Genomic DNA, 115,343 nt, shown 5'->3' on the forward strand with positions numbered 1-115,343 from the left:
ATGAAGATGCACGAGGCTTTAGCTTGAGCAAAATTGCTAGCACCAAAATGGCCTGCACTCCGCAACGCATGGAATTAGAAAATGATTTCCTTTATGAACTCAATGACTATCGCAGCATCGTTCGCAATGGCGATCAATTACTCATGATCGGCACCGATCGTGAAGTGCTGAGCTTTACCCAACGGCCTGTTACCAATAAATAAAATAAATGAGTATTGATATCTTGATGAAAAAATCCAAACTTCTATTTTGCGCACTCGGATTATTTTTTCCGGGCACTGGCCTCAATTGTTTTTACTTGCAGGGACTGAAATCCTTCTGGGCCTGGACACAGTTACTCGCATTGTTTGGAGGCTTTGTTGGCTGGGGTCTACTCAAAGATGCGCACTTTCATTCAGGACCTGGCTGGGTACTGCTGACCTTTGGTTTTATTGCGGTTGAGGCCAGCTGGCTCACTACGATTACCTTTGGTTTACGCCCCGATGAAAAATGGGATGCGCAATTTAATCCTGGCATTGCAGAACTTGAGCGCAGTCAATCGGGTTGGCTAGTGATTCTTACTGTCATCTTTTCCTTAGTACTAGGTGCGGGTGTCATGATGACCTTTTTGGCTATAGCCTTTGAGCAATTCTTTATTTCTCAACTCCAAGAAGCCAGAAAGCTATCCCAGTAATAGCAAATAGCTTTCGTGATTTACGAATTGCCAATATTTTAGAACTGCTCAAGCTCTAGTGCATTGGTAGAGTAACCACCTTCAATAATCGAGGTGGCTAAGGCCTGTGCCTGCGGTAGCAAGTTTTCCGCAAAGAAGCGCGCCGTTGCAATCTTCGTCTTATAGAAAGTTGGATCGCTATCGCGCAAACGTTCGGCTGCTAATAAGCCACGCGCCATTTGCCATCCTCCGAAGACTAAACCTGATAAACGTAAGTAAGCAAAGCTGCCGGCGTATACCGCTTTAGTGTCCGTCTTTGCATGCGCCAAAATATAAGCAACCGCTTCATCAAACGCAGCGCGTCCAGCTGTCAACTGTTTGAGAACTGCTTTCGCATCAGCGCTAGCACTAGCTACTAACTCTTTTTCCGTTTCGGCAATTTTTTGTGACAGTACTTTTGTAATAGCACCGCCATCACGGACAGTTTTTCTACCGACCAAGTCATTCGCCTGAATGGCTGTCGTCCCTTCATAAATCGTCAGAATACGAGCATCACGATAGTGTTGTGCAGCACCAGTCTCTTCAATAAAGCCCATACCGCCATGGACTTGTACACCTAGGCTCGCCACCTCAATCGACATCTCCGTAGAGAAGCCCTTCACAATCGGCACTAAGAATTCATAGATTGCTTGATTTGCTTTACGCACTGCTTCATCTGGTGCAGCATGCTGTGCATCGTATGCAGCAGCAGCATAGTATGCCAAGGCACGAGAAGCCTCTACATAAGCGCGCATGGTCATCAACATCCGTTTCACATCAGGCTGATGAATAATCGCTACGGGGCCGGGAGAGCCAGCGAGATCACGACTTTGAACGCGATCTTTAGCATATTGCACGGCCTTTTGATAAGCGCGCTCTGCGACCGCAACACCTTGCATCCCCACTGCAAAACGCGCAGCGTTCATCATCACAAACATGTATTCCAGACCGCGATTCTCTTCACCAACTAAATAGCCGGTGGCGCCACCATGATCGCCAAACTGCAGTACTGCGGTTGGGCTCGCCTTAATTCCAAGCTTATGCTCAATCGATACACAATGCACATCATTACGCTCACCTAATGAGCCATCTGCATTAACCAAAAACTTGGGTACAACAAATAATGAAATCCCTTTAACACCCTCTGGTGCATCAGGCGTCCTAGCCAAAACCAAATGAATAATGTTCTTGGCCATATCATGCTCACCGTAGGTGATATAGATCTTGGTCCCAAAGATCTTATAGCTACCATCGCCCTCAGGTACAGCCTTAGAACGCACCATCGATAAATCAGAACCTGCTTGGGGCTCCGTCAAACACATCGAGCCTGTCCATTCCCCAGAAATCATGCTCGGGACAAATTGTTCTTGGAGTTCTGGGCTTGCTGCTGTGAGCAATGCCTCAATAGCACCATCAGTGAGCATCGGACATAAAGCAAAAGAGAGGCTGGCTGAGTGAACCATTTCAAAGCAGGCAGTAGCAATGAGTTTTGGCAAACCTTGACCACCAAATTCTGCCGGATGAATGACGCCCTGCCAACCAGCAGCAGCAAATTGTTCAAATGCTTCTTTGAAGCCAGGAGTCGTAGTCACTACGCCATCTTTTAATGAGCTTGGCTGCTGATCGCCAGGCCAATTGAGTGGGGCAACGACATCCTGATTAAATTTTGCAGACTCTTCTAGAATTGCTGGCGCAAGATCAACATCAGCACCTGCTTCTGCATAGGATGGGTAAGCCACTACATCTGATAGCCCCGCAAGCTCATTCATTACAAACAACATGTCTTTCACGGGGGCTACATATGGCATGACAACTCCTATGGATTCGAATCAGGTGGGCTATTCAAAATTACGAGAGTGCTTTCGTCAGTTCTGGAACAGCAGTAAAGAGATCGGCAACCAAACCATAATCAGCAACACCAAAAATCGGTGCTTCTGGATCTTTGTTAATGGCCACGATCACTTTAGAATCCTTCATGCCAGCCAAGTGCTGAATAGCGCCAGAGATACCTACGGCAACATATAACTGGGGAGCAACGATCTTGCCAGTTTGACCCACTTGATAGTCATTGGGTACATAGCCCGCATCTACGGCAGCACGTGAGGCGCCTAAGGCAGCGCCTAACTTATCAGCCAAAGGCACTACTAACTCTTGATACTTTTCGCCAGAGCCTAAACCACGACCGCCAGATACGATGATCTTGGCTGCAGTTAGTTCTGGACGATCTGATTTAGTCAGCTCACGACCGACAAAAGCAGATTTACCTGCGCTGTCAGTAGCAGCTACTTTTTCAATCGCAGCAGACCCGCCAGTAGCAGCAACAGGATCAAATCCCGTCGTACGCACAGTAATCACTTTGACTGCATCACTCGACTGAACAGTAGCAATAGCATTACCCGCATAGATCGGACGCTCAAAAGTATCAGCGCTAACGACTTTAATAATGTCAGAAAGCTGCGCAACATCTAACTTTGCAGCAACGCGTGGCATGACATTCTTACCACTAGCAGTAGCAGGTGCCAATAAGTGACTGTAGTTACCAGCTAGTGACAAAATCTGGGCAGCTAAAGGTTCTGCTAATTGATCCGCCAGATTTAAGGCATCAATCTGGATCACCTTGCGGACACCCGCTATTTGGGCTGCGGCTGTAGTTACGACATCAGCACCGTTACCAGCAACTAGCACGTCTACTTCGGGAGAGCATTGCAAAGCAGCTGCAACTGCATTTAAGGTAGCCGCCTTTAATGATTGATTATCGTGTTCAGCTATAACAAGAGCAGCCATTTAAATCACCTTCGCTTCATTTTTGAGTTTTTCAACAAGAGCAGCTACATCAGCAACCATCACACCAGCGCTGCGCTTAGGTGGCTCTTCTACTTTGAGAGTTTTGAGGCGAGGCACGATATCAACACCTAAGTCTTCCGGCTTCACAACATCAATCGTCTTCTTCTTTGCCTTCATGATATTAGGCAAGGTCACATAGCGGGGTTCATTGAGACGAAGGTCAGTCGTGATAACTGCCGGCAATGACAGTGCAATCGTTTCTAAGCCACCATCTACTTCACGAGTCACAGTAGCTTTGCCATCCGCAACCACCACCTTAGAGGCAAAAGTTGCTTGCGGAATATCTAACAAGCTTGCCAACATCTGACCAGTCTGGTTGCTATCGTCATCAATCGCCTGCTTACCGAGAATAATAATTTGTGCTTGTTCTTTTTCTGAAAGCGCCTTGAGAATCTTGGCTACTGCCAAAGGTTGCAACTCAGTATCAGCCTCTACCAAAATAGCGCGATCTGCACCAATAGCCAAGGCTGTACGCAAAGTTTCTTGGCATTGAGTTACGCCTGCAGTTACCACTACAACTTCAGTAGCAATACCAGCTTCTTTGAGTCTGACTGCTTCTTCTACTGCGATTTCGTCAAAGGGGTTCATGCTCATCTTGACGTTCGCAATATCGACACCAGAATTATCTGACTTCACACGCACTTTGACGTTGTAATCAACAACGCGTTTCACTGCAACTAAGATCTTCATCTGACTTTCACAATCCTCAAACGCTTCAAAAACGATATTTATCTAAAAAATCGGGTAACCCTTATTTTACCGCCCTCTTTATTGAACTAGACATCAATAGCAGTGGCTGAGCCAGCCTGCTTGCGCAGCTCGAACTTCTGGATTTTTCCAGTTGAAGTCTTTGGCAGCTCTCCAAAAACAATCGCTTTGGGAACCTTAAAGCCTGCTAAGTGCTGTTTGCAATGAGCGATGATGTCAGCCGGGGTCACTTCGACACCAGGCTTGATTTCTAAGAAAGCGCAAGGGGTTTCGCCCCACTTTGGATCGGGTTTTGCTACCACTGCCGCAGCAATCACGGCTGGATGGCGATAGAGTACGTCTTCCACCTCAATCGAAGAAATATTCTCACCCCCAGAAATTATGATGTCTTTGCTACGGTCTTTGATCTTGACATAACCATCAGCACTCTTTACTGCTAAGTCACCTGAGTGAAACCAGCCACCCTCGAAGGCTTCTTGCGTAGCTTTCTCATTCTTCAGGTAGCCCTTCATTGCAATGTTGCCCTTAAACATAATCTCACCCATCGTCTCACCATCAGCGGGAACAGGCTCCATCGTTTCTGGATTGAGTACATCGATCGCTTGTTGCATGTGATAGCGCACACCTTGACGCGCATTCAAACGGGCACGCTCGCTGATATCCACATCATTCCATTCATCTTGTTTAACGCAAACAGCAGCAGGGCCATACACTTCTGTTAAACCATAGACATGGGTTAGATCAAAGCCTAACTTCTCCATACCTTCAATAATCGAAGCGGGTGGTGCAGCCCCAGCAATAAGACCTTTGACGCCTGCTGGCACTCCAGCCTTTAGTTCATCTGGGGCATTGACCAAGAGGTTATGCACAATCGGTGCTGCGCAGTAGTGGGTCACGCCATGCTCTTTGATAGCAGCAAAGATATGCTGCGCATCTACGCGACGCAAACACACGTTAATACCAGCACGAGCAGCAATCGTCCAAGGGAAACACCAACCATTGCAATGAAACATTGGCAAAGTCCACAAATAAGTGGGATGTTTATTCATATCCCAATCGAGTACATTTGAAACAGCATTAATGGCTGCGCCACGATGGTGATAGACCACTCCCTTAGGATTACCTGTTGTGCCAGAGGTGTAGTTCAAGCAAATCGCCTGCCACTCATCAGCTGGTACTTGCCACGCAAATTGAGGGTCTCCTTCTGCCAATAATTGCTCATAACTAAGCTTGCCTAGCCTCTCACCTGCAACGTCGTACTCTTTTTCTTCGACATCAATAACTAAGAATTCACGACCACTTTCTTTCCTGGTAATCTCTAAAGCTTTCTTCACCACCCCTGAAAACTCAGGATCAATAATCACGACCTTTGCTTCGCCATGATTCAACATGAAGGCGATGGACTCTGGGTCTAAGCGGGTGTTTAAGGCATTTAATACTGCACCTGCCATCGGAATACCGAAGTGCGCCTCCACCATCGGTGGCGTATTCGGCAACATGACAGCAACAGTATCGCCAAGACCAATGCCATGCTTTTGTAAGGCGCTAGCCAAGCGGCGGCAACGCTCGTAGGTTTGCGCCCAAGTTTGACGTAACTTGCCATGGATAACGGCAACCTTCTTCGGATAGATCTCGGCAGATCTTTCTAAAAACAAGAGTGGAGTAATAGGGGTGTAATTTGCAGGATTACGATCTAAACCTTGCTCATAAATATTTGCCATCTTTTGCTTTCAATCTTTGAATAACCGTTTTTCTTGTAACGCTTTAAATATCAGCCAAGGCTTTGACATGAGCAACAACACTTCGACCTAATGCAGATAAGTTGTAACCACCCTCTAAGCAACTGACAATGCGATTGTTAGCATATTCATGCGCAATCTCCTTCAAGCGCTTGGTGATCCAAACATAGTCATCCTCAACCAAACCCATTTGACCAAGATCATCTTCGCGATGCGCATCAAATCCAGCTGAAATGATGATGAGTTGCGGCTCAAAGTTGCGAAGCACTGGTAGCCATTGCTCTTCCACAATCGAGCGCACCACGTCGCCACGAGTCGCTGCCGGCAAAGGTACGTTCACCATATTGTCAGCACGATCAAGACCGCTATAGGGATAAAACGGATGCTGGAAAAAGCTACACATCAAAACACTCGGATCATTGAAAAATGCGGCTTCTGTGCCATTGCCATGGTGCACATCAAAATCAATAATAGCCACGCGTTCAAGACCGTAGGCTTCCATGGCATATCGGGCGGCAATAGCCACGTTATCAAATAAGCAAAATCCCATTGAGCGGGTAGGTTCGGCATGATGTCCTGGGGGTCTTACTGCACAAAAGACATTTTCAACCTCACCCTTCATGACAGCATCGACCCCGGCAATCGCTGCCCCAGCAGCACGCAGGGAAGCCTGCCATGTATGGGGATTCATAATGGTGTCGCCGTCAAGCATGGCATACCCACTTTGGGGAGCCTTCTCTTTGACAAAAGCAACATGATCAGGACTGTGCACCAGTTCTAGTTGATCTTCGCTAGCCAATGGCGCATCGAGGTGATGTAAGAAGCGATCTACCCCACTACGAATCATCTGGTCATTGATAGCTTGAATCCTTTCAGGGCACTCTGGGTGATGGCTACCCATCTCATGTTTCAGAAAGTCTGGGTGAGTTATGTATCCTGTTGTCATTAGCTGTAATCCTTAATAGCAAAACTGTATTTTTTATACTCTAATTAATGGTGCTCAATTCTCAACAATCCTTGCTCTGGGGCATGAACTTTCGGGTCTGCTACCTGCTGCTCGCACTGTTACTTGGGGCCTGCTCGAGCAGTCCTTCGCAACAAAGTAATACCCAACAACCCATCGTAAACCAAGCCGATGATGCGATCACCGAAGCACGTTACAGCCAAAACCTGAGTACCCTATTAAACCAAGTCTCACAAACCCAAGAAATACCGCTGCAGACCCTAGAAAACGGCTTTCTTGATGCTAAAACGATTCCCTCTATCCGCAAATTGGTATTACCCCCATCGGGCACTTTTAAGAAAAATTGGCTAGCGTATCGCAAACGCTTTATTGAGCCAGTGCGCCTCAAGGCTGGAAAGGCCTTTTGGGATGAAAACCGCGCCTTTTTAAGTCAGGTAGAGCAAGACTCAGGGGTGCCAGCAGAGATGATTGTCGCCATTATTGGAATTGAGACTATTTATGGGCGTCAGACTGGTAATTTTCGAGTCAAGGATGTGTTGTCAACACTCGCCTTCAGCTATCCCGATACCCCTAATAAGCCTGCCCGCGAGCAGCTTTTTAAGGATCAACTTCAAGAACTGATCCTGCTGTGCTGGACAGAAGCTGGCGGTAAGTTGCCAGCCAAAAATAGCATCCGAGGCGTAAATGTGACTCGCTTTAATACCTGCCTCAATCAAAACAGCTCCTATGCTGGAGCGATTGGCTTGCCACAATTTATGCCCAGCAGTATCCGCAGTTTTGCTGTTGATGGTGACGGCGATGGACGCATTGATCTTAAACAAAGTCCTAAAGATGCAATCGCGAGCGTAGCGAACTTTATGAAGCAACATGGTTGGCAAGCAGGCATGCCGATTTCTTTTCCTGTACAAGAAAACGCTATACCAGTTGCAAAGCAATGGGCTGATGGTGAACCACAACTGAAATACACCGTTGCAGAACTAATTGAACAGGGCATCCTATTGCCTCAACAAGGCGATCTTCAAAGTGGTGGGGTGGAACCCCAAAGTAAAGCCTTGATTGTGGATCTGCCCTACCCCGACAAAGACGGACTCGATCAAGCACAGTATTTTGTGGGATTAAATAATTTCTTAACCATTGTTCAGTACAACCGCAGTTATTTCTACGCTCAGAGTGTGGCAGAGTTTGCAGAAGCACTAGGTTATAAGAACCAAAGCGTAGTACCAGCTACCTTATCAAATGAAGCACTAGCGAAAGCAGCAGATCAAAAAAGCTTTGCAGATAAATCAGAGGTTAAGAATTCAAAGAAATCTAACACCAAGAAAAAAACTAAACCAAATTAAGCAGGGAATACGCCTGTCGATAAATAGCGATCACCGCGATCGCAAACTATGAAAACGATAGTGGCATTTTCCACTTGGCGTGCAATGCGCAAAGCTACCACTAGCGCTCCACCTGCCGAGATGCCGCAGAAGATTCCTTCTTCCACTGCCAAGCGTCTTGCCATATCTTCAGCATCTGCCTGCGTGACATACTCAATACGATCAACCCGATCACCTTGGTAAATCTTTGGTAAATACTCTGGCGCCCACTTCCGAATACCAGGAATCTGTGAGCCCTCTTCAGGCTGGGCACCAATAATCTGAATGGCAGGATTCATTGACTTGAGATAAGTCGATACACCAGTGATTGTGCCGGTGGTGCCCATCGCAGAGACAAAGTGAGTGACTTGCCCATCGGTATCGCGCCAAATCTCTGGGCCCGTAGTTTCAATATGGGCTCTGGGATTATCCGAGTTGGCAAATTGATCTAACAATCTGCCACGCCCCTCACGCTGAAGTTGTAGCGCGTAATCTCTTGCAAACTCCATGCCACCAGATGCAGCAGTCAAAATAAGTTCTGCACCATAGGCCGCCATACTTTGACGTCGTTCAATACTTTGGTTTTCAGGCATTACCAAGACCATCTTGTAACCCAGCATGGCTGCAGTCATTGCTAAGGCTATACCAGTATTGCCACTGGTTGCCTCAATCAAGGTATCACCAGGTTTAATTTCGCCACGCTCTTGTGCGCGCATAATCATCGACAGCGCAGGTCGGTCTTTTACCGACCCGGCTGGATTGTTGCCTTCTAGCTTACCTAAAATGACATTGTTACGATTCTCGTTTTCTAAACCGGGAATACGCTGCAAGCGCACTAATGGGGTGTTGCCCACAGTTTGTGAAATCGTTAGGTAAGAAGGTTTGCTCATGAGCCCATTTTAGCCATAAGCAAGCCTACACTCTGAAGGGCTTAATTTCGGCGATGTGGCGTCGTACGCTCCGGCTGATTGCGGCTACCAGCTTGATGACGCGAATTGCGTCGGCCAGAGGCTCCGCCATCCTTCTTGGTGCGACCATTAGGCTCCCGAAAGGAGCCAGGGGCTTCAATAGTTAAACCGTTATCCACCATTTTTTCAACGGATTTCATGCCAATGCCACGGACTCGCTTCTGTAAATCATTAGCATCTTGAAAATGACCGCCATCGGTACGCTCGCTAATAATCGTTCTTGCTTTAGATGGACCAATTCCTTTAATACTTTCTAATTCTGATTGGGTTGCTGTATTGACATTAATGGGTGAAGCGTTAGCAAGCCCTAGGGAAGTCATTGCTAAAACTGCAGAAACCAAGGCAGATCTCATCAAACCAGCACTTCTTATATGAAAACTTTTCGTCATATATTCTCCGTAGTAAACAAAAAATCCACGGACACAAAGTGCACGTGGATCGCTTATAACGAAGAAAAAAGTATTGGGTTGACTAGCTTACAGTGGGTTGGCTAAGAAACCAGAATTGGCCTCCAACCACTCGATATAACGACTGACACCTTGCTCAACATTTAGGAAGGGTTCTTTGTAGCCAGCAGCGCGCAGTTTTGTTAAATCGGCTTGAGTAAAACACTGATACTTACCTTTGAGCGCATCCGGAAACGGAATGTACTCAATTGCTTTTTCCTTGACCAACTCTTGTAGGCTGGCAGGTTTTGCCTTATCCAGCTTGCGCATTGAATTTGCAACTGCATGTGCCACATCATTAAATGGCTGAGCACGACCACTACCCAAATTGAAGATGCCACTGATTTCTGGGTGATCTAAGAAAAATAAATTCACTTTGACGACGTCTTCAACAGAAACAAAGTCACGACTTTGTTCGCCTGGACCATAACCACCGTATTCGCCAAAGAGTTTGACGTGGCCGTTAGCTTTGTATTGGTGGTATTGATGAAAAGCTACTGAAGCCATACGGCCTTTATGCGATTCACGGGGACCGTAGACGTTGAAGTAACGGAAACCGACTACTTGTGAGGTATTAGCATTTTCAGTAAAGCGCTTACGCATCACTTGATCGAATAAGAATTTAGAGTAGCCATAGATATTGAGTGGCTTCTCATGTTCACGACTCTCAACAAATATATCGGAACCACCATAGGTAGCCGCTGAAGAGGCGTAGAGTAGTTGTACTTTTTGCGCTGTACAGATGTCCAACAAATCCATGGTGTAGCGATAGTTATTCGCCATCATAAAAATGCCATCAGTCTCCATAGTGTCAGAGCAGGCACCTTCATGAAAGACTGCTTTTACTTTTCCGAACCGACCACTTCTAAAAGCTTCTAGAAATTCATCTTTATCAAGGTAATCAATAATGTCTAGATCGGCAAGGTTGCGATACTTATCAGCAGGACGCAAATCATCTACAGCGATGATGTTTTTCTCGCCACGGGCATTAAGCGCTTGAACAATATTGGCCCCAATAAAACCAGCAGCGCCAGTTACGATAATAGTCACTGTAATTCCTCTGAAGTAACGGTAGCAGTACCGAGCTTACCAACCACAATACCACCAGCACGATTGGCTAAGGCCATCGCCTTTTCTAAAGGCCACTTCGCAGCCAAAGCAACTGCTAGAGTTGCAATCACAGTATCTCCAGCACCCGATACATCAAATACTTCCCGTGCTTGAGCCTTAACATGACTAACACCTGCTTCGGCATATAAACTCATCCCCTCTTCAGAACGCGTCAAGAGAAGTGCCTGTAAATTAAGTGATCTTCTGAGATCTTGCGCTCTGCGGGTGAGGTCTTCCTCACTCGTCCACTGACCAACCACTTGGCGCAACTCGCTGCGATTTGGAGTTAAGACCGTGGCACCACGATATTTTTCATAATCTTCGCCCTTAGGATCAACCAAGATTACTTTATTTTGCGCTCTAGCTTGCTCAATCATATGCGCCACTTGACCTAAGGCGCCTTTGCCGTAATCAGAGAGGATGACGACGTCAGCAGAGCCAACCAACTTCTCAAAACGCTCTAATTTATGCGCTAAAGCTTTTTCACTCGGTGTTTCTTCAAAATCTAAACGAATTAACTGCTGCTGTCGCGCAATGACACGCAACTTCACAATCGTTGGCGCTTTAGGGTCAATCTCTAATTGACTATCAACGCCACCAGACTTGAGTAAATCAATGACTCGGTGACCTGGCTCGTCTTGACCAACAATACCGAGAATAGTGGTTTGTGCACCTAAAGCAGCGACGTTACGAGCGACGTTTGCAGCACCACCCAAACGTTCATCAATCTTACCCACCTGCACCACTGGGACAGGCGCCTCAGGAGAAATGCGATTCGTATCACCAAACCAATAACGATCTAGCATCACGTCACCGACTACTAGCAGGCGTGCTTTAGAAAACTGTTCGCGATTGGCTTTTTCCATTTGAAGACTTGATATTTTTTGATTTAGCTCAATTATGTCGCCCAATGCCATGGTATTCAATACCTAACTCATCCATGGCTTGTGGTTCATAGAGATTACGTCCATCAAATATGATTGGGTGAACTAATTTTTGCAGAACGGCATCAAAATCTGGACTGCGGAATGCCTTCCACTCGGTAACGATCACGAGTGCATCACAACCATCTAAAGCAGCCATTGGATCGGCAACCATTGATACTTTCTTGAGACCCTCTGGATTTCCTTTGAAATCCACCTCTAAGCAATGCTTTGCTTCTGGCATCGCTACTGGGTCATGGGCAACCACAGTTGCACCACGCCTCACCAACTCTTGAATAATTACTCGGCTTGGTGCTTCACGCATGTCATCAGTATTGGGCTTAAATGCAAGGCCCCATAAAGCAAATTTCATCTTAGAAAGATCTTTACCGAAGCGCTTTTCAAGCTTCTCAACTAAAACATACTTTTGAATCTCATTGACTGCCTCAACCGCATCCAAAATCTTGAGATCACGTCCGTGCTCTTTGGCAGTCTTTGATAAAGCAGAGACATCTTTTGGGAAACAAGAGCCACCATAACCAGTACCTGGATATAAGAAACCAAAGCCAATGCGTGAGTCAGAACCAATGCCTTGACGAACTGCTTCAATATCCGCACCAACCAAATCAGCCAAGTTAGCCAATTCATTCATAAAAGAAATGCGAGTTGCTAGCATGGCATTAGCAGCATACTTTGTTAATTCTGCACTTTTGACGTCCATGTAATAGGTACGCTCATGATGACGGTTAAAAGGCGCATAGAGTTTGCGCATTTGCTCTTTGGCACGCAAACCTGCTGGGGTATTTTCAGTGCCAATCACAATACGATCAGGGCGCATAAAGTCTTCTACGGCGGCACCTTCTTTTAAGAACTCTGGATTCGAAACAACCGAGCATAGTTCAGCAGACAAACCTCTTTTCTCTAACTCTTCTGTAATCGCTGCCGATACTTTATCTGCCGTACCGACCGGCACCGTAGATTTATCAACAATCACCTTAGCACTGCTCATATGACGACCAATATTCCGCGCAGCAGCAACAACATACTGTAGGTCAGCAGAGCCATCCTCATCCGGCGGAGTGCCTACTGCAATAAATTGAACATCTCCATGAGCTACAGAAGCAGCGATATCCGTAGAAAACTGCAGGCGGCCAGCAGCGCGATTGCGCTCAATCATTTCCTTTAAGCCCGGCTCGTAAATGGGTACACCACCAGAATTGAGGATTTCAATCTTCTTCGGATCTAAGTCTAGGCAAAAAATATTATTACCTTGCTCCGCAAGACAAGCGCCAGTAACCAAACCTACGTAACCACTGCCTATGATCGTAACTTTCAAAATAGCTCCAACTTTTCTTATGTTTATTGAACAATCATCATTGAACTATAACTTGATGACGATTCCATTAATCTTTACATGGAAGGACCGCTAGGTGCGACACCTTCAGAACGCCTTGGGGAATAAGCCTCCCAATGATTACAGCCAGGACACTGCCAATAAAATCTCCGGGCACGGAAACCACAATTGCCGCAGGTATAGCGCGCCAAACTCGTCGTGCGTTGACGCAATAGATTGAGGATGGATTGCAACTCGGAAACTCTTTCTGGTTTGGCACTACCCTCCTCCAAAGCCAAACGGGTCTCAGCCAACTTAGATAAAGCACTCAAACTAGGTGAATACTGCATCACTTCAGACAACATCGCATCAGCAGCTTGCGGGCCCCGTATTTTCATGACCTGCTTGTGAACAATATCCAAGAGCTCACCAGAAGCTTGCGTCTTCAGCAATTCACAGAGGCGCTCAAGCCCCTCGTTTTCTTTACCTAGAGCAGCATGTGCCACCATCCAACGATCTGCCAATAAATGCATGTAGGCAGGATGAGATGCAGCAACCAAACTCCACGCTTCAATAGCTTGCGCTGGACGCTCTAAGGCCATTAAGTAATCGCCCTGCAAAATCAAAGCACGTGCGTGATTAGGCACAGCTTGTAGAGCGCGCTCAATCGATTGTTCAGTATCAGTGAGGTCTTTACGACGCAACGCGTCTTGCCCAAGTTCGCAATGGAACTGAGCAATCTCAGTTTGATGCGATTTACCTTGCAAGCCCTCAAGCTCAGTAGCGGCGATGATGGCTTTTTTCCAATCACGCTCTACTTGATACATCTCTAAAAGACTTTCCTTGGCAGGGACCGCAAACTTACCATCACCAACACGATTGAGTGATGCCTCAGCGCGATCCAGTAAGCCTGCACGCAAGAAGTCGCGACCCAACTCATAGGCAGCGTGATCACGATCGCGGGGCTTTAAATCATCCCGATTGGCTAAATGTTGATGAACTTTAATGGCTCGCTCTGTTTCACCGCGCCGACGAAATAAATTGCCCAGTGAAAAATGCAATTCCACCGTTTCGGGATCTAATTGCGCAATCTTTACCAATGTTTCAATCGCTTGATCGGGCTGCTCATTCAGCAGGAGACTTAAACCCTTAAAGGTAGAACGCTGCTGCAGCATCCGCTCACGCTCATCCATGCGATTCTCAAGGCGCAAATCCCAACGCGATGCTAACCAGCCAATGCCAAACATCACAGGCAGAAGCAATAACCAAGATGTCGCTATCTGAATCATGGCGTACAGAATCTAAATAAAAAAATGGTCCGTATGGACCACTGAGGATGAGCCAGAGTACTAGGCACCAGAACCCTCTTTGGGGCCCGCCTGTTTTAATGGCTTGTAATCTACTCGCTCACGTAACTCTTTGCCAGGCTTAAAATGCGGAACGCGTTTTTCTGGAATCAATACCTTCTCGCCAGACTTTGGATTACGACCAGTACGTGCTGGGCGATGATGAAGTACAAAACTTCCCACACCGCGTAACTCAATACGCTTACCCTCAGCCAATGCTTGAGTCATTGTGTCCAACAACGTTTTTACTGCCAACTCCACATCCCTAGGCAGAAGCTGCGGGAACTGTTCCGCAAGGCTCTCCACGAGTTCGGAGCGGGTAATCGCTTGTTGCTCTTGATCTGTCATGATCTATCAATAAAAAACCGCCGCTCTCCTCATGGAAAGCGGCGATATTGATTTAGCCTTGATTGTCCATTTTTGCTTTCAACAAAGCGCCCAAATTGGTTGTGCCAGACTGCGCATCACCTTGGAGCTTGTTCATTGCATCTTGTTGATCAGAGCTGTCTTTTGCCTTGATTGAAAGATTGATGGCACGTGACTTACGATCAATATTAATGATCATTGCAGTAACGCTATCACCTTCTTTCAACACATTGCGTGCATCCTCAACACGATCTGTTGAGATCTCAGAAGCGCGCAAATAAGCTTCAACTTCATCAGCTAAGTGAATGGTTGCACCTTTAGCATCCACGGCCTTGACAGTGCCAGTGACTAAAGCGCCTTTGTCATTCACAGAGGTGTAGTTGTTAAATGGGTCACCAGACAATTGCTTGATCCCAAGAGAGATACGCTCTTTCTCAACATCAATTGCCAATACAGTGGCTTCAACTTCATCACCTTTTTTGTATTTCTTAACAGCTTCTTCGCCTGGCTCATTCCATGAGAGGTCTGAGAGGTGAACTAAACCGTCGATACCGCCAGGCAAGCCAATGAACACGCCAAAGTCGGTAATAGACTTGATTGCGCCAGAAAGCTTATCGCCTTTTTGTTGTGAACGTGCAAACTCTTCCCATGGATTTGCTTTGCACTGCTTGATGCCCAAGCTAATACGACGCTTGTCTTCATCGATATCGAGAACCATGACTTCAACTTCGGTACCCAATGCAGTTGCTTTGCTTGGAGCAACGTTCTTGTTAGTCCAATCCATTTCAGAAACGTGTACCAAACCTTCGATACCAGATTCGATTTCTACGAATGCGCCGTAATCAGTCAAGTTAGTAACTTTGCCAAATAAACGGGTATTTGGTGGGTAACGACGCGCGATACCAACCCATGGATCATCACCAAGCTGCTTCACGCCAAGTGAAACACGGTTCTTCTCTTGATCGAACTTCAAGATCTTCGCGGTAACTTCTTGACCAACGGTCAACATTTCGCTTGGATGACGCACGCGACGCCATGCCAAATCGGTAATGTGCAAGAGGCCATCGATACCGCCGAGGTCAACGAATGCGCCGTAATCCGTAATGTTCTTCACGAGGCCAGTAACTACTGAACCTTCTTTTAAGTTAGACATCAACTTAGCACGCTCTTCACCTTGGCTCGCTTCAACCACCGCACGACGTGACAACACAACGTTGTTACGCTTACGGTCAAGCTTGATAACTTTGAACTCCATGGTCTTGCCCTCGTAAGGGCTAGTGTCTTTGATTGGACGTGTATCAACGAGTGATCCAGGCAAGAATGCGCGGATACCGTTCACCATCACAGTCAAGCCACCCTTAACCTTACCAGTAACAGTACCAGTAACGATCTCAGCTTGCTCAAGCGCTTTTTCTAAGTTCAACCATGATGCAAGACGCTTAGCCTTGTCACGAGAGAGGATGGTGTCGCCATAGCCGTTTTCGAGTGCGTCAATAGCAACAGAAACGAAATCGCCAGGAGCTACTTCAATCTCGCCAGCGTCGTTATGGAATTCTTCAACAGGAATAAACGCTTCAGACTTTAAGCCAGCGTTAACAACGACGAAGTTATGGTCGATGCGAAGAACTTCAGCCGAAATAACTTGGCCGGTCTTCATATTCGAGCGGGTTAATGATTCTTCAAATAATTCTGCAAATGATTCAGACATGTGTATTCACTTTGTGCCGTCAGAAGGCCCGACGGGTTAGGTTAAAAAAGCCTTAAAGAAACACGCTAATGAAATAATCGCGTTGTGGAGTTTCTCAAGACGCCAAAACTACTACTTACTTCTCACTACTTTTACTGCTTACAAAGCTAAGCAATCGCAGATTGATACCAATCTAAAACCATCTTAACTGCTTGATCTATCGATAAATCTGACGTTTCAAGCACTTTTGCACCATCTGCAACTAGCAAGGGTGCTGTACCTCGACTACTATCCCGGGCATCGCGCTCCTGCAAATCCTGCAGTAAGTCTGAGAGTTTAGCAGAAATTCCCTTAGCTATCAATTGCTTATAGCGACGTTCCGCTCTGGCAGCGGCGGTAGCAGTCAAAAAAACCTTCAAAACTGCATCCGGGAATATGACGCTGGCCATATCTCTACCATCCGCCACTAGACCAGGGGCCTGGCGAAAACTGCGCTGCAGACCCACCAAAGCTGATCTGACCTCAGGATGAATAGCCACGGCGGAAGCCCTCAAACCGATACTTTCGGTACGAATGGCGTCCGTCACGCCATCACCATTCAAGAAAATTTGCCCATTTTTAAATGAAATCAATAACTTAGGGACCAAAAGACCTAATTCTGGGCCATTTTTAACGTCTATCCCCTGTTGTTCACTCGCCAAGGCAACTAGGCGATACAAGGCCCCGCTATCCAAATAATGAAAGCCTAACGTTTCTGCCACCAAAGCAGCAACCGTGCCCTTACCTGAGGCAGTAGGCCCATCGATCGCGATGACTGGGTAATTACTCATAAAATCAATCTTGAATTAACTGACTACTTTCGCAAATTCAGCGAAGTAAGTAGGAAAAGTTTTGGCTACACAATTAGGGTCATTAATCTTGAGCGCGTTTGGACCAAACGCCGCAAGCGAGAAACACATCGCCATCCGATGGTCATCGTAGGTATCAACACCTTCGGTGGGTGACTTCCAATCATTTGATGATGCTGGCGCCTGAACAACAATGTAGTCAGCGCCTTCTTCAACAATTGCACCAAGCTTTTTTAATTCTTTTGCCATCGCGGCGATGCGATCGGTTTCTTTGACACGCCAACTGGCAATGCTATTTAAACGAGTGGGGCCTGCTGCAAATAATGCAGCTACCGCCAAAGTCATTGCAGCATCTGGAATCTCAGTGCAATCCATCGTGATGCCATTGAGCTTGCCGTTTGCATTTTTAACGCCAGCGACCTCAATCCAATCTTCACCAGCGGTAATATTGGCACCCATCAAAGCCAGCGCATCCGCAAAAGCAACATCCCCTTGAATACTCTCTTTACCCACGCCCAGTACTCGCACAGGTCCGCCACCAATGGCACCAAGGGCCAGGAAGTAAGAAGCAGAGGAAGCATCCCCTTCAACAGATAATTGACCTGGACTTCTATAAACCACATCAGACGTTTTTGCGGGAATGACAAATGATTGTGGATTTGGACAAGCAACAATCACGCCGAAGCGCGCCATGAGTTTTAAGGTGATATCAATATATGGACGGGAGATCAGTTCGCCAACGACTTCAATTCGGACAGGCTGGCTCGCTACCAAAGGTAAAGCCATCAATAATGCTGTCAAGAACTGACTTGAAACATCACCGCGCACCTTAACAACATCTTTAATCTGAATATCCGCCGCCAAGATTTTGATTGGGGGATAGTCTTCTTGTAATTCGTATTCAATCTTCGCGCCCACTTGACGTAAACCATCTACTAAATCTCGAATGGGTCTTTCATGCATCCGTGCAACGCCAGATAAGCGATAGTTACCACCTTGCATCGCTAGCGCCGCTGTTAAAGGGCGTATTGCTGTACCAGCATTACCCATAAAGAGGTCGGCATCGCGCACTGGAAATTTGCCACCACAGCCTTCCACTACGCAAACCTTATCAGCCTGATCAGTGACAGACAGGCCAAGCTGACGCAGAGCATTACGCATCACTTGCGTGTCATCCGCATCCAACAAATTCTTGAGCGTAGTTGTGCCGGTAGAAAGCGCTGCCAACAATAAGGCGCGATTTGAAATACTCTTAGAGCCTGGCAACACAATCGAACCTTGTGCTTGCTTGAGTGGGCCAATACTAATATCAGGCAAACCACTCATCAAATGGAATCCAAATCTTGACGGGCTTTGCTCGCCTTATTAAATAATTTTTCTAGACCAGCACCATCATTTTCGGCAATGAGCTTACGCATATGATTGACGATCAATAAATACTGATCTAACTCTTTCAAAATAGCAGTGCGATTACCCAAGCAAATATCTCGCCACATCTCTGGGCTAGAAGCTGCAATGCGCGTGAAATCTTTGAAGCCTGCGCCAACATGACCGAGCTTTTGATCAGCATCTTCAGAATTCACTACGCTGGCCATCAAGGCATAGGACAAGAGGTGTGGCAAGTGAGAAACGGCTGCATAAATGGCATCGTGCTGTACAACACCAATCTTTTTCACTTCGGAACCAACGGACTCCCAAAAGCCGGTGATCAACGCAGCATCTTCGGGAGAGTTTTCTTGTAGAGGGCAAATGATGGTTTGCCTGCCTTTGAATAAATCTGCCTTGGCAGCGCTAGCACCATGCTGAGCACCACCTGCAATGGGATGGGCTGGTACAAACTGACACGCCTTTTTCCCTAATACTTCTTTAGCAGCCAGAATCACATCGCCTTTAGTGCTGCCGGCATCGGTAACCATCGTGCGGGGCTCAAGATGAGGCTCCATCAATTCAAACGCTGCGCGCATTTGCGCTACTGGAACACAAAGCACAATCACATCAGACTGCTTGGCTGCTTCAACTAAATCCACCACACTGTCGATCGCACCCATCTTCAGCGCTTGATCTACATTTTCTTTACTGCGACCGACACCTAAGACTCTGGTAACCACACCAGCTTTTTTTAGCGCCAATCCTAATGAAGCACCTATCAAGCCAACACCAACAATGGTGACGGTGCCGTAATTACTTGCAGGATTGATGATAGTCATTAGTATTTTTTAAATTCCGATTTTTGCTATCACTTCAGGATCGCTTTTAAGGCATTAATAAATGCCGCATTTTCTTCTGGCAATCCGATGGAGATACGCAGCCATTGTGGCAAACCATAGTTACCTACTGGGCGAACAATGATGCCACGCTTGAGTAATTCCAAATTGATACGAGCGCCAGCTTGATCGTCATCACCCACTTTCACCAAGACAAAGTTGCCAGCAGAAGGCAAATACTGAAGACCCAATTGATCGAATGCTTTAGTCAGTTGTTCGTAACCAGCGCAATTGAGCTCAAAACCTTCTTGCAGAAATGCTTTGTCTTGAAACGCGGCAATCGCTGCAGCCTGCGCCAAACTATTGACATTAAACGGTTGACGAATGCGGTTAAGCAAGTCGGTTAAATGGGGTTGGGCAACGCCATAACCAATCCGTAGGCCTGCAAGGCCATATGCCTTGGAGAAACTGCGAGACAAAATCATATTGGGGAAACGCTTCACCCAAGCAATAGCGTCATACCGCTGCTCAGGTGTTAAGTACTCGTTATAGGCCTCATCCAATACTAGGACTACATGTGATGGCACAGCCATCAAGAAGTCTTCAATGTCTTTTGCACTGAGATAACTACCTGTAGGATTATTTGGATTAGCCACAAATACTAGCTTCGCTTTATCACCAGCTGCTTTCACTGCAGCTAACATCGCTGGCAGATCGTGCCCATAAGTAGCAGTTGCCGACACCTCTAACGCCTTGGCACCAACAGCTTGCGTAGCTAGGGGATAAACCGCAAATGCATGTTTAGAGAAGATCACCTCATCACCAGCTTGCGCAACTGCGCGGGCAGCCAACTCTAAAATGTCGTTACTACCATTACCTAGAGTAATCCAATCGCTTGGCACACCCAAGGAGGCAGCAAGAACATTCTTTAACTCAAAGCCATTGGAATCTGGGTAACGACCTAAATCGCTTGCTGCCTTGAGCATTGCATCTTGCGCAGACTTGGGCATACCCAATGGATTTTCATTGGAAGCCAACTTCACAATCTTGTTTTCATCTAAGCCATATTCACGTGCAACCTCGCTGATGGGACGCCCGCCAACGTAAGGTGCAATGGCATGAATGTGTTTTAGACCAATCTTAGAAGTCATTTGAATTTAATAATGTGTTTACTAAATTTGCGCTGAATCTTTAACTCGATTAAGCAGAATGTGGGTAAGAGCCGAGGTTCTTGTAAAAAGCCGCAACACCCTTGAGCTCATCCAAAGCTTTGATTACCTTTGCATCATCGGCATGGCCAGCGATATCAATATAGAAGTGATATTCCCAAGTGCCCTTGCGTGCCGGGCGAGATTCAAAACGATTCATGGATACACCATGTTTTGCTAAAGGCGCCAATAAGCGATGTACAGCACCCGGTTGATTATCCACAGAGAGCACTAAAGACGTTTGGTCTTTACCAGTTGGCTGACACGCATAGTTACCCACCACTACAAAACGGGTACGGTTATGCGGATCGTCCTGAATTTGTGCAGCAACTGCCTGCAAACCATATGCCTCCTGAGCTGGATCGCCAGCAATTGCAGCCACGCTTGGATCAGCGGCGGCCAAGCGAGCGGCTTCTGCATTGCTGCTCACGGCTTGTCGTTTGAGTTGTGGAGCATGCACACTCAACCATTGCTGGCACTGTGCCAATGCTTGTGCATGAGCACAAACCGTTGTGACGCCATCTAAATTACCACTCTTGGTTAGCAAATGATGACGAATAGGTAATACCACTTCGCCACTAATACGCATCGATGAATCCAATAGTAAATCTAGTGTGCGAGAGATCGCACCTTCGCTCGAGTTCTCGACTGGAACAACGCCAAATTGCGCCGCGCCCTTCTCAACCGCTTTAAAAACTTCATCCAAACTTGCGCAAGGCAAAGCAGCAATCGAATGACCGAAGTAGGTCTGCGCTGCTTGCTCTGAAAAAGTTCCGACTGGTCCAAGGTAAGCAATCGTTTGGCGCGCCTCTAGCGCTCTGCAGGCAGACATCACTTCACGCCAGATGGCAGCAATACCATCTGCAAGTAAAGGACCCTGATTGATCTCCTGTAAGCGAGCAACTACCTGACGCTCACGCTCAGGACGAAAGACTGGAGAGGAGAAGCCGCCTTTTACATGACCAACCTCTTGTGCAGCTTTAGCACGCTGAGTCAGTAAATCTAAAATCTGCGCATCGAGCGAATCAATTTTTTCCCGCAAGGGAGCTAAGCGCTGTTCTTCAGTACTCATTAAGCCCGCCTTTCAAAATCGCGCATAAATTCAATCAAGGCTTTTACACCTTCAATGGGCATTGCATTGTAAATACTAGCGCGCATACCACCAGCGGCTTTGTGACCTCGCAAAGCAACCAAACCAGCAGCATTAGACTGCGCCAAAAACTCTGCGTTCAGGTTCTCATCTTTTAAGAAGAAAGTCACGTTCATCCGTGAGCGGTATTCTTTGGTGACGCGGTTTTCATACAGACTGCTTTGATCTAACAAGTTGTAGAGCAATTCAGCCTTTTCTTGATTACGCTTCTCAATTACCTTCACGCCACCTTGCTTTAACAACCACTTAAAGCCTAAACCAGCCATGTAAATCGAGAATGTCGGCGGAGTATTAATCATAGATTGGGTATTAGCTTGAATAGCCCAATCCCAGATCGTTGGAGTAATACTCATGCTGTGTCCGATTAAGTCTTTACGGATGATCACGATGGTGACCCCGGAAGGACCGATATTCTTTTGGGCTCCAGCAAACCATACAGCACACCGATTGATATCCATCTCTTTAGAGAGAATGTTGCTAGAAATATCGGCAACGAGAGGAGTGCTACCAACATCCGGCACATCTGGAAACTCAACACCACCAATGGTTTCATTAGCACAGTAAAGAACATAAGCAGCATCATTCGATAGTTTCCAAGTGCTTCTTAAAGGAATCGTATTGAACTTTTCTGCAGCAGATGTTGCAGCCAGATTGGCTATGCCGTACTTCTGGGCTTCTTTATAGGATTTTTCTGACCATATACCAGTAACAATGTAATCCGCCTTCGGACCATTCTTAGCCAGAGGCATGAGGTTCATTGGGATAGCTGCGTTTTGACCAAGCCCGCCACCTTGCAATAACAAGATTTCGTAAGCATCTGGAATATTCATCAAGGTACGCAAATCTCGCAACACCTCTTCATACACTTCCATGAACTCTTTACTGCGATGGCTGATTTCCATCACACTGGTGCCCAGTCCACGCCAATTGAGCATTTCATCAGCCGCTTGCTTTAACACCTCTTCGGGCAAAGTAGCAGGCCCCGCAGCGAAATTGAAAATGCGGCGGTCAAAAGTCATAGTGTTACTAGTCTTGTGATGACGCCTTAAGCGTCACCTGCCGCATCAGAATTGGTGTCAGTTGCTGGATCTGAAGATACATCACCCTCTTCTGCATCATCAACATCATCGTCCGAATCGCTCTCAGCAATGCGTTGCAAACCAGATAAACGAGTACCTTCATCTACATTGATCAAAGTCACGCCTTGCGTAGCGCGACCCATCTCCCGAATTTCAGATACCCGAGTACGAACCAAGACGCCACCAGTGGTGATCAACATAATTTGATCTTCCGGTGATACCAATGCTGCTGCAACAACCTTACCGTTACGTTCGGTTGTCTGAATTGCAATCATGCCCTTGGTACCGCGACCATGACGAGTGTATTCAGCGATTGGAGTCCGCTTGCCATAACCATTCTCAGTAGCAGTTAAGACGCTACTTGGAATCGCCATGTCATTCGTATCAACAACTACCGCTTCAGTACCCTCAGCAGCCTCTGCTGGGGCAACCAGCATAGCAATAACCTGATGGTCTTCACCTAAGTTCATGCCACGCACACCACGTGCAGTACGACCCATTGGACGCACATCATTCTCATCAAAGCGTACCGCCTTGCCAGCGTCAGAGAACAACATCACATCATGCTGACCATCAGTAATCGCTGCGCCAACCAAGAAGTCGTTCTCATTGAGATCGACCGCAATAATGCCGGCCTTACGTGGATTAGAGAAGTCAGACAAACGGGTCTTCTTCACGGTACCCAAGCTCGTTGCCATGAAGACGTATTGATCATCTTGATAGCCTTTGATTGGAAGAATCACGGTGATCTTTTCACCTTCAATCAACGGGAACATGTTGACGATGGGCTTGCCACGAGAGGTGCGGCTTCCTTGCGGAACTTCCCACACCTTCAGCCAGTACATACGACCACGATCCGAGAAGCACAGAATCGTATCGTGTGTATTCGCTACGAATAAAGTATCAATCCAATCTTCATCTTTAGTAGCTGCAGCTTGCTTGCCACGACCGCCACGTTTTTGTGCGCGATATTCGCTGAGAGGCTGACTCTTCATGTAACCAGTATGCGAAAGCGTGACCACCATATCTTGTGGAGTAATTAAATCTTCTGTGAAGAGTTCGGTTGCGTTCATTTCAATAAATGAACGACGACCACTATCACCGCCAGCTTTACCAAACTCTGCTTGGACTTCTTTTAATTCAGTCTCAATTACAGAAGTAACGCGCTCTGGTTTGGCCAACAAATCGAGCAAGTCAGAAATCTCTGCCATGACTTCTTTGTATTCATTCACAATCTTGTCTTGCTCAAGACCAGTCAAGCGTTGCAAACGCATCTGCAAAATTTCTTGCGCTTGGCTATCTGACAGGCGATACAAGCCAGTCGTTTGCATACCGTACTCGGGCAACAAACCTTCTGGGCGATAAGCGTTACGACCGCCCGGTGTATCCGTCTCAGCGCGCGCTAACATCTCACGCACCATCGATGAATCCCAAGCCTTACCCATCAACTCTTGCTTCGCAATCACAGGATTTGCAGCAGCTTTAATAATCGCGATGAATTCGTCGATATTTGCTAATGCAACAGCAAGACCTTCTAAGACGTGGCCACGCTCGCGTGCTTTGCGCAACTCGAAAATAGTGCGACGTGTCACCACTTCGCGACGATGTTGTAAGAAGTACTCCAGCATTTGCTTCAAGTTCAACAAGCGTGGTTGGTTATCTACCAATGCCACCATGTTCATACCGAAGTTATCTTGCAGTTGTGTGCTCTTGTACAAATTATTGAGAACGACTTCAGGCACTTCACCGCGCTTGAGTTCAATCACAACACGCATACCGGATTTATCCGACTCGTCACGCAAATCAGAAATACCTTCTACTTTTTTCTCATTCACCAACTCAGCAATACGCTCGAGTAAGTTCTTTTTATTCACCTGATATGGCAACTCATCAACGATGATGGCTTGGCGGGCACCTTTATCTAGGTCTTCGAAGTGAGTCTTTGCTCTCATCACTACACGTCCACGGCCGGTGCGATAACCCTCACGGACGCCTTGAACCCCGTAAATGATGCCGGCGGTCGGAAAATCAGGAGCTGGAATGATCTCAATCAGCTCATCAATTGAGCATTCAGGGTTGTGGAGAACGTGTAAACAGGCTGAAATCACCTCATCCAGGTTGTGAGGGGGGATATTGGTCGCCATGCCTACCGCAATGCCTGAACTGCCGTTAATCAATAAATTAGGCACTTTTGCGGGAAGAATCAGGGGTTCTTTCTCGCTACCATCGTAATTTGGCCCAAAATCGACGGTTTCCTTGTCCAAATCTGCCAAAAGCTCATGGGCTATCTTGCGCAGACGGATCTCCGTATACCGCATTGCAGCAGCGTTATCGCCGTCTACGGAGCCAAAGTTACCCTGGCCGTCAACCAGCATATAGCGCAGAGAGAAATCCTGGGCCATCCGAACAATCGTGTCATACACCGCAGAATCACCGTGCGGATGGTATTTACCGATGACATCGCCAACTATACGGGCAGATTTTTTGTAAGCCCGGTTCCAATCGTTGTTTAATTCATACATTGCGAATAAGACCCGGCGGTGAACCGGTTTGAGGCCATCACGCACGTCTGGCAGGGCTCTGCCGACAATGACGCTCATTGCGTAGTCCAAATAGGACCGCCGCATTTCGTCTTCTAGGGATATTGGTAGTGTTTCTTTAGCGGCTTGTTCCATCTAGAAATAATATCATTTTGATGACAGAGGGGCGCTATGCTAAGATTCTGTCAGTTTGTACGAAATTGAGATGTGTCGCTTTGCGGTTTTTTGCTTCAAAGTAGGGCGAATTACATTTAAGTTTGACTTTAATTAAAAAAGAGATTTTTGAGGACTAAAAATGAACAAAACCCTAAAACTGGTACTTGCTGGCGTAATTTCTATTGCTGCTACTGCTACTTCTGCTCAAAAGGTTGACAACTGGGTCAATTCAACTGGTACATCTTGGAAAAACGGCGACGGCACATTGTGCTGGCGTGACAGCAGCTGGACTCCAGCTACTGCTGCTAAGGGTTGCGACGGTGCTTTGACTGCTGCTCCTGCTGCTGCCGCTTCTGGCGTAAGCCAAAGCAAGATTACTTTGCAAGCTGACACACTGTATGACTTCAACAAGTCTGATTTGAAGCCAGAAGGCAAAGCAACTTTGGACAAGATCGCTAGAGATTTGGGCAAGATCAAGTTAGAAGTAATTATTGCTGTTGGTAACACTGATAGCGTTGGTTCAGATGCATACAACATGGCCCTCGGTCAGCGTCGTGCGCAATCCGTTAAAGCATACTTGGTAAGCAAGGGTGTTGACGGTAGCCGTATCTACACAGAATCAAAAGGTAAGAGCAATCCAGTTGCAAGCAATGCAACTGAAGAAGGTCGCGCCAAGAACCGCCGTACTGACATCGAAGTTGTTGGTACAGCTGCTAAGTAATTCTTTTTACTTGTAAAAAAGCCCGCTTCTAGCGGGCTTTTTTATTTCCACTATATTCATAAACTTCACAAACAGTCTCACACTGAACGAACCCAATATGAACGTCGATCAATCTGAAATCGCTAAATTTAGCGCCCTAGCCCATCGTTGGTGGGATCCCAATAGCGAATTCAAACCCTTGCACGCAATCAATCCATTACGCCTCAATTGGATTCAATCCATCATCAATCTTGAGGGTAAGAAGGTTGTCGATATTGGTTGTGGTGGTGGCATTCTGGCCGAATCAATAGCACAATCAGGCGCCGATACTACTGGCATCGATTTATCTGAAAAAGCATTAAAGGTTGCAGAGCTACACGCATTAGAAGTGGGCGCTAAGCTCACCTATCGCTCTATCTCAGCAGAAGCCTTGGCTGAAGAACATCCCGAACAATACGATGTTCTTACTTGCATGGAAATGCTCGAACACGTTCCAGACCCAGCTTCCGTAGTACGTGCTTGTGCCAAACTCTGTAAACCTGGTGGCACATTATTTTTCAGCACCCTCAATCGCAATCCGAAGTCCTACTTATTTGCCATTATTGGCGCAGAGTACATCCTCAAACTACTGCCTAAAGGTACTCACGAATACGCTAAATTTATTAAGCCATCTGAGTTGGTCGCTTTTACACGACAGGCAGGCTTGGAGATGCTTGACTTGAAGGGTATGACTTACAACCCGCTCACACAAGTCTATAGCTTGAATGATGATGTAGATGTGAACTACATGATTGCAGTGCGAAAGTGATTCAGAGCGTGAATCATTTATCGAGTCCTTACGAGGGAGTCTTCTTTGACCTAGACGGCACTCTGGCAGATACTGCGCCTGACTTGGTGGCTGCAGTGAATCAACTCGTCCTAGCACGCAAGGCATCGCCAAAACCATATGAACTGCTTCGCCCTTATGCCTCTGCTGGTGCCCGCGGGCTAATTGAAGGTGCATTCGGAATGAGACCCGATCACCCCGATTACCTCTCTTTGCGAGATGAATTTTTAAGTAATTACCAAAATGCGCTGATGGTGAATAGCACTTTATTTGATGGGATAAGTCAGGTGCTAGATCAACTCGAAGCCGCCAGCATTCCTTGGGGAATTGTTACCAACAAACATGAACGATTTACTAAGCCCATTACTGAACAAATGGGTCTACATCAAAGGGCCATATCGACAGTCTCGGGTGACACTACAGCGCATGCAAAACCCCATCCTGAGCCGATATTGCATGCCGCAAGGATCGCCAGCATTGACCCTGCAAAATCTATTTACATTGGCGACGATATTCGGGATGTGATTGCAGGCAAAGCAGCGGGCATGCAAACTGTTGCGGCTGCCTATGGCTATTGTGGCTGCAAAGAGCCTCCTGAGGCCTGGGGCGCAGATTTCATTATCAATTCCCCACTCGAACTAATAAAAATCATCTTCCCCAATCAGGGTTAAGTCAAAGATATTTAACAATTTAAGGCCAGCGGCTTTAAAATAGACCTTCCTATGCATGAACTCTGGGGTCGACATGGTTTCGACGTGGATTACAAAGCATCAAGGGCATACCGAGGACCCGTTATCTCGTAAATCAATGGGAATGTAATAACTGCTAACGACGAACGTTACGCACTAGCCGCTTAATTGCGGTTGCCCCTGAACTGATTCTCTCTTGGGTCAGGTAGCGCAAGCTACATCAGGGTCATATACAAGAGATAAGACTATTTTGTGTCACGAAGAATAGTACGAAAACCTAGTGAATCGTCAGCGAGGAACGTGTCAATCCGTGCCTAACTGATTAAATCAAACGATATGACTAAGTATGTAGAACTTGTTGTGGAGGATTTGCGGACGCGGGTTCGATTCCCGCCGACTCCACCATTTTGAAGTATGTAACAGTCCAACGCCACCCACCAGGGTGGCGTTTTTCTTTGCAGTCAAGGCAGGTTTATAAGTCTATTGTGGTAAAAAACCTTTGTTCTTATAGAAATTTGGTACCTATAGGTATTAAATTAGTTTTATTATTGATACCTATAGGTTACAATTATGATTATTAATTAATACCCATAGGTATCAATATGAATAAGAAATTCGCTAACCTACAGCTCCATCAAATGGAATCTACCCTTACTAAGTTAAGGGAAACTCACCTTCCAAACCGCCCAGGTAATGGGTGGGCTAAAGCCATTCGAGAATCCTTAGGCATGTCAGCATCTGCATTGGCTCGTAAGCTGGGTGTTACACCCCATAGCATCGCCAAGCTAGAAAAAGCTGAGGTAGATGAAAAAATCACCTTGGCTAGTCTTAGAAAACTGGCTGACGCTTTAGATTGTGAATTGCAATATACCCTGGTGCCACGCAAGTCATTAGAGGAAATCCTGGAAGATCGTGCCATTTCGGTTGCGCGGGAGCGCTTGCGCCCCATTTCTCACTCAATGAGTCTTGAAGATCAGGCGGTGGACAAGTCTGCCAGTGAAAAGCAACTCCAACTACTGGCAAAAGAGATTCTGGATGGTCCTAGAAGGAATCTGTGGTGATTCGTTTTGAATATCCGCTAGGGGCTACTCCGATTGATCCAGATGAAGCCCTTGGTCTCATTCCAAAACACATTAGTACGCAAGCTGATTTAAATGCTTGGGAAGAATTGAATATTGTCGAAGGCGCAAATTGGATCGCGCGTCAAAAGATTATTCAAGGCTTGAATGAAGGGCTCGTACGTGAGCTACATCGCCGTATGTTTAACCAAACATGGCTCTGGGCTGGCACGTTCAGAAAGAGCGCCAAGAATATCGGTATTGACTGGACCCAGATTGCTGTTGCCCTTAAGAATCTCTTAGATAACACTAGCTATCAGATTAAAAATAAGGTGATGTCCATTGATGAAATCGTAGTACGCTTTCATCATCAACTTGTGCTAATCCATGCGTTTCCGAACGGTAATGGTCGACATGCTCGCCTTATAGCAGACGCACTCATTGTCAATCTTGGTGGCAAGAGATTTTCTTGGGGTAGCAATACTGCAATCACCAACCTAGATGTTGTCCGCCAAAACTACTTATCAGCACTGCGCACTGCGGATAAGAGCGATATCGCGCCGTTAATGGATTTTGCTAGACAATAAAACGAAATTCCTGGGTTTCCAGTAAATTAAAGAAAAATCAAGAAACTGGAGACTGAAGTTGGCCAACGATCAATTGCCTACCTACCAATACCTCGCCGTTGAGGGTGCGGACTTGGTGCGAGTTACTTTAAACCGACCTGAAGTTCGCAATGCTTTTAACGCGGGTTTGATTGGCGAGTTGCATGATGTCTTTACAAAGTTAGGGGCTGATGATCACTGTCGAGTGATTGTGCTTCAAGCTATGGGTAAAAGTTTTTGTGCGGGTGCTGATCTCAATTGGATGAAGAACATGGCCAACTTCACCAATGAAGAAAATATTGCTGACTCTAGAAAGATGGCGCTGATGCTCAATGCCATTTATTCCTGCCCAAAACCAGTAATTGCCAAAGTACAAGGCGATGCCTATGCTGGTGGCGTCGGATTAGCTGCAGTATGCGACATCGTAGTTGCCTCCTCACAAGTTCGCTTCTGCATATCGGAAGCTAAATTAGGTTTGTTACCAGCAACAATCGCCCCTTATGTCATTAGAGCGCTAGGTGAACAAGCATCACGTAGATATTTTGTTACTGCAGAAGTCTTTACTGCTGCTCATGCAAAGGATCTAGGTTTTGTCCATGAGCTAGCTGACCCAGAAGCACTTGACAGTAAAGTCAATGAGATCTGCCAAAGCATCATCAGTAATGGTCAAATGGCGGTGATGGCGTGCAAAAAAATTGTGCAGGATATTTCACATCAAGCTATTACAAATCCTTTAATTGAGGAGACCGTAAAACGGATCGCTAGTATTCGTACAAGTGATGAAGCGCAAGCTCGCATGAAAGCCTTTCTCGAGAAAAGCAAATGAAGTCATCACCAAATCTTCCTAAAAAGGTCAAGATCGTTGAAGTAGGCCCTAGAGATGGCTTGCAAAATGAAAAAGAGTTTGTGCCCATTGAGATCAAAGTTGAGCTCATCAATCAACTTTCCAATGCAGGCTTCCCCAATATCGAAGCAGCCTCCTTTGTATCGCCTAAGTGGATTCCACAAATGGCAGGCAGCGCTGAAGTGATGGCTACGATTGCCAGGAAATCAGACATCATCTATTCGGCCCTCACCCCCAATATGAAAGGATATGAGGACGCATTAGCAGCAAAAACAGATGAGATCGTCATCTTTTCTGCTGCCTCCGAAGTCTTTGCTCAAAAAAATATCAATTGCAGTATCGCTGAATCGGTTGAGCGTTTTATTCCTGTAGTCAATGCCGCCAAACGTGATGGTATTCGGGTTCGCGGCAGCATCTCATGTTCATTTGCTTGCCCCTATCAAGGTTTAGTAGAGCCTAGGCAAGTTGCTGAGGTAGTTAAAAGAATGATGGATTTAGGTTGCGATGAAATCGATATTGCAGATACGATTGGAGTGGGCACTCCCGGACAGGTTGCTGCAGTATTTGAAGAAATACTGGCATTTGCTCCTAAAGAATTATTCTCTGGGCACTTTCATGACACCTATGGGCAATCGCTTGCCAATATTTATGCTGCCATGGAAATGGGTATCAGTATTTTTCACTCCTCTATCGCTGGATTAGGTGGCTGCCCTTATGCCAAAGGTGCAACTGGCAATGTCGCTACCGAAGATGTCTTATATATGCTCAAAGGGTTGAGCATTGAAACAGGTATAGACTTTGATGCTGCTGTAAACATTGGCGAATACATCACCAATACAATTGGCAAGCCTAATGCTTCTCGGGTTGGACGAGCACTTGCCGCTAAAAAATCAACCGGAGATTAATATGAATAGATTATGTACACTCTTTGCACTCGCGCTTACTGCAGGCTCATTACACTGTGCCGCGCAAAGCTATCCGTCCTCGAATATCACGATGGTTGTACCTTTTGCAGCTGGTAGCGGGACAGATGGGGTCGCTCGTGTGATGGCAACCAAGATGAGTAGCATATTAGGACAGCCCGTCATCATTGACAACAAACCTGGTGCGAGCGCACAGATTGGCGCTCAACTTGTAGCCTCAGCCAAGCCTGATGGCTATACCCTGTTGATGACTACCAATACTTCGCACTCAGCCAACCCTTGGTTATTTCAAAATCTAAAGTACGACCCCATTAAAGACTTCACACCGATTGCACGCGTTGGTGAACTTCCATTCGTGCTTTGTGTGAACAACGACCTCCCCGTTAAAACCGTCCAAGAACTGATTGATTACGCCAAAGCCAATCCTGGCAAACTATCTTATGGCACACCAAACAGTACTTCACTAGTGACAACCGAAACGATCATGCATTTGACCAAAATTAGCATGACACAAATTCCCTATAAATCTAGCCCACAAGCGCTGACGGATCTTATTGGAAATCAAATTCAGGTATATGTGGCAGATACAGGTTCAGGGATGGCGATGATTAAAGCCGGTAAAGTACGCGCCATTGGTTTAACTGGTAACAGACCTTATGCACAATTACCGAATGTTCCGCCTATTGCGAAAACCATCGCCGGCTTTGATCTTGTGTCATGGAATGGAGTCTTTGGTCCGGCCAATCTTCCTAAGCCCATCATAGACAAAATCAATGCTGCAATTCAAGAGGCTACTAAAGATAAAGAAGTGCAAGCCAAATTAGCACAACTTGGCTTTGTCATTTGGCCATCCAAGAACCCACAAGACTTTGCTCAATACGTTAGTGATCAAATGGCTTACTGGGGTAAGTTGATTATTCAATCAGGCATTAAGTCTGAACTTAACTAATTCGTAGATTCTCAAGGAATATGATGGGCCCATTAGCTGGCGTTCGCATTTTAGATTTGACCTCAGTCATATTGGGACCTTTTGCGACTCAAATATTGGCATCCATGGGCGCAGAAATTATTAAGATTGAAACCCCTGAGGGTGACAATATGCGCGATGTTGGCCCCATGAGAAATCCAAAGATGGGTCACATCTTTTTACAAGCCAATCGCGGTAAAAAGAGTATCGTTTTGGATCTCAAAAATTCCGAATCCAAGCAAGTCACATTAGATCTTGCGAAAACGGTAGATGTCTTTATTTCTAATATCAGACCTCAAGCGCTCGATCGTCTTGGCTTGGGTTATGCAGATGTAAAAAAAGTAAATGAGAAAATCATTTATGTTTCCTGCTCAGGATTTGGCCTGAATGGACCATATGCAGATAAACCTGCTTACGATGACTTGATCCAAGGCGCCACAGGTGTACCCTGGTTAATGCAAGAACATGGGGTACACGAACCTCGCTATGCCCCGACTACTCTGGGAGACAGGGTCACGGGTCTTCATTCAGTATATGCAGTGACTTCAGCCCTATACGCCAGAGAAAAAACAGGTAAGGGGCAACACGTTGTAGTTCCCATGTTTGAATCGATTGCCCAGTTTATTTTAGGAGATCACCTAGGCGGAGAATCCTTCATCCCCCCGATTGGTAAATCGGGATATGCCCGACTTCTATCCCACTACCGCAAACCATATGCCACACAAGATGGCTATATCTCCATCCTGATCTATAACGATAAACATTGGAAAAGTTTTTTTGAGGCCATTGGCCAAGCAGAGCGACTACAGGAAGAAATCTTTTGTACGCACACGAATCGCGCCAACAATATCGACCAGGTTTATAGCGAGGTTGAGAAAATCATTCAAACCAGAACTACTTCGCAGTGGCGTCAACTTCTGGATCAGTACGACCTACCAAATCAGCCCATGAATTCAATTAGCGATTTGATTCAGGATGAGCACCTCAATCAGACTGCCTTCATTCATACTGAAAATCATCCGAGTGAAGGACAAATTCGGGTCATGAATAGCCCCGTATCTTGGTCTGAAACGCCTGCAGAAGAAAACCTCAGTCCCGCCCCCACACTCGGTCAACACACTGCCGAGATTTTGCGGGAACTGGGTTACGCAGAAGATGCCATTGCATCCTTAATCCGTTCAGGAATGAAAAAATGAATTTTCAGTTCACGCCAGAGCAGCTGCAAATTCAAGATGCTATTGAAAAACTGTGTAAACCATTCGATGCAGACTATTGGCTTAAAAAAGACCAGTTGGGCGACTTTCCCTTTGATTTCCATCAAACACTAGCCGATGCTGGCTGGCTGGGAATAGCAATGCCCCAAGAATATGGTGGTGCAGGTCTAGGCATTACTGAAGCCGCCTTAATGATGCGCTCCATCTCAGGAAGTGGCGCAGGCTTATCCGGGGCCTCTGCAGTGCACATGAATATTTTTGGTTTGCACCCAGTAGTCGTATTTGGTTCAGATGAACAAAAGCAACGCTGGTTACCGCCATTGATTGCAGGCAAAGATCGCGCCTGTTTTGGGGTGACAGAACCTAATGCTGGCCTCAATACCCTAAAGCTTTCGACTAAAGCCGAGAAACAGGGAGATCACTACCTTGTAAGCGGACAAAAGATTTGGATTTCGACCGCTCAGGTTGCTACAAAAATTTTACTGCTAGCACGTACTACGCCTGTTGAAGACGCGAAGGGCACTGAAGGTCTATCCCTGTTTTATACCGACCTCGATCGCTCCTGTATTGATGTGCGTGAAATTGAAAAAATGGGTCGTAAATGTGTCGACTCTAACGAAGTGTTTATTGATCAGCTAAAGATTCCAGTACAAGATTTAATTGGAGAAGAGGGTAAAGGCTTCTCTTATATTCTGCATGGCTTAAATCCCGAAAGAATTTTGATTGCGGCTGAAGCCATTGGTCTTGGTCAAGCAGCCTTAGCTCGCGGAGCTCTGTATGCAAAAGAACGGATTGTGTTTGATCGACCTATTGGTCAAAACCAAGGCATTCAACACCCACTAGCTAAATCTTGGATGGAATTAGAAGCTGCTGACCTCATGGTATTTAAGGCTGCGAGTTTGTATGATGCAAAACTGTCTTGCGCCGCAGAAGCAAATGCTGCTAAGTACCTAGCAGCAGAAGCCTGTTTTCATGCCTGCGAGAATGCCATCATGACTCATGGTGGCATGGGTTATGCCAAGGAATACCATGTAGAGCGCTATCTTCGAGAGTCATGGATTCCACGTTTAGCCCCGGTTAGCCCACAACTCATTCTTTGTTTTATTGCCGAAAAGGTCTTAGGCCTGCCAAAATCTTATTGATATTTATTTAGAAAGCACATCGATGAGCAATACTAAATCCCGTTACTTCGTTAAGGCTGGAGAAGTTGAAGGCTATCACCCAGCAAACCATCATGGGACCGTCAATCGTCGACTCATCGGTAGTGAGACTGTCGGCGCAAAACAGTTAGAAGTGCTTCATGGCACCATTGAAAAAGGTAAGGGCGCTCTACCCCATGCTCACCCTGGAATAGAACAGGTCTGCTATATGCTCGAAGGACGCGCCAGAGCTGAAGTGAATGGCGAAGTCTGTGAAATGGGCCCAGGTGATGCCTGTTTTTTCCCTGCAGATGCCATGCATGTATTTACCGTCATCAGTGAAGAACCAGTGAAGGTCTTGGTCATCTACTCTCCACCTTATGAAGAGAACCCCAAAAGAGTTATCAGACCAACCTGAGGCAAATGCCACTCACAAGAGTGGCATTTTTCTATCTAGTTAATTGAACTGATAACTCATGCCCGCTTGGAAATTAAGGGGCGCCCCTGGAAAGATTCCATCTGGGCTACGGCTAGCGATATAACGCTTATCGAATAGATTATTCACCACGCCAAATACTTTCCACTCTTTATTGATAGCGTAGTTTGCACTCCAGTTAACCGTTGCGAAGGCAGGAATCTCACCCAGCGTTCCAATTGCATTTTGTGTAACTGTATTTGCTGCATCAGCGTATTGAGCAGAAATATAATTGACTGAGACTAAAGTATTGAAGCCATTTTTTTGATAATTGATACCTAAGTTAGAAGTGAGCTCGGGCGTGTAAGGAATTCGTTTGCCATCCCTTCCCATTGAGCTCGTACCAACAAACTTAGCAACAGGTATATAGGTTGCATTAGTGTTGAGACTCCAGCCTCGACCCAGCTCATAGCCTAAAGCCAATTCAAGACCTTGATGCAGACTCTTTCCGCCATTTGCTTTTGATATTCCTGAAGCAAGACTCTGATTGACGATCTGATTACTGAAATCCATACTGAAAACAGCAGAGTCATAAGAAAGAGCTCCCGAGCGCCCCCTCAATCCCAGCTCCATATTTGTGGAACGCTCTGGAGCAAGCTGTTGATCTACTCCTTTATCATCAATTGCTGTAGCTAATTGAGCTGGAGCAAAGCCCTTATAAATGCTGCTATAAATCTGTGCCTCTGGAATGAGCTGCCAGGTGGCACCGAGCTGGGGAACAGTTTCAATATTCTTGGCATTACCACTTTTACCTGAAATCACATTAGAACGATTTTGGTTATAGCTTTCAATTCGGACCCCAGGAATCAGGGCAAAGTTTTGAGTAATTGAGAATCGGTTTTGAGCGTACATTGCAACTGAGTTAGCCTTATTTTCCTCATGTAATGAAAGCCGTCCAGAATGTGCAAAGGTTTGTGAAGTCACGACTTGATTAGACTGTGACTCTGTATGCAGGCGAACACCAAACTCAGCCTCATTAGAGATACCAAGAGCTTCATAGGCATGTGAAACACGGGAATCTATTCCTAGCATTTGAAACTCTCGATTGCGACCTGCCAAACAATCTGCCCCAACATTACAGGGCTTAAAAACTGTTGCATCCTGGGTGCGATCTGCAATAGACTGCCTCCAGTAATCTCGCCCCAGCCTACTCCAATACACCAATGTATTGACCTTGGTATCAGAGTCAATCTCCAAGGAATGGTTAATGTCTACTGCATTTCTTTGCGTAATAAAGCGATCGTTAGGGGCTGGATTAATGCCCGAGTTCGCTACAAACTGATTTGGGCGTAGACCAACATAAGAGGTATTGATGTTGTTGTCGTAGTGGCTATATTTCAGACTTAACCACTGATTCTGAGCAACTTGCATACCTCCTTTGAGCAAGATGTCATACATCTTGAATCCATTATTTTGATAACCATTCGACTCAGCTTGGATGACATTAATCCCTCCAATCATTCCATTGGAATCAGATTTTCCGCCAGCCTCTATTTCTGCCAAATGGTATCCATAATTACCAAGCTTGCCGGTTAATTTAAAACCTGAAGCGGGAGTTTTACTCAGGTAATTGATGACGCCACCGATGTTGGAAGGGCCGTACTGAAGTCCAGAAGCACCCTTTAAGATCTCAATACTACTAATACGTTCGACTGGAGGACTATAGTACGAGGCATTGGAAATAAATAAGCTGGGTTGAATGGGTGCCCCATCCTCTAGAAGCAGGACTTTAGAACTGCGACTGGGGTTCAATCCGCGAATACCAATATTAGGAATAGATCCAAGACCGCCCTCGTCTCCGCGAACGTTTACACCTGGGACTGTTTTTAATACATCTTGAAGAGAAAGTGGCTGAAGTAATTCAATTTGCTTTTCAGTCACAACGTCAACTGTTCCAGGAATCTGACGAGAAGCACCCTCCTCTTTTGCCACAATATCGATTCTGGGTAGTTCAATATCCTTGGCTTTTGCTAAATTTGAAAGTGCGCTTCCAAACACTAACGCGATAGATGAAAACCAAACAATCTTATTGCAGGCGCTTCCAATGACGTGATACTTCATATACAACCTCCAGTGATAAGAACAAAAAATCGCTGGCTATTTGCATATGAAAATGCTCTTGCTGGCTGCTAATTGATAAACTGCTTATTTTGTGAGAATGAGCTTCCTCAATTTGGTGATACGTAATTGATATCGATGCCCATCATGCTCAATGAATATTAGTTCTTTTGGACCCAGTAAAGTTTTGCTGGAAATAATTTGAGGTAGATCTCGACAAGATGCGTTGGGCTTTAGCTCAGAATTAGCCATACTGTTATCCATTGAGATTAAGCCTCTAAGGTAAATTGCACTGGCAAACGGAAACAGTCAACTGCATTGCTATCAAATGAATCCGCAGAAGATGCAAACTTCCATTTTGCTAATGCATTCAATGCCGAATTATCTAAACTTGGATATCCAGAGCTCCTAAGAACATCGACTTTTTCTACAGTACCCCTTGGGTTAACGCAGAGTTTCACTAGAACGATGCCCTCCTGCTTAAGACGCCTACTAATTAAAGGGTAAGTAGGTTTTGAACCATCAATTTTTTGTCGACCGATGGCGCCAGGTATTAGGGCGTCTTGGGCAAGAGGAAGAGAGGCTTGCTTCCCAGGAGAATCTGATTGAATACTGGTAGATGATGTATTTGATGTGCTGGCTTGTAGTGTTATCACGGATTTTCGCTGCAGCGATAAACCCTGATCTGAATCTCGTAAATCCATCATCATCAGTTCAGAGGGTGATTTCAAACCTCGCGCAGAATAAGGAATCAATGAGCCAACCAACAGAAGGGCATGAGCAATCAGGACAAATAAAATAAGATAAAAATTTCTGATTTGCAAGCCGCAATACACATTTCTTCCTTAAAAACCAATGGGCAGAACATCACAATATATTTACTGACGATTGTGTAAAACACATCGCAAATAAAAGTAGTACCGAATGATTTTAGGGATGAAGCTTGCTATTAACAACCCTGACGCAAATGAGGATAGATGCTGTAGGGATATTTTTACTAATGAGTATTGCCAAATATTGCTAGACGCCAGAGAGATGTAGTCTCTTGAGATCGGGCTTTATGTAATGCATCCGTCTTATCAAATACCTTTTGATGTTGTGGCTTGGTATCCAATCGAGCAATCACCTTGAGACCAGCAGCATCAATCCAAGCAAGTAACTCTTCTCTGGTACGCAAGCCTAAGTGCTCGGCTAGATCTGACAGAATCAACCAACCCTCACCTTTTGGGAGTAAGTGATCTTTCAATTGACTTAAGAAACCCTTGAGCATCTGACTATCTGGATCATAAACCGCATGCTCCAGAGATGAACTTGGTCTTGCTGGTAGCCAAGGTGGGTTACAGACAACCAAGGCCGCGTTTCCTTCAGGGAACAAATGCCTTTTTTGAATTTCAATCTGATTGTCCAGATTCAGGCGATCAATATTTTCCTGTGCACAAGCAATGGCGCGATCATCTTGATCAGTGCCAATGATCTTTTTGATTTCTCGCATTGCTAATACTATTGATAGGACGCCTGTACCCACACCGATATCAAAAGCAGTCGAATTTTCTTTGAGGGCGCTTGGAAGTGGTGCCTTGAGAACAAGCTCAATATATTCCCCGCGAATTGGTGAAAAAACGCCATAGTGTGGATGAATGCGAATCTCTTCATCATCTCTTGCCAAAATCGGCACGCCCTTCTTGCGCCACTCATGCGCACTGATAACACCGAGTAATTCTCGTAAGGAGATGACATACGACTCATTCTGATCCCCATATGCCTCAAGACAAGCTTGTGCCACATCTGGAGCGCGCCTTAAGGAAATGGTGTGATCTGCATTCACTTGAATGAGCAACATTCCTAAAATACGAGCACGCTGTGATTGAGAGAGACGATGCAAATTGAAAGTATCTAGAGAACTTTTTGTTTTGTCTTTTTCGATACGATCCACCCGTTTAGATTTTTTGGATGGCTTATCTACTCTTCTGACTAAAGCTTGCAGTAACTGGCGTGCATTCTGAAAGTCGCCTCTATAGAGAATTGCAGTACCTTCGCATGCCATACGGTATGCAATATCTGCCGTTAGCGTATCGTCGCCAATCTGAATTTTTTTATGCAAAGCAATACCATTTTCGGAATGCCATTTAGCAGCGCAAGATTGACCCGCCTCGTCCCAATGGATCATCACGAATGAATCATTCAAGAGGTCACAAAGCGATTGTTTTGGTAATCGTCGATGGCCTGTTCAATCTCAGAGCGTGTATTCATTACAAAGGGGCCGTATTGAACAATCGGCTCATGCAAAGGTAGTGCTGCAAGCACAATAAACTGCGCGCCTTCAGCACCAGCTTTCGCCTTGAGCAAATCACCATCACCTAATACGATCGCAGCCTGCTTGGGTGCAGCCTTCATGGGACCACCAAGCTCAAGATTGCCTTCATAGATATACACAAATGCGTTGAGTTCCTTGGCAACGCGATGCTCAAACTCTGCATTAGGAGGCAAATGTACATCTAGAAATAAAGGCGTAGTAGTAATCCCCTGAATAGGCCCTTGAATACTTGCAACCCCGTCCTCATAAGAGCCTGCAATCACCTTCACAGATCCACCATTCAGCAACGATGTCCTTGGAATATCTTCTACTTGAATGTCTTGATAGCCAGCTTGCTTCATTTTTTCTTTAGCGGGTAAATTAATCCATAGCTGAAAGCCTCGCATTGCGCCGCTTACTTGCTGTGGCATTTCTGAGTGGATGATTCCGCGTCCTGCCGTCATCCACTGCACTCCGCCTGTTTTGAGATGCCCTTGATTGCCCAAGTGATCCTCGTGCAACATGTGCCCTTCAAGCATATAAGTCACCGTCTCAAAACCACGATGAGGATGCGCTGGAAATCCTGCCACATAATCATTCGGATCATTCGATGAAAACTCATCGAGCATCAAGAAGGGATCAAGCCTGACTTGCTGTTGACCCCCCAAGCTGCGTCGCAACTTCACGCCTGCGCCATCAGTAGTAGCGATGCCTGGAATAATCGTTTGGATATTGCGGATCATTGAAGAATTGTTATCTTCGCTTCAGGCTGGTGGATGATCTTCAGGATTCACATCCAAAGCAATCAAAAAGCGTGACACCATGTTGTAAGCAGCAATCACTGTTACTAATTCGACTGTATCAGTGCTACCCAGCTCTTTTTGCAAACGCTTCATCAATTCAGAATCTACTTTGATATTACGAGTCATTTGGAAAGTCAGGTCTGCAGCATCATTCTCCACCTGGGAGAACAGATTTCTAGGGAAGCTAGACTGACCAATTAAACGCAAAGCCTGAACTTGTTCTTCTGTACCACCGGCTTTCTTAAAAGGGGGTGCATGATGAAAGAACTCATATTCAGCGCCGTTCAATACCGCAACACCACACATCGCCAACTCACGCAACTTGGGATCTAGCGAAAGATTATTCCGAATCTCACCGATGAAATGATTCCAACCCTCGGCAACCGGCACGCTATGCAATAGCATACGATCCAAATTAATAAACTGACCGCCACGACGCTGACGAATGGCGGCAACTAGCTCAGCTGGTTCAGCCAAGTCCATGGGCTGATAGGGAATTAAACGTTCTGACATAAATACTTTCTATTGAGCGGTTTCTTTAATATTGTTTTCAATCACGAACTTACCCCAGATACCAATTTGCTTGCCAATAAATTCGCGCGCAGTTTCAGGAGTGCCGCCAATGATTTCAATGCCTTGAGATTTAAATTTCTCAGCTACAACTGGGGTCTTTAAGGCTTTATTCAAAGCCTTATTCATCGCATCCACAATGGCTGGTGGTGTTTTGCCAGGCGCCAATATTGCCCACCATGCTGGCGCACTAAAGCCAGGGAAACCACTCTCAGCAATGGTTGGAACATTTGGCAAGGCTGGAGATCTCTTTGCAGTAGTAATCACCAAAGGAATAACGCCACCACTTTCAATGTGCGGCTTTACCAAGAACTCTGAACCAATTGCTAGCTCAACTTGACCGCCCAAAACGTCTTGCATTAAAGGGCCACCGCCACGATAAGGAATGTGGTTCCAATCAAAGCCTGCCTGCTTTGCCAAACGCGCCATCGCTAAGTGCCCTAAGCTACCTATACCGATAGAACCGTAGCTAAATTTCTTACCTGCTTTGGATTGCTCAACAATCTGTTTAAAACTGGTAATGCCGGAGTTCTTACTAGCAACCAGCACCATTGGTGAAGTACCTACCAAAATGATCGGCGCAATATCTTTAATCGTGTCGTAGGGGAGCTTATCTTTGAGACTCGGGTTCACGCCATGGGTATCAAAAACTGCTGCGAAGGTATAGCCGTCAGGATCAGAGCGCGTCATGGCAGATGTACCAATCACGCCTGAAGCACCGCCGATGTTTTCAACGATCACATTTTGTTTTAGTTCGGCCTGTAGTGCAGGAGCCAAAATTCGGGCTACCTGGTCTACAGATCCACCAGGAGGAAAAACAGCAATCAAGCGAATAGGTTTCTGGGTTGGCCAAGCACCGGTGCCCGCAGTTTGTGCCAAGGCATGGTTACTGACCCCGAGAGCTAATAAAGCCAGGAACAGGACTCTTTTAGCCTTTTTTGCCATATCTAGCATGGATTCGTCTCCTTTGAATAAGACCTCAAGATTACCACCCTCAAGCCCTATTTGCTCGATAATGCTGGGGTAGCTTGAAGAGAAAAAACATGAAGTCGATTTTGAACATTGCCGCCTATTTATTTGTCAGCTTAGATGAGCTGCCAGAACTGCGCGCCAAAATGCTCGATGAATGCAACGCCAGAGAACTCAAGGGCACCATTCTGCTCACTGGCGAAGGCATCAATCTATTTCTCGCAGGTAAAACAGATGCCTTACGTGGATTTTTAGATTGGCTACGTACCGACTCTCGCTTTGCACCTTTGCAGGCAAAAGAAAGTTGGTCGGATGAGCAGCCGTTTAAAAAAATGCTCATCAAACTCAAGAATGAAATTATTCGCATGAATCATCCAAGCATTCAGCCAGAGAAAGGTCGAGCGAATTTTATTTCCCCAAAAAAATTACAAGAGTGGTTAGATCGAGGCACTGATGATTTAGGCCGCCCGGTAGTGATGGTCGATACGCGCAATGCATTTGAAGTGGACTACGGCACTTTTGAAAATGCCCTGCACTTTAATATTGAGAAGTTCACCGAATTTCCTGCGGCCATCTCTGCGCATAAGGAAGAGTTGGCCGATAAAACCCTAGTCAGTTTTTGCACTGGCGGAATACGTTGCGAAAAATCAGGACTCTACATGCGAGAAATCGGCATGGAGCATAGCTACCAACTGGAAGGTGGCATCCTCAAGTACTTCGAAGAGGTTGGTTCTGCCCACTATCAGGGCACCTGCTTTGTGTTTGATGAGCGAGAAGCGCTAGAACCCAATCTAGACACCATACCCTTAGAGCAATCGATTCGGAAAAAGCTCAAAACTGGCTGACTTGATAGCCAATACTGAGCATCAATAGTAAAATGTTTTACCTGCATTACCTTAATCAGTAACAATCATTCGGACTTGAGACATGTCTAAATCTATTTATAGGCAAACGCCGATTTTTTTATCTTTTCTTTTTGCTTTGATCGGACTCACAACGAGTCTTAGCATTCAAGCGCAGACACCCGCTTATCCAACTAAGCCGATCAAGTTGATTGCACCAGTTGCTGCCGGTGGTGGGCTCGATAACATTGCCCGGGCTGTTGCAGAAAAATTGTCTCGCTCGATTGGTCAAACTATTGTGGTTGAAAATATGGGTGGTGGTGGTGGCACCATTGCTTCTCAAGTAATCGCCAAGGCACCTGCTGATGGCTACACTCTGATGATTGCCTATGTGGGGACTCATGGCACCAACCCAGCAGTTCGTCGTCTGCCTTATGACGCCATTAAAGACTTCACACCGATCGGCATGATTGGCGCAACACCAAACGTACTTGTGATTAACTCTGATTTACCGATTAAAAACTTTAAAGAGTTTGTTGATTACGCTAAAAAGAACCCTGCTAAGTTAAGTTATGGTTCTGCTGGTCCAGGAACGCTCACTCACCTCGGAATGGAGCAACTGAAATTAGCGGCTGGAATCTTTATGGTTCACATTCCTTATCGCGGGGTTGGTCCTGCTTATACCGATTTGTTAGCAGGCCAGACACAAGCCATGCTCCCCACCCTGTTTGCTGCTTTACCTTATATCAACACAAATCGTGTGCGTGGACTGGCGGTAACAGGCGCCAAACGCAGCTCCGCTGCTCCCACCATTCCGACTTTTAAAGAGCTAGGTTTCAGCGGTTTTGATGGCCAACAATGGTATGGACTAGTAGGACCCGCGAATTTGCCACCTGCGATCGTCACCAAGCTCAATAGTGAACTTAACAAAGTTCTCGCCTTGCCTGACTTCTCAGAAAAAATGACCAGCGAGGCGATGACTTTGATGCCAATGACACCACCCCAGTTTACAAATTACATCAAAGAAGATATTGCACGCTGGGCTAAGGTTGCAAAAGATCGTCATATTGAACTCGAATAAAAATAACCCATTAAGAATAGGAAAACATATGTCTCACGCTATTGCTGCAGCAGCCGATTTAAATGCACCACCCGTTACCAAAATGTTGGCAGAGTTTGTTACCTCCCATCCAAGCCAAGGCTGGACACCAGAGGTGGATCACGAAGCTCACCGGACTTTTCTCAACTGGCTAGGTTGTGCTATTGGCGCTGCCAATCATGAAAGTGTTGAATCGTCTTTAGCCGCTATTCGCGAATTCCAGCCAGCACCACAAGCCAGCATCTTAGGTCGAAAAGATAAAGTTGATATGGGTGGCGCTGCCTTAATCAACGGCATCAGCTCACATACTTTTGACTTCGATGACACTCACCTCAAAACTGTGATCCACCCTGCAGGTCCAGTAGCTTCTGCAATTTTGGCTTTAGGCGAACACATTAATGCCAATGGTCGTCAAATCATTGACTCTTTAGTTTTAGGTATCGATGTTGCTTGCCGCGTTGGTAATGCAATGTATCCAGATCACTACCACCGTGGTTGGCACATCACTGGCTCAACCGGTATGCTCGGATCTGCTGCAGCTTGCTCACGCTTAATGGGTCTTGATCTACAGAAAACTACCATGGCACTGGGTATTGCCGCATCACAACCAGTTGGAATGCGTGAGCAATTTGGCACAATGACAAAGCCATTTCATCCAGGTGGTGCAGCACGCGCAGGGCAACTCTCTGCATTACTTGCTAAGCATGGGTTCACTTCGAGCCCGAAAGCATTAGAAGCGGGTCGCGGCTATATGCAAACTGTTTCTACGAAATGTGACTGGTCAGAAATTGATCGCGCCCTCGGAAAATCATTTGAGATTTCTTTAAATACTTACAAGCCCTTTGCTTGTGGCATTGTGATTCACCCTGCGATTGATGCTTGCGCACAATTACGCGCCCAAGGCGTTAAGGCAGAGGAAGTGGAGCGTATTGAATTACGTGTGCACCCTCTGGTCTTGGAGCTCACTGGCAAGAAGACTCCGAAAGATGGTCTCGAAGGGAAATTTAGCGTGTACCACGGCTGCGCTGTTGGCTTAATTTTTGGTCAAGCGGGTGAAGGTGAGTATGCTGATGACATCGTCAATCGCGCAGATGTCGTGGCCTTGCGCGCCAAAGTAAATGCTACTACCGACACTTCTATTGACGAAGCTTCAGTTGATGTCAAAGCGTTCTTAAAAGACGGTAAAGAAGTACATGTATTTGTGAAGAATGCTATTGGCTCTGTCGAAAATCCAATGAGTGATGCTAATTTAGAACAGAAATTCACAAATTTGGCTGAACCCATCATCGGTAAAGAAAAAACTCGTCAACTCATCTCAGCATTATGGAAGCTTGGCAATGCATCAGATCTCAAGCAAATCTTGAGCCTTTGCACACCTGACTAAATTTAAAGAAAGTATCGAGTTATGGCCTCATTACCAAACATCGTCATCCTTGGCGACTACGAACGCGCTCTGGCTCGCTTTTCTAACTGGGAGAAGTTAGAACAGCAAGCAAGCCTTACCTTTCATCATGAGCCCCTGCGTGATGAGGCGCTCTATGAAGCTGTTAAAGATGCTGATGCGATTGCAATCGTGCGGGATCGCTCCCCATTTAATGAAGCCATGATTGCGCGCTTGCATAAGCTGAAATTTCTCATGTTTACTGGTGAACGTAATGGCACCTTGGATGCTTCAGCATTAATCGCACGCAATATTCCGATAGCCTGCTCGCCCGGCGGCCCATCCAAAGAAACTACTGCGGAACTCACATGGGCACTCATTCTTGGGGCCTCAAAGCGCCTGATTGAGGAAAACAAACTGATTGCCTCTGGTGGTTGGCGTGATCAACTATCGGTTCTTCCCATGCTCTCAGGTGAGCGCTTAGGCATCATGGGTCTTGGCGCCATTGGTAGTCGCGTTGCACGCGTAGGCGCAGCCTTTGGCATGGAAGTCGTTGCGTGGAGCCCGCGCATGACTCCTGAACGAGCTGCTGTAGAAAATGCAAAAGCAGTGAGCCTAGAAGAATTACTTTCCACATCGAAGATTGTGTCAATGCACCTAGTAGCTGGTCCTGGAACCAAGGGGCTGATTAGCGCAGATCAATTGGCTTTAATGCGCCCTGACTCTATCCTGGTAAATACTTCACGCTCTGCGCTCATCAATATGAGCGATCTGCAAAAAGCATTGGCAGCTGGCAGGCCAGGGCAGGCAGCTGTCGATGTCTTTGACATTGAGCCCCTCCCAGAAAAAGATCCTTTACGTAATACCCCCAATCTTTTAGTAACTCCCCATTTAGGCTTTATTGCAGAGCCAATTTTTGCTAGCTTCTCAAAAGGCATTACTGAAACACTAGATGCCTGGTTGAATAACAAACCCATACCTCATCCTTTTAAGCCACAGTAATTTTGAAAACGCTCACACCTCTCGAGCTATTTATTAGCTTTAGCAAAATCGGGATGTCTGGGTTTGGTGGGGTCTTACCTTGGGCCAGAAGAACCTTGGTTGAGCGCGATAAGATTTTGACCTCTGAGGAATTTAGCGCCATTCTGGGTATCTGCCAAATTGTTCCTGGGCCTAACATTGTCAACCTCGCAGTGTGTATTGGCTCTCGTTTTGGCGGTGCCAGAGGCGCTATTGCCGCTGTATTGGGTTTGACTCTAGGACCCATCTCGATCGTCATGGTGTTAGCCCTTTTGTATGAACACTATCGATATCTTGACTCCGTCCAAGGTGTACTTCGAGGAATATCGGCCGTGGGTGTTGGCTTGATTGCTTCTACAGGCTTCAAAATGCTTAAGGATGAGTTTCGATATCCAGCGATGTTGATTGTGGTCATTGTCACCATACTTGCTGCTAGCTATTTCCATCTTGGCTTAGGTTGGGTGGTACTCATCTCCTCGCCATTAGCATTGGTCTTAGCCTGGAAAAAGGCCCATTCAGAATGAGTATTCTCATCAGTCTTTTTCTAAAACTGTCTGCATTCTCTTTGATTGCATTTGGTGGGGTGAACGCCCTGCTTCCGGTGCTATTTAACTTGGCTGTAAACCAAGAGCATTGGGTTGATGTGCAAACTTTCTCAGACTATTTTGCAATCGCCCAAGCAGCACCCGGCCCCAATTTTATGACCGTCACTCTATTGGGTTGGCATATCTATGGTGTCATTGGTGCACTCGTTGCCACCTTTGCTATTGCATGGCCATCTTCTATTTTGATCTTCTACTTACAGCGGCTCATTATGGGCATCAAAGATCCTCTGAAAAAGAAATCGATTCAATATGCTGCGGCAGCGCTAGCCATTGGCTTGGTACTTTCTTCAGCCTGGCAAATTTCTTTACAAATCAATCAAAGTGTCGCGGCTTATATATTGACGATGACTACGATTGCGATTACCTTCTTTACACGTTGGCACCCTTTGTATCTGATAGTCATCGCAGCCGCACTAGGTTTATCAGGTATCGTCTAATAAGGATCAAAATGAAACTGACCCATTTTCTTCTAAGCGTAATTGGCTTAACCAGCCTCTTGAATACTGGTATGACACAGGCACAGTCTAGCTACCCTAATAAGCCGATTAATTTTGTAGTGCCTTATGGTGCTGGTGGTGGTGCAGATTCTCGTAGCCGTCAGATTGCACAAAAGATGAGTGTCATTCTGAAGCAGCCGATCGTTGTTGATAACAAGCCCGGTGCCGGCGGTAATATTGGCACTGAATTTATTTCTCGTGCCGCTCCAGATGGTTACACCATTGGTATGGGCAACTTTGCGCCCATGGCAGTAAACAAAACATTGTTTGGTAATTTACGCTACGACCCTGAAACTGATATCACCCCAATTGTGTTGGTTGAAAAAGGTCCTTTGGTATTAGTAGTCAATCCAAGCTCATCTTATAAAACCATCCAAGATATTGTGGCTGCAGCCAAAGCGAAGCCAGGTGAACTCACATTCTCATCCGGTGGTATTGGTGGTAGTCACCAGCTTTCTGCAGAACTCTTTGAGCAAAATGCCGGTATCGATATGATTCACGTGCCATACAAAAGCGGCTCTGCTGGCCTCACCGATTTGATGGCAGGCAATGTCACGATGATGTTTGATCAAATGTATTCGGCTATGCCGAGCATCAAAGCAGATAAGCTCCGCCCAATTGCCATTACCAGTAAGAAGCGCTCACCGCTTCTACCCAATGTGCCAAGCTTTGCTGAGAATGGCTACCCCAAAGTTGAGGTACTGAATTGGCAGGGATTAATTGCCCCTAAAGGCACACCGAAGGCCATCATCGACAAACTCAACGCCGCAGCCAATGAAGCCTTAAAAGATCCTCAATTACGAGAGCTCATGCTTTCACAAGGAAATGAAATCGGCGGTGGCAGTCCTGCAGACTTTGCAGCGCTGATTAAATCAGAATCCATCAAGTGGAGTGCCGTCGTCAAGACGGCTAATATCAAGCCAGAGTAATTTACTCTAGACTTACTTGAGGGCTTGGTAAGTCAAGATACCCAAGAAGGTTAGTACCAATGAGCCAATCAGGTGCAGCAGTGCTGTGCCCAGCGCCCAAGTAAATTCTCCGCGCTGAATAAAACTCACTACTTCCGCGGAGAAGCTAGAGAAAGTAGTGAGACCCCCAAGGAAACCTGTAATCACAAAGAGTTTCCATTCCGGTGAAAGTTGTGGATTGTTACCAAAGAACGCTACTGCTAAACCAACGAGGTAGCCACCGACCATATTCGAGATCAAGGTACCTAAGGGTATGACTGAGGCTGCACTCACGGTCAAAATATTAAAGCCTGCCCGCAACAAAGCACCAAGACCAGCACCAAAGAAAATTGCAAGAATAGAGAGCCACATAATTTTTCTTTATTGAACAGAAAAGCTGAGCATACTGATCGAACTCATTTCGATACCATCAACAAATACTTTGGCATGCTCACCGTCTTGTTGTAATGCTAGGGTATATAAAGCAGGCCAGTAGTGCTCTGAAGTCGGAATCGATAGATGGGCAGCCTCACCATACTTTTCCCAATCGATCAGAGGTTCATGGTGATTGGCAAGAATCTCGGCAGCAAAGAATTCACTAAATTCTTTCGCCCACGGGTAAGGTTGCGCATTCTCTTGCCAATGAATCGTGCGCAAGTTGTGCACCACATTCCCGCTAGACAAAATCAGAATATTTTCATCACGCAAGGGTCTTAACTGCTTTGCTAACTCATAATGCTCGCGCGCTGACATAGACCCATCTAAGCTCAGCTGCACCACTGGCACATCTGCATTGGGATAGAGGTACTTCAAAACAGACCAGGCACCATGATCAATGCCCCATTCATTCTCTTCAAGTACGACGGGTATATTGAATAACTCTTGAACGCGATCCGCGAGAGCAGGACTGCCCACTGCTGGATATTCAATTTCAAAGAGTGCTTGCGGAAATCCACCGAAGTCATGAATGGTTTTAGGTTTTGCCATTGCGGTAACCCAAGTACCTCGAGTGACCCAATGCGCCGAAATCACCAAAATGGCGTCAGGACGTTTGAGTGATTTTCCTAGAGCAACCCAAGCCGCAGTAAAACGATTGGGCTCTATAGCGTACATCGGACTGCCATGGCCAGCAAATACAGCAGGTTGGCGATGGCTAGTCATGAAGACTAATTAACCGAATACGTAACCAGTATGAGCAGCTACCAATGCAAACAAAATCGCCAAGCTAGTTGCAGCAGCCAACATCACGATCAAAGTAATGATCTTTTTGTTAACTTCTTCTTTAGATTCGTTGTGCCATTCGTTCATGCTAAATCCTCTGTATGCGCATTAATAATGAGTGCAATTATCCACTATCGACCGCGGCCGGCCTTGCGCATCATCCCTTTTCCGCCGCCAAAGCCTGCCTGAGGCCTACCAGCAGGTCCAGATGGGCCTTTTGGTGCTGGTGGACGGGCTGGGGGTTTAGCCACTACAGGTTTAGCTGGGTTTTTTGGGTCGGGTTTTTTATCGTCAGTCACTTTGAGCTCCTATGGATATCATATTGCCATGATTACTGACTATTCTATCCAAGCCGTCGCCATTAATGCGATTCCCCTCATTTTTGCTATAACCATCCATGAGGCAGCCCATGGGTATGCAGCCCGTAAATTTGGCGATAACACCGCCTATATGCTTGGCCGAGTGAGCCTCAATCCCGCCAAACATATAGATCCCGTTGGCACGATCTTGATTCCCTTGGTCCTTATTTTGACTGGATCGCCCTTCTTGGTTGGCTACGCCAAACCCGTGCCTGTGAATTTTGGACGCTTGCGAAACCCTAGAATGGACTCTATTTGGGTTGCCTTAGCGGGACCTGGCTCAAACTTTTTTCAAGCCCTGATTTGGGCGATCTTGCTTATCCTATTGTTAGGTTTTGGCATGAATGAGAAATTCTTTATCTCAATGGCTCAAGCCGGTATTACCTGGAATTTGGGTCTCCTGGTATTTAATCTTTTTCCTTTGCCACCCTTAGATGGTGGACGTATTCTTTCCAGTCTGCTCCCCGCCCGTCAATCGATTGCTTTAGGCAGACTAGAGCCTTGGGGATTTTTTATCGTTCTCGGGCTGGTCTTTACTGGAATCATCGGTAGCCTCTGGATGGAACCCTTGATGGCTTTTTTCAAATGGATCGTTTACCTACTGACGATCCCGCTGCAAATGATCTTTTCATAGGACGGTCAAACAAAAGTCATCATTCTGGAGTATGCTAATTTCACAGTAGGCGGTCTCCATTAACGAATATATCTCAAGAGGTTCCCATGAAGCTACAGAAAATTATTTTAGCGAGCACGGCAGTAGTCTTGGCAATTGGTGCCGGCGCTGCGATTGCACAATTTCAAAAACCAGAAGATGCCATTAAGTATCGCCAAAGCACCTTCACTGTTATAGGCAACTCTTTTGGAAAAATCGGCGCTGTCGTTAAAGGTGAAGCTCCCTATAACAAAGATGAAGTCGCTAAAAATGCTGCGATCGTTGCTATGCTTTCTACCTTACCTTGGCAAGCATTTGGCCCAGGTACTGAGGGTGGTAAAGCGCAGTCTGATATTTGGTCTGATAACGCCAAGTTCAAAGCTGCTTCTGAAAAAATGCAACTAGCAGCAGTCGATCTCAATAAGGCTGCTCAGTCTGGTGATTTAGAGAGTATCAAAAAGGCATTTGGCGCCGCTGGTCAAACCTGTAAGGGTTGTCACGACGATTTCAGAAAAAAATAATCTGCTTATTTAGTAATGAAATAAGCTACCGCAAGGGCTATAGCACTAAAAAGCACCAAGGCTAGAGTACGTTGCAAGCCTCCATCTTTGGAGGGTTGACCCAAGTCAGAAAGCATATATTTTGCTTCCTCGCTTGGGTCGATTTCTTTATCGCCGCTCAGCATAGGTTTAATTAAGTCTTCATTTTTGTATTTCCTGTAAAACCAAATGGCAGCGATATGAATCGTAATCAAGGTATAGATCACGACTTGATTGCCTTCGTGAATTTGAGATAAAAAAGAAACTACTGCATTGGGCACATATTTAGACAAGGGTCCTTGAAAGGCAATCTCATCATCAACAAATAAGCCCGTTAATACTTGAACGCTTAAAACCAAGAGCAAAGCAAAAACGGAGAGAGCACCTACAGGGTTATGTCCCAAAACGCGGAGAGACTTTCCTTGTAGGTAGTCGAAAATAGCAGCACGCGTAGGAAAGAAGTTGGCAAAGCGGGCATGTCTAGATCCCACAAAGCCCCAGATGACTCTAAAAATCAATAAACTCAAAACGCTGTAACCAAAATAAGCATGCCATTCAATAGCGTTACCACCGAGGTTAACGCTAATCAGACTGCCGGCAATGCAAAGCACTAGCAGCCAGTGAAATAAGCGGATTGGTAAATCCCAAACACGAATTGTTTTCTTCATAGCATGAAGAATAAAGCAGAAACTCCCTTAAACTCATTAAAAATGAACCCAAGTAAAGCCTTTAGAACTCTGCTGCTCTACCGTATTGGCGCAACACTCAGTTACCAAATTACGATGGTGGCGGTGGGTTGGCATATTTATGAGATTACCAATAGCGTAGTTTCCTTAGGCCTCATTGGTTTAGCTGAATTGGTACCGTACTTTCTGCTGGCACTCTATGCGGGCCATGCGGTAGATCACTACTCTCGCAAACTCATCGCAGCGATTGCCTGTCTCATTCATATTGGGGTCGCTTTATTTTTGACGGCGATTACGCTTGGCTGGGTGGCACCACCCGTTCCTTTAATTTACACCGCAATTGCCTTGATTGGTGCAGGCCGCGCCTTGTTAAGACCCGCCTATACCGCTATCTTTGGACAAATTATTCCTAGAGAGCATTTACCACGCTATACCGCCTACGCATCTTCTGCATTTCAAATTTGCGTAGTCGCTGGTCCTGGCTTAGGTGGTCTGATGATTGGGTTTGCAGGACTAGAGTGGACCTATCTTCTCGCCGGGTTTTGTGGGGCTATTGGTTTGTATGGCATCACCTTCATACATGCACCACAAGAAAAAATGAGCCAGCTCTCAGGACATTTCTTTAAAAGCTTCTTAGAGGGGTTTGATTATGTTCGTAAGCATGAACTCATCTTGAGCATCATGGCATTGGATATGTTTGCCGTATTGTTTGGTGGTGCTGTTTCAATCCTGCCAGCTTTTGTAAAAGAGGTTTTAGATGCGGGACCAGAAGCTTTAGGCATTCTGCGCGCTGCGCCAGCAGCGGGCGCAGTCATTACTGGCATCTACTTGGCTAAGCGGCCATTACTAACAGATTCAGGCAAGCACTTGTTGCTCTCAGTAGGAGGCTTTGGTTTAGCCATTATTGCTTTTGGTCTTTCCAGTGATCTATGGGTTTGTGCCGTCTTCTTATTTATTTCGGGCTGCTGTGATTCAGTCTCGGTCGTGATTCGCGGCAGCATTATGCAACTCACTACTCCGGATCACATGCGAGGTCGAATCAGCGCCATTAATGGGATCTTTATTGGATCCTCAAATGAATTAGGCGCGCTAGAGTCAGGCATCGCAGCGAGCATGATGGGCTTGGTACCATCGGTTGTATTTGGAGGGGTTGCGACCATTGCAATCGTACTGATTACCTATCGACTCGCACCACACCTCAGTAAACTCCATCTCAAAGATATTTCCTAAAGATGGAGTTTGGGTTAGCTAGGCTTATTTGATTTCTGGCAAGTCTTTTTGAATAATCTTCAGGCCTTCACGCAAGGCATCTTGATATCGCTCACGTTCGGCTTTAATAGATTCAGCAGTCCATGAATAAAAACCTTCACCCGTCTTCATGCCAAACTTTCCACTCTCTACCCGCTCGCTTAAGCACTTAGCAATCGTAGTTGAGTTATTTAGCGTGGGATAAATCGTCGCTCCACCAGCAGCATGAATCTCTAGACCCGCATGGTCTCTTTGCATAGCCGGTCCAGCGGCAATATAACGGAAGCCAAACCCATAGCGTACTGCCTTATCAATATCTTCTGGAGTACAAATACCAGCATCGACCATCGAAAATGCCTCACGCGATAAAGCATGTTGCAAACGATTTGCTAAGAAGCCAGGCAAATCTTTTTTGACCGTTACAGGCACCATGCCACATGCAGTCATCAAACGAGTCAGGCTATCGCCAACTAGGGGTGAAGTTTTTGCACCGTAGATCACTTCCACGCAAGGAATCAAATGGGCCGGCATAAAAAAATGTAAACCAATCATGCGCGCAGCTGTTTTTAATCCGCTAGCGATTTCGCTAATTGGAAAACTCGTACTATTGCTAGCCAATACTGCTTCTGGCTTTGCGTACTTCTCTAGCTTGGCAAATAATTCACGCTTAATATCTAGACGCTCCGGAACACACTCAATCACCAGGTCAATCTCTGCCCAATCGACCTCTTCCAGAGATCCAGCAACAGACAACAAGTGAATACGATTTTCATAACCTAAATCGGTCATGGTGTTCACAAAGTAATCTGGCAACAGGGCACGACGCTCTGTGGTCGGCTCGACTACTTGCACAGCACAACCACCGCGCGCGCAGACTGCGGCGACATCGGCCCCCATCGTTCCGCCGCCGACGACAACTACTTTGGTTTCAGCTGGGGTAAACAACATGACATATTCTCCTAGAGGGGAGGACTTTTCTGCAAAAATCCTCATACAATGGAATCATTATTCCAATAAAAAATAGAGACAGACATGATCCCCGTCAATTCGGTGCTGCAGGTCGGCCATTTTCCTGAGATTATGCAGGCGGAAATCGATCGCCGCTTTACGCCAATCCGACACCCCGATATTAATGCGGCACCCCCCGCTGGAAACTTCGAGGCTATCTTGATTCGGTCTAACACCAAATTACCTGAAGCCCTGGTCAAAAAAATTCCCAGTATTAGACTGGTATCCACCTGCGGCGTAGGTTACGATAATCTCCCCCTAGGCTACCTTCAGGCACAGGGAATTAAGGCCACCAACACCCCTGGCGTTCTGAATGATGCCGTTTGTGAATTGGCGATTGGCATGATGCTCAGCCTCATGCGGCGCCTTCCTGAATCCCAAGAGTATGTCAAAAGCAATGCTTGGGCTAAAGCCCCGTTTCGCTTAACCACCACCTTGGCAGGCAAACGGGTTGGGATCGCTGGTATGGGTCGCATCGGCCAAGACCTAGCCAAACGTTTAGAACCATTTAAGGTCGAGATTGCGTATTCTGGGCCAAATCCAAAGCAGGTTTCTTATACCTATTACAAAGAGATTGTAGATTTAGCTAGGGTTTGTGATGTTCTGTTTTTGGCCTGCCCAGCAACACCTGATACGGATAACTTGGTTGACACTGCCGTTTTAGAAGCGCTTGGACCCTCGTCATACTTAATTAACATTGCTCGCGGAAGCGTTGTGCATGAACCCGCTCTTTTATATGCACTGCAGCATAAACAAATTGCTGGCGCCGCCCTGGACGTGTTTAATAATGAGCCCTGCCCTAATCCTGCCTTTCTGGATCTGGATAATGTTCTACTGACACCCCATATCGGTAGCGCTACCTTGGAAACACGAGTAGCTATGACGAACTTAGCAGTAGATAATTTAGAAGCTTTCTTTACACAACAACCACTTCTTTCAGAAGTTCATTATTAATTGGAGTCAGCATGACCATTTCTTTACATCCCTCTACTTTGCCAGCGGTGTTATCACCAGTTTTGACACCATTCAAAGCAGACGGTAGTCCAGATGCCCAGAAATTACTAAAGCAATGTCAATGGTTAGAAACCAATGGCGTAGGTCAAGCCATCTTTGGTACAAACTCAGAAGCAAATTCTATGTCTGCTACGCAAAAGATGAATACGCTCACTGCGCTGATTGAAGGTGGTTTAAATCCAAAGCATATGATGCCCGGTACTGGTTCTACCTCGATCGAGAGTACTTATCGGATGACTGCTCATGCATTGAGCTATCAATGTGCAGGCGTACTAATGTTGCCACCCTTCTATTACAAAGACATCAATGATGATGGTCTGTTTGCTTATTTCTCGGAAGTGATTCAGAAGGTAGGCAGCTCAGGATTACAGATTTACATCTATAACATTCCGCCAGTCACTAAAATCAACTTAAGTTTGTCACTACTCGAGCGCTTGACAAAAGAATATCCAAAGACAGTCGTTGGGATGAAAGATAGCTCGGGCGATTGGGAATATACAGAGTCCGTGATTAAGCTCTTGGCGCCACACGGCTTCCGCGTCTACGCTGGTAGTGAAGTATTCTTAATGCGTACCCTGCGTGCTGGTGGCGTTGGCTGCATCTCTGCTACTGCAAACGTTAATCCACAAGCGATTGCTGACCTTGCCACACATTGGAGAGAATCTAATGCAGATGAACGTCAAGCAGGCTTAGATAAAGTGCGTAGCGTCTTTGCAAAATACCAAATGATTGCCGGTATGAAAACAGCGGTAGCACACTACAGCAATGACCCAGAATGGTTGCGTGTACGCCCACCACTAATGCAATTGAGTGCGGAACAGCAAGCTCAGCTGCTCAGTGAGTTAAAGCAAATTAACTTCAGCATGCCAGGTCTTTAATCAATACCTCTTCATAAGATCAATAGGAGACACCAATGAAATTACTAAAGCTCATTGCCTTATCGCTCAGTTTTATATGGGCTAGCGCATATGCACAAAACATCTCGATTGCAACCGGTGGTACTGGTGGCGTTTACTACCCAATGGGTGGCGGCCTTGCTGCCATGCTCTCAAGCAAAGTACCGGGTATGTCAGTTACGGCGGAAGTCACTGGTGGCTCTGTGGATAACTTAAAACTGGTTGGCACTGGCAAGCCTTACGTTGCCTTCTCTATGGCTGATGCCGCCAAAGATGCATCAGTGGGTGACGATAAATTTAAAGACAAGCCAGTCGATTTACGGACCTTGCTGATACTGTATCCAAACCTCATGCACGTCGCTACCGTTGAGTCTACAGGCATCAAAACCATGAAGGATTTGAAAGGTAAACGCGTTAGTACAGGTGCTCCAGGAAGCGCCACTGAAGTCATGGCCTTCCGCTTGCTAGAGGCTGCAGGTCTAGACAAAGATAAAGATGTAAAACGTGAGCGCTTGAGCGTTGCTGAATCTGTCAATGCAGTTAAAGATCGCAAGATTGATGCTTTCTTTTGGGTGGGTGGCTTACCCACTGCAGCTGTTACTGATTTAGCGAATAGCCCAGGCATGAAAATCGTGATGGTTGATACCGCTGCTGAAGTTCCTGCTATGAACAAAAAATATGGCAACCTTTACTTCCCGGCTGTGATTACCAAGCAAACCTACAGTGGTATGGCGAAAGATAATAATGTTGCCGCCGTTGCAAATCTGCTGGTTGTAAACTCATCTATGCCTGATGCAGAGGCATACAAAATCGTCAAGGCTATTTTTGATAATCAACTTGAACTAGTGCGCTCACATGCGGAGTTCAGAAATATTAAATTAGAGAGCCAAAAATCTAATGCAACACCAGTTGCTTATCATCCAGGCGCATTAAAGTACCTTAAAGAAAAAGGTGTCAAGGTAAACTAAGCCATATCGGGGTGAGTTAATCTCACCCCTTCTGCTTTTAAGTGGTACATCAATATAGGTTTAAGCATGAATCAGAACGTTATCGACAATGAAACCCAAGAGAAATTAGACGCTTTTATTAAGCAAGAGGAAGGCGACTCTAATGACTACAAAGGCTTATTGGCCAAGTTCATTACTTTAGTTGCCGTCGGCATGTCTTTGTTTCACCTGTATGCCGCCTACTCGATTGTTCCAACTCAGCAGTTACGGGTTATTCACGTTGCCTTAGTGTTATTCCTGGTGTTCTTAAGTTTTCCGCTGGCAGCTCGCTTTAAAAATAAGTTGATGTTTTGGGATGTATTGTTTGCCCTAGGATCAGTAGCTATTTCTTATTACATCCTGAGTGGTGGTGATGACTTCATGGATCGCAATACCGCCCCAAATCCTACTGACGTCATCATCGGGATTGGCCTCATTCTATTGATTCTAGAAAGTGTGCGCAGAACAAACGGCATGGTTCTAGTGACCGTTACAGTGCTCTTTTTACTTTATGCCCTCTTTGGTAACTACCTGCCTGCACCATGGACACACAAAGGCTATGGCCTCGATCGCCTAGTTGGTTACATGTATATGAGTCTTGAGGGAATCTATGGCACTGCGGTTGATGTCTCTGCAACCCTCATTATTCTCTTTACGATTTTTGGCGCCTTCCTACAATTTACTGGGGCTGGCAAATTCTTTATCGATTTCTCTTTTGCTGCAATGGGTGGCAAATCCTCTGGTGTAGGCAGAACCATTGTTCTCTCTTCTTTCTTAATGGGTGGTCCATCAGGATCCGGCGTTGCAACAACCGTTACTGTAGGCTCAGTTGCCGCCCCCATGCTGGATAAAGTTGGTTACGAAAAAAATGCTGCTGGGGGACTGTTAGCTGCTGGTGGACTTGGCGCAATCATCTCGCCACCCGTTTTGGGTGCCGCAGCCTTCTTGATTGCAGACTTCCTGAAAATTTCCTATTTGGATGTTTTGCTCATGGCAACCATCCCCACCATTTTGTTTTATCTTGGTTTATTTGTAATGGTCGAAATTGATGTTCGTAAATATGGCATGAAGAACATCCATTTTGAATCTGCCGAATCTGCTTGGGAATTAACAAAAAAATATTGGTTTCACTTTTTCTCGCTGATCTCGATTGTGGTGTTTATGATGTTTGGCTTCTCACCAGTCATGTCGGTATTTTGGGCCACCGTAGTGTCCGCCTTCTCCAGCATGTTGCGAGAAGATACAACCATCATTCCTTGGGCTTGGTTTAAAGGCAAGGAACCTATCATGGCAGGACTGTATAACTCCAACCTCACCAAGGCCCTGGCCTCAGGCTCCACAGGCGTATTGGCCATTGCTGCAACCTGCGCTGGTGCTGGCCTGATTGTAGGTACAGTCACCTTAACGGGTTTAGGACTGAAATTTAGTTCGATTGTGATTCAGTATGCAGGCGGCTCTTTATTGCTCACCGCCATCTTCACCGCCTTAATTGTTTGGATTGTGGGTCTGGCAGTTCCAGTCACTGCTTCTTACATTATTTGCGCAGTGATTGCCGCGCCAGCCTTAATTAATTTAGGGGTGCCTGCATTTGCTGCTCACATGTTCATCTTTTATTACGCCGTTCTCTCTGAGGTATCCCCTCCAACTGCTTTATCTCCGTTTGCGGCAGCCGCTATTTGTAAAGGCAATCCTTATAAGACGACATTACAAACCTGGAAATATGTTGCGCCAGCCATTCTGGTGCCGTTCATGTTTGTTTTAGATAAATCTGGTGTGAGCTTGCTCTTGATGGGATCAAGCAGCGCCCTCGAGCAAGCAGACTGGATGCAGATTGCGTGGATTTCTTTCACTGCAGTGGTAGGCATTATCTGTTTAGCTGGTGGCCTACAAGGCTGGTTTATTGAGAAAACCAAATCCTTCGAACGTATCATCATGGTGATCTCTGGCGTGGCTTTAGCTTATCCATCCACTGAGGCAGATCTGATTGGCTTTATTGGTTTTGGCTTGGTCTTGGTTACCCAAATGATGACTTATTACAAGCTCAATCGAAAGCCTTCCTAAACACTGTTGAGCATCAATATGAATACCCTAGTTTCATTTATAAAGCCCGCAATTGCGGGCTTTATTTTTACTCAGTGTATCTAGCTTACTTTAATGTGACTAAGCTCAAGAGATCTTGGTCCAAGGTGTTTTGCCAGCATACTTCTGAACTGCAACTTCATCAAACTCAAAACCCAGTCCCGGAGTCTTGTGCAAAATCAAATCGCCATTCTTAAATGTTAGTTGCTTATTAATTAAGCGGCGGAAGTTCAGCACTTGATCATCCAAGAAAAACTCAACAAAGCGTGCATTAGGTGTTGCAGCTACAAGAGGAGCATGGAGATCATGCATCCAATGAGGGCAAACAGTGATGCCCTTAACATCGGCATAAGCAGAGATACGGCGCCACTCCGTAATACCGCCACAAACCGCTGCATCAGATTGCAAAATCGCTGCACCACCAGCATCAATCAACTCTCTAAAGCGCCAACGACCTGCCTCCATCTCACCGGTCGCTACATTGATCTTGGTTTGACGTGCTAAAGCAGCATGCAGATCAATCGCGTCAGGTGAAAAAGGCTCTTCAATCCAATAAGGGTTGTAAGCCTCAAAGCGTCTGACATACTCCAACGCAGTAGGCAGATCACGCCAAGCATTATTCGCATCCAAAGTCAGCAGAATATCGTCTCCAATTGCCTTGCGTGCAGCCTTCACACGCGCTTCTTCTTCAGCAGGAGAGAGGCGCCCTACTTTCATTTTGACTGCTTTAAAGCCCTGCTTAACGTAGGATTCCATTTCCTTACCAAGCTTGGCAGGGGTCTTACCTTCTAAGTAATAACCGCCGCTGGCATAAGCGGGTACGCGATCATCTACTACTGAGCCAAGATAATGATGCAAAGGCAAACCGGCAGCTCGAGCATTGAGATCCCAAAGTGCCGTATCTAAAATAGAGATCCCGCGCATCACAGCACCAGTGCGTCCCTGCAAAATGGATTCGTTATACATATCCATCCACAGGCCTTCGCTCCGATGACTATTTTGACCAATCAACTTGGGCGCAAGTAATTGCTCAACAGCAATCTTCGCAATATCACCGCCAGCGCTACCAACATAGCAAAAACCAATTCCCTCATTACCATCCTTACCGCGAACTTTAACTAAGCAATAGTGACGCTCAGAGACGGTCCGGGTTGAAAATGAAGTGACTTTATCCAAAGGTACAGCCACTGAGGTGACTTGCACAGACTCGATGATCGGCATCCGAACTCCTTCATAAAAAAAATATTGTAGCCAGTATTGAAATACTGGGTTTGCGTCATTTGTGGGGTTAATTTATTGCAGCACAACAAAATTATCAGGGTGGCGGTCCACATTATTAGATAATTGCATAGTGAATAGAAAAGTAACCGCTCATTACCGCCTCGTCAAAGGGATAGCGCTCCTACTGGGAAATAGCTTACTCAGCCTCTCTATTGGATTGAGCCCCATAGTACATGCGCAGACTAGTCAGACCCAAAAATCAAATCAAAGCCGTACCAAAGTGTATGTTCAAAACACGAAGCAAGTAGGATTTAAAGATAAATCCGCAGGGTCTAGCTCAAAGATCAATAGCATGAGCTTGAATCCATCGGTCATCCAAAGAAAAGATCCTAGTGAACTCATGCTCGATAGCGATGCCAACTTGGATTATCGAGTCATGCAGGGATGTCTACGGCGCAGCTTTAATGATGCTAATTTGCCATCAAGCATCGGTATTGATAATCGCCAATTTTCTGAGTTCTTTAAAAATCAGACTAAAGGATTTTTTGACAAGATGCGGGGCGATTGCATTCCGTATGCAGTGGCATTTACAACGCGTAATCGTTTTGATTCATTAAGCATTATGAATGGTCCTGTACAGGATGATAAAACGGAAGTTTGGACATTTACACCATCTGCTTTTGGTGGATTCTTAGTACAACAAGATCTTCTCAGAAATGAATCCAAAAACCTAACAGAAATTCGGGTGCCTTTAAGAGAAGTTTTATATGACCCACGCAAACTAGGTGATAAATTACCAGTGGAATTAGTCTGGGAGCTGAACTCCATCATCAAGCAGATTTACCCAGAGGACAATAATTCGCTTGAAAATACTAATAGCGTTGTGCGACTCATTATCGACTTTGGCGACCGCGAAAGATGGGCGCAGATTTGGGCTGTTGAGATTATCGATCCGAATAATAAAGAGGTATTTGCTAGCGCCTTTTGGGTCGAACGGAGTGATATACCTGGTGGCTTCTTTACCAGTGGCGGTGAATCCCTTGAGCGCTCCTTCTGGACTAACCCACTAAGCTATCGACGCATCTCCCGCGGGGTGGGTATGGTACGCGCCGGCAAAGCGAAACGCCCAAAGAGGAATACTGCCGTTGTCCAACCAGCACCAGCCAAGCAGCGCTATCGCACCCATATGGGAATTGATTACGCAGCGCCGATTGGCACACCAATCTTTAGCGTAGCCAACGGTAAAGTAGCGCATCTTGGCTATAACGGCGCATTTGGCAATCTGATTGTTTTAGAGCATCCGGGTGGCTATCGCACTTTCTATGCGCACTTAAGTAATTACAATCCAGAACTTGAGTTAGGAAATGAAGTGCGTCGTGGCCTTGAAATTGGTTACGTTGGATCTACCGGGCGATCAACTGGACCCCATCTCCATTTTGAACTGAGAAAAGATGGTGTTTACATCGACCCCTATTCAAGCAAAACACAACTCGATCTATGGTCAATGCGGGATAGCGAAAGTGGACAACTCACAAGAGAGGTTTTACTACTAGGCAGCCCACTTGCTTATCAAGCCAAGTAATCCTTAGCTCCGCAAATAAATAGGGCCCAATGGGGCCCTATTCTTTTGACAATATTTGAGTCATTAACCAAGCACGAGCACAGGTAACTTAGAGTGCACAATGACTTCGTGGGTTTCGCTACCCAATAAAACACCTTTGATACCAGTGCGTTTATGAGAAGCCATCACAATCACATCTGCTTTTGCTTTTTTGGCGCCATCTAAAATACCTTCAGCAAGATTTGTATTGGAAATATGCAAGGACTTAGCCTTGATACTTGCGCCAAGGCTGGTTGCTGCCTTTTTGAAAACATCTTTTGCATAGGCTTCACAAACTTTTTGATGCTCTTTTGCAGAGACTCCGTAGCCCATCGAGCTGTCGGAATACACCAAAGGAGGTAATGGATCTGATACGTATACCAAGGTTACGGCAGCGCCATCTGCCTTAGCAAGTTCTGCAACCTTTTTTAAAGACTTTTTGCTGACCTCTGAACCGTCAACCGGTACTAATAAATGCTTAAACATATCTACCCCCTTAAATTGAACTAATAACGTTCTCTTTCTATGATAATACTTATTATTAATCTATAAAAGATCAAAGGGGAACTTAATTGCTCAAGTATCTAGGAATCTACTTTACTTTTTTAATCACCCTCCTTGCGGTGGATTTAACATGGCTTTTAGGAATCGCAAAGAACCTCTATCGCGAGGAAATGGGCGATCTCATGGCTAGCGAACCCAAGCTCATTGCCGGCTTAGCGTTTTACCTTCTCTATGCTTTAGGCGTCTGTATTTTTGTTATTGCGCCTGCACTCTCAAAACAGTCTCTGATCTATGCACTGCAATATGGTGCCCTCTTTGGATTTTTTTGCTACATGACCTACGACCTGACCAATCTAGCCGTCATTCGAGACTTCCCTACGAAATTAGCATTCGTTGATATTGCCTGGGGATCTGTAGTAACAGGTCTCTCTGCGGGATTGGCGTATTGGGTAGGCGATCGACTGTCTTAAAACAAAGATGTTTTTTCATCCCAGAATCCTAGACTCATTTAAGGGCTATAACAGCACCTTATTAACCAAGGATGTTTTAGCAGGCTTAACAGTAGGTGTCGTAGCGCTGCCTTTGGCTATGGCTTTTGCGATTGCCAGCGGGCTTAAACCCGAAGCGGGAATTTTTACCGCCATTATTGCTGGCGGTCTCATTTCACTATTGGGAGGAAGTCGCGTTCAAATCGGTGGACCGGCCGGTGCATTTATTGTGGTTGTATACGGCATTGTTGAACGCTATGGCATCCCTAATTTATTGCTAGCTACAGCAATGTCTGGGGTGTTCCTTTTATTGATGGGAATATTCAGACTAGGAACTCTGGTGCGATTTATTCCGATCGCTGTCATCATTGGCTTTACAAATGGCATTGCCTGCTTAATTGGTCTATCGCAAATCAAAGATTTCTTTGGTTTAAGGATTGAGAAAATGCCTGCTCAATTTTTTCAGTCGATTCACGCTTTATACAACGCAGCAGATACGGTCAACCTTACTGCACTAAGTTTGGCCTGCGGAAGTCTAGCCATCATTATTGGCTGGAAAAAATTCAGAAGCATTTAGGCTGGCTCTGCCATCTTCCAGGCACAGTCGTAGCAATGTTTCTAGCTACTCTCATTACCGCTCTCTTTAACTTGCCAGTCGATACGATTGGTAGTCGATTTGGTGGCATCCCTTCGAGTCTCCCCCATTTTGAATGGATCTCAATTGGTTGGGGCACAGCACAATTTATGGTGATCCCTGCTTTAACACTAGCGCTACTCGGCGCTATTGAGTCTCTACTCTGTGCACGCATTGCCGACAGCTTAATACATGATCGTCACGAATCCAATCAAGAGCTGATGGCACAAGGTATTGCTAATTTAGTGACGCCATTTTTTGGCGGAATGCCCGCAACTGGCACTATTGCCCGGACTGTCACCAATATCGAAAGTGGTGGCAGATCGCCGCTAGCAGGCGTTGTTCATGCCCTTACTTTATTGCTTGTGGTGCTATTTGCTGCTCCTCTGGCAAAAAATATTCCTTTGGCAAGCTTGGCTGCAATCCTAATGTATGTCGCTTGGAATATGGGTGAATGGAAAAAGTTTGTGGACTTAAAACAATTCCGACTACCTTATCAACTCACTATTGTGAGTGTATTTTTGCTCACAGTGATTTTAGATCTTACTGTCGCAGTACAGGTAGGTCTACTCTTTGCCTTTATCACTTTTATCTATCGCATCTCAAGCCTATCACGTTGCGAGCTAGCGGATGCTAGCAACTTCAGTCAACTCGAAAATCAACAGGGTCGTATTGATGCCTATCGAATTTACGGTGCTATCTTTTTTGGAGCAGTCAAATTACTAGAAAAGATTGAAGAAAAATTACCTTCTCAAGTTTTATTAATTGATCTGAAGAATGTAATCTATGTAGATACTTCTGGGATGGAAACTATTACTGGATTAGCGCATCTTTGCAAAATACGTAATATCAAACTGATCATCTGCGGTTTAGAGCATCAGCCTTATGAGATGGCACAGCGTAGTGGTTTCTTACAAACTTTGCCATCAGATTGTCTGTACCCAGATTTACTCTCGGGGATTGCTGCAGCAATACAGCACTAAGCGATATAAATTAATGCCGCCTGCAGTAAATAGTAGTGATAACAAATCGCTTTAATACTGTTTGTCATTACTCATGAACTTGGTTTATCTATCCAGCCATTGCGACGCTCATAAATTACAAAAAGAACTCCCCACATCACAACGGCAACATAAGCCCATACCCAAGCAATTTGAGAAGAACGCGAACCAGAAATATCCAACACAAAACCAAAAATGGCGGGGCCCATTAAGCCACCACCAAATCCCATGAGCGAATGCAATCCCATGGCAGCACCCTTAATATTTTCTTGAGCGCTAATGACCAAGCCGGCCGTTAAGGTAGCAGAGTCAGCCATGATAAAAATGGCATGCCCAATTGCTAAAGCCACAATTAACCACCAGGAGTGGCCTGTGGAGGAAGCAAGCGTAACACCCAGCACTGCACTTGTCAGCATCACAATACAAACCCACTTTTGACGCCCCACTCGCAGAGCAATCTCATTACCCAAAATCGAGGAAGGCACCCCAAAGAAATTGATGACTCCAGCTAGGGTAGTGGCAGCTAGAAAAAAGGATTCCCCAGATGCCGCTGTACAAAATGCAAAGAAAGCCACAAGCCAACTTCGAGAGGCAAATAATTCAAGGGAGTGAGCGGTGTAACCAAAGATAAATCCAGAGGCCTTTTTGTTTTGCAGCACTAACTTCCACTTATCCACTGGAAAGATGTCGCGCAAACGGATTTGGATAGGCCCTTTCCATTGCTCATGCGCAAGTGGCGGTATGAATATCAAGACAATCAGAAATGCAGTAAACGGTCCTAGAGCAATGATGCCAAATACATAGTGCCACCCTAGTGCACTCAATATCCAGCCAGAACATAAATAAGAAAAGCCAGTACCAATTCCAAAGAAGGCCGTATAGAAAGCAATGTGACGTGTCAACTCACCAGACTGAATTCGGTCAGACAAAATTTTAAGGCCTGGCATATAGGTCCCCGCAAGACCTGCACCATTGATTGCCATAAAGAACATCGCTGTCCAAAAATTACTGGCAAAGAGACTCATTCCCAATAATCCAGAGGTCGCAGAAAGACCACCAACCAGATATACCTTACGAGCATCTATGCGATCGGTTAATGCTGTAGCCAGAGGTACGGCAAGCATATAACCAAAGAAGAAAGCACTAGCAATCAAGCCTGATTGAAGATTACTTAAATGCCATTCCTCTTGTAAAGGGGTGAGGACAACAGCATAACAGGCGAAACCCAATAAAGCACAGGTTTGCGCCATAAGCATAAGAGGGGTATAGCCAGCCGATCGAAAGCGCATAAAGTATCAGTAAAAACGTGAACCTATTCTACTCGCCCAAGCCCTCCAAGACCCGCTACACTAATGAAAAGAAGATGGAGACAAGATGAAAAAAATACGGATTCTGAGCTGCTACATTGGTCTTATCCTTGGCTTTACCAGCACTCTAGTATTAGCTGATAACTACCCCTCAAAACCCATTAAGGCTATTGTTCCATTTGCACCCGGTAGTGCTACCGATCAAATTGGACGAGCATTCGCAGCCAAAATGGCCGAGTCTCTCGGTCAAGCTGTTGTCATCGAAAATCGCCCTGGCGCAAACGGCATGATTGGGGCAGACGTAGTGGCCAAATCTCCTGCCGATGGATATACCCTTTTATTTGGCACGAATAGCACTAATGCAGCGCTCAAAAGTTTGGTCAAAAATTTACCGTACAACCAAGACACTGCATTTACGCCAATTGGTTACTTTGGTTCAGTGCCACTCATCGTCGCAGTCAATAATGATCTTCCGGTGAAATCTCTCAATGGTTTTGTCTCCCTAGCAAAAGCGGATCCTGGAAAAATCACCTTTGCTTATGCCAGTACATCACAACGGGTTTCATCAGAAATGTTAGCCAATGCTACTGGCATCAAAATGACTGGCGTCTCTTATAAGGGTGGCCCCAATGCCATGACCGATTTAATTGGTGGTCAAGTCAATATGTTTACTGCTGACTTTGCAGTAACCTTGCCTCAAGTGCAAGCAGGAAAAATTCGTGGTCTAGCAGTGACCTCACTCAAGCGCTCGCCTGCTATTCCAGAGTTACCTACCGTGAACGAAGCATTAGGAATCAAGAACTATGAATTGATTGCTTTCTTTGCAGCCTTTGGTCCTGCCGGCATGCCCAAAGATGCGGTGATGAAGCTCAATAAGGCTATCAATGATGCTGCTAAATCTAAAGATTTAACTGAGCGATTTGCTTCGATAGGTTTCGAATCTCAACCTGGAACGCCTGAGGCACTCGGTCAAAAAATCAAGTTTGAAACTACCAAATGGGCGCAAGCTATTAAAGCAGCTGGCATGGAAGCAGAGTAATTTACTGCTGACTACGATGCGGTGAGTCTTGAAAACCGTTTGATCTATAAGTGAGGACTAAGGTATCGCGATAGCCATAGTCTGCCAGTGGCTGAATTGGCGTGGATTCATGGATCATGCGCTCATCATTCATGAGGAGTAATGACCAGGGTTGCGTCAAAGTAAAGCGTAAACCAGCAGAGCCTTTAGCATCGAATATCCTGGTCTCACCACCTTTGATACCAACCCGATCTAGTAAAAATACAGCGACAAAATCTACGCCATCACGGTGCGCCCCCTCTGGCGTTGGGCGACCAATTCCATCAGTGGTATCAATCCGAAATTGATGGGCTTCCACAAACCAAGTAGTGACGGGCTTTATGCTACTGAATACATTTGCCAAGCCAAGTAGTGCAGCCTGCCATGCTGAATCATCAAGGACATTTGCCTGAATAGGTTCAAACCAACGCTCAAGGCCGCCATGTAATGCGTTGTAGTCAAGCGACTGCCAATGCGCACGATGAGGCACTAAAGTCAGTGCATTATTTTTAATCTCGTAACTGGCGTGACGACGAAAACGATAACGACCGCCATCCTTGAGATAAGGGTCACGTGGTAAGCCTTCCCAATACTGAGTGAGATTCTGTAAATTAACTAAAGGGGCTTTACTAAGCTCTGCAACCGTTTCAGCAGATACTACTGCAAAGCCATCATTCTGCAGAGCCTGCGGGATGTCTTGAGCTGGAGTTAATGCAGGAGATAAATGGGCTGAAGTCATCGTTTCATTTTAGGGCAATCAGCCACCAGAGATTAATCCAGCTGCGCACCTGATGCCTTCACGATTTTTGCCCATTTAGCCAACTCCTCCTTGAGCAGGCTACTGAGCTTTGCTGGTGGTACGGGACTTAAATCTAAACCTTGCGCAATCAACTTCTCACGCACATCTGGCTTAGCCATCATCTTATCCATTGCCACCTGAATCTTCTTCACCGCGTCTGCTGGCGCACCAATCGGTACAAATAAAGCGACCCACACTTCGCCTACGCAATCAGGATAGGTTTCTGCAATGGTTGGAATTTCTGGGGCAGCACTAGAACGTTTAGCCGAACTAATTGCAATAGCTTGCAGCTTGCCCGCCTTGATGTAATTTAAGGCAGATGGCAGGCTAGCAAATGCCAGTGGTACCTGACCTCCCAAAACGTCATTAATTGCCGGTGCTACACCTTTATAAGGAATGTGCTGCATATCCACACCTGCGCTGGTATTGAGCATCGCGCCCAAGAGATGGCTGATAGTTCCATTGCCAGCAGATGCATATGAAAGTTCACCGGGTTTCTTCTTAGCAGCAGAAATCACATCAGCGAGTGTTTTGTAAGGAGAGCCAGGTGGTGACACTAAAACGTAAGGCGTAGCCCCAATATAGTAGAGAGGAACAAAATCATTGATTGGATCAAAGCCAGGATTTTTATAGAGGGCAGGATTAATCGCTTGTGCACTATTAATCGTGAGCAACAAGGTATAACCGTCTTTTGCTCCACGCGCCACACTTTGCGTACCAATATTACCGCCAGCACCAGGTCTATTTTCAACGACTACTGAAGAGCCAATAGCATCTCCAAAGGCCGGTGCAATTAAGCGAGCAACAATATCATTCGTGCCGCCAGCCGCCTGTGGCACAACCAATGAAATTGGCTTATTAGGGTAAGGCTGGGCAATCGCCAATGAAGATAGTAAGAGCCCGATGAGTAGGCCTGCTAAAGCAGTGTATTTTTTATACATATTGTCTCCGTTAAGCATATAGCTGTTTTAAGCGAGCTCTGACATCCCCAACATGTCCCTTGAGGTCATACAGCTCTTTTGAATCCATCATAGATACTTTGATGTTACCCACCCGCCTTTCAATTGCCTCAAGATCTTTCATATTTTTATCTTTGAGATCTGGGTTAAAGGCGTTTTTCTCAAGCTCTCGTAGCTCTGCGTAGACTTGCGCGAGCTTCAGTCGTAGTAAAAAGTTTTTAGCTGACGGAATATAAGTAAATAAGGGAATAAAAATCACCAGTAGCGGGATCACAATCTTGACGAAGCGCCCGACCCATACTGCTGTCCAAAATGGGAGATGGCGGTGCAAGAAAGATGGTCCATCTTTTAAGTAAATTTCAGCATCTACATGCAGTGGAAAGTCCATGCCAATACTAGAAGGAAACTCTCCTGGCTTTTGTAAACGTGAATAAGACTTCAAAATATCGTAAGAGGCACTGAGCAATAGGGAGATCATTGCGGGACTCACATTGTCATGCGCCACTAAAGTGGCTGTCGGCGCAATCACCTGAATCTCCTGGCGAGGGAGATCGTATTCAATACTAAGCAGACCGCGTGGAACACTGACTTTAGACAAATAAGTTAAGTTACGAGTGTATGCATCTGCCTGATCAAAGCTCATTAAACGAATGCCTGGGATTTTGTAGAACTTTTCTAAAATCGGGGCTTCGGCAGCGGCCACAATAAATGCTGCGTCTAGTTCCCCACTATTGAGTTTTGCCAAGGCCTCATCCGGCTTTAATTTTTGCGCAGAAAATTCATTTTCAGAAATGCCGCTAATTTTTAAGAGGGCTGTACTAAGCGCTAGTGTGCCACTACCCTCATTACCGATGGCAACACGCTTACCCTTTAACTGCCCCAAAACCTGCAGTCTTCCGCCATCATTTTTAAATCCTGGCTCCCGGTACCAAACCCAAACAGGTTCATAGAACATTCCTGCGACAGAAACTAAATTGGGATATTTACTAACATCTGCAACACCACCTTGAACCATCGCAAAGTTCACGCCAGACTTGGGGTCACTGAGTAAGGCTAAATTATCGATCGTTCCACCCGTAGTTTTGACTTCTAAATTCACACCGTCGGCTGCAAGCCCCTTCTTTAAGCGCTCACCAAACTGGTAATACAAGCCCGTTGGAAAACCGGTAGCCATTTCAATTGCTTTGGGTGGCGGAGGCACCAGAATCCACAAGACAGCAAAAATAGAAATCAGCAGTATGCAAAAACCAATAGCAATTGCTATGGGATTGTAAATTTTTTGTTTTAGAGAATTCATAAGGCCTCTATGGTGTATTGCTTGCGGCTAACTGCCACCCTATCAATTTATTGGCGAACTTGATCGACTAATAGCTTAACTTGATTGGATCCGACTTTAACGGTTTGAACTGCAGAGATCAAATCTCCTGCCTCAGCCCTAGCCATGCCCGTTTTAGAAATTCTCACTTCAATAGACACTTCGGATAGCTTTGAGATAGGCGCGCTTGGATTCATGGCCAAGGCATCAGTTAAAGCAAAACTCATCGGAAATTCAGTCACAGGCGCTTTCAGTACGGCAACTGGCATCCGTTCGCCCAATGGGCGTGCGATTACCAGCACTATATCGCCAGGATTCACTTTAGATTTAAGGCCAGCAACGATCTCAATCTTTCCACTAACGCCCTTACTACTAACAACCGCAGTATTGGCGCCCACTAAACCACCTTTAGAGCGTGCCTCGCTAATAGAACTCTCAATCGCCCGCGCCTCTTCAGAGCCTGGCGGCAATTGTTGAGCCAGCTTTTCCCAAGTTTGCACTGCCACCTTGTAATTGCCACTAGCAAAGGAGGCTGTTCCCGAAAGCCAAAGTGCCAATAAATTCTTGGGGTCGAGTTTTAAAGCTTGATTGATCAGTTGCAATGGCTTTCCTGAGAAGTTGCCGTTTGCATTGGCCACCAAGGTATCTGCATACTCTGCCAGAAGCTCTGGATCATTGTTGATAAAGCTGCCTGCGCGACCATATGCCTTTGCGGCATCCTCATTGCGCCCCAAGATTCGATAGGAACGCCCTAACATTGCCCAACCCTGTAGGTTATCTGGATCTTTTTCCATCTTGAGGGCAAAATCGGCAACCATTTTTTCAACGCCCACCTGGCTCATGGGTTTTTGATCGCCCTGTTGAGCAATACGAACAACATCGCCCAAGGAAAAATACAAGCCAGAAGATAGCAGCACAATAAAGGCGCAAACACCGATGACTACTTTTTTAGTAGAGCCCATGACTGCCTTGTCATCTTCTTCATTGGTATCTTGAAAAAGACGCTGACGCATTTCTGCATGGCTCATCTCGTACTCTTGCGCATTAATCGTTCCAGCAGCTTTCTCAGCCCCTAATTTATCAAGCTCTTCACGATAAATCGCAGCATTCATCTGGCGGCGAGAGGTACCCTCATTTTTTCCTGAGAAGATAAATGGTCGCAGCAATAAAAACAATACCAGCGCAAGCAATAAAAAGGCAGGGATGAAGAAACTAGCCATGAATTCCATCCCGATCATTTTTGCCAAGTGTATTTAATAAGGCATCGATTTTTTGATTGTCTGCTTCAGATAGCACCTTAGTCGCAGCCATCGCATTTCGACGGCGCAAGTAAGACATTAAGAAGGCGATGCCAATGGCTAAGATCACAAATGGTCCAATCCACAGCAGCCAAGTAATGGGCTTTACCGGTGGGCGATACAAAACAAAATCGCCATAGCGCTCAACCATAAAAGCACGAATTTGCTCATCGCTCTTACCCTCTTTAATGAGGGTGCGGATTTCTCTGCGAAGATCATTTGCCAAATCCGAACGGGAGCCAGCTAAAGATTCATTTTGACAAACCAGGCAACGCATTTCTTCAGAGATACTGATAAGACGTTGTTCTGTTACCGGATCATCAGCCAATGGTGCGGCATCATTTGCATAAGCGGCATGCAAATACAACACTGACGCGAGCACTAAAAAAATAGATTTCATGATTTTTTCAGCTCGGCCAATAAAGGGTAAATCTTTTGGTTCAAAATAAGCGGGGTTAGCGGACCAATATGCTTAAAGCGAATTACGCCCGCTTGATCAATCACGTAAGTTTCAGGAACACCATACACACCATAATCAATACCCACTCGGCCGTTGGCATCGAATGCAGAAAGCATATACGGATTACCCTGTCTTTCTAACATCACTAGAGCGTCTTCACGTTTATCTTTGTAATCAAGACCAATCAAGGGTGCCTGTCCAGACTTTGCTAGTTCCACCAAGACAGGATGTTCTTCTCTACAGGCTACACACCAAGAAGCCCAAACATTCAAGATCCAAACTTGACCCTTCATGCTTGCTGGTGAAAATGTTTTATTCGCTTGCGCTAACTGAGCAATTTCAAAAGCGGGCGCAGGCTTATTAATCAAAGGGGAAGGAACTTCATGCGGATCACGATTAAGACCAATAGCCAAAAAGATCACGAGCACCACAAACAGCAATAAAGGTATTAAAAATTTAGCCTTCATGGTGTCGCTCTTCTTAAGCTCATTCGATAGCGCTTATCGGAGATGGCGAGAATGCCGCCTAAGGCCATAAACAAACAACCACCCCAGATCCAATCTACGAAGGGCTTGTAATAGACCCGCACAGCCCAAGCTTGATCGTCTATCGCCTCACCCAAGGAAACATAAATATCTCTGGTTAAACCCACATCAATAGCAGCCTCAGTCATCGGCATCGTAGAGGAAAAATAGCTCCGCTTTTCTGGATAGAGGGTTGCTTCAGTGCTACCGTTCTTAGTTAATAAGAATGTGCCACGCATGGCTTGATAATTCGGGCCGGGCACCTTATTAACACCAACGAGCTGAATCTGATAACCGCCCACACTGACAGTATCACCAGCCAGCATGCGTACATCTTTTTCTTCCTGATAGGCACCAACCATCGTGACCCCAATAACAAAGATCGCGATACCCAAGTGAGCAACTTGCATTCCAATAAATGAACGGGTTGGTTTACCCAGCTTTGCTTGTCGAGCGATTTGCATGCACCCAGAAGCAATCACCCAAAAAGCCAACAAGAAACCAAGCCCAGCGAGCCAAGTAAATTCACCCATCATCAAAGGAATACCTAAACCAGCTAGAACTGCAACCAAGCCAGCGAGCCATAAACGCTTGATCACTGTCAGAAGATCAGTATTTTTCCAATGGGTCCACGGGCCAATACCCATGAGCACTAATAGTGGAATCATGATCGGCACAAATACGCTATTGAAATAAGGAGGGCCTACTGAAATCTTTCCTAAGTGGAGAGCATCAATTAATAAAGGATAGAGAGTGCCCAACAATACTGATCCTGCTGAAACCACCAAGAACACATTGCCTAATAAAATAAAGGTTTCTCGAGAACTCAAACTAAATTTGCCGCCCAAGGTATTTTTAGGAGCGCGCCACGCATACAAAGCCAATGAAGAGCCGACGACAAGTGATAAGAAAATCAAAATAAAGATACCGCGCCTTGGATCAGTCGCAAATGCGTGAACTGAAGTCAATACGCCTGAGCGCACCAAGAATGTCCCCAACAAGGAGAGTGAGAAAGCAGTAATCGCAAGCAGTACTGTCCAACTCTTAAAGCCACCGCGCTTTTCAGTTACCGCCAAAGAATGCAATAAAGCAGTGCCAACCAGCCATGGAATAAATGAAGCATTTTCCACAGGATCCCAGAACCACCAACCGCCCCAACCTAATTCGTAATAAGCCCACCAGGAACCCAATGCAATACCAAGCGTCAGAAATACCCATGCAGCAGTTGTCCAAGGGCGTGACCACCGTGCCCATGCGGCATCTAATCTACCGGACAGCAAAGAGGCTATGGCAAAGGCAAACGCTACCGAGAAACCAACATAACCCATATACAACATCGGTGGATGAAACACCAAGCCCGGATCTTGTAATAAAGGATTGAGCGAGCGACCGTCTTGAGCTGCAGGCAATAAGCGCTCAAATGGATTAGAGGTAGTTAATACGAACAATAACAATCCACTGGTTACTAAACCCAATACGCCAATCACTCTAGCAACCATGAACTCGTCTAAGGCTTTAGAGAGTTGAGCTACTAAAATAGTCCAGGTACTCAATAAGAAGATCCAGAGCAATAAAGAGCCTTCATGACCACCCCATACAGCACCCAAGCGATAGATGACCGGCATTTGCGAATTGGAATGCTCAGCAACATACAGTACTGAAAAGTCATTCGCATAAAAGCTCCATGCCAAAATGACGAAGGCAGTTGCCAAGAGCATGAAGACTGTCTGGGCAGCAGGTCTAGCGAGAACTAAGAGTTCTCGGCGACCATAATGAGCGCCTACTAGCGGTAAGACCCCTTGAATGAGGGCGATACACAAAGCCAAAATGAGCGCGTAATGCCCAAACTCAGGAATCATTTATTGCTTCCATTTTTTTGCGCTTGCTCTAGGGCATGCTTTGCTTCGGGAGGCATATAGTTTTCATCATGCTTTGCTAGCACTTCACTAGCAACAAATTCACCATTGGGATTAAGACGACCTTGGATAACTGCGCCCTTACCCTCTTTAAATAAATCTGGCAGGATTCCGGTATAGGACACGGGAATATCTTTCACAAGATCAGTAATCACAAAGTGAACTGTCAAGCCATCGCGCTTTACAGAGCCATCCTTAACCATGCCACCAATGCGAAAGGCTTGGCCTTGTGGCGCCTTACCAGCAGCCACTTCGCTTGGGGTGACATAAAGTGCAATATTGCTATTGAGCGCATTCAAAATCAACATTGCAGCGCTGCCAATAACCACTAAGGCAGCAACAATCATGAGTGCACGTTTATATCTAGGCTTCACTGACTACTTTCTTGATCAAACTGTTCTGCTAAACGCTCTTGCTGAAGTCTGCGAATAATTGCTTTTTTGCAGACCCGAATACTCATAGGCTCCCACAATAAAACCGCTGCACAAACACCAAAACTACTCCATACATAGAGTGCGTAGCCACCCATTGCAAAAAACTCTGCTGGACTATTCCACATTAGCTTTTCACCTCTTCTAATTGTCTCACCCAATCCGTATGGGCTTCACGCTCCAGAATAATGGTGCGGACGCGCATCAAGCCTACTGCAATGGAGTACATCCAGAAGCACAGAGTCATTAATAACATTCCTAGCAACATGGTCTGTGCCATGGCTGGGGCCTTAGTCAAAGACACTGAGGCGCCTTGATGGAGGGTATTCCACCACTTCACTGAAAAATAAATAATGGGCACATTGACCACACCGACCAAAGCCAAAATCGCGCCCGCTTTATCTGCTCTGCGCGGATTATCGATTGAAGCCTGTAAGGCAATGAAACCTAAATAGAGGAATAACAAAATCAGCTCTGAAGTGAGGCGTGCATCCCATACCCACCAAGCACCCCACATGGGCTTACCCCAGAATGCACCTGTCCACAAGGATAGAAAAGCCATCCAAGCACCAATGGGTGCTAGCGCTTGTGCCATCATGGCTGATAGGCGAGTATTAAAAATCAGCCCTAAACCTGCCCATGCTGCCATCACTACGTAGATGAACATCGACATCCAAGAAACTGGCACATGAACAAAGATAATTCGATAGCCCTGGCCTTGAACAGCATCCACTGGTGCCACAAAGAAACTGACCCAAAGACCGGCTACCCCAAAGATAGCAGTCAATACCCAAAAGAGTGGAATCAGCTTTCCCGCTAACGGATAAAAGGTACTGGGGCTTGATAACTTAAACCAGTTCATCAGGCGGTTATTAGAAAAATTATTTGTATCAGTCATTCAATCGCAATCTTTACAGCGGTAGCACTAACCCAAGGGACAAATGCTAAAGCCAAAATCAATAAAGCGCCCAACAAGGAAAAATGTCCAGAAGTCCCTAGTCCCACACTACTGGCATATACTGCCCCAGCGCCAAAAATCAGCACGGGAATATAGAGGGGCAGGATCAACAAACTCATCAATACGCTCCCACCCCGGACACCCAGAGTTAAGGCTGCGCCAATAGAGCCCAATAGCGAGAGTACCGGGGTGCCCAGTAACAAAGTTCCCATTAATACATAAAGGGAGCTTGGATCAAGATCAAACTGAATCCCAATCACTGGCGCCAAAATGACCAATGGCAAGCCACAAACAAGCCAGTGCGCAATGATTTTCCCAGCAATCAATAAAACCATCGGCTGCGGTGAGAGAACGATTTGCTCTAAAGCCCCATCAGCGTAATCGGCCGCAAACATCCGATGCAAGCCCAGTAAGGTGGCCAACAAAGCAGCAACCCAGATTACGCCTGGAGCGATTTTGCGAAGGAGTGCGGCATCCGCACCAATGCCCAAAGGAAACAAACTTGTCACCACGACAAAGAAAAATAATGCCGTCAGCACCTCACTCTTGCGACGCATTACCAAGAGCAAATCTCGTTGAATCATGGCAAATAAGGCGCTCATAAGTCCAGCACCTTCACATGAGGGAGGTTTATAGCCTGGTGGCTCGTCAGCACTAGCAAACCACCAGTAGCAAGATGCTCAGCAATCAAGTTTTCTAGTTCAGCAACTGCATTGCTATCTAAGGCATTAAATGGCTCATCCAAAATCCATAGACGCGCTTGACGCGTCAACATCCGCGCCATGACGACTCTGCGCTTTTGTCCTGCTGATAAATAATGCACTGGTAAATTTTCACGGCCACGCAAACCAAAACGCCACAAAGCAGCCAATGCCTGATCAAGAGAAAGCTTGACATCATCGAGTGCCGCATACATTTGCAAATTTTCAAGAGCGCTTAACTCTTCTTTGAGCGCATCACGATGACCTAAAAATAATAATTCGCGATGATAGTGAGCTGGCTCAGAAAAGATGGATTGTGTATTCCACAACACTTCACCAGACTCAGGCTTAGATAAGCCAGTCAAGAGACGCAATAGACTCGTTTTACCAACCCCGTTTTCACCACGAACATGCAGGCAGTCACCAGCAACAAGCCGAAAACTCAGACCAGAAAATAAGCTTCTGTCGCCACGCACACAGGCCAAAGCGCGTGCTTCAAGCGCTTGACTAGATTGACTGGAAGTTGGGGAAAGATGGGCTGTCATGAGTGTTTTGGCATGAATCAAACCGCCAAGCGCATTGTCCAAGAGCCCCTACAGGCTGTCAAACGTATAGAAAGGGGTTTTTGAGAATAATCTCTTTTAATTCAATTGCTTACGAGATTATAAGCGGAGTTTAACGGCAAGTCTCTAAATGCCTAAAACGCTATTCTGGCTTGATACCTGCGCTTTTAATAATTTTCCCCCAGCGGGCTGACTCTTTCTTTTGGAAGGCCCCAAATGCTTCAGGTGTCATAGCGTAATACTTGGCACCCTCAGACTCCAACTTTTTTTGCACCGCTGGCTGCTGCATAATTTTGCTCACATCATCATGCAGTTTTTTGACGATAGCGGGTGGCGTTCCTACTGGCGCAAATAGACCAATCCAATTTTTAACATCAAAACCGGGAAGGGTTTCGCTAATGCTCGGTAAATCGGGCATTGATGGATCTCTAGTGGCACCAGTCACTGCCAAGCCCCGCAACTTATCACTCTTCACATATGGAAGAATGGTGGGCATGGTTGCAAACATGACTTGAGTTTGCCCACCGATTAAATCGGTAATCGCCAAGGCATTTCCTTTGTACGGAATATGCGTCATGTCTACCTTAGCAGTCATTACAAAAAGCTCTCCTGCTAAATGACTAGCAGTTCCAATACCCCCTGAACCATAAGATACTTTTCCTGGGTTCGCTTTTAAATAGGCAATCAGCTCACTCACATTTTTCACCGGAAGACTTGGGTTAACAGCCAACAAACCTTCAGCATCGAGAACAAAAACTACTGGAACAAAATCTTTCAGCGGGTCGTACGGCATATTTTTTACGAGGTAAGGATTAACTGCATGCGTACCGATACTTCCCATAATTAAGGTGTAGCCGTCAGCTGGAGACTTGGCAACAAAGTCAGCGCCAATATTGCCACCGCCACCCGTCTTGTTCTCAACAATTACTGGTTGACCATAAGACTCGCTTAATGCTTGCGCGATGATGCGTGAGAAACCATCAGCGATTCCACCAGTAGCAAACGGTGAAATAATTTTAATTTGACGATTGGGGTAATTTGCTCCTTGCGCACAAGCAAGTTGAGCGCTCAAAAACGTTAATCCCAGAACACAGGCTAGTGCAATTTTTTTCACGTTCAATTTCTTAAGAAGATTGATTCAGGGGTGCGGGTGCCAAACCCTGTACTTGATATTTCTGAATCAAATTAGCGACCAAACCCGTACTAATAAATTCCTCTACACAGGCAGTTAAAAATTGAACTGCCTCATGATTGGCATTCTGGGTTGCAATCGCTTGTTGGATTCCAGTAAATTGGCCATCGAGAACCCGTAATCCAGGAATTTTCTGAGCGGCAGTTATGAGACCTGTTTTCAAGCCTGCTAATGCATCGAGCTTTTCATTCACAAATAAATCATTGCTTGCTTGAATGCTGTCAGCATGAACCAAGGTGGCATGTTGCAGATTACGCTGCAGCCAAAGATCGTAGGCGCTCTTAAAAAAAGAGGCGATGCGGATCCCTGGCCGGTCTACTTGTGACACATTGTGAATAGGCGAATTGTCCAATACCAGATAGGTTGCCTCCAACTCAACGTAGGCAGGCGTGAAGGTCACTTTTTTAGCGCGCGCAGGATCTGAGCCCAACAATACAATTCCACACTTTCCACTGGCAGCAGATTCAACCACCTCATCCTGAGTTTCAAGACCAACGAGTTTGAGCTCAACATCTAAGCGTTTGGCAATCTCACGACAGATATCTGGGGCGATGCCAGTAGGCTCACCCGAATGTGAGCGCCCAGTCACTAGCAAAAAGTTTCCAAGATAGACTGCGGCCGAGAGAACGCCGTGAGGAGCAAGTTGACTCCTCACTTCAGGCGAGATGAAATTCAAGAAAATCCTATCTGCTATGAATGCGATTTAAAACTGGACTGTTTCACCTTCTGTCATCGGAACAATCTTGATATTGCTTCCCTTCATCGCCGCCTGGAATTCAGCAAGCGTTCCTTTTGTCATCGGATTGGAGTTGTAGTGCATTGGAATCACCATCTTAGGTTTGATCCAAGTTTTTAATGCATAAGCCGCATCGTCCGGTGCCATAGTGAAGTTACCACCAATCGGAATCAACACTAAATCTGGTTTGTAGTGTTCGCTGATGAACTTCATATCGCTAAATAAACCGGTATCGCCCATATGCCAAATCTTGAAACCATTTTCAAGTTCAATGATGTAGCCCATTGCTTCGCCTGCGGGATGTGATTCCATCTTTTCAGTAGCCGGATTTTTCCAGACCAACAAAGAGGAGTGCTCAGCCTGAACTGCAGTTACCTTTACACCTGGCAATGGAGTTACACGACCAGTTTTATTAAAACGCCAGCCGAGATCAGCAGGCAAGATCCCTAATGTAATTAATGGTGTCACCATATCAGCAGGTCCGTACAACTTAGTGTTATTTGCTTTAGCTACTGCGGGTGCATCACCAATATGGTCTACGTGCGCATGAGTTACCAATACCAAATCAATTGGGCCAATTGCAGCTAAATCATTTTTGTACTGTGGGGGAGTTTTTGGTCCGCCAGTAATCCACGGGTCAATCAAAATCATCTTGCCTTGAGGAGACTTAATCCGAAAACCGGCCTGACCGAACCATAAAAGCTCTGTCTTGCCTTGTGCGCCTGCGCTTGTAGCAGTTTGAGCCAAAGCAAGGCTACTGCCAACCAAAAATATTGGCAGTAATAAAGCATTTGCAATCGTTTTCTTAAATGAAGCGCTTCCCATGGTTTTGTCTCCTAAGATCTTTTATGTGAATAAGAAAACTATATCCGAAATTGGGTATCAGGGCTGAGCAAGTCTCTTATACGGCACTGCACCAATTCTTAGGGCCAAATACTTTGTATTTTTGTGACAAGCGTGCTTTGATACAAATGAAAAGCCCCGTAAGAACGGGGCTTGTGCTAATCAACTTCTACTTCCACTTAAGGAATCATCACAATGGCGCCAGATACTTTTCTGCCTTCAGCGGCACGATGTGCATCAGCCGCCTGCTCTAGTGGGAACTTCGCACCGATCTGCACTTTGACATAACCCTTAGCAATGGCATCGAATACCGCTTTAGCGTTCTCTTGCAACAACGCATGAGTCGCGTTATGAGGAAACACTGATGGTCTTGTTAAGAATAGGCAACCTTTTTTATTAAGAATCTCTGGCTGAATTTCAGGGGCAGGACCGGAAGCGGCACCAAAGAGTGCAAGCGTACCAAAAGGGGCTACGCAATCTAAAGAGCCTAAGAAGGTATCTTTAGCCACAGAGTCATAAACCACATTGGCTTTTTTGCCACCGGTCGCCTTCAATACTTCCTCCACCCAATTGGCATTGGAGTAATCGACAACAGCATCACATCCCGCTGCCTTAGCTGCAGCAACTTTTGCTTGAGAACCAACTGTGCCGACCACAAAAGCACCCAAACCTTTTGCCCAGCCAGCCAAAATTTGGCCAACACCACCAGCAGCAGCATGTACCAATACGATGTCACCGGCTTTCACTTTGTAAGTCTTTTGCACAAGGTATTGAGCAGTCATAGCTTTAAAGAAGACTGCAGCAGCAACTTCATCTGAAACATTGTCGGGCACTGGGACTAATTTATCAGCAGCGACATTGCGTGCACTAGCGTATGCACCAATACCTGCATTCATATACATGATACGGTCGCCTACTTTTAAACCAGTGGCACCCTCACCCAAAGACTCAACCACACCAACAGCCTCATGACCAAGACCCGTAGGTAATTCAAGCGGGTAAAAACCAGAGCGCTGATAAATGTCGATGAAATTAAATCCAATCGCTGTCTGACGAATCTGCACTTCGCCCTTTGCTGGTGGAGGTAATTCTTTATCAATCACTTGAATGACGTCTGCGCCACCCAGTTTATCCAGACTCACTACTCTTGCTTTTGTCACATGTCACCTATTTGTATTTGTTATGAGAAAAAATATCATACAACAAGGGCGTTTTCTTCTATCACTGCCCAAGTACTGTCTCCCAACTTCTTCACTGCCATGGCATATGTCCAACCATCCGGAATGCCACAGCTCCACTCTTTAGGTCCATTCTGTATCAAAACGTTCGTTGAATTTCTGCTGTCGTAATACAGGTGGTAAATTTTTCCATGAATGGGATTGAAGCTAAATTTTGCACTGTGCACCATCTCTGTTGCATCGAGCCTTGCCTGCAAGGCCCTCGCCTGCTTCATCAACACCTCAGCCTGCTCCATGATGCGCTCGTACTCTTGCTTGGCATTTTGACGTGCCACATTTACTGCTTTATCTTTTTCTTCGACTACTTTGATAGGGGCGAAAACAGGGGCGCCAACCTCCATTGGGTATTCGATACCCGCGTGTCTTGCTGGGTCGGTGTCTTCGATTCTCATTGCTTGCCCGTGAAATCTGGTTTTACTGCAAAATTGGTTTTAGTCAGCGATATTGACCGAGAAAGTGTGACACAAAAAGGGAAATTTTGCCGAGAGGTAAAGCAAGCTATTGAATACAGCAGCTACAAACACTAATAAGGAAAGAATTAATGAGTAATGATGTCGCCCTTAACGTTTTAGGGCAGCCCTTGGTTCCCTGTTCTTTTGATCCTCTAACCGGATTCTTGAGGGATGGATGTTGCAAAACCAACTTGGAGGATGTGGGTAGTCATCTAGTCTGCGCAATTGTGAATGATGACTTTTTGCAATTTAGCCTCAGCCGTGGCAACGATCTCATTACACCCATGCCTGCATATCGCTTTCCTGGTCTTGTTGCAGGAGACCAATGGTGTCTATGCATCAACCGCTGGCTCGAAGCAGTAGAGGCTCATTGTGCACCTTTAATTAAATTAGAGAGCACCAACATCAAAGCCTTAGAAAAAGTATCCCTAGATTTTCTAGAGCAATATTCCAGCGATATTTAGAGACTTCCTAGAAAGCGTCTTTGAAAGCTTATTACTCAGACCATTTTGTATTACCACTGCCATCGGGACATCGCTTTCCAATGGAGAAGTATTCCCGCTTGCGGGATTTAGTCGGCTCGCTTGCTAAGCTGGAGTTACTTGAAGCACCTGCCGCAAGCGATACACAACTTCTCTATGCACATGACCCGAGCTATCTTCTGAAAGTCATCGAGGGCAAACTGAGTCCTGAAGAGCAAAGAGAGATTGGCTTTCCTTGGAGCGAAAAAATGGTGGAACGCTCACGACGTTCCGCAGGGGCCACTATCGCTGCAGCAAAGACTGCTATAGGTGAGGGCATGTCTGGGAATCTTGCTGGAGGCACACACCACGCCTACCGTAATCTTGGCAGCGGGTTTTGCGTATTTAATGACTCCGCAGTTGCCGCTCGCACACTCCAAAAAGAAATCAGCCCGCACCTCAAGATCGCCATTATTGATTTAGATGTTCATCAGGGTAATGGCACCGCATCTATTCTTCAGCACGATGCCTCTATCTTTACTCTCTCGATACATGGAGAAAATAATTTTCCCTTCAAAAAGGAAAGTAGCGATCTTGATCTGGGTCTTGCTGATGGATGCGATGATCAAATCTATCTTCAATCCCTCAATCAATGCCTCGACAAATTAGACTCTCGCTTTAAAGCAGACTTTGTTATTTACCTTGCAGGAGCTGATCCTCATGAAGGAGATCGCTTGGGCAGACTCAAGCTCAGCAAAATAGGTATGCGTCTCAGAGATGAAACGATCTTTCAATACGCCCTAGATAAACAAATACCCCTGGCATTCTCGATGGCTGGTGGTTATGGTAAGGAAATCGAATCTACCGTCGAGATTCATTTTCAAACCATCCAAACCGCACTTCACTTCCAACAGCAATATTAGCGTCAGGGCTGTTTTGAACACCCCTTCTAAGACTTCTTCTTGGAAGCACCTTGAGCAGTCGTCAAACTAGTCATACTCTCGACGCTTTTTTCAAAATGACTAAATGAATCTGCCATAGCAGCACGGACTAATTCGAAGTTTTGCAGAGCGTTATTAAACGAGGTTTTAAATACCGAAACATACGCTTCACTACCAGCGGGTGCATTGTTAGTAGCATCATTCACAAAATGAATGAGGTCCGTCTTGGAATCCTGAATCATCACTTCCGCGATATCTGCCATTTCTTTATTACCACTTCTCAATACATCCAGTAGCTGTTGGTGATAATGAGCCACCTCTTTAGCAGCATCTTGCAACACTTCAGCATGAACAAAGTCAAAAGCTGTTTTAGGATCCTGAGCTTTCATTAACTCAGCAACCCGTTTCTGAATAAGCCCTGCAAACTCTTCAGTAGCCTTTTGATTGATTTGTGCAATCGCTTGCGCACTCTCCATGGCTACGCGACCGACAACCCTACTTGCATCAATAGCCTTTTGTGGACTTTTGCTCATAACAACCCCTTTCAGTGAGAGAGACGCGATGGATATTGACACCAATCTACTCTCGTTTTGGGGTCTTGCTATAGAGAAATACCAGTAGATCCCAGCATAGGCTTTAGTGCTTATTTTGCTGCGGGGACCTTACTCGTCAGGCTCTTGAGCGTAGCGGCGTCATTCAACTGCTGATCCACTAGATATAAGGTGCCGCCATAGTTAGCCTGCAAGTCATAGCCGGAGAGACCAACTGTATAAAAGGTGATATCTGGGTTGAAAGAGCGAATCGTTCCACCAGAGCCTGCTGAAAAATTAGCATCCACATCGATACCGCCTTTTTGCCCGTCAATCGATGTTAATAAAAATTGGTCAATTGCTGCAGTCGTTTTAAAAACCACAATTTGATATTGATCTTGATAGCCTGCACCCAATCCTTCACCTGTTTTTAAAGCCTGCATAAATACTGGCTCTTTGCGACGTTTGTCATATAAGACGCCCTCACCCCGCGCCACTACGATCAAGACAACATTCACATTGGTCGTGCTAAAGACGGCATAGCCCGGTGCCTTTTCAATATCTTCTTTTACTTTAGGGTTTTGTTTGATCAAAGCATCCAGACCCGTTTTAGCCATCTGGAGAGTTGCCTGTCGTTTCTGAAGAATTTCAGCTTGAGTCAGCGGCTTGCCATCCTTACCGGTCGATTGGCAGCCTGTTAGCAGCAATAAGCCACAGGCAATTACTGAAATAAACCGGATGAAAGCCGTAAGTTGAATTGGCATGTCGAGAAAGATCTTTCAAAAGACGTTGAAATAGGCATTTAGGCGCTCAGGATGCCATTATCTGCGGATTGCATTATGACGATGTTTTATTATCAATAAAATCGATTATTTATATCTAAATTATTCATTATACAAATATACAGATAGCCCCTAGAATGGACTCCGTTGTCAAAACATTAGCAGTTTGATTAAACCAACTTATTCAACAAGAGGAGCACTATGTCTATTATCAACACCACCGTAGCACCATTTAAAACCGAAGCTTTCCACAACGGTAAGTTTGTCACTATTACTGATGAATCTCTCAAAGGTAAGTGGTCAGTTTTGATTTTCATGCCAGCAGCATTCACATTCAACTGCCCAACAGAAATTGAAGATGCGGCTAATAACTATGCTGAATTCCAAAAATTAGGCGCTGAAGTGTATATCGTTACAACAGATACTCATTTCTCACACAAAGTGTGGCACGAAACTTCCCCAGCAGTTGGTAAAGCCAAGTTCCCCTTGGTTGGTGACCCAACTCACACACTGACCAATGCATTTGGCGTACACATTCCTGAAGCAGGCTTGGCATTGCGCGGCACATTCGTTATCAATCCAGAAGGCGTGATCAAGACTGCTGAAATTCATTCCAATGAAATCGCACGTGATGTCTCTGAAACATTGCGCAAGCTCAAAGCTGCTCAATACACAGCAGCTCACCCAGGCGAAGTTTGCCCAGCGAAATGGAAAGAAGGCGCAGCGACTTTGACTCCATCTTTGGACCTCGTAGGCAAGATCTAAATAGATCTCACCCTATAACCAATCAGACTCTCTCCGGAGAGTCTATTGGAGAGGATCAGATCCTGCCCAATAGACTCACTGAAATTGAAATAAAGGATGCACCATGTTAGATGACAATATCAAAACCCAATTAAAAGCATACTTCGAAAAAATCGTTGCTCCAATTACGCTCACAGCCAGCTTAGATGAAAGCCCTGCGGCCGTCCAGATGCTAGAACTTTTAAATGAAGTGGCTGAGCAATCAGACAAAATTACTGTCAAGACGGATGGTAAAGCGGCAAACGTGCCTAGCTTTACTGTCAGTAAGACTGGTGAAGACGCACGCATTACTTTTGCGGGCATCCCAATGGGTCATGAAATGACCTCGTTTATCTTGGCAATTTTGCAAGCCAGTGGCTACCCGCCTAAAGTCGAAGAGGACATCATTGCGCGTGTACGCAAGCTAGATGGAAAGTTCCGCTTCCAGACTTTTATTTCTTTGTCATGCCATAACTGCCCTGACGTGGTTCAGGCCTTGAACTTAATGTCAGCCCTCAATCCTCATGTTGAGCATGAAATGATTGATGGCGCCATCTATCAGAATTTGGTAGATCAATACCAAATCATGGCTGTCCCCACTGTTATCCTCAATGGCGAAGTATTTGGTCAAGGGCGTATGGGCGTAGAAGAGATTATTGCCAAACTCGATACTGGCAGTGCCGAAGAGGATGCAGCCAAACTCAATGCTAAGGATAATTTTGATGTACTAGTCATCGGTGGCGGCCCAGCTGGTGCTGCTGCTGCAATCTATGCGGCGCGTAAGGGCATTCGCACTGGCATTCTTGCCGAACGATTTGGCGGTCAAGTCATGGATACCTTGGGTATTGAGAACTTTATCTCTGTATCTCATACCGAGGGACCAAAGCTCGTGCAAGCATTAGAGCAGCACGTGAAAGACTATGAAGTGGACATCATGAACTTACAACGTGCCAGCGCTTTGCGTAAGACAGGCGATGGCATTGAAGTAGAGATCGCTAATGGCGCGGTATTGAAAAGCAAATCTGTCATCATCAGCACCGGTGCACGTTGGAGAGAAATGAATGTTCCAGGCGAACAAGAATATCGCAACAAAGGTGTCGCCTACTGCCCACATTGTGATGGCCCTCTGTTCAAAGGTAAGCGTGTAGCAGTGATTGGCGGTGGCAACTCGGGTGTTGAAGCCGCGATTGACTTAGCTGGTGTTGTTAGTCACGTTACCCTGATTGAGTTTGATAACCAATTGCGGGCTGATGCCGTGTTGCAAAAGAAATTATTTAGCCTGCCTAACGTCTCCGTCATTAAAAGCGCTTTGACAAAAGAAGTGTTGGGTGATGGCAGCAAGGTGAATGGCCTGCGTTATCAGGATCGCATTAGCAATGCTGAGCAAACTCTTGCGCTGGAAGGCATCTTTGTTCAAATCGGCTTGTTGCCAAATAGTGAATGGCTCAAAGGCACTTTAGATCTTTCGCCTCGTGGTGAGATCATCGTGGATGCAAAAGGAGAAACATCAGTGCCTGGCGTATTTGCTGCGGGAGATTGCACTACCGTTCCTTATAAGCAAATCATTATCGCCATGGGTGAAGGTGCCAAAGCGTCACTGGGAGCCTTTGACTATCTGATTCGGCACTCCGTTAGTGAAGAGGTACCCAGCAAAATTGCTGCCTAGGTAAATGTAAGGTTCTGAGTCGACCCGAGCTCAGCAAATAAAAACCCCAGAGCAATTTCTGGGGTTTTGTCTTTCCGGGTGATGAAAAACTTAATTTAGCTTACGAGGCATTCCAAAACGGGGTGCATCTTTATATACAGGAGTTGTGCTCACTGGGCCCATACCCATGATTTGGATCTCTGTAGCCCCCTTCATAGCACCATCAAAATGCACTACACCTGCAGGATGAAACATCATGCTACCGGCTGGCAAGCCAACCGTAGTCGCTGGATCCCAACTAGCATCAGTGCCTGCATACCAAGTTCCCTTGATGACTGTAACGAAACGATCTTCAGAATGAGAATGGGGTGAACTCATAATGCCCTCAGGAAAGATATTACGAACGACATACATTCCAGGCTTACTAGGATCACCGAATAACACTGCAGTCTTCACGCCTGCAGGCAAATCGCCCCACATCACTTGATCGGGTTTGACAATCACAAAATTCTTAGCAGCGGCTTGTGCGGAGACATGCAGAGATGCAAAGCTCAGAACCGCCATAGCGAAGATTTGTATTGCTAAAGAAAGTCTTTTCATCTATATCTCCAAAATAATTTTTATGTGATGTGAATTACGAGGATTAATCTAGCATGGGCTTATACAGAAGGCTCTAAGGGATTACGCCTAACGTTTATAAAAACTCAGCGTGACTTCGCCTAGATTGATACCAAACTTGCTCATTTGGGCTTTATTGATCATGACTTTTGGTGTTACGAGATACATCCAGTCATCAAACTGAACATGGTAAATGGTGCCATCAACTGGCAAAGCTAAGGTGTATGCCCAGTTGAGAGCATTCCCAGCAGATGAGCCATTGGCCTCACCTACTACGTCATCTGCCTTACCAGTATATTTTCCAGGAGCAACTTCGGTTAGCTTCCAAATGCGTTTCTGCTTTGTGCCATCAGAGTATTCAAAGCTTTCATCTAGAGTACCCACTTTCTTACCATCGACGACCTGCCAGTTGGCCTGAATCAATACCGTAAAACGTTTAACCACTACTCCACTGCGATCGGTGAAGATGCCATACGCATCAATAGTGCCTGAGAAATACTCACTCAAATCCAATACGGGCTTTTCATTAGCGTATTGAGATACTTTTGGGCCAGCGCAACCCAGCAAGAAGCTGGCACAAAGGATAGCTACACTGAATTTGCTAAAGAATGATTTCATTATGGACAAGCCTCTTGGAAAAGGGGTGGTGGGCAATTCTGCCCAAGTAGTTGCTCACGTAGTTTAGGGGCACTCGTTTTAGGATCTAACCAAATACCAAAAAAAGCTTTAGAAAAATCCGCTCCCGGAATCTGCGCAAGGGGTTTTCCTTCGAAATAAAAAGTAGTTCCCTGGTTAGGTGCGTAAATTGCAGTGAGATTTTGACCTGACTCCACGTTTGGCATAAAGGTGGCCAATTGTTTTTCCCAAGCCTGTGCCTGTGTATCTGGTACACCAAGCTTTTTCATCTCATCCGCTGATCTCTTAGCGATTGCCACACCAGTGAATGATTTTTGATACCGCAAGTCCAGTGCAAATGCCGAAGCATTAGTACTTGCACCTCGATAAAAATTGGCATCATAAATATGAAAGCCCCACCAAGTTAATTTGCCGCTGCCCTGAAGTTTGGCAGGATTCAAGGCTTCATTAATATAGGTCAACTCTCGGGCATTACTATTGGCACTGAATAAACAGGCAAGAGCACACAGTTGGATGAATAGGGTTTGGACTTTCATAAGGCGCCTGATACATTCTTACTTTTAGATGTGGCATTGACTAGTCGCAATGCACCTGGACCTAATATTCGTGAAATCGCATGGCGATGCTTAGCAAAAAATTGATAACCTAGGCGCAAGGGTGGCTGCACGATCTTTCTGGAAAACAACCAGGCCAGAAAAGGAAGATTAGCTCTGCGATATGCCTCTGGAAAAACAACCGCGCCACTAATTAATGAGCCGTCAGCATATTGACCATACATAGCAGCTAGTGCTTGTTCACATGACACGCCGAGGGCTGATGGGTCATAGCGATCTGAATTGATGTCGACAAAGCCAAGTAAACCAGCTTGGTTACGCCCATTAAGAAACAATATCTCCGCCTGACACAAAGGGCACGCGCCATCATAAAACAGAGTGAGTTTTTGTAAATCATGAGCCATGAAGCAAGTGTAAGACTTATTGACTAAACTAGCTTACAGCACAGTCGTCATTAAAACCCCTTTTGAAAATACTCCCTAACCCCTTTCGCGCTCTGGTCATTGGTTCATCTGGCACGATTGGGTCAGCTTTTGTAGAGCTCCTCAAAAATAACCCCTCATGCTCAGGGGTTGTGGGTATTCACCGTCATTCAGAGCATCCGCTTGATTATCAAAATCCGGCATCTATCGAAGCTTCCGCTAATGCGCTAGTAGCAGCAGGACCCTTTCAACTGATCATCAATACCATTGGTGTATTGCACAGCAAAGACTGGATGCCGGAGAAAAAAATAGATGACCTCAATGCCGAACAATTCATTGAGCTCTTCAAAATCAATACAATTGGTCCCGCCTTAAGCATTCGATATTTCTCCAAACTATTGGATCCAAAAAATTCTATTCTGATTACCTTATCTGCCAAGGTTGGTAGCATTGAAGATAATCGTCTCGGTGGCTGGTATAGCTATCGAGCCTCTAAAGCAGCCTTGAATATGCTGATTAAAACGGCGTCCATTGAGCTTGCTCGCACCAAACCCAATGCTGCACTCATTGCTATGCATCCAGGCACTGTCAATTCCAGCCTTTCAAAGCCTTTTCGGGGTGAGCAAATTGGGAGACCCGCAGAAGATGCGGTGTCCGATATGTTTACAGTGATGCAAAATCTTGAAAAAGAGGATTCTGGCAGTTTTATTTCTTATTCAGGTGAAAAGCTACCTTGGTAAAAGTCAAAGGTGATCAGGCTCGGCTACATTTGACTACTATGCCTGAGTACTGCACCTGACTACTACACCTGACTTTTAGTTCCCTTTTTTCTACAGGCATCAGAGCAGTATTTCACTGAATCCCAATTTTTTACCCATGACTTTCTCCAGGTCATTTCCTTTTTGCAAACAACACAGATCTTGCTTGGCAAATAGCTCTTATTTCCTTTAAAGGAAGTGCTCATAACAAACCCTAGAGATCATTCAAGTGATTTAACAACTGCTTTGCGTGCTTTGTAATCGAGCTCTGATCTTCATCGCTGATTCTTTTCAGATTTGCTGTCATTAAACGCGTTCGTGGGCTTGCCTCAAACTGATCGCGATGCTTGATTAAGAAATTCCAGTACAGGGTCGTGACTGGGCAAGCATTATCTCCAAAGCGAACATCTGGCTTGTATTGACAGGAGCCGCAGTAATTGCTCATGCGTTTGATGTAGGCTCCACTAGCAATATAAGGCTTACTCGTAAAGCGTCCACCGTTAGCAAACAAGGCCATGCCAGCGGTGTTCGGTAACTCTACCCATTCAATAGCATCAACATAAATTGCCAAATACCAGTCACAGACTTGTGAGGGTAGGATCTCAGCCAACAGAGCAAAGTTACCGGTCACCATCAGGCGCTGAATATGATGAGCATATCCATACCTCAAAGTCTGACCAATGGCATCTTTCATGCAGGCCATATTGGTTTGGCCGGACCAATACCACTTAGGCAAAGACCTCTGATGCTGGTAATAATTATCCTGAGCCATCTTTGGCATATCCAAGTAATACATCCCTCGAACAAATTCTCTCCACCCCAAAATTTGGCGAATAAAGCCCTCGACTGTAGATAAATCTAGGGAGTACTTTTTCCAAGCATTAATAACAGCAGAAATGACCTCGCGGGGATTAAGGAGCTTGAGATTCAGGGAGCTCGAGAGCATAGAATGCCAACCATATGGCGTATCAATCCACATAGCATCCTGGAAGACACCAAAGTTTCGCAAACGGTAATCTACAAAATAATTCAGCGCTTCTAGAGCTTGCTCTCGAGTTACCGGCCAACGAAATGCCTCTAGTGAGCCAGGATGCTTTGGGTAGGTTTTCTTGACGAATGCAATCACCTCTTGAGTGATGGTGTCTGGCTCAAACAGAATGGGTTCCTCAATGATGCCGGGCCCTTTTTTGGGATAGGGCTTACGATTGTCTTGATCAAAGTTCCATTGACCGCCTTCTGGATTACCATCAGCATCCACCAGAATTTGATGGGTCTTCCGCATCAAGCGATAAAAGTACTCGAGCCTCAATTCTTTTTTACCAGCCGCCCAATCATTAAACTCTTGATGGGAGCAGAAGAAATGCTCATCCTCACGCATCTCCAATTGCAATCCAAGCTCATTGGCTAATGCCTCAATCTCCTGCTTTAAGCGCCATTCGCCTGGCTCGACGCAAATGAGATGGGTAATTTTCTCTTGCTGTATTTTCTCTTTTAAGGCATCAACAATAGATAAAGGGGTGCTTTTGATGTAGCTGATTGGGTAATGCAAGCTTTTCAAAGTCTGGGCAAAGTGCCGCATAGCCGATAGAAATAAAGCAATTTTGGCCTGATGCGACCAAACATATTGAGCCTCATGCATAGACTCCACCATGAATACCTCATCGGTTTCATGATGAAAGTTGTGAAGTGCTGCACTCTTTAAATCCAGCTGATCCCCCAGAATCAAGACCAGCCTTTTAGGGGATGTCATTTATTTTTATATTGGGTTGGGCAATAAGCACGGTCCACTAGCTTGCTTCGCAGAGCGACATGTTTCGTAGATCGACCTGTCACGCGCTTACGCCATAGCTCAAATGAAGCTCTCTTGAGCTCGTGTCGCATTAATTGAATCACTTGAGATTCAGAGAGGCCAAATGACTGCTCAATCGCATCAAACGGAGTACGGTCCTCCCAAGCCATCTCAATGAGACGAGATATATCAGGAGCAGAGAGTGTTTTTGGAGAGAATCTTGCCACCGTGCAAGTTTAAGACTTATTTAATAAACTGGCATGACCCCACCAAACCCAAATACTCATGCTTGGAAAAATTCGTCAGAAACTCATTTCTTTGGAGCCCAAGCCACTCCAAAAGGTACTGGAAACTGTCTGCCCTATTTGTGACCGCCCTATCCCGGAATCACAAAAAGATGCTCATCATCTAGTACCCAAATCGAAGGGCGGCAAGACTACGGAATATCTGCATCGCATTTGTCATCGGCAGATTCATGCTTTATTTACTGAAACTGAGCTAGCCATGCAATTCAATACTGCTAGTAATCTACAAGAGCATCCTGAAATGCAGCGATTTATTCGTTGGGTCAAATCCAAGCCCAACCACTTTTATGAGAAAACTCGCAAAAGCGCGCGTATTAAAACCTCATAAGAAAGGCTTCAACTAAATTAGCTCTCTTTCATCACCATAGATGATTGAATAGCGGCAATATTAGCGGCACCCATCTGCTGCATGGTTGATTTAAATTCAGTTTGCAAAATTTCCATGACACGCTCTACGCCGGGTTGTCCAAAAGCACCCAAACCCCAGAGATAAGGACGACCCACACAAACTGCATTCGCTCCTAATGCCATTGCTTTAAATACATCGCTACCTCGACGTACACCACTATCAAATAGAATGGGTACCTTACCTTTTGCCACTTTGACAACTTCAGGCAAACACTCAATCGAACCGCGCCCACCATCTTCACTTCTGCCGCCATGGTTTGATACATGAATTCCATCAACGCCATATTTGAGGCAAAGTTGCGCATCCTCTTCAGTCAAAATTCCCTTGATGATGATTTTCATTTTGGTGGTGTCGCGCACCTGCTTAATAAATTCCCAAGTCATATTAGAAGAGGTCATCCTGACGCCAGTCATATCAATACCATCATAGTTTGGTCTTTCTTGCGCACTGCCAAAGCCATGCACATGGCAGCCTGCACAATTTCGCGGATCCAATTTCTTAAGACGGGCAAAAGTTTCTTGATTTCTTCCGCCATTACGATCAACAGTAATTTCTAAAACAGGTGCCCCAGCTTTTTCAACCCGTCGAATAACTTGCTTAGCGACTGCAGGGCTAGAAGTTGCATATAACTGAAACCAAACTTCACCTTGACGAGCAGCGATGACGTCTTCAATTGTGGAGGCTCCAGCATTTGACAGGATATTTAAGAAACCACCCGCTCTCGCTGCTCTCGCAACGGCTATCTCTCCCTCTGGGTCATATGCCTTATTGCCACCAGTTGGGGCAATAATGATGGGAGAGTTCCACTTAGTTCCAAAAAGCGTAATAGAGGTGTCAATTTGACTCACATCGCGTAAACGACGAGGACGTAATTGGTACTTTAGAAATGAAGTGCGATTTGCTCTTAATGTCACCTCATCATCAATGCCAGATGCCATGTAAGCAAAGTGTGCTGGAGGCACTTTCGTAAATGCTACTGGTTCAAAATCAAAAACATTGATTGCTTCCTTTGGATTGGATATCAGATCCAAAGGAGTATTTGGCGCCCAAATCATGGGGTCTGGTCGCTTCGTGAAATTTCTGATTAACTCTCTAGGATCTTTTGCTTCTTGAGCAAACAAATCTTGATTAGCGCTAAGGGCAAACAAGGGGCTGGCTGCAAGCCATGTTAAGAGCTGTCTACGTTGTTCATTTCGGTCCTTGCGATTGCTCATGTCTCCTCCATCCTATTTTTTGAGCTACAGGTATTTCAACCACTGTATTACATTACCTCAAAGCCTCTAATACTGCTTTTGCCATAGATGCAGTATTTCCTTTGCCATTGATATCCCCGGTTCTAGCATTTGGATTAGCAAGCGCTACTGTAGTTGCCTCTGACATCGATCTTGCCATCGCTACAGCCTCTTTGATATTCCGGCTATAGCCAAGCCAATCAAACATCATGCGAGTTGATTCAATCATGGAGTATGGATTGGCAATGCCTTTGCCTGCGATATCCGGAGCTGATCCATGAGTAGCCTGCGCCATCACCACATCACCATCACCGATACATAAACCTGGGGCCATTCCCAAACCGCCAACCAGACCTGCAGCTTCGTCTGACAAAATATCGCCAAACATATTCGTAGTCACAATCACATCAAAGTTTTGGGGGTCACGCACTAAGCGCATTGCCATAGTGTCAACAATCACATCATCAACGAGAACATCTGGATATTTTGGTGCTAGTTTTTTACACTCCTCAACAAACATACCGCAACCTAGTTTAAAGACTGTATCTTTATGGACGTAGGTCAAATGCTTCTTGCGTTGACGCGCTAATTCATAGGCTGCTTGGGCAACGCGACTGCTACCAGTTCTGGTAATCACGCGCATAGACAGAGTCATTTCATCGCTTGGACGAAACTCTGCATTACCTACCAACATATTGCGATCTGGCTGAAAGCCCTCGTTGTTTTCACGAACAATAATTAAATCAATATCATCACGAAGACACCCAATATCTGGGTAAGAACGTGTTGGTCTCACGTTTGCAAACAAGTTAAATTGCTTACGCAAAATTGGGTGGGGATTGATGGCGTTAGCCTGCTTTGGATAAGCACGATGCCCAATCGGACCCAAGATCCATCCATCCAGAGTATGGAGAGTTTCTAAAGTTTCAGGTGGCAGAGTATGGCCATGAGTATCGAGCGCGCGACGCCCAATGGGTAAAGGCACCCACTCGATATTCACTTGATGCAGTTTTGCAGCTGCTTTGGCGACCTCTACTGCAATCGGCACAATCTCATGACCAATGTCATCGCCTTCTAAAATTCCAACTCTTAATTTCTTCGACATGACCTACTCTTCCAATTGAATATTGCGAGCTTTTGCCAAGGCAGTCCATCGCTTAGTTTCATTTTTAATAAATTGACCGAATTGTTCAGGAGACATCGGCATAGGCTCAACTGCTTCAATCAATAACTTCTCCCGCATCTCCGGTAACTTCAGTGTAGCAATTTGCGTTTCATTTAAACGCTTCACAATATCCGATGGAATTCCAGCAGGGCCTACCGTGCCATACCATTGCATTGCGTCAAAACCCTTAAAACTGAGCTCTTCCATAGTGGGGACGTCTTTTAAGACTGAGCTGCGTTTTGATCCCGTAACCGCTAATGCACGGACCCTGCCTGTTTGTATATATTGCAAAGCCGCAGCTAGGCCTGGGAACATAGTCTGCGTTTGACCGCCTAATAGATCGTTAATCGCTGGGGCAATGCCACGATATGGGATATGCAGAATGTAAAGACCAGTTTCCTGCTTAAACAATTCCATGGTCATATGTGTCAAAGATCCCTGACCAGCAGTACCGTAACTTAACTTCCCTGGGTTCTTGCGCGCATAGTCGATAAATTCTTTCATGTTCTTGACTGGAACCTGACTATTCACAATCAAGACGTTTGGGGTCGCACCAATCATCCCAATCGGCGTGAAATCCTTAATAGGGTCATAAGGAACTTTTCTTGTCGCAGGATTTGTACCATGAGTGGCCACATAACCCTGCATCAAGGTATATCCATCAGGCGGCGCTCTCATGGTGGCCTGAGAGGCAATGACTCCACCCCCACCACTTTGATTCTCCACTACAAAAGTTTGTCCCAAAACTCGCCCCCAGCGCTCAGTAACGACCCGTGCAATCATATCGTTACCACCACCTGCCGCAACAGGAACGATATAACGAATGGGTTTTGAGGGGTATGCCTGTGCCCTCACAGAAAATGGCAGAGACAGAGCTAGCGAAAAACCTAAAAAATTGCGGCGCTTCATATGTGCACTCGTATCTTGATAGAAAATTAGGATAACTGAATTTAGGGCTTGCTGTATATTTAAGTCATCCATTAAGTAAAAAAATATGAGCAAAAATATTCTCATTGTTGGAGAGTACGGCAAGATCTTCCTTGACCCACTCAGCGCAGTACTTGGAGATCAGTGGGCAATACAACATTGGACTATTGAACAGCCCAAAGCAGAGCTATTTGACTTAGCATCTAAAGCCAGCATTCTGGTAGTAACAGCAGAGCTGACCTATTCAAAAGATAAGCAACTGATTGAAGATCTCATTAGGGCTGGCAAGCAATTACAGTTAATTCAGGTACCATTTTCTGGAATGGAATGGCTTCATCCAGATTGGCTACCAGCGGGCTGCAAGGTCTGCAACACCAACCAACACTCTGAGCCAATCGCTGAATATGTCATGCTCGGCATCTTAGAGTTTGCTGTCAATATGCGCTTAATGGATCGCGAGCTACGTCAAGGTCGCTGGACTTACGGCGGATCAATTGTGCGAGGTAAGAAGCATAGTGAAATTCAGCATAAAACCATTGGTTTTATAGGCTACGGCCACATCGCAAAGCGTGTTACTGAATTAGCCACTCCTTTTGGCATGAAGTTTCTGGCCATTAGTCGTAACCCTAAGCAAGACTCAAGACTGGCATGGTGGAAAGACAGTTCACATCTTGATGAATTACTTTCTGAGAGTGACTATATCCTCATCACCTCGCCTCTTAGTGACAGCACGAGAGACCTGATTAATGAACGTACGCTAAAAAAGATGAAGCCAACAGGTGTCATCATTAATGTGGCTAGAGGTCCTATTATTAATGAAGAGGCTATTTATCAAGCCCTGAAGCATCGTCAGATTGGTGGTGCTCTTCTTGATGTTTGGTATCAATATGCCAGCACTGAAAACTTAGAGATGCAGCCATCGGCCTTTCCGTTTCATGAACTCGACAATGTCATCATGACGCCACACACTGCCAGCTGGACGGATGATCTCGATGCGAGACGTATCGAATCGGTCACGCAGAATATTCAAAACTTCATCAATCAAAAACCACTAGTAGAGGTTGTGTTCTAGCGGTTTTGAGCTTACTGAGGTACTGGATTAATTTTTGTAGCCAGGATCTAGTTTTTCAACAATACGTAACATGGCAGGCCATTCCATTTCACCAAAAGGCCTTCTGACGTTTGGCTGATAGAGATGATGCGTCTTCTCTATCACCTCTTTTGAGGGCATGGTGAGCTTCACTCCTGAAGAGAGTGCATCCACCTGAGCTTTGCAGGCCATCTCCAACCAATATAAGGTATTAAATGCTTGCGCTACGCTAGGCCCTACTGCTAGCAAACCATGATTCCGCAAGATCATGGCGGTTTGATCACCCAAGTCCGCCACCAAACGGGTTTGCTCATCAAGATCTATCGCAACACTTTCGTAGTCGTGATAACTAATACCATGAAAGCGCATGGATGTTTGCGTAATTGGTAAAAGGCCACACTCCATAGCAGAGACTGCCATACCAGCCCGTGTATGCGTGTGAATGACACAGCTGACATTTTCTCTTGCACGGTGCACCGCACTATGAATTACATATCCTGCTTGATTAATACCAAAATCAGGATTGGGGTTATAAATTACTTCGCCATCTAAATTAATCGTGACTAAATTAGAAGCGGTAACTTCGTTGTACATCAATCCATAAGGATTAATCAAAATATGATCATCTTTACTATCTGGAATTCTGGCAGTGATGTGGTTATAAATCAGATCACTCATTCCAAAATGAGCAACCAGTCTGTAACAAGCGGCTAAATCAACGCGTGCCTGGCGTTCTGCAGCTGAGACAACATAATTACTCTTAGTCATTACTTCATTGCTCCATTGGTTTGATATTGAAATCACGGATCAGCTTACCGGTATTTTCATTATCATTTTTTATGAATAGAGCAAACTCACCCGAGTTAGTTGACATCCGCACCTCAGCGCCACTCTTAGCTAACTTGGCACGAGTTTCAGGCTCTTGCAAGATTGCATTGATTTCATTGAGTAAGGTTTTTTGAATCGCAGGGGGCAAGCCTAGCGGACCAAAGAGGCCGAGCCAAGCACCAATTTCAAAGCCCGGAAAGCCCTGCTCTACTACTGTCGGTATTTCCGGAGCAAGTTCTGTCCTCTTCAGAGTCGCTACAGCAAGAGGCTTTAACTTACCAGCCCTCACCATTGCAATGCTAGAAGAAAGCGTATCAAAGGTCACAGGTAATTGCCCACCAATCACATCTGCTTGCGCTTGGCTACTTCCTTTATAAGGAATCTGAGTCATTTCAACGCCAGCTCGTTTAGCTAAAACTGACATCACTAAATTACTAGTTGCGCCATTACCAGTTGAGCCATAACTCACTGGAGTTGAACTCTTTTGCGCATTTGCCAAAAATTGCTGCAAGGTATTGGCAGGATCATTGGGGTTGACCACCATCAGATACGGCAACCATACCAACATGCCAATCGGCGTGAAATCAGTCAGCGGGTTATAAGTCAGATTCTTATAGATATGCGGATTAATTGACATGGGTGCAGATGCACTCACCAACAGGGTGTAGCCGTCTGGTTTCGCTTTCGCTGCAATGCCCGCACCAATACTGCCAGCAACACCTACTTTGTTATCTACTAAAAACTGCTGACCCATACGCTGAGAGAGTCGATCAGCCATGATGCGAGTCACAGTGTCTGTCCCTGTGCCCGGCGGAAAGCCAATGATGATCGTGACGGGTCTATCAGGATAGGCAGCTAAGGCTACTATGGCATTGCTAGCTAAAAAGACAAGTCCAAAAAACTTTATTAAGCAATTCAATTTCACGATGCCCCCAAATAGTTTCTATATTGATATTTATTTTTCTGGCTTAAATGTACTATCCAAAAACTCCTGGACACCAGTAAACATCAACATGCGATTCTTTTCCATAATGATGGTGTGAGTACCTTCGCTGATTTGCAACATGATTTTGTATGGTGCATTTTCTAGCTTAGTAAAGTACTCATACATCATGTAGCTTGGTAGGTCTGCATCCCACTCTGCGTGAACCAGCATGACTGGCACACGAATATCTTTAGGCTCATAAACCGGTATACCTGCTGTCCAGAACTCACGTGCATCCTGAACGGTACCATTGGGTGCACGCAGTTTTTTAGGACTCTGTGTTTTTCCCCAAGGATCGGTTTCAAAGGTGGCTGCAGCCCACTTCTCAAACCAGCCATCTGGAATCAATGTGGCTTTGGCACTCTCTGGCACACCAGTCAACCAACGATTCTTGGCATCGGCAACCGAAGCGACACGATATGCGCCTAAAGGACCGCCTTTGTCTGTTAATGGCGCACCGCCTTGACGTAACCATTGCGGTGCATACAGCACTAACTTGTTAACCTTTTGATTATTTTCAGCTGTGTACTTACCCATGATGGTGGTACCCCATGACCATCCAAGTAAATTCAACTTATTAATGTTGCGCTTCTTCAAGATGTAATCTACGGCACTAGACACATCACCGACGGCAACATTGGTACGGACTATCGGTGGATTTTGCTCAGCAGGTTGATCCATCTCTGGTGGACGGGTCGATTTGCCATAGCCACGCAAATCAACTAGCCAAACGTCATACCCCCTAGCAGCGATGTATTCCATCCATGATGTGCCACCTAAAGATAAGTCAAACGCTGTCTCTGCGGGATAAGTTGAGCCATGTACATAAAGCAATGTTTTTTCAGGGGAAAACTTTTTCATTCCCGCTAAATGCTTATTGCGGACATACAGAGAAATACCAGGGGTATCACTCTGAATCATGTATTCATTCATCTCGATTTTGCCAGCAGCAAAAGCCTGAGAAAAACCCAAAAAAGCGAGTAGACCAAGGAATAACTGTTTACTTGATTTCATTACGTCTCCTGATACTTTTTATTGATATGTTTTATACGATGCCATGACCCTCGGCTTCTGACAAGCAGGGCTTTCACCATATTTTGACTATACCTTAGCTCAGGATAGTGGACTCAGAGTCCATGAGCACCACCTATACCGACAAGTGAGTGCAACGTAGTAGATATTTGGTGGAGTAGATTGGCAATAAAAAACCCGCCGAAGCGGGTTCTTGCTTAGGGAAACATCGTAATTAGTTAACTTACCTGTTACTCAGCAAGGATGATTTGATTATTCAGCGCTTATTTTCGCCGAACGTACAACTACACCCCATTTTTTAATTTCTGATTTTAGAAACCGGTCGGCATCGTCTGGTGAATTGCCAATCACCTCCGATCCGCCATCGATCAAGCGCTGACGAACCTCCGGCGTATTTAAGATTTTTACAATCTCGATATTTAATTTATTAACAATATCTTTGGGCGTCCCTGGCGGGGCAACAATCCCAAACCACGCAACAGCCTCAAACCCTTTTACCCCAGCCTCAGACAGGGTTGGAACATCTGGTAACTGTGGGTGGCGCTTGGATGTAGTAACAGCAATAGGAATCAATTTTCCACTTTTAAAATGCGGCATCAGTGCGACTAAATTATCAAACATAGCCTGAATTTGTCCACCCATAAGATCTAGATGCGCTGGTCCAGAGCCCTTGTAGGGCACGTGAACCATATTAATGCCGGCATCTAACTTCAACTTCTCAGCAGTGACGTGATGAGAGGTGCCCATACCTAGTGACCCAAAGTTTATTTTTCCTGGATTAGCTTTTGCATACTCAATAAACTCTCGGGCATTTTTTGCAGGAAAGTCTGGGTTTACTGCCAGGGCTAGAGCGGAGTTTGTAAAAACGGTAATTGAAGTAAAGGCTGCCGTGTCATACTTCAAATTTGGATATGCACTAGCGCCAATTGGTAATGCTGCTGTAGAGATCAGGAGGGTATAACCATCGGGAGCGGCCTTAGCTACATAATCATTAGCGATAGTACTTCCAGCCCCAGCACGATTTTCAACTAGGAATGGCTGCCCCATAGCAAGCGTTAATTTATCAGCAACACTTCGAGCTACCGTATCCGAAGCGGATCCAGGAGCAAATGGAACAATCATCTTTACGGGTCTGGATGGATATACATCCGCAAAAGATGAATGTGAATAAATGAAAGTAATTACAAGAAGTGTCTTCAATATAGTTGACATAGAGATTACACTTTTCATGATTCAGCAGTCGCAGTCATTAATTCTCGCTCCAGAGTTGTCGTTCTTCTTAAATCTCTTCGAATGGATAAATCATAGCGAGTACCGCGGTGAAGAGTAGCCCTGTTATCCCAAATTACATAATCTCCAGGACGCCAGTCATGCGCATAGACATACTTCGCTTGAGTTGCATGCTCAATCAATTCCGCTACCAATAATCTACCTTCAGGAACAGACATACCACTCACCTCGGATATATGAACACTAGGAAAGAGAACTTTTCTACCAGAACCAGGATGAGTACAAACCAAGGGGCGCTCAACTGGTGGAAATTTAGAAAGTTGCTCTGGTGTGTAATCCTTATCACCCAAGAGAATTCGTGAATGAAAAGCAGAATGCCATCCCGTTCTTTTTTCTACATGTCGTTTGGTTGATTCGGGCAAATCATCCCAAGCAGCCCTGAGGTCTGCCCACTGCGTTTGCCCTCCCTCATCAGGAACGACTACGGCTGATAGCATTGAATATTTCACTGGCAGGTCTTGAAATGAACTATCGCTATGCCATAGCTGGTTTGCAAGAACGCCAATGAGTTTTTTATTATCTTTATCAGCAACAGAACCATCCATTGCAACATTGCCGATATCAATGAGCTGATCATACTTAAAGCGCGTTGGCGCTCCAGTAGCCTTGCGCAGTCCTGAGTCAAGAGGCCCAAACTGGATCGAGAAATCAATCTGCTCATCTTGTGTTAGCGGTTGATCTCTAAAAACCAATACTGCATATTGATTCATACCATCATCAATAGCTTTGATAGTTTGCTCATCCAAAGGGCGTCTCAAATCTATTCCACTGACCACACCAACAAAATTTGGATTTGTAGGATTTTGGGGATTTATCACCAGGCTCATTTTGTCTCCATTTTTACCGCTTCACGAGTAAAGAATAGTTAATTATTAACTTCTCAAGATCAAATGTAGCAAGGCCCATCAATTAATGGGTGATCTTTTACAAAATCTAGGTTTATCTTCATCCCGATTCCTATGCCCTCATATGGCTTCACATATCCCTCTGAATCAAGCTCATAGGCAGCTTTATCCATCATCTCATCTCTAAAGGGGTTTAGTGAAGTGACGTCTCCCTCAAAATATCCAGGATTATCAATAGCGGATAGAAAATGAATGGTCGTCCCCATATTGATTGCGGTAGCAGAAGTATGGGGATTAATGGTTAATTTGTTAGCACTCGCCATAGCGGCAATTCTCATGGACTCAGTCACACCGCCCGTTTTTGATAAATCCGGTTGAATAAACTGCACGTCGCCATCGTCCAATAGCGTTGAGAAATCGTAGCGGGTGTAGTGATTTTCTCCAGCCGCAAATGGGACTCGACCTAAACTACGCGCCATGCGATAGGCTTTTCTGTCCTGCGGCGGAAATGGTTCCTCCAACCAACTCACTCCAGCCTCATCAAATACAGGCATCACTCTGCGTACATCTGCCAATGTGTAATTAGTATTAGCATCAACCAGTAAATCAATATTACTGCCTACCGCTTTACGAACAGCCAGGACTCTTGCAATATCTTTCTCTGCGGTATCTCCCACTCGCAACTTCAATGCGCGGTATCCTGTCGCCACATGCTCTTGCGCCTCCTTAGCCAAGGATGCTGGCTCTTGCCAGCCCAATGCAATGCCACCTGCATAGACTTTAATCTTTTTAGAGGCGCCGCCTAACATCCGATACAAAGGTTGTTGCATGATTTGAGCGCGTATATCCCAGAGTGCAATATCAATACCACTCAAGGCCAATACCGCAGCTGCGCCCATCCCATGGCTAGAGATTTGCATTTTATAAACTCGGGCCCAGATGCCATTAATATCCATCGCATCACTATTGAGAACCAGCTCCCGCATCGTTGTATCAATCAGCTTAGCAATTGCGCCTGGAGCACGTCCATGATGCGCCTCACCCCAGCCAATATGGCCATCTTCAGTTTCGATGCGAACAAGTACTGAGTCACGTTTTACACATTTACCAATACCGAGTCGCACAGACTTATTTTCGGGGACAGGAAAAGAAATGGGTACAGCCTCTAACTTAACGATACGCATTGGATTACTTGTCATAATTTTCTCAATGAAGGAAATACTTCTGGGTTAACAACATTATCGGGACGATGTCCATTCAGAATAGCAAGAATTGTCTTAACAGAGCCCTCGCTCATGCCGCGCATGCTACTAGCAGTAATTGAAGCTATATGGGGAGTGAGCAATAAATTTGGACAATCAAAGACAGCCTCCTCTCCAGACAGGGGCTGCTGATCATGTACATCCATCGCCGCACCCGCAATTGCATTCGTTCTGAGTGCATTGATGATCGCCTGCGTATCCACCACTGGACCACGAGCAATGTTAATTAGGATAGCATTAGACTTCATCATAGAAATTGAAGTTTGATCCACCAGTCCACGCGTTTCTTCATTTAAGGGGCAGCAGACTACTATCACGTCCGATTGAGAAAATAGCTCCGCTTTTGTAGCTGAGCGAACTTCACTTGGTAGCGCCTCTGGTCGTCTAGTAAGTGCAATGGTTTTCATTTGTAAACTAGTTGCTGCATTTGCTAATTTGCTACCTATAGCCCCAAAGCCAATAATTCCTAAGGTTGTATTCGCTATCTCGGTTGAAGGATCTGCTAGCGGACGCGCTTTTGCCCATCCCTGACTACGTAACTGGGAATCAATGAAATCTAGGCGACGACGGAAATGAAAAATGACGGCCAGGCAATACTCAACAACCGCATTTGTATTGGAACCTGGCAAGTTGGCAACCAGTATTCCTTTCTTAGTGGCGGCATCAACTGGAATGAAATCTAATCCTACGCCATGGCGCACTACTACTTTTAGTTGCTGCGCATGATCAAAAATATCTTGAGGTAACTGACAACGAACAATTAAGCCATCACACTCCAATATCAGCCCTTTTAATGTCTCGGGCTTTGCGTCTGGAGCCACGACTACATCACATTCTTGGATGAGCGACTGATGGCACTCAGGATGTATTGGGTTGGTTAAAAGAACCTTAAATCTTTTACTCAAGAAATGGCACTCCCTTTTTAATTGGATTATTTAGTGCTCCTAAGCCCTCAAGCTCTATATGGACAGTTTGCCCAGGTTCAAGCCATGCAGTTGGCTGATGCACCATCGCCAATCCTGCTGGAGTTCCTGTTGCGATGATATCCCCAGGCTCTAGTGGCATTTGCTTAGAAATATAAGAAATTAATTCTGCGATTTTGAAAAGCATCGTGCCGGTTGTTCCATTCTGTAACAACCTACCATCCACATCCAATTTAATTTGAATACCATAAGGATTTGTTACCTCATCAGCCGTAACTAGAAAGGGTCCAAAAGGAGCAGAAGCGGGCATATTCTTACCCCTAACAAAGTTACCGTTATCTTGCTTGATCATGCCACTACCGCTGATATCGTTATGTACTGTATAACCCACCACACAAGCCATCGCATCTTTTGGCTCTATGAACAAAGCCCGTTTACCAATAATGACGGCCAACTCCGCTTCGTAACCTACGTTACCAACATCCGGCGGAATCAAGATGGGATCATTGGGTCCTATAACGGTATTTCCAGAGCGAATGAAAATAACAGGCTCAGTTGGATAAGGCATTGAACGCTCATCTAATGCATCGGTAAAGTTATATGCGGCACCAACAATCTTTCCTGGGTTAGGAATTGGAGAGCATATCGAAATGGAATCCATATTCACCACGGCATCCTGGTCATACCGACCACTCTCAATTTTGTTAGTGATTTTCTTGGTGATCGATGGCAAGCCTGCCTTGACCATCTCGAGCAAACTAAGGCTGACTCCCCCCACAATGTCACTGCAACTTGCATGTGAAAGATCAAGAACACGCAAAGAGTCCTTCAGCAGAACACCTACTTTGGGTGCTTGACCATTTGCTATAAATGTTAAGTAACGCATAACAGGGGCCTAGGCTACTCGATATTGATCAAGAATATGACGATTGATTTCAATACCAAGACCCGGGCCCTTAGGTACGCTTACCTTGCCATTGTGCTGAACAATAGGATCAACTGATAATAGATCACGGAATGGATTTTCACATTGCTCAAACTCGAATAATGGCGGGTTGCCTTTAAAGCTAGGGGGCTGATCTGGAAGCGCTGCCAAGAAATGTAAAGTGGCAGCCACCCCAATCACCGATCCCCAGGCATGCGGAACGCACTCCACTCCATGCGCACTCGCAAGGGTTGCAATCTTGCGACACTCACTGATACCGCCGGCAGCACAAACATCTGGCTGCACAATATCCATCGCCTTGCGTACAACAATATCTCTAAATCCCCAACGGGTAAATTCATTTTCACCCCCCGCTACAGCCATATCAAGGGCACGAGTAACTTCGACATAACCATCTAAATCCTCAGGAGAGATGGGCTCCTCAAACCATTCAATATCTAACTTCTCAAGCTCTCGACCAATCTTGATGGCTTGGGGTACGGTAAAACAGTGATTAGCGTCAACCATGAGTCGCATATCATCTCCTACTGCTTTTCGAACCGCCTCTACTCGTCTGATATCTAGCTTTAAGTCACCTAAGCCAATTTTCATCTTGATAGCAGTAAAGCCATTGTGCTTAAATTCAATCGCCTCTTCCACTGCCTCTTCGATCAAGCGATCCATATCAATAAAATATAGACCTGTAGCATAAGGTGTTACCTCATCACGATAAGAGCCGCCAATTAACTTATGAATTGGCTTTCCGCAAGACTTGCCAATAATGTCCCATAGGGCAATATCAATTCCGCTAATAGCCGAAATTGCCATACCGGTAGTGCCGTAATCTTTAATGCGGTTATAGAGATCTTCCCAGATCACTTCGACGTCAAAAGGATCTCTGCCGATAATGCGAGGACCAAACTGAGTATCAATAAATGCTTTTGATACAGCAGACGGCCCATAACACTCTCCCCAGCCCACTATACCATCGCTTGTTTCAATCTCAACAATGCACGATCCCCTGGTTTTATAAATCCAACCTCTAGAGGAGGTAAAAGGCTTTTCTACTGGAGCGGAAACAACATGACAGCTTACTTTTTTAATTTGACTCATCAAGCTTCTTTCAATTTCAGATCATTATTTTTTTTCAGAAAATACTTTTTTTCCAACTTCAGCCAAAGTATTTGTCACGGCAGTAATTTCAGCGCCCAAAGCTTTCCCAGTAAGGCTGTCGACTCGCGCACCACCATCTTCAGATGCCGCCTTAAAACGGGGATCCTGAATCGCCTTATTAAAAATAGCAATTAATTTTTCTTGAATTTCTGGTGGAGTCTTTGCAGGAGCTACAAGATATGCCATTTGCACTAATGGTCCATATGGAAAAACGTTATAACCCTTCTCCTTAAAGGTAGGAACATTGGGCATTGATTTAATTCGCTCATTTGCAAATACACCTAAAGGCATCACCATATTGGAGTCAATCTGCGCTTTACTTTCAGACGGTTTTAATACTGCTGCATCTAGTTGTTTGCCAGCTAAATCAATAATGACTTTAGCGCCACCGGTATAGGGAACGGTAATAATTTCTGAGTTGACAACATTTCCCGTCATCACTGCAAATATATGATTTAAATTATTACTACCAGGTGTGCCAATCGATATCTTCCCCGGTTTCTTTTTAACCATTGCCTCAAAACTATTCAAGTCTTTAGTTGGGCTATCTTTAGGAACAAGCAGTAGCAATTGATCTGTGGTCACTCGCGCTATTGGTGAAAATTGCTCGTTTTTCAGCGGCGTTAAGCCCTGCGCAATCATTGCCATCGTAGAGCTAGTGCCCATGCCGATGGTGTAGCCATCAGGTTCTGCATTAGCAACTTTAGTCATGCCGATAGTGCCAGTTGCACCGGCAACGTTGTCCACGACTACTGTGATTCCCTCATCAGCCATAATTTTTGAAATCAGTCGGGCAGAAATATCGTTTGAACCCCCAACATTCCAGGGCACTACTAACTTTATCTCCCTAGCCGGGAAATCAGCAGCCATGGCAGATCCAAAAGCTGCAAAAACACCCAAAGTAGATGCCACCATTGCACTGAAAACGGTTTTAAATACCTTCATATTCACTCCTTTCGCTTCGCAATATGTCAATGTTATAACAAATAACATTCATGAGGGGAAAACACTATTAACCCTTATTTAAACAACGGAACTAATCTAGCAAATTACAGATATCCAGTCGAGCACTATCAATATCAGCACGAATAGCTTGGGCAACCCCAACACCATCACCCTTTTTTAGCGCATTTAGAGCAGCCAAATGATGTTTGTGTCTTTTTTGACCGGGCTTATACTCCGGTAGCGCAAGATTTAAGGTAGGCCCACAGCGCAGCCAAGCGCCTTCGATTGCCTGCAAAAGGATAGATTGCTTGGCTAACTTATAAATCCCAAAATGAAACTTGTAGTGAGCATCCAAATAAGAGGCTAGATTTCCGGTTTCAGCCAAATCTCTCATTTGAGTCAATAGTTTTGAAATTTCAGCGATTTCAGCTTTGCTTGCATTTTTTGCAGCTGCTTCAGCTGCCAAGGGCTCTAAGCTACTGCGTATCGACATCAGTTGATCAAACTCATTAGCATTCAAGAGGGGTACTGATGCACCCCCACCTTGGCCAACCCCACCTCTTTCAAGTACATTTTCAGCAGCCAAGCGATTCACGGCATCACGAACAGGCGTAAGACTAATACCGAGATCCTGAGCCACCTTTCTCAAAATGATGCGCTCTCCAGGAACAAACTTACCAGCTAACAATGCACTTCGTAAAGACAAATAAGCCTTATCCCAAAGAGTATCTTTGTTGATTAACTTAAGGCCACCCTTTGATTTACTTGGCATGAGGGATTTTTTCAAAGAAATAGAGGTAAGGGTTAATATAAATCAAAATCTCAACGTTATTTAAAGTAATCCACTAAAAACATCCAAAAGGGTTAGCATAAACCCAGAACTAAAACAGGGAAGATACCAATACAAAATACTGCTACAACATCTAATATCAAATAGCTAAAAAAATAAATGGGAGACAACATGAATAAAAAAACAATCTTCAGAAATCTGGCGCTTGCAACAACAAGTTTAGTAGCGACAACCAGCGCTTATTGCGCAACTTATGTTTACATTTCCAATATTGAGGATGCTGACATCACAGCATATGAACTCACGACTGGGGCAAGTCCCCACTTGACTTCAGTCGGTCGTTTCCCCGCTGGAAAATTTGTGATGCCAATGGCGGTGACACCAGATAATAAAAATTTGTATGCCTCTGTGCGCTCCAAGCCCTTTTCTTTATACATGTATCAAATTGATCAAGCCAATGGACAGCTGAAATGGACTGGTGCAATCCCATTGCCCGACAGCATGGTTAGCGTCTCGACTGATAAAACCGGCAAATGGTTATTGGCTACCTCTTTTGGAGGCCACAACAATAGCGTTAACCAAATTCAAGCAAATGGTTACGTCAACCCCGTTCCAGCTGAGGCCTTCCCAAGTGGTGGAAAGAATCCGCATGCGATCGTATTTGATCAGTCCAATAAGTTTGTTTATGTTCCACAACTAGGTACCGATGAGATCAAAATTCATACCTTTAATGCCTCTCAAGCAAAGCCCTTATCAGAGACAGCCAGCTCAGTAGCACTTCAAAAACAACAGGGGCCAAGACATATCGTCATTTCGGCGGATAATAAATTCGCTTATGTCATTACTGAGATGACTGGTGAAGTAATTGTTTTCTCTAGAGATATCAAGACAGGAGCCTTAACTCAAATTCAGGCTGTATCCAGCCTGCCAAGTGATAGCAAGTTAGTGCCAGGTAGACCAAGACCTCCTACCGGATCCCCAGAAGCCACTGCTTTTGATGACTCTAATATGATCTTCTGTGCCGAAATTAAACTGACGCCTAACGGCAAATTTCTTTACACATCAGAAAGAACAAAAAGCACTTTAAGCGGCTTTGAAGTGGACACCCAAACTGGCAAAGTAAAGTATCTATTTACCACCCAGACAGAGGAAATGCCTAGAGGATTTAATGTTGATCCGAGCGGGCAATTTTTGGTTGCTACAGGCCAGAAATCTGACAAGGTTTCCCTTTACTCTATTAACCAATCTTCAGGCGAGCTCGCTCTAATCGAGAGAGTTCCTGGAGGTAAAGGGGCGAACTGGGTCACTTTTGTAAAAACGAAATAAGCTTCAGAATTCTTTTCTTGAAAGACTAAATACCGCCTGCGGGCGGTATTTTCATAAGACTAAAGGTGACATCATGAAAGTGATAAACAATAGAAAACGTCAATTTTTACAATATGGGGCTAGCCTGATAGGCGCCTCGGCTGTGAGTAGTATTAGCCAACCCGCGTACTCTCAAGGGGCAAAATGGGTAGGCTCGCAGTACCATAATCAACCTGCAATCAGCCACCAACATTCTTTTTTGGTGGATATGTGGTCTGCTGTCGCTCGTGAAACTAATGGGCAATTACAAATTACGGTTTATGCCCAGAACAATCAGATTCCAGGATCAGACCCTCAGGCCTTAGATATGCTGCAGCGTGGAGATCTTGAGTTCTTTACCCTCATGGGCGGAATCTTGGGAAAAGTAGTGCCCATTGCAGAGATCCAAGGCATCCCCTTCGCTTTCCAAAATAACGCTCAGGTCTATGCTGCTAATGACGGCTCCCTAGGTGAATACATCGCAAAAGAATGTACAGCCAAAGGAATCTATCGATTTCAATACGGGCTACTAGAGAATGGATTTAGGCAAATTGGAATGATTGATAAGGCGATCTATACTCCAGCCGATTTATCTGGAATGCGCATTAGAGTTCCCGATGGCGAAATGTTTCGCGATCTATTTAGCTCTCTTGGGGCAACACCTGTCACCGTAAATATTCGAGAACTCTATGAATCAATGAAGGCTCGTAAGGTTGATGGACAGGAAAATCCTCTCGTCATCACTGAAGTCAATAAGCTGTATGAGGTCAGCAACAATCAATCTATTACAAATCACATGTGGTCTGGATTTAATCTCTTGGCTAATCAGAAATTCTGGAAATCGCTGCCAGGTGACGTTCAAGAAGTAGTTCTCAGGAATGTCAAAAAATATGTAGCCCTACAAAGAACCTATACCAATAATTTAAACAAGCAACTTGAGGTCACCCTTACAGAGCGCGGTCAAAAATTCAATCAAGCCAATATCCAAAGCTTTAAAGATAAGCTAGGCGATGGCTTCTATGGAAGATGGCGCGAGCATTTTGGAAAAACGGGTTGGAACCTATTAGAACAATCTGTTGGAAAGTTATGAATAGACTCCAAACTCTAATTTATTAGCAGCTCAATCAGATCAGTTAGCACTAAAGTAGCCGTTAATAAGGATTGGCAATACTTTTGAACATGAATGTCGGAGAGTTAATTGCCTTTAGATACTTTAGATTCTTTTAGTAATGTGTTAATTGCAACGTTACGACGTTGTTGTAATAACTCTTGGCCAATATTATTTTTCAGTTGATCAAAATCAGGCAATACAAAAGGTCTTACATCGTTTAGCTTAATAATATTCCATGCATTATTTGCCTTTACTGGATTTGGGATCACTTTACCTTTAGCCAACATCAGAATCATGTCATTAATGGGAGGGGTTAACTGATAAGGAAACACCCATCCAACTACACCACCCTGAGCGCCAGAAGCCTTATCAAGCGATCTTTCTTTAGCTAAAGTCTCAAACTTTGCGCCATTATTTATCTGCTTAATGAGGTCTTCCGCCTCGGCTTCCGAAGTGACTGTAATTTGCGCAACTTCATACTGCTTGGTATTTTTTGGCTCTTTACTCAACGCTAGACGACGTTCATATTCAGCCTTAATTTCAGACTCGGTTATCGGATTGGTTTTGAGGTATTGGCCAAACCAAATCTCAAACACCGTATTACTTCGGGCTAACCTGAGTTTTAAAGCATTACTATCTTTTTCTAGTAAGCCTGTTTTCTTGACATCTTGGCTAACGGCTTCGCGAATGATGATTTCATTTAATATACTTTGACGTAGCTCTGGAGAATCTTTAGCACCATCAACAACTGCGATACCCACAATCTCATTGACCTGGCTAGCATAAATTTTACTGCCATTAACAGATGCCAATACCGCTCCTGAACCCGACTGAGCAAAAACGACACTACCGATAGAGATAAGAATAAGGCCTGTTACGGATAGGAAGAGTTTCATCAATAGCCTTTGTTTACAAGCCCACCGTATAAGTCGCCATCACACTAGTGGTTGACACTGCTTTGAACGGTGTTTGAGCATATCCAGCAGTCAGGCCCAGGCGTTGGTTCTTCTCTAGATCGTAATAAGCGCCGACTGTAGCTGTTGGTCTGGTGTTTACTGCTGTGGGATTAAAGTTAATGGGGGTAAGACCTGCAATGTTAGAGCTGCTTGCAGAGTAAGAACCATTGGCAGTATTAGTATCACTCTCAATGCCAGCACTAGCAAACACCGTAGTCTTGGGGTTAAGTTGATGAGTTGCACTGGCTCCGGCTAACAGGGTCGTGGCATTAGTATTGAGTGCTTGGTATGTCAGAGGTGATGTCACAGTGCTTGAGGCCCCTTCTGTATAGCCAGCCATATTGCTTTGGCTATAGCGCAGACCTGCATAGGGAGTCACAATGGTTTTAGGGGTCACTGCAAAGCCGTACTTGGTAACGAACTGCGCGCCTTGGGTTGTCAGGTTACTACTGCCACTTCCCGGTTCAGAAGTGACCACTACACCACGCGTCACAGTGGCTGTTTTTTGTCCGTAAGACGCTGATGCTTTAACTTCTAGGCCAGTACCATCATCACGCTCATTCCAGGCAGCAAACATACCCAGTAGTGGTGTGTTGTTACCTAACTTGACCGTACCCGGAGCTTGGGTCGAGAGGTTTTGATCAGCATAGGCACCGACACGGACCTTGGGCATTACCTTATAAGCAGCAATTAAGAGTGCACTGGTGTTGTTAATGCCTTCGGCTTGTACTGCAGTATTGCGACCACCAGTGGAGATACACACACCATTAGGACCAAACAAATTGCAGTCATAGCCTAGACTGCTGTTCAAAATACTATTTTGCAGAGCAAAGGTGCCTTGCAATACCTGGGCGGTATTAACTAAGGACTGCTGGGTATAGTCTAGCGGTGGGCCGCCCGCAGCAATGGTCAAATATGCATCATTCGCATCGTAGCTAAGGGAATAACGATAGCTTGAAGATAGATTGGCGGTGTTTAAGGCGCTAAAGGAGCCAGATAGGGCTCCCGTAGAAGTAATTAAGGTATAGCGCCCTAGTACGTAAGAGCTATTGTTGGTATTTAAGAGAGATAAGGTGCCGGCTAGACTGGCAGTGCCAGGGATAGTGAGCTTTTGATACCAGTTCATTGCCAAGCTACCAGAACTAGACTGGGTATAGTTTTTGCCAAGACTGACAGTATTCGCTGTTACGCCAGCAATATTAAAGGTACCGTTGTTAATGACTCCAGTACCAATCGTAGCGTCCGTTCCTGAAGTGGTAATCGAGCCAATGCCACTGAGAACTAAAGTGTTACCGGCATCAACTGTGGTGTTACCAGTGTAGGTATTGATATTGGTGAGTGCTACCGTACCACCACCACCGGTACCGCCAATCACAACATCACCTGCGCCAGCGCCATCAGTAATGGGACTACTAATGGTCAGCGTAGTCCCCGGCGCTGCAGTAAAAGTCGGATCACCTTGTACGGTAATCGCATTGCTAATGGTCATTGTACTTAAGGCTTTAAAGTTTGCCGATACGGTTGAGGTACCAACCAACTCAAGTGCGCCTGTACCAATGGCATCTTTATTAGTAATGGCCAGAGTGGCGCCAGCTTCCACTTTAGTGCCACCGGTATAAGTATTGACACCAGACAGGGTGACTACACCATTAGTTGCCCCACTACCTACACCACTATTGGTGATGGTGAGCTTACTAGCCGTACCACCACCAGCATCATCTGCAAAGACGCCTGAGAAGGTCGAGGTTTTATTACCACCCTGATCAATCGCGCCAGAAGAATTTTTCTTAATCGTAAAGTTGCTCGTAGCACTTGCGCCATCAGAGTCAACGACTAACTTACCGCCATCAAAAGTGGTAGTAAAGCTAGTGCCTAAATTGGATAAATTACTAGTAGGGGAAGTAATATTGCCCGGACCTGATGCAACAACCAAATCCCACAAAGTAGAGCTTCCAGAGTGCAGGCCCAGCGTCCAGCTGTAACTACTATAAGTGCCCGAAAGATTGGTGATCTTTCCAGACAGACCGCTGCCATTAAATACGCTCAGATATGTACCAGCAGCAACGGTTGAGCTAGCATTAATATCAAAACCCATGGATCCTGTACCGCTTGTAACAACCAGTGAGCCAAAGCTAGTCGGGCTATTAATAATGATGTTGTAGTTGGTAGGAAGTGCGCCTCTATACGATAAGGTTGACTGCGCATTATTTAAAGTTGTGATCGTGCCTGAGGTATTAACAACAGAGCCAATGCTGCCGGTGTTGTTAATTGCTGAGATCGTTCCAGTATTCGTCAAAGCACCGGAAATAGTGTCATTAGACAGCCCATAAGTGCCTGAGATGGTACCACTATTAGTCAACGAAGTAATGGTGCTATTGACTATTGCGTAGGTAGAGCCTGCAATCGTGCCACTATTAGTCAGTGTACCAATGGTTGCAGTATCAATGCCTGAGGCATTGGGATTGCCTGTATAACTACCTATAATGCCGCCCACATTATTCGTGAGGCTAGTAATCGTTGTCTTGGTAATACCAGTACCGGTAGCGCCACCCGAAATTGTGCCAGTATTATTTAAGGTAGCGATGGTGCCACCAGTGGTAGAGGAATCGCCAATGCCATTACTGCTACCCAAAATCGTAGCACCTGAGTTGTTATTTAATGTCGTTAGTGTTCGACCACTATCAACAAAAATACCTTCGCCCTTACTATTAGTACTAGCGCCAGAAATTGTGCCGCCAGAATTATTGGTCAGGGTAGTGATAGCGCCAGTGAGATAAACGCCCACGCCTGCATTGTTCGTACTAGTACCAGAAATCGTACCGCTATTGGTGATCGTGCCAATAGCGTAGCCACCAACAACGCGGATACCAACAGTGGAATTGCTCCGGTTTGTGGCATCAGTATCAGTACCACTAATAGTTCCCGTATTCGTAATGGATAAAATCGATCCAGTGTTATAAATACCGCTCACGATATTACTAGTACTATGAGAGCCGCTAATCGTTCCAGAATTGGTATAAGTTACGTTGAAGGAACTTGCCAGATTGTTATAGACACCAAGGCTATAGCCACCGCCTGAGCCCGTAATGGTTCCAGCATTGACAATAGATGTTGGAGAATCAAGGCCTTTTCTATTAGAGGAGAAGACGTTGATACAGGACTGACCGCTGGCGATATTCACGGCGCCAGAGCAGCCAATAATTAGATCCAATACACTAGAGCTTCCAGGCTGCAACTGTAAATTCCATCCAATGGGACCGCCAGTGCCACTGAAGGTTCCACTGCTATTAGTAAATTTACCGCTAGAGGTACCACTAAACACACTTGTGTAGCGACCAAAAGCAACTGTTGAGCTTGAGTCAATACCAAATGTCACGGCTGAATTATTAGTTGTATCGCTTGAAAGACTCAGTTGACCATATTTTGTTGCACTAGTAACAATGATGTTGTAATTGGTGGGCAGTGCGCCACTATAACTAATTGCGGTTTTAGATGCAGAAGTGCTATCACCACCTTGGGCATTGTTCATGGTGGTGATGGTGCCAGTATTGCTAATACTTGAAATGACTCCAGTATTAGTTAACGCAGTAATCGTGCCAGCATTATTAATACCTTTAGGAGCCAAGCCGCCAGTGCCGCTAATAGTTCCCGTATTAGAAATGGAGCTGACGGTATTGCCTGAGGCGTTATAAATACCCATACCAGTCTGGGCTCCAGCGCCTGTGGCAGTAATGGTGCCTGCGTTACTTACGGAAGTGGGACTAAGAACACCATACTTAATTGTCGCGCCAGAAGTACCTGTATCCGTACAGTTCTGTCCACTAGCTACTACTACTGCGCCGGTGCAAGTCGCCCCAGGCGGCGTAACAAAAACCAAATCCCATAATGTAGAACTACCGGAATGCAATCCTAGGGTCCAGTTATAACCACTATAGGACCCCGAAAGATTGGTAATTTTTCCTGAAGCGATACCACTAAATACACTCAGGTAGGTGCCAGTGGCACTAACTGTTGAGCCTGAATCAATGCTGAAGGCTGTTGAGCTTGTGCCAGGATTAGTCACCACCAGACTACCAAAGGACGTACTAGAGTTAATAATGATGCTGTAGTTAGCTGGTAGCGTTCCGGTATACGCCAAGGATGACTGCGCATTTTTTAAGGTAGTGATGGTACTAGCATTGTTAATGCCTGAAATCGTACCGGTATTACTTAATGTAGTAATCGTGCCGGCATTGTAAATACCCTCACCAGCATAACCGCCATTAGCACCAACACCACCAGCAGCTCCACCAGCACCCCCGGTAATGCTGCCCGTATTAGTGAACGTTGTAACTACTGTGCCAGTATTTATTAAGACACCAGCACCACCAGCACCACCGTCGCCATAAGTACCACTAGCGCCGCCACGATTACCGCCAGCGCCACCAGCGCCCCCGGTAATGGTGCTTGAGTTGGTAAATGTTGTCACGGAGCCATTCATTGATACACCAGTGCCACCAGTGCCACCAGCGCCACCATTACCACTGGTCCCATCGCTACCAGCCGACGCACAGCCATTCCAATCACAATTTCCAGAACCACTACTGCCGCCCCAGCCACGATCACCACCCCAGCCACCAGCGCCACCAGCGCCGCCTGTGATCGAACCGCTATTGGTTAAGGAGTTACTTCCGCTAGTAGTGGACATATATACGCCAGCACCACCAGCACCACCAACACCGCCATTACCGCCATTAGCGCCATTGCCGCCATTACCGCCATAACCATCCCTTATAGAGCCGCTAGTACCACCGTCACCTCCATTAGCACC

118 protein-coding genes, 1 other RNA gene and 2 pseudogenes (2 of these 121 cut by a window edge) are annotated in these 115,343 nt (G+C 45.5%); 43 read left to right on the top strand and 78 right to left on the bottom strand.

All coding sequences use genetic code 11. The features are described 5' to 3' along the window. Together ICN21_RS04365 and ICN21_RS04370 are read left to right on the top strand one after the other, a co-directional pair. Positions 1 to 203: the 3' end of an META domain-containing protein gene (locus tag ICN21_RS04365; protein ID WP_216176955.1), read on the top strand. Its footprint begins 328 nt before the window's first position; only the last 203 of its 531 coding nucleotides appear in the window; its start codon lies beyond the left edge, outside the window; the stop codon is at positions 201 to 203. Between the two features lie 5 nt (positions 204 to 208). After that, positions 209 to 673 (top strand): hypothetical protein, encoded by a 465-nt coding sequence (locus ICN21_RS04370; protein WP_255534201.1) that lies wholly within the window; start codon positions 209 to 211, stop codon positions 671 to 673. 38 nt (positions 674 to 711) lie between these two features. Here ICN21_RS04370 and ICN21_RS04375 read toward each other — a convergent pair whose 3' ends face one another. From ICN21_RS04375 to ICN21_RS04395, 5 genes are all read right to left on the bottom strand, one after another. After that, positions 712 to 2,499 carry an acyl-CoA dehydrogenase gene (locus tag ICN21_RS04375; RefSeq protein WP_216176957.1) on the bottom strand — a complete coding sequence of 596 codons (1,788 nt, stop codon included), beginning with the start codon at positions 2,497 to 2,499 and terminating at the stop codon, positions 712 to 714. A gap of 40 nt (positions 2,500 to 2,539) precedes the next feature. Beyond that, complete coding sequence (locus ICN21_RS04380) at positions 2,540 to 3,475, bottom strand: electron transfer flavoprotein subunit alpha/FixB family protein (RefSeq protein WP_216176959.1); 936 nt, start codon at positions 3,473 to 3,475, stop codon at positions 2,540 to 2,542. Next, the gene (locus tag ICN21_RS04385) at positions 3,476 to 4,225 is read right to left on the bottom strand and encodes an electron transfer flavoprotein subunit beta/FixA family protein (protein ID WP_216176961.1); all 750 of its coding nucleotides are present in this window, start codon (positions 4,223 to 4,225) and stop codon (positions 3,476 to 3,478) included. A gap of 86 nt (positions 4,226 to 4,311) precedes the next feature. Further along, entirely contained in the window at positions 4,312 to 5,964 is a 1,653-nt protein-coding gene (locus tag ICN21_RS04390; RefSeq protein WP_216176963.1) for an acyl-CoA synthetase, read from the bottom strand. A gap of 43 nt (positions 5,965 to 6,007) precedes the next feature. Next, positions 6,008 to 6,928 carry a histone deacetylase family protein gene (locus tag ICN21_RS04395; RefSeq protein ID WP_216124950.1) on the bottom strand — a complete coding sequence of 307 codons (921 nt, stop codon included), beginning with the start codon at positions 6,926 to 6,928 and terminating at the stop codon, positions 6,008 to 6,010. A gap of 47 nt (positions 6,929 to 6,975) precedes the next feature. On the opposite strand from ICN21_RS04395, the gene ICN21_RS04400 reads away from it, so the two are divergent. Continuing rightward, on the top strand, positions 6,976 to 8,286 hold the full coding sequence (locus ICN21_RS04400; RefSeq protein ID WP_255534202.1) for a lytic transglycosylase domain-containing protein: 1,311 nt from the start codon (positions 6,976 to 6,978) through the stop codon (positions 8,284 to 8,286). Here the strand turns inward: ICN21_RS04400 and cysM are convergent. The 15 genes and pseudogenes from cysM to gyrA form a co-directional block, all read right to left on the bottom strand. Next, complete coding sequence (gene cysM / locus ICN21_RS04405; protein ID WP_215318539.1) at positions 8,283 to 9,194, bottom strand: cysteine synthase CysM; 912 nt, start codon at positions 9,192 to 9,194, stop codon at positions 8,283 to 8,285. The two genes, ICN21_RS04400 and cysM, sit on opposite strands and share 4 nt — an antisense overlap. Positions 9,195 to 9,235: 41 nt before the next feature. Next, positions 9,236 to 9,661 carry a helix-hairpin-helix domain-containing protein gene (locus ICN21_RS04410; RefSeq protein WP_216124948.1) on the bottom strand — a complete coding sequence of 142 codons (426 nt, stop codon included), beginning with the start codon at positions 9,659 to 9,661 and terminating at the stop codon, positions 9,236 to 9,238. Between the two features lie 87 nt (positions 9,662 to 9,748). Next, positions 9,749 to 10,768, bottom strand: coding sequence for an ADP-glyceromanno-heptose 6-epimerase (gene rfaD, locus ICN21_RS04415; protein WP_216176965.1), 1,020 nt, complete (start codon positions 10,766 to 10,768; stop codon positions 9,749 to 9,751). Next, positions 10,765 to 11,694, bottom strand: a complete 930-nt coding sequence (rfaE1, locus tag ICN21_RS04420) for a D-glycero-beta-D-manno-heptose-7-phosphate kinase (RefSeq protein ID WP_216861643.1) — start codon at positions 11,692 to 11,694, stop codon at positions 10,765 to 10,767. The genes rfaD and rfaE1 overlap by 4 nt, the downstream gene beginning before the upstream one ends. Positions 11,695 to 11,722: 28 nt before the next feature. Beyond that, positions 11,723 to 13,087 carry a UDP-glucose/GDP-mannose dehydrogenase family protein gene (locus tag ICN21_RS04425; RefSeq protein ID WP_216176967.1) on the bottom strand — a complete coding sequence of 455 codons (1,365 nt, stop codon included), beginning with the start codon at positions 13,085 to 13,087 and terminating at the stop codon, positions 11,723 to 11,725. Positions 13,088 to 13,161: 74 nt separating this feature from the next. Then, positions 13,162 to 14,373 carry a lipopolysaccharide assembly protein LapB gene (gene lapB, locus ICN21_RS04430; RefSeq protein ID WP_216176969.1) on the bottom strand — a complete coding sequence of 404 codons (1,212 nt, stop codon included), beginning with the start codon at positions 14,371 to 14,373 and terminating at the stop codon, positions 13,162 to 13,164. A gap of 66 nt (positions 14,374 to 14,439) precedes the next feature. Next, positions 14,440 to 14,778 (bottom strand): annotated as a pseudogene (locus tag ICN21_RS04435) (integration host factor subunit beta); the annotation flags it as partial. Positions 14,779 to 14,830: 52 nt separating this feature from the next. Beyond that, positions 14,831 to 16,504, bottom strand: coding sequence for a 30S ribosomal protein S1 (gene rpsA, locus ICN21_RS04440; protein WP_215295463.1), 1,674 nt, complete (start codon positions 16,502 to 16,504; stop codon positions 14,831 to 14,833). A gap of 146 nt (positions 16,505 to 16,650) precedes the next feature. Beyond that, a complete protein-coding gene (gene cmk, locus ICN21_RS04445; RefSeq protein ID WP_216176971.1) occupies positions 16,651 to 17,313 on the bottom strand; it encodes a (d)CMP kinase in 663 nt (220 codons plus the stop codon). Between the two features lie 15 nt (positions 17,314 to 17,328). Next, the gene (gene aroA, locus ICN21_RS04450; protein WP_216177122.1) at positions 17,329 to 18,648 is read right to left on the bottom strand and encodes a 3-phosphoshikimate 1-carboxyvinyltransferase; all 1,320 of its coding nucleotides are present in this window, start codon (positions 18,646 to 18,648) and stop codon (positions 17,329 to 17,331) included. Between the two features lie 8 nt (positions 18,649 to 18,656). Beyond that, entirely contained in the window at positions 18,657 to 19,538 is an 882-nt protein-coding gene (locus tag ICN21_RS04455) for a prephenate dehydrogenase/arogenate dehydrogenase family protein (RefSeq protein ID WP_216176973.1), read from the bottom strand. Positions 19,539 to 19,567: 29 nt separating this feature from the next. Beyond that, complete coding sequence (gene hisC, locus ICN21_RS04460; protein WP_216176975.1) at positions 19,568 to 20,686, bottom strand: histidinol-phosphate transaminase; 1,119 nt, start codon at positions 20,684 to 20,686, stop codon at positions 19,568 to 19,570. Positions 20,687 to 20,735: 49 nt separating this feature from the next. Then, positions 20,736 to 21,815, bottom strand: coding sequence for a prephenate dehydratase (gene pheA / locus ICN21_RS04465; protein WP_216124919.1), 1,080 nt, complete (start codon positions 21,813 to 21,815; stop codon positions 20,736 to 20,738). Then, positions 21,815 to 22,912: a 3-phosphoserine/phosphohydroxythreonine transaminase gene (gene serC / locus ICN21_RS04470; protein ID WP_216176977.1), complete on the bottom strand. Its 1,098-nt coding sequence runs from the start codon at positions 22,910 to 22,912 to the stop codon at positions 21,815 to 21,817. The genes pheA and serC overlap by 1 nt, the downstream gene beginning before the upstream one ends. Before the next feature lie 26 nt (positions 22,913 to 22,938). After that, positions 22,939 to 25,647, bottom strand: a complete 2,709-nt coding sequence (gene gyrA, locus ICN21_RS04475; protein ID WP_216124917.1) for a DNA gyrase subunit A — start codon at positions 25,645 to 25,647, stop codon at positions 22,939 to 22,941. Between the two features lie 160 nt (positions 25,648 to 25,807). Here gyrA and ompA point away from each other — a divergent pair, with 160 nt between their 5' ends. The 12 genes from ompA to ICN21_RS04535 all read left to right on the top strand — a co-directional run bounded on the left by ompA (position 25,808) and on the right by ICN21_RS04535 (position 35,051). Next, positions 25,808 to 26,389, top strand: a complete 582-nt coding sequence (gene ompA / locus ICN21_RS04480) for an outer membrane protein OmpA (RefSeq protein ID WP_216176979.1) — start codon at positions 25,808 to 25,810, stop codon at positions 26,387 to 26,389. Positions 26,390 to 26,486: 97 nt separating this feature from the next. Further along, entirely contained in the window at positions 26,487 to 27,176 is a 690-nt protein-coding gene (ubiG, locus tag ICN21_RS04485; RefSeq protein WP_216176981.1) for a bifunctional 2-polyprenyl-6-hydroxyphenol methylase/3-demethylubiquinol 3-O-methyltransferase UbiG, read from the top strand. An 8-nt stretch (positions 27,177 to 27,184) separates the two neighbouring features. Continuing rightward, a complete protein-coding gene (locus ICN21_RS04490; protein WP_216176983.1) occupies positions 27,185 to 27,865 on the top strand; it encodes an HAD-IA family hydrolase in 681 nt (226 codons plus the stop codon). 64 nt (positions 27,866 to 27,929) lie between these two features. Further along, positions 27,930 to 28,288: a transfer-messenger RNA gene (gene ssrA, locus ICN21_RS04495) on the top strand. Positions 28,289 to 28,485: 197 nt separating this feature from the next. After that, positions 28,486 to 28,944: a mobile mystery protein A gene (locus ICN21_RS04500; RefSeq protein ID WP_216176985.1), complete on the top strand. Its 459-nt coding sequence runs from the start codon at positions 28,486 to 28,488 to the stop codon at positions 28,942 to 28,944. Further along, positions 28,941 to 29,528, top strand: coding sequence for a mobile mystery protein B (locus tag ICN21_RS04505; RefSeq protein ID WP_370624046.1), 588 nt, complete (start codon positions 28,941 to 28,943; stop codon positions 29,526 to 29,528). Before ICN21_RS04500 ends, ICN21_RS04505 begins: the two co-directional genes overlap by 4 nt. 73 nt (positions 29,529 to 29,601) lie before the next feature. Next, positions 29,602 to 30,372, top strand: a complete 771-nt coding sequence (locus tag ICN21_RS04510) for an enoyl-CoA hydratase/isomerase family protein (RefSeq protein ID WP_216177124.1) — start codon at positions 29,602 to 29,604, stop codon at positions 30,370 to 30,372. Further along, a complete protein-coding gene (locus tag ICN21_RS04515; protein WP_216176989.1) occupies positions 30,369 to 31,295 on the top strand; it encodes a hydroxymethylglutaryl-CoA lyase in 927 nt (308 codons plus the stop codon). Before ICN21_RS04510 ends, ICN21_RS04515 begins: the two co-directional genes overlap by 4 nt. Before the next feature lies 1 nt (position 31,296). Beyond that, positions 31,297 to 32,262, top strand: a complete 966-nt coding sequence (locus ICN21_RS04520) for a tripartite tricarboxylate transporter substrate binding protein (RefSeq protein WP_216176991.1) — start codon at positions 31,297 to 31,299, stop codon at positions 32,260 to 32,262. Positions 32,263 to 32,282: 20 nt separating this feature from the next. Continuing rightward, the gene (locus ICN21_RS04525; RefSeq protein ID WP_216176993.1) at positions 32,283 to 33,476 is read left to right on the top strand and encodes a CaiB/BaiF CoA-transferase family protein; all 1,194 of its coding nucleotides are present in this window, start codon (positions 32,283 to 32,285) and stop codon (positions 33,474 to 33,476) included. Continuing rightward, positions 33,473 to 34,636: an acyl-CoA dehydrogenase family protein gene (locus tag ICN21_RS04530; protein ID WP_216176995.1), complete on the top strand. Its 1,164-nt coding sequence runs from the start codon at positions 33,473 to 33,475 to the stop codon at positions 34,634 to 34,636. The genes ICN21_RS04525 and ICN21_RS04530 overlap by 4 nt, the downstream gene beginning before the upstream one ends. 22 nt (positions 34,637 to 34,658) lie before the next feature. Beyond that, entirely contained in the window at positions 34,659 to 35,051 is a 393-nt protein-coding gene (locus tag ICN21_RS04535) for a cupin domain-containing protein (protein ID WP_215295491.1), read from the top strand. 39 nt (positions 35,052 to 35,090) lie between these two features. Here ICN21_RS04535 and ICN21_RS04540 read toward each other — a convergent pair whose 3' ends face one another. From ICN21_RS04540 to ICN21_RS04570, 7 genes are all read right to left on the bottom strand, one after another. Next, positions 35,091 to 37,169, bottom strand: a complete 2,079-nt coding sequence (locus ICN21_RS04540; RefSeq protein ID WP_216176997.1) for a TonB-dependent receptor domain-containing protein — start codon at positions 37,167 to 37,169, stop codon at positions 35,091 to 35,093. Positions 37,170 to 37,253: 84 nt separating this feature from the next. Continuing rightward, positions 37,254 to 37,430, bottom strand: coding sequence for a hemin uptake protein HemP (locus ICN21_RS04545; RefSeq protein ID WP_323481956.1), 177 nt, complete (start codon positions 37,428 to 37,430; stop codon positions 37,254 to 37,256). 5 nt (positions 37,431 to 37,435) lie between these two features. Further along, the gene (locus ICN21_RS04550; protein ID WP_216176999.1) at positions 37,436 to 38,002 is read right to left on the bottom strand and encodes an energy transducer TonB; all 567 of its coding nucleotides are present in this window, start codon (positions 38,000 to 38,002) and stop codon (positions 37,436 to 37,438) included. Positions 38,003 to 38,163: 161 nt separating this feature from the next. Beyond that, on the bottom strand, positions 38,164 to 39,333 hold the full coding sequence (locus tag ICN21_RS04555) for a class I SAM-dependent methyltransferase (RefSeq protein ID WP_216177126.1): 1,170 nt from the start codon (positions 39,331 to 39,333) through the stop codon (positions 38,164 to 38,166). A 14-nt stretch (positions 39,334 to 39,347) separates the two neighbouring features. Continuing rightward, positions 39,348 to 40,202, bottom strand: a complete 855-nt coding sequence (locus tag ICN21_RS04560) for a pirin family protein (RefSeq protein WP_216177001.1) — start codon at positions 40,200 to 40,202, stop codon at positions 39,348 to 39,350. A gap of 21 nt (positions 40,203 to 40,223) precedes the next feature. Then, the gene (locus ICN21_RS04565; RefSeq protein WP_215295499.1) at positions 40,224 to 40,775 is read right to left on the bottom strand and encodes a carboxymuconolactone decarboxylase family protein; all 552 of its coding nucleotides are present in this window, start codon (positions 40,773 to 40,775) and stop codon (positions 40,224 to 40,226) included. A gap of 9 nt (positions 40,776 to 40,784) precedes the next feature. Then, positions 40,785 to 41,786 (bottom strand): tripartite tricarboxylate transporter substrate binding protein, encoded by a 1,002-nt coding sequence (locus ICN21_RS04570; RefSeq protein WP_216177003.1) that lies wholly within the window; start codon positions 41,784 to 41,786, stop codon positions 40,785 to 40,787. Between the two features lie 89 nt (positions 41,787 to 41,875). Here ICN21_RS04570 and ICN21_RS04575 point away from each other — a divergent pair, with 89 nt between their 5' ends. From ICN21_RS04575 to ICN21_RS04605, 7 genes are all read left to right on the top strand, one after another. Continuing rightward, positions 41,876 to 42,646, top strand: coding sequence for a sulfurtransferase (locus ICN21_RS04575; RefSeq protein WP_216124896.1), 771 nt, complete (start codon positions 41,876 to 41,878; stop codon positions 42,644 to 42,646). An 82-nt stretch (positions 42,647 to 42,728) separates the two neighbouring features. Next, a complete protein-coding gene (locus tag ICN21_RS04580) occupies positions 42,729 to 43,724 on the top strand; it encodes a tripartite tricarboxylate transporter substrate binding protein (RefSeq protein WP_215295504.1) in 996 nt (331 codons plus the stop codon). A 28-nt stretch (positions 43,725 to 43,752) separates the two neighbouring features. Continuing rightward, positions 43,753 to 45,126, top strand: coding sequence for an MmgE/PrpD family protein (locus ICN21_RS04585; RefSeq protein WP_216177005.1), 1,374 nt, complete (start codon positions 43,753 to 43,755; stop codon positions 45,124 to 45,126). 21 nt (positions 45,127 to 45,147) lie between these two features. Then, positions 45,148 to 46,125: a D-2-hydroxyacid dehydrogenase family protein gene (locus tag ICN21_RS04590; RefSeq protein ID WP_216177007.1), complete on the top strand. Its 978-nt coding sequence runs from the start codon at positions 45,148 to 45,150 to the stop codon at positions 46,123 to 46,125. Positions 46,126 to 46,127: 2 nt separating this feature from the next. Further along, positions 46,128 to 46,667: a chromate transporter gene (locus ICN21_RS04595; RefSeq protein ID WP_215295509.1), complete on the top strand. Its 540-nt coding sequence runs from the start codon at positions 46,128 to 46,130 to the stop codon at positions 46,665 to 46,667. Further along, a complete protein-coding gene (locus tag ICN21_RS04600; RefSeq protein WP_216177009.1) occupies positions 46,664 to 47,185 on the top strand; it encodes a chromate transporter in 522 nt (173 codons plus the stop codon). The genes ICN21_RS04595 and ICN21_RS04600 overlap by 4 nt, the downstream gene beginning before the upstream one ends. Positions 47,186 to 47,196: 11 nt before the next feature. Beyond that, positions 47,197 to 48,174 carry a tripartite tricarboxylate transporter substrate binding protein gene (locus ICN21_RS04605; RefSeq protein WP_216861644.1) on the top strand — a complete coding sequence of 326 codons (978 nt, stop codon included), beginning with the start codon at positions 47,197 to 47,199 and terminating at the stop codon, positions 48,172 to 48,174. 12 nt (positions 48,175 to 48,186) lie between these two features. On the opposite strand, the gene crcB is transcribed toward ICN21_RS04605, so the two are convergent. Genes crcB through ICN21_RS04625 form a run of 4 tightly spaced genes read right to left on the bottom strand, consistent with a single transcriptional unit; the run spans position 48,187 to position 49,712 of the window. After that, positions 48,187 to 48,564: a fluoride efflux transporter CrcB gene (gene crcB / locus ICN21_RS04610; RefSeq protein WP_216177010.1), complete on the bottom strand. Its 378-nt coding sequence runs from the start codon at positions 48,562 to 48,564 to the stop codon at positions 48,187 to 48,189. A 9-nt stretch (positions 48,565 to 48,573) separates the two neighbouring features. Next, entirely contained in the window at positions 48,574 to 49,353 is a 780-nt protein-coding gene (ygiD, locus tag ICN21_RS04615) for a 4,5-DOPA dioxygenase extradiol (protein WP_216177013.1), read from the bottom strand. Positions 49,354 to 49,362: 9 nt separating this feature from the next. Further along, entirely contained in the window at positions 49,363 to 49,500 is a 138-nt protein-coding gene (locus ICN21_RS04620) for a hypothetical protein (protein WP_172793433.1), read from the bottom strand. 44 nt (positions 49,501 to 49,544) lie between these two features. After that, positions 49,545 to 49,712 carry a hypothetical protein gene (locus ICN21_RS04625; protein WP_215318599.1) on the bottom strand — a complete coding sequence of 56 codons (168 nt, stop codon included), beginning with the start codon at positions 49,710 to 49,712 and terminating at the stop codon, positions 49,545 to 49,547. A gap of 28 nt (positions 49,713 to 49,740) precedes the next feature. Here ICN21_RS04625 and ICN21_RS04630 point away from each other — a divergent pair, with 28 nt between their 5' ends. Both ICN21_RS04630 and ICN21_RS04635 read left to right on the top strand, forming a co-directional pair. Beyond that, positions 49,741 to 50,406: a site-2 protease family protein gene (locus tag ICN21_RS04630; RefSeq protein WP_215295519.1), complete on the top strand. Its 666-nt coding sequence runs from the start codon at positions 49,741 to 49,743 to the stop codon at positions 50,404 to 50,406. 86 nt (positions 50,407 to 50,492) lie between these two features. Next, positions 50,493 to 50,945 (top strand): cytochrome c, encoded by a 453-nt coding sequence (locus tag ICN21_RS04635; RefSeq protein ID WP_215295521.1) that lies wholly within the window; start codon positions 50,493 to 50,495, stop codon positions 50,943 to 50,945. 5 nt (positions 50,946 to 50,950) lie between these two features. Here ICN21_RS04635 and ICN21_RS04640 read toward each other — a convergent pair whose 3' ends face one another. Continuing rightward, a complete protein-coding gene (locus ICN21_RS04640) occupies positions 50,951 to 51,631 on the bottom strand; it encodes a cytochrome b/b6 domain-containing protein (protein WP_215295523.1) in 681 nt (226 codons plus the stop codon). A 42-nt stretch (positions 51,632 to 51,673) separates the two neighbouring features. Between ICN21_RS04640 and ICN21_RS04645 the strand changes: the two genes are divergently transcribed. Continuing rightward, positions 51,674 to 52,879: an MFS transporter gene (locus ICN21_RS04645; protein ID WP_216177014.1), complete on the top strand. Its 1,206-nt coding sequence runs from the start codon at positions 51,674 to 51,676 to the stop codon at positions 52,877 to 52,879. 24 nt (positions 52,880 to 52,903) lie between these two features. On the opposite strand, the gene ICN21_RS04650 is transcribed toward ICN21_RS04645, so the two are convergent. Beyond that, positions 52,904 to 53,845 carry a 3-hydroxyacyl-CoA dehydrogenase family protein gene (locus ICN21_RS04650; RefSeq protein WP_216124879.1) on the bottom strand — a complete coding sequence of 314 codons (942 nt, stop codon included), beginning with the start codon at positions 53,843 to 53,845 and terminating at the stop codon, positions 52,904 to 52,906. A gap of 84 nt (positions 53,846 to 53,929) precedes the next feature. Between ICN21_RS04650 and ICN21_RS04655 the strand changes: the two genes are divergently transcribed. From ICN21_RS04655 to ICN21_RS04670, 4 genes are all read left to right on the top strand, one after another. After that, entirely contained in the window at positions 53,930 to 54,859 is a 930-nt protein-coding gene (locus ICN21_RS04655; RefSeq protein WP_216177015.1) for a 2-hydroxyacid dehydrogenase, read from the top strand. 11 nt (positions 54,860 to 54,870) lie between these two features. Further along, positions 54,871 to 55,797 (top strand): dihydrodipicolinate synthase family protein, encoded by a 927-nt coding sequence (locus ICN21_RS04660; RefSeq protein ID WP_215295531.1) that lies wholly within the window; start codon positions 54,871 to 54,873, stop codon positions 55,795 to 55,797. A gap of 35 nt (positions 55,798 to 55,832) precedes the next feature. Continuing rightward, entirely contained in the window at positions 55,833 to 56,783 is a 951-nt protein-coding gene (locus ICN21_RS04665) for a TAXI family TRAP transporter solute-binding subunit (protein WP_215295533.1), read from the top strand. Positions 56,784 to 56,849: 66 nt separating this feature from the next. Then, on the top strand, positions 56,850 to 58,862 hold the full coding sequence (locus tag ICN21_RS04670) for a TRAP transporter fused permease subunit (RefSeq protein ID WP_216177017.1): 2,013 nt from the start codon (positions 56,850 to 56,852) through the stop codon (positions 58,860 to 58,862). 105 nt (positions 58,863 to 58,967) lie between these two features. Here the strand turns inward: ICN21_RS04670 and ICN21_RS04675 are convergent, their stop codons facing one another. Next, positions 58,968 to 60,101: a mandelate racemase/muconate lactonizing enzyme family protein gene (locus ICN21_RS04675; RefSeq protein ID WP_216177019.1), complete on the bottom strand. Its 1,134-nt coding sequence runs from the start codon at positions 60,099 to 60,101 to the stop codon at positions 58,968 to 58,970. A gap of 352 nt (positions 60,102 to 60,453) precedes the next feature. On the opposite strand from ICN21_RS04675, the gene ICN21_RS04680 reads away from it, so the two are divergent. After that, positions 60,454 to 61,683: a M23 family metallopeptidase gene (locus ICN21_RS04680; RefSeq protein WP_255534203.1), complete on the top strand. Its 1,230-nt coding sequence runs from the start codon at positions 60,454 to 60,456 to the stop codon at positions 61,681 to 61,683. A 63-nt stretch (positions 61,684 to 61,746) separates the two neighbouring features. Here the strand turns inward: ICN21_RS04680 and ICN21_RS04685 are convergent, their stop codons facing one another. Then, positions 61,747 to 62,187, bottom strand: a complete 441-nt coding sequence (locus ICN21_RS04685; protein ID WP_215295537.1) for a universal stress protein — start codon at positions 62,185 to 62,187, stop codon at positions 61,747 to 61,749. Positions 62,188 to 62,273: 86 nt separating this feature from the next. On the opposite strand from ICN21_RS04685, the gene ICN21_RS04690 reads away from it, so the two are divergent. The 3 genes and pseudogenes from ICN21_RS04690 to ICN21_RS11085 all read left to right on the top strand — a co-directional run bounded on the left by ICN21_RS04690 (position 62,274) and on the right by ICN21_RS11085 (position 64,310). After that, entirely contained in the window at positions 62,274 to 62,675 is a 402-nt protein-coding gene (locus ICN21_RS04690) for a DUF2177 family protein (protein ID WP_215295539.1), read from the top strand. A 118-nt stretch (positions 62,676 to 62,793) separates the two neighbouring features. Further along, a pseudogene (locus tag ICN21_RS11080) lies at positions 62,794 to 63,752 on the top strand (SulP family inorganic anion transporter); the annotation flags it as partial. Between the two features lie 21 nt (positions 63,753 to 63,773). Further along, positions 63,774 to 64,310 (top strand): STAS domain-containing protein, encoded by a 537-nt coding sequence (locus tag ICN21_RS11085; RefSeq protein WP_255534211.1) that lies wholly within the window; start codon positions 63,774 to 63,776, stop codon positions 64,308 to 64,310. A gap of 71 nt (positions 64,311 to 64,381) precedes the next feature. Here ICN21_RS11085 and ICN21_RS04700 read toward each other — a convergent pair whose 3' ends face one another. After that, entirely contained in the window at positions 64,382 to 65,617 is a 1,236-nt protein-coding gene (locus ICN21_RS04700; RefSeq protein ID WP_216177021.1) for a nitrate/nitrite transporter, read from the bottom strand. Positions 65,618 to 65,702: 85 nt separating this feature from the next. On the opposite strand from ICN21_RS04700, the gene ICN21_RS04705 reads away from it, so the two are divergent. Then, on the top strand, positions 65,703 to 66,674 hold the full coding sequence (locus ICN21_RS04705; protein WP_216177023.1) for a tripartite tricarboxylate transporter substrate binding protein: 972 nt from the start codon (positions 65,703 to 65,705) through the stop codon (positions 66,672 to 66,674). Position 66,675: 1 nt separating this feature from the next. Here the strand turns inward: ICN21_RS04705 and ICN21_RS04710 are convergent, their stop codons facing one another. The 17 genes from ICN21_RS04710 to ICN21_RS04790 form a co-directional block, all read right to left on the bottom strand. After that, the gene (locus ICN21_RS04710) at positions 66,676 to 67,431 is read right to left on the bottom strand and encodes a 2OG-Fe dioxygenase family protein (RefSeq protein ID WP_216177025.1); all 756 of its coding nucleotides are present in this window, start codon (positions 67,429 to 67,431) and stop codon (positions 66,676 to 66,678) included. Between the two features lie 32 nt (positions 67,432 to 67,463). Further along, complete coding sequence (locus tag ICN21_RS04715) at positions 67,464 to 68,432, bottom strand: tripartite tricarboxylate transporter substrate binding protein (protein ID WP_216177027.1); 969 nt, start codon at positions 68,430 to 68,432, stop codon at positions 67,464 to 67,466. A 10-nt stretch (positions 68,433 to 68,442) separates the two neighbouring features. After that, entirely contained in the window at positions 68,443 to 69,747 is a 1,305-nt protein-coding gene (locus tag ICN21_RS04720; protein WP_216177029.1) for a TAXI family TRAP transporter solute-binding subunit, read from the bottom strand. 47 nt (positions 69,748 to 69,794) lie between these two features. Continuing rightward, complete coding sequence (gene ccmI, locus ICN21_RS04725; protein WP_216177031.1) at positions 69,795 to 70,985, bottom strand: c-type cytochrome biogenesis protein CcmI; 1,191 nt, start codon at positions 70,983 to 70,985, stop codon at positions 69,795 to 69,797. Next, positions 70,978 to 71,463, bottom strand: coding sequence for a cytochrome c-type biogenesis protein (locus ICN21_RS04730; protein WP_216177033.1), 486 nt, complete (start codon positions 71,461 to 71,463; stop codon positions 70,978 to 70,980). The genes ccmI and ICN21_RS04730 overlap by 8 nt, the downstream gene beginning before the upstream one ends. Then, on the bottom strand, positions 71,460 to 71,990 hold the full coding sequence (locus tag ICN21_RS04735) for a DsbE family thiol:disulfide interchange protein (protein ID WP_216177035.1): 531 nt from the start codon (positions 71,988 to 71,990) through the stop codon (positions 71,460 to 71,462). Before ICN21_RS04735 ends, ICN21_RS04730 begins: the two co-directional genes overlap by 4 nt. After that, positions 71,987 to 73,906 carry a heme lyase CcmF/NrfE family subunit gene (locus tag ICN21_RS04740; protein WP_216177037.1) on the bottom strand — a complete coding sequence of 640 codons (1,920 nt, stop codon included), beginning with the start codon at positions 73,904 to 73,906 and terminating at the stop codon, positions 71,987 to 71,989. Before ICN21_RS04740 ends, ICN21_RS04735 begins: the two co-directional genes overlap by 4 nt. Continuing rightward, positions 73,903 to 74,337 (bottom strand): cytochrome c maturation protein CcmE, encoded by a 435-nt coding sequence (gene ccmE / locus ICN21_RS04745; RefSeq protein WP_216177039.1) that lies wholly within the window; start codon positions 74,335 to 74,337, stop codon positions 73,903 to 73,905. Before ccmE ends, ICN21_RS04740 begins: the two co-directional genes overlap by 4 nt. Continuing rightward, positions 74,334 to 74,522 carry a heme exporter protein CcmD gene (ccmD, locus tag ICN21_RS04750; protein WP_215295554.1) on the bottom strand — a complete coding sequence of 63 codons (189 nt, stop codon included), beginning with the start codon at positions 74,520 to 74,522 and terminating at the stop codon, positions 74,334 to 74,336. The genes ccmE and ccmD overlap by 4 nt, the downstream gene beginning before the upstream one ends. Further along, complete coding sequence (ccmC, locus tag ICN21_RS04755; protein WP_215295555.1) at positions 74,522 to 75,292, bottom strand: heme ABC transporter permease CcmC; 771 nt, start codon at positions 75,290 to 75,292, stop codon at positions 74,522 to 74,524. Before ccmC ends, ccmD begins: the two co-directional genes overlap by 1 nt. Continuing rightward, positions 75,289 to 75,954, bottom strand: a complete 666-nt coding sequence (gene ccmB, locus ICN21_RS04760; RefSeq protein ID WP_216177041.1) for a heme exporter protein CcmB — start codon at positions 75,952 to 75,954, stop codon at positions 75,289 to 75,291. The genes ccmC and ccmB overlap by 4 nt, the downstream gene beginning before the upstream one ends. Then, positions 75,951 to 76,640 (bottom strand): cytochrome c biogenesis heme-transporting ATPase CcmA, encoded by a 690-nt coding sequence (gene ccmA, locus ICN21_RS04765; protein WP_255534205.1) that lies wholly within the window; start codon positions 76,638 to 76,640, stop codon positions 75,951 to 75,953. Before ccmA ends, ccmB begins: the two co-directional genes overlap by 4 nt. Positions 76,641 to 76,758: 118 nt before the next feature. Continuing rightward, complete coding sequence (locus ICN21_RS04770) at positions 76,759 to 77,730, bottom strand: Bug family tripartite tricarboxylate transporter substrate binding protein (protein WP_370624048.1); 972 nt, start codon at positions 77,728 to 77,730, stop codon at positions 76,759 to 76,761. Positions 77,731 to 77,740: 10 nt separating this feature from the next. Continuing rightward, complete coding sequence (locus ICN21_RS04775) at positions 77,741 to 78,484, bottom strand: transporter substrate-binding domain-containing protein (RefSeq protein ID WP_216177043.1); 744 nt, start codon at positions 78,482 to 78,484, stop codon at positions 77,741 to 77,743. A 27-nt stretch (positions 78,485 to 78,511) separates the two neighbouring features. Further along, positions 78,512 to 79,369 carry a metal-dependent hydrolase gene (locus ICN21_RS04780; RefSeq protein WP_216177045.1) on the bottom strand — a complete coding sequence of 286 codons (858 nt, stop codon included), beginning with the start codon at positions 79,367 to 79,369 and terminating at the stop codon, positions 78,512 to 78,514. 197 nt (positions 79,370 to 79,566) lie between these two features. Beyond that, complete coding sequence (locus tag ICN21_RS04785) at positions 79,567 to 80,547, bottom strand: zinc-binding dehydrogenase (protein ID WP_216177047.1); 981 nt, start codon at positions 80,545 to 80,547, stop codon at positions 79,567 to 79,569. 35 nt (positions 80,548 to 80,582) lie between these two features. Beyond that, positions 80,583 to 81,017: a DUF2452 domain-containing protein gene (locus ICN21_RS04790; protein WP_215318649.1), complete on the bottom strand. Its 435-nt coding sequence runs from the start codon at positions 81,015 to 81,017 to the stop codon at positions 80,583 to 80,585. A gap of 149 nt (positions 81,018 to 81,166) precedes the next feature. Here ICN21_RS04790 and ICN21_RS04795 point away from each other — a divergent pair, with 149 nt between their 5' ends. Both ICN21_RS04795 and ICN21_RS04800 read left to right on the top strand, forming a co-directional pair. Further along, positions 81,167 to 81,541, top strand: coding sequence for a DUF2237 family protein (locus tag ICN21_RS04795; RefSeq protein ID WP_216177049.1), 375 nt, complete (start codon positions 81,167 to 81,169; stop codon positions 81,539 to 81,541). Between the two features lie 20 nt (positions 81,542 to 81,561). Then, the gene (locus ICN21_RS04800; RefSeq protein WP_216177051.1) at positions 81,562 to 82,461 is read left to right on the top strand and encodes a histone deacetylase; all 900 of its coding nucleotides are present in this window, start codon (positions 81,562 to 81,564) and stop codon (positions 82,459 to 82,461) included. Between the two features lie 26 nt (positions 82,462 to 82,487). Here ICN21_RS04800 and ICN21_RS04805 read toward each other — a convergent pair whose 3' ends face one another. After that, positions 82,488 to 83,012 carry a phasin family protein gene (locus tag ICN21_RS04805; RefSeq protein WP_216177052.1) on the bottom strand — a complete coding sequence of 175 codons (525 nt, stop codon included), beginning with the start codon at positions 83,010 to 83,012 and terminating at the stop codon, positions 82,488 to 82,490. A gap of 110 nt (positions 83,013 to 83,122) precedes the next feature. Beyond that, the gene (locus tag ICN21_RS04810; protein ID WP_216177055.1) at positions 83,123 to 83,773 is read right to left on the bottom strand and encodes a hypothetical protein; all 651 of its coding nucleotides are present in this window, start codon (positions 83,771 to 83,773) and stop codon (positions 83,123 to 83,125) included. Positions 83,774 to 83,992: 219 nt separating this feature from the next. Between ICN21_RS04810 and ahpC the strand changes: the two genes are divergently transcribed. Together ahpC and ahpF are read left to right on the top strand one after the other, a co-directional pair. Beyond that, positions 83,993 to 84,556, top strand: a complete 564-nt coding sequence (gene ahpC, locus ICN21_RS04815; RefSeq protein WP_215295565.1) for an alkyl hydroperoxide reductase subunit C — start codon at positions 83,993 to 83,995, stop codon at positions 84,554 to 84,556. Positions 84,557 to 84,659: 103 nt separating this feature from the next. Then, on the top strand, positions 84,660 to 86,240 hold the full coding sequence (gene ahpF, locus ICN21_RS04820; protein ID WP_216177057.1) for an alkyl hydroperoxide reductase subunit F: 1,581 nt from the start codon (positions 84,660 to 84,662) through the stop codon (positions 86,238 to 86,240). 90 nt (positions 86,241 to 86,330) lie between these two features. Here the strand turns inward: ahpF and ICN21_RS04825 are convergent, their stop codons facing one another. The 4 genes from ICN21_RS04825 to ICN21_RS04840 form a co-directional block, all read right to left on the bottom strand. Continuing rightward, positions 86,331 to 86,819 carry a cupin domain-containing protein gene (locus ICN21_RS04825; RefSeq protein WP_215318659.1) on the bottom strand — a complete coding sequence of 163 codons (489 nt, stop codon included), beginning with the start codon at positions 86,817 to 86,819 and terminating at the stop codon, positions 86,331 to 86,333. An 87-nt stretch (positions 86,820 to 86,906) separates the two neighbouring features. Continuing rightward, positions 86,907 to 87,455, bottom strand: coding sequence for a DUF3833 domain-containing protein (locus tag ICN21_RS04830; RefSeq protein ID WP_215318661.1), 549 nt, complete (start codon positions 87,453 to 87,455; stop codon positions 86,907 to 86,909). Next, positions 87,455 to 88,009, bottom strand: coding sequence for a chalcone isomerase family protein (locus ICN21_RS04835; protein WP_216177059.1), 555 nt, complete (start codon positions 88,007 to 88,009; stop codon positions 87,455 to 87,457). Before ICN21_RS04835 ends, ICN21_RS04830 begins: the two co-directional genes overlap by 1 nt. Further along, on the bottom strand, positions 88,006 to 88,431 hold the full coding sequence (locus ICN21_RS04840; RefSeq protein WP_215318665.1) for a thiol-disulfide oxidoreductase DCC family protein: 426 nt from the start codon (positions 88,429 to 88,431) through the stop codon (positions 88,006 to 88,008). The genes ICN21_RS04835 and ICN21_RS04840 overlap by 4 nt, the downstream gene beginning before the upstream one ends. A 62-nt stretch (positions 88,432 to 88,493) precedes the next feature. Here ICN21_RS04840 and ICN21_RS04845 point away from each other — a divergent pair, with 62 nt between their 5' ends. Next, complete coding sequence (locus ICN21_RS04845) at positions 88,494 to 89,189, top strand: SDR family NAD(P)-dependent oxidoreductase (protein WP_216177061.1); 696 nt, start codon at positions 88,494 to 88,496, stop codon at positions 89,187 to 89,189. A gap of 62 nt (positions 89,190 to 89,251) precedes the next feature. Here ICN21_RS04845 and ICN21_RS04850 read toward each other — a convergent pair whose 3' ends face one another. From ICN21_RS04850 to ICN21_RS04860, 3 genes are read right to left on the bottom strand one after another with little or no spacing between them, the layout of a single operon-like run. Next, positions 89,252 to 89,413, bottom strand: a complete 162-nt coding sequence (locus ICN21_RS04850) for a DUF2256 domain-containing protein (RefSeq protein WP_216177063.1) — start codon at positions 89,411 to 89,413, stop codon at positions 89,252 to 89,254. Between the two features lie 8 nt (positions 89,414 to 89,421). Beyond that, positions 89,422 to 90,957, bottom strand: a complete 1,536-nt coding sequence (locus tag ICN21_RS04855) for a cryptochrome/photolyase family protein (protein ID WP_216177065.1) — start codon at positions 90,955 to 90,957, stop codon at positions 89,422 to 89,424. Then, the gene (locus ICN21_RS04860) at positions 90,954 to 91,223 is read right to left on the bottom strand and encodes a TIGR03643 family protein (protein ID WP_216177067.1); all 270 of its coding nucleotides are present in this window, start codon (positions 91,221 to 91,223) and stop codon (positions 90,954 to 90,956) included. Before ICN21_RS04860 ends, ICN21_RS04855 begins: the two co-directional genes overlap by 4 nt. A 58-nt stretch (positions 91,224 to 91,281) precedes the next feature. Between ICN21_RS04860 and ICN21_RS04865 the strand changes: the two genes are divergently transcribed. Beyond that, a complete protein-coding gene (locus tag ICN21_RS04865) occupies positions 91,282 to 91,629 on the top strand; it encodes an HNH endonuclease (protein WP_216177069.1) in 348 nt (115 codons plus the stop codon). Between the two features lie 17 nt (positions 91,630 to 91,646). Here the strand turns inward: ICN21_RS04865 and ICN21_RS04870 are convergent, their stop codons facing one another. Genes ICN21_RS04870 through ICN21_RS04880 form a run of 3 tightly spaced genes read right to left on the bottom strand, consistent with a single transcriptional unit; the run spans position 91,647 to position 95,016 of the window. Next, entirely contained in the window at positions 91,647 to 92,924 is a 1,278-nt protein-coding gene (locus tag ICN21_RS04870) for an alpha-hydroxy acid oxidase (protein WP_216177071.1), read from the bottom strand. A gap of 52 nt (positions 92,925 to 92,976) precedes the next feature. After that, positions 92,977 to 94,047 (bottom strand): isocitrate/isopropylmalate dehydrogenase family protein, encoded by a 1,071-nt coding sequence (locus ICN21_RS04875; RefSeq protein WP_216177073.1) that lies wholly within the window; start codon positions 94,045 to 94,047, stop codon positions 92,977 to 92,979. Positions 94,048 to 94,050: 3 nt separating this feature from the next. Next, a complete protein-coding gene (locus ICN21_RS04880; RefSeq protein ID WP_216177075.1) occupies positions 94,051 to 95,016 on the bottom strand; it encodes a tripartite tricarboxylate transporter substrate binding protein in 966 nt (321 codons plus the stop codon). An 85-nt stretch (positions 95,017 to 95,101) separates the two neighbouring features. Between ICN21_RS04880 and ICN21_RS04885 the strand changes: the two genes are divergently transcribed. Beyond that, complete coding sequence (locus ICN21_RS04885; RefSeq protein ID WP_216177077.1) at positions 95,102 to 96,106, top strand: 2-hydroxyacid dehydrogenase; 1,005 nt, start codon at positions 95,102 to 95,104, stop codon at positions 96,104 to 96,106. A 27-nt stretch (positions 96,107 to 96,133) separates the two neighbouring features. Here ICN21_RS04885 and ICN21_RS04890 read toward each other — a convergent pair whose 3' ends face one another. From ICN21_RS04890 to ICN21_RS04940, 11 genes are all read right to left on the bottom strand, one after another. Then, positions 96,134 to 96,892 (bottom strand): class II aldolase/adducin family protein, encoded by a 759-nt coding sequence (locus ICN21_RS04890; RefSeq protein WP_215295579.1) that lies wholly within the window; start codon positions 96,890 to 96,892, stop codon positions 96,134 to 96,136. 4 nt (positions 96,893 to 96,896) lie between these two features. After that, positions 96,897 to 97,877: a tripartite tricarboxylate transporter substrate binding protein gene (locus tag ICN21_RS04895; protein ID WP_215318684.1), complete on the bottom strand. Its 981-nt coding sequence runs from the start codon at positions 97,875 to 97,877 to the stop codon at positions 96,897 to 96,899. Between the two features lie 30 nt (positions 97,878 to 97,907). Beyond that, positions 97,908 to 98,951: an alpha/beta hydrolase gene (locus tag ICN21_RS04900; protein WP_216177079.1), complete on the bottom strand. Its 1,044-nt coding sequence runs from the start codon at positions 98,949 to 98,951 to the stop codon at positions 97,908 to 97,910. 270 nt (positions 98,952 to 99,221) lie between these two features. Continuing rightward, complete coding sequence (locus ICN21_RS04905) at positions 99,222 to 100,181, bottom strand: tripartite tricarboxylate transporter substrate binding protein (RefSeq protein WP_215295587.1); 960 nt, start codon at positions 100,179 to 100,181, stop codon at positions 99,222 to 99,224. Between the two features lie 14 nt (positions 100,182 to 100,195). Continuing rightward, positions 100,196 to 101,086: a TauD/TfdA family dioxygenase gene (locus tag ICN21_RS04910; protein ID WP_215295588.1), complete on the bottom strand. Its 891-nt coding sequence runs from the start codon at positions 101,084 to 101,086 to the stop codon at positions 100,196 to 100,198. A gap of 59 nt (positions 101,087 to 101,145) precedes the next feature. Next, positions 101,146 to 102,303, bottom strand: coding sequence for a mandelate racemase/muconate lactonizing enzyme family protein (locus ICN21_RS04915; protein ID WP_255534206.1), 1,158 nt, complete (start codon positions 102,301 to 102,303; stop codon positions 101,146 to 101,148). After that, entirely contained in the window at positions 102,300 to 103,271 is a 972-nt protein-coding gene (locus tag ICN21_RS04920; RefSeq protein WP_216177081.1) for an NAD(P)-dependent oxidoreductase, read from the bottom strand. The genes ICN21_RS04915 and ICN21_RS04920 overlap by 4 nt, the downstream gene beginning before the upstream one ends. Continuing rightward, positions 103,264 to 104,175, bottom strand: a complete 912-nt coding sequence (locus ICN21_RS04925) for a fumarylacetoacetate hydrolase family protein (RefSeq protein ID WP_255534207.1) — start codon at positions 104,173 to 104,175, stop codon at positions 103,264 to 103,266. The genes ICN21_RS04920 and ICN21_RS04925 overlap by 8 nt, the downstream gene beginning before the upstream one ends. Before the next feature lie 9 nt (positions 104,176 to 104,184). Next, on the bottom strand, positions 104,185 to 105,327 hold the full coding sequence (locus ICN21_RS04930) for a mandelate racemase/muconate lactonizing enzyme family protein (RefSeq protein ID WP_216177083.1): 1,143 nt from the start codon (positions 105,325 to 105,327) through the stop codon (positions 104,185 to 104,187). Positions 105,328 to 105,351: 24 nt separating this feature from the next. Beyond that, complete coding sequence (locus ICN21_RS04935) at positions 105,352 to 106,332, bottom strand: tripartite tricarboxylate transporter substrate binding protein (RefSeq protein ID WP_255534208.1); 981 nt, start codon at positions 106,330 to 106,332, stop codon at positions 105,352 to 105,354. A gap of 91 nt (positions 106,333 to 106,423) precedes the next feature. Then, complete coding sequence (locus tag ICN21_RS04940; RefSeq protein WP_216177085.1) at positions 106,424 to 107,104, bottom strand: GntR family transcriptional regulator; 681 nt, start codon at positions 107,102 to 107,104, stop codon at positions 106,424 to 106,426. Positions 107,105 to 107,293: 189 nt separating this feature from the next. Between ICN21_RS04940 and ICN21_RS04945 the strand changes: the two genes are divergently transcribed. Together ICN21_RS04945 and ICN21_RS04950 are read left to right on the top strand one after the other, a co-directional pair. Further along, positions 107,294 to 108,448, top strand: a complete 1,155-nt coding sequence (locus ICN21_RS04945; RefSeq protein ID WP_216177087.1) for a beta-propeller fold lactonase family protein — start codon at positions 107,294 to 107,296, stop codon at positions 108,446 to 108,448. Between the two features lie 73 nt (positions 108,449 to 108,521). Further along, positions 108,522 to 109,556 carry a TRAP transporter substrate-binding protein gene (locus ICN21_RS04950; protein ID WP_216177089.1) on the top strand — a complete coding sequence of 345 codons (1,035 nt, stop codon included), beginning with the start codon at positions 108,522 to 108,524 and terminating at the stop codon, positions 109,554 to 109,556. Positions 109,557 to 109,660: 104 nt separating this feature from the next. Here ICN21_RS04950 and ICN21_RS04955 read toward each other — a convergent pair whose 3' ends face one another. After that, a complete protein-coding gene (locus tag ICN21_RS04955) occupies positions 109,661 to 110,473 on the bottom strand; it encodes a peptidylprolyl isomerase (RefSeq protein WP_216177091.1) in 813 nt (270 codons plus the stop codon). A 13-nt stretch (positions 110,474 to 110,486) separates the two neighbouring features. Beyond that, on the bottom strand, positions 110,487 to 115,343 hold the 3' portion of the coding sequence (locus tag ICN21_RS04960) for an ESPR-type extended signal peptide-containing protein (protein WP_216177093.1). Its footprint extends 1,098 nt past the window's final position; the window shows 4,857 of its 5,955 coding nt (coding positions 1,099–5,955); the start codon falls outside the window, past its right edge — the gene reads right to left on this strand; its stop codon occupies positions 110,487 to 110,489.

This window comes from Polynucleobacter sp. AP-Feld-500C-C5, from assembly GCF_018882265.1.
In the GTDB taxonomy this organism is placed as follows: Bacteria; Pseudomonadota; Gammaproteobacteria; order Burkholderiales; family Burkholderiaceae; genus Polynucleobacter.

Coding starts and splice junctions, on each gene's coding strand:
- cysM (WP_215318539.1), bottom strand. CDS start 9,194: ATGAGCAAACCTTCTTACCTAACGATTTCACAAACTGTGGGCAACACC.
- ICN21_RS04645 (WP_216177014.1), top strand. CDS start 51,674: ATGAACCCAAGTAAAGCCTTTAGAACTCTGCTGCTCTACCGTATTGGC.
- ICN21_RS04925 (WP_255534207.1), bottom strand. CDS start 104,175: ATGCGTTACTTAACATTTATAGCAAATGGTCAAGCACCCAAAGTAGGT.
- serC (WP_216176977.1), bottom strand. CDS start 22,912: ATGACTTTTGACCGCCGCATTTTCAATTTCGCTGCGGGGCCTGCTACT.
- ICN21_RS04900 (WP_216177079.1), bottom strand. CDS start 98,951: ATGAAATCAAGTAAACAGTTATTCCTTGGTCTACTCGCTTTTTTGGGT.
- ICN21_RS04600 (WP_216177009.1), top strand. CDS start 46,664: ATGAGTATTCTCATCAGTCTTTTTCTAAAACTGTCTGCATTCTCTTTG.
- ICN21_RS04840 (WP_215318665.1), bottom strand. CDS start 88,431: ATGGCTCATGATTTACAAAAACTCACTCTGTTTTATGATGGCGCGTGC.
- ICN21_RS04915 (WP_255534206.1), bottom strand. CDS start 102,303: ATGACAAGTAATCCAATGCGTATCGTTAAGTTAGAGGCTGTACCCATT.
- ICN21_RS04665 (WP_215295533.1), top strand. CDS start 55,833: ATGAAATTACTAAAGCTCATTGCCTTATCGCTCAGTTTTATATGGGCT.
- ahpC (WP_215295565.1), top strand. CDS start 83,993: ATGTCTATTATCAACACCACCGTAGCACCATTTAAAACCGAAGCTTTC.
- ICN21_RS04780 (WP_216177045.1), bottom strand. CDS start 79,369: ATGGGAAGCGCTTCATTTAAGAAAACGATTGCAAATGCTTTATTACTG.
- ICN21_RS04410 (WP_216124948.1), bottom strand. CDS start 9,661: ATGACGAAAAGTTTTCATATAAGAAGTGCTGGTTTGATGAGATCTGCC.
- ICN21_RS04535 (WP_215295491.1), top strand. CDS start 34,659: ATGAGCAATACTAAATCCCGTTACTTCGTTAAGGCTGGAGAAGTTGAA.
- ICN21_RS04850 (WP_216177063.1), bottom strand. CDS start 89,413: ATGAGCACTTCCTTTAAAGGAAATAAGAGCTATTTGCCAAGCAAGATC.
- pheA (WP_216124919.1), bottom strand. CDS start 21,815: ATGAGTACTGAAGAACAGCGCTTAGCTCCCTTGCGGGAAAAAATTGAT.
- ICN21_RS04950 (WP_216177089.1), top strand. CDS start 108,522: ATGAAAGTGATAAACAATAGAAAACGTCAATTTTTACAATATGGGGCT.
- ICN21_RS04660 (WP_215295531.1), top strand. CDS start 54,871: ATGACCATTTCTTTACATCCCTCTACTTTGCCAGCGGTGTTATCACCA.
- ICN21_RS04905 (WP_215295587.1), bottom strand. CDS start 100,181: ATGTCAACTATATTGAAGACACTTCTTGTAATTACTTTCATTTATTCA.
- ICN21_RS04620 (WP_172793433.1), bottom strand. CDS start 49,500: ATGAACGAATGGCACAACGAATCTAAAGAAGAAGTTAACAAAAAGATC.
- lapB (WP_216176969.1), bottom strand. CDS start 14,373: ATGATTCAGATAGCGACATCTTGGTTATTGCTTCTGCCTGTGATGTTT.
- ICN21_RS04525 (WP_216176993.1), top strand. CDS start 32,283: ATGATGGGCCCATTAGCTGGCGTTCGCATTTTAGATTTGACCTCAGTC.
- ICN21_RS04390 (WP_216176963.1), bottom strand. CDS start 5,964: ATGGCAAATATTTATGAGCAAGGTTTAGATCGTAATCCTGCAAATTAC.
- ICN21_RS04810 (WP_216177055.1), bottom strand. CDS start 83,773: ATGCCAATTCAACTTACGGCTTTCATCCGGTTTATTTCAGTAATTGCC.
- ICN21_RS04585 (WP_216177005.1), top strand. CDS start 43,753: ATGTCTCACGCTATTGCTGCAGCAGCCGATTTAAATGCACCACCCGTT.
- crcB (WP_216177010.1), bottom strand. CDS start 48,564: ATGTGGCTCTCTATTCTTGCAATTTTCTTTGGTGCTGGTCTTGGTGCT.
- ICN21_RS04640 (WP_215295523.1), bottom strand. CDS start 51,631: ATGAAGAAAACAATTCGTGTTTGGGATTTACCAATCCGCTTATTTCAC.
- ICN21_RS04385 (WP_216176961.1), bottom strand. CDS start 4,225: ATGAAGATCTTAGTTGCAGTGAAACGCGTTGTTGATTACAACGTCAAA.
- ICN21_RS04500 (WP_216176985.1), top strand. CDS start 28,486: ATGAATAAGAAATTCGCTAACCTACAGCTCCATCAAATGGAATCTACC.
- ompA (WP_216176979.1), top strand. CDS start 25,808: ATGAACAAAACCCTAAAACTGGTACTTGCTGGCGTAATTTCTATTGCT.
- ubiG (WP_216176981.1), top strand. CDS start 26,487: ATGAACGTCGATCAATCTGAAATCGCTAAATTTAGCGCCCTAGCCCAT.
- ICN21_RS04875 (WP_216177073.1), bottom strand. CDS start 94,047: ATGTCGAAGAAATTAAGAGTTGGAATTTTAGAAGGCGATGACATTGGT.
- ICN21_RS04545 (WP_323481956.1), bottom strand. CDS start 37,430: ATGGATAACAGTATGGCTAATTCTGAGCTAAAGCCCAACGCATCTTGT.
- ICN21_RS04565 (WP_215295499.1), bottom strand. CDS start 40,775: ATGTCAGAACGTTTAATTCCCTATCAGCCCATGGACTTGGCTGAACCA.
- ICN21_RS04720 (WP_216177029.1), bottom strand. CDS start 69,747: ATGAATTCTCTAAAACAAAAAATTTACAATCCCATAGCAATTGCTATT.
- ICN21_RS04955 (WP_216177091.1), bottom strand. CDS start 110,473: ATGAAACTCTTCCTATCCGTAACAGGCCTTATTCTTATCTCTATCGGT.
- ICN21_RS04380 (WP_216176959.1), bottom strand. CDS start 3,475: ATGGCTGCTCTTGTTATAGCTGAACACGATAATCAATCATTAAAGGCG.
- ICN21_RS04455 (WP_216176973.1), bottom strand. CDS start 19,538: ATGACTATCATCAATCCTGCAAGTAATTACGGCACCGTCACCATTGTT.
- ICN21_RS04940 (WP_216177085.1), bottom strand. CDS start 107,104: ATGCCAAGTAAATCAAAGGGTGGCCTTAAGTTAATCAACAAAGATACT.
- ICN21_RS04945 (WP_216177087.1), top strand. CDS start 107,294: ATGAATAAAAAAACAATCTTCAGAAATCTGGCGCTTGCAACAACAAGT.
- ICN21_RS04520 (WP_216176991.1), top strand. CDS start 31,297: ATGAATAGATTATGTACACTCTTTGCACTCGCGCTTACTGCAGGCTCA.
- ccmD (WP_215295554.1), bottom strand. CDS start 74,522: ATGTGGAATAGTCCAGCAGAGTTTTTTGCAATGGGTGGCTACGCACTC.
- ICN21_RS04715 (WP_216177027.1), bottom strand. CDS start 68,432: ATGTATAAAAAATACACTGCTTTAGCAGGCCTACTCATCGGGCTCTTA.
- ICN21_RS04560 (WP_216177001.1), bottom strand. CDS start 40,202: ATGATCCGCAATATCCAAACGATTATTCCAGGCATCGCTACTACTGAT.
- ICN21_RS04880 (WP_216177075.1), bottom strand. CDS start 95,016: ATGAAGCGCCGCAATTTTTTAGGTTTTTCGCTAGCTCTGTCTCTGCCA.
- ICN21_RS04705 (WP_216177023.1), top strand. CDS start 65,703: ATGAAAAAAATACGGATTCTGAGCTGCTACATTGGTCTTATCCTTGGC.
- hisC (WP_216176975.1), bottom strand. CDS start 20,686: ATGACTTCTAAGATTGGTCTAAAACACATTCATGCCATTGCACCTTAC.
- ICN21_RS04515 (WP_216176989.1), top strand. CDS start 30,369: ATGAAGTCATCACCAAATCTTCCTAAAAAGGTCAAGATCGTTGAAGTA.
- ICN21_RS04635 (WP_215295521.1), top strand. CDS start 50,493: ATGAAGCTACAGAAAATTATTTTAGCGAGCACGGCAGTAGTCTTGGCA.
- ICN21_RS04930 (WP_216177083.1), bottom strand. CDS start 105,327: ATGAGTCAAATTAAAAAAGTAAGCTGTCATGTTGTTTCCGCTCCAGTA.
- ICN21_RS04400 (WP_255534202.1), top strand. CDS start 6,976: ATGGTGCTCAATTCTCAACAATCCTTGCTCTGGGGCATGAACTTTCGG.
- ICN21_RS04740 (WP_216177037.1), bottom strand. CDS start 73,906: ATGATTCCTGAGTTTGGGCATTACGCGCTCATTTTGGCTTTGTGTATC.
- ICN21_RS04825 (WP_215318659.1), bottom strand. CDS start 86,819: ATGAAAAGACTTTCTTTAGCAATACAAATCTTCGCTATGGCGGTTCTG.
- rfaE1 (WP_216861643.1), bottom strand. CDS start 11,694: ATGGAAAAAGCCAATCGCGAACAGTTTTCTAAAGCACGCCTGCTAGTA.
- ICN21_RS04530 (WP_216176995.1), top strand. CDS start 33,473: ATGAATTTTCAGTTCACGCCAGAGCAGCTGCAAATTCAAGATGCTATT.
- ICN21_RS04395 (WP_216124950.1), bottom strand. CDS start 6,928: ATGACAACAGGATACATAACTCACCCAGACTTTCTGAAACATGAGATG.
- ICN21_RS11085 (WP_255534211.1), top strand. CDS start 63,774: ATGGGTGAATGGAAAAAGTTTGTGGACTTAAAACAATTCCGACTACCT.
- ICN21_RS04590 (WP_216177007.1), top strand. CDS start 45,148: ATGGCCTCATTACCAAACATCGTCATCCTTGGCGACTACGAACGCGCT.
- ICN21_RS04885 (WP_216177077.1), top strand. CDS start 95,102: ATGAGCAAAAATATTCTCATTGTTGGAGAGTACGGCAAGATCTTCCTT.
- ICN21_RS04890 (WP_215295579.1), bottom strand. CDS start 96,892: ATGACTAAGAGTAATTATGTTGTCTCAGCTGCAGAACGCCAGGCACGC.
- ICN21_RS04910 (WP_215295588.1), bottom strand. CDS start 101,086: ATGAGCCTGGTGATAAATCCCCAAAATCCTACAAATCCAAATTTTGTT.
- ICN21_RS04870 (WP_216177071.1), bottom strand. CDS start 92,924: ATGAGCAATCGCAAGGACCGAAATGAACAACGTAGACAGCTCTTAACA.
- ccmB (WP_216177041.1), bottom strand. CDS start 75,954: ATGAGCGCCTTATTTGCCATGATTCAACGAGATTTGCTCTTGGTAATG.
- ICN21_RS04670 (WP_216177017.1), top strand. CDS start 56,850: ATGAATCAGAACGTTATCGACAATGAAACCCAAGAGAAATTAGACGCT.
- ICN21_RS04730 (WP_216177033.1), bottom strand. CDS start 71,463: ATGAAATCTATTTTTTTAGTGCTCGCGTCAGTGTTGTATTTGCATGCC.
- ahpF (WP_216177057.1), top strand. CDS start 84,660: ATGTTAGATGACAATATCAAAACCCAATTAAAAGCATACTTCGAAAAA.
- ICN21_RS04675 (WP_216177019.1), bottom strand. CDS start 60,101: ATGCCGATCATCGAGTCTGTGCAAGTCACCTCAGTGGCTGTACCTTTG.
- ICN21_RS04805 (WP_216177052.1), bottom strand. CDS start 83,012: ATGAGCAAAAGTCCACAAAAGGCTATTGATGCAAGTAGGGTTGTCGGT.
- ICN21_RS04370 (WP_255534201.1), top strand. CDS start 209: ATGAGTATTGATATCTTGATGAAAAAATCCAAACTTCTATTTTGCGCA.
- ICN21_RS04605 (WP_216861644.1), top strand. CDS start 47,197: ATGAAACTGACCCATTTTCTTCTAAGCGTAATTGGCTTAACCAGCCTC.
- ICN21_RS04830 (WP_215318661.1), bottom strand. CDS start 87,455: ATGAAATCATTCTTTAGCAAATTCAGTGTAGCTATCCTTTGTGCCAGC.
- ICN21_RS04375 (WP_216176957.1), bottom strand. CDS start 2,499: ATGCCATATGTAGCCCCCGTGAAAGACATGTTGTTTGTAATGAATGAG.
- ICN21_RS04700 (WP_216177021.1), bottom strand. CDS start 65,617: ATGCGCTTTCGATCGGCTGGCTATACCCCTCTTATGCTTATGGCGCAA.
- ygiD (WP_216177013.1), bottom strand. CDS start 49,353: ATGACTAGCCATCGCCAACCTGCTGTATTTGCTGGCCATGGCAGTCCG.
- ICN21_RS04735 (WP_216177035.1), bottom strand. CDS start 71,990: ATGAAGGCTAAATTTTTAATACCTTTATTGCTGTTTGTGGTGCTCGTG.
- ICN21_RS04575 (WP_216124896.1), top strand. CDS start 41,876: ATGAAGTCGATTTTGAACATTGCCGCCTATTTATTTGTCAGCTTAGAT.
- ccmC (WP_215295555.1), bottom strand. CDS start 75,292: ATGACTGATACAAATAATTTTTCTAATAACCGCCTGATGAACTGGTTT.
- ICN21_RS04655 (WP_216177015.1), top strand. CDS start 53,930: ATGATCCCCGTCAATTCGGTGCTGCAGGTCGGCCATTTTCCTGAGATT.
- ICN21_RS04680 (WP_255534203.1), top strand. CDS start 60,454: ATGAGCTTGAATCCATCGGTCATCCAAAGAAAAGATCCTAGTGAACTC.
- ICN21_RS04865 (WP_216177069.1), top strand. CDS start 91,282: ATGCTTGGAAAAATTCGTCAGAAACTCATTTCTTTGGAGCCCAAGCCA.
- ccmI (WP_216177031.1), bottom strand. CDS start 70,985: ATGGCTAGTTTCTTCATCCCTGCCTTTTTATTGCTTGCGCTGGTATTG.
- ICN21_RS04685 (WP_215295537.1), bottom strand. CDS start 62,187: ATGTTTAAGCATTTATTAGTACCGGTTGACGGTTCAGAGGTCAGCAAA.
- ICN21_RS04570 (WP_216177003.1), bottom strand. CDS start 41,786: ATGCTAGATATGGCAAAAAAGGCTAAAAGAGTCCTGTTCCTGGCTTTA.
- ICN21_RS04835 (WP_216177059.1), bottom strand. CDS start 88,009: ATGAAAGTCCAAACCCTATTCATCCAACTGTGTGCTCTTGCCTGTTTA.
- ICN21_RS04935 (WP_255534208.1), bottom strand. CDS start 106,332: ATGAAGGTATTTAAAACCGTTTTCAGTGCAATGGTGGCATCTACTTTG.
- ICN21_RS04795 (WP_216177049.1), top strand. CDS start 81,167: ATGAGTAATGATGTCGCCCTTAACGTTTTAGGGCAGCCCTTGGTTCCC.
- ICN21_RS04710 (WP_216177025.1), bottom strand. CDS start 67,431: ATGACTTCAGCCCATTTATCTCCTGCATTAACTCCAGCTCAAGACATC.
- ICN21_RS04555 (WP_216177126.1), bottom strand. CDS start 39,333: ATGATCCATTGGGACGAGGCGGGTCAATCTTGCGCTGCTAAATGGCAT.
- ICN21_RS04650 (WP_216124879.1), bottom strand. CDS start 53,845: ATGTTGTTTACCCCAGCTGAAACCAAAGTAGTTGTCGTCGGCGGCGGA.
- ICN21_RS04855 (WP_216177065.1), bottom strand. CDS start 90,957: ATGACATCCCCTAAAAGGCTGGTCTTGATTCTGGGGGATCAGCTGGAT.
- ICN21_RS04540 (WP_216176997.1), bottom strand. CDS start 37,169: ATGAAGTATCACGTCATTGGAAGCGCCTGCAATAAGATTGTTTGGTTT.
- ICN21_RS04630 (WP_215295519.1), top strand. CDS start 49,741: ATGATTACTGACTATTCTATCCAAGCCGTCGCCATTAATGCGATTCCC.
- rpsA (WP_215295463.1), bottom strand. CDS start 16,504: ATGTCTGAATCATTTGCAGAATTATTTGAAGAATCATTAACCCGCTCG.
- gyrA (WP_216124917.1), bottom strand. CDS start 25,647: ATGGAACAAGCCGCTAAAGAAACACTACCAATATCCCTAGAAGACGAA.
- ICN21_RS04790 (WP_215318649.1), bottom strand. CDS start 81,017: ATGAGAATCGAAGACACCGACCCAGCAAGACACGCGGGTATCGAATAC.
- ICN21_RS04580 (WP_215295504.1), top strand. CDS start 42,729: ATGTCTAAATCTATTTATAGGCAAACGCCGATTTTTTTATCTTTTCTT.
- cmk (WP_216176971.1), bottom strand. CDS start 17,313: ATGAGTAATTACCCAGTCATCGCGATCGATGGGCCTACTGCCTCAGGT.